At 66.6% G+C, this 112,152-nt stretch carries 114 protein-coding genes, 1 tRNA gene and 2 pseudogenes (1 of these 117 only partly in view); 74 read left to right on the top strand and 43 right to left on the bottom strand.

Annotated elements, in window-relative coordinates:
* The 3 genes from KYX69_RS05300 to KYX69_RS05290 form a co-directional block, all read right to left on the bottom strand.
* On the bottom strand, positions 1–551 hold the start of the coding sequence (locus KYX69_RS05300) for a toll/interleukin-1 receptor domain-containing protein (RefSeq protein WP_300494593.1). 1,150 nt of this gene lie to the left of the window's left edge; only the first 551 of its 1,701 coding nucleotides appear in the window; its start codon is at positions 549–551; its stop codon lies beyond the left edge, outside the window.
* 99 nt (positions 552–650) lie between these two features.
* Positions 651–3,014 (bottom strand): bifunctional diguanylate cyclase/phosphodiesterase, encoded by a 2,364-nt coding sequence (locus KYX69_RS05295; protein WP_300494592.1) that lies wholly within the window; start codon positions 3,012–3,014, stop codon positions 651–653.
* A gap of 110 nt (positions 3,015–3,124) precedes the next feature.
* Entirely contained in the window at positions 3,125–4,888 is a 1,764-nt protein-coding gene (locus tag KYX69_RS05290) for a fatty acyl-AMP ligase (protein ID WP_300494590.1), read from the bottom strand.
* 136 nt (positions 4,889–5,024) lie between these two features.
* Here KYX69_RS05290 and KYX69_RS05285 point away from each other — a divergent pair, with 136 nt between their 5' ends.
* From KYX69_RS05285 to KYX69_RS05265, 5 genes and pseudogenes are all read left to right on the top strand, one after another.
* On the top strand, positions 5,025–5,558 hold the full coding sequence (locus tag KYX69_RS05285; RefSeq protein ID WP_300494588.1) for a RecX family transcriptional regulator: 534 nt from the start codon (positions 5,025–5,027) through the stop codon (positions 5,556–5,558).
* A gap of 122 nt (positions 5,559–5,680) precedes the next feature.
* On the top strand, positions 5,681–6,214 hold the full coding sequence (locus KYX69_RS05280; RefSeq protein ID WP_300494725.1) for a cold-shock protein: 534 nt from the start codon (positions 5,681–5,683) through the stop codon (positions 6,212–6,214).
* 10 nt (positions 6,215–6,224) lie between these two features.
* Positions 6,225–6,680 carry a DUF192 domain-containing protein gene (locus KYX69_RS05275; protein WP_300494586.1) on the top strand — a complete coding sequence of 152 codons (456 nt, stop codon included), beginning with the start codon at positions 6,225–6,227 and terminating at the stop codon, positions 6,678–6,680.
* A 57-nt stretch (positions 6,681–6,737) separates the two neighbouring features.
* The gene (locus tag KYX69_RS05270) at positions 6,738–7,130 is read left to right on the top strand and encodes an NADH:ubiquinone oxidoreductase subunit NDUFA12 (protein ID WP_300494584.1); all 393 of its coding nucleotides are present in this window, start codon (positions 6,738–6,740) and stop codon (positions 7,128–7,130) included.
* A pseudogene (locus KYX69_RS05265) lies at positions 7,130–7,555 on the top strand (DUF2155 domain-containing protein); the annotation flags it as partial. The gene KYX69_RS05270 and the pseudogene KYX69_RS05265, both read left to right, overlap by 1 nt.
* Before the next feature lie 35 nt (positions 7,556–7,590).
* On the opposite strand, the gene aat reads toward KYX69_RS05265, so the two are convergent.
* The 4 genes from aat to KYX69_RS05245 form a co-directional block, all read right to left on the bottom strand.
* A complete protein-coding gene (aat, locus tag KYX69_RS05260) occupies positions 7,591–8,346 on the bottom strand; it encodes a leucyl/phenylalanyl-tRNA--protein transferase (RefSeq protein WP_300494582.1) in 756 nt (251 codons plus the stop codon).
* Positions 8,343–9,080 (bottom strand): ParA family protein, encoded by a 738-nt coding sequence (locus KYX69_RS05255; RefSeq protein ID WP_300494580.1) that lies wholly within the window; start codon positions 9,078–9,080, stop codon positions 8,343–8,345. Before KYX69_RS05255 ends, aat begins: the two co-directional genes overlap by 4 nt.
* A 133-nt stretch (positions 9,081–9,213) precedes the next feature.
* Positions 9,214–9,591 (bottom strand): hypothetical protein, encoded by a 378-nt coding sequence (locus tag KYX69_RS05250; protein WP_300494722.1) that lies wholly within the window; start codon positions 9,589–9,591, stop codon positions 9,214–9,216.
* Between the two features lie 104 nt (positions 9,592–9,695).
* Positions 9,696–11,000, bottom strand: coding sequence for a type VI secretion protein ImpB (locus tag KYX69_RS05245; RefSeq protein ID WP_300494577.1), 1,305 nt, complete (start codon positions 10,998–11,000; stop codon positions 9,696–9,698).
* Positions 11,001–11,455: 455 nt separating this feature from the next.
* Here KYX69_RS05245 and KYX69_RS05240 point away from each other — a divergent pair, with 455 nt between their 5' ends.
* The 4 genes from KYX69_RS05240 to KYX69_RS05225 are packed head-to-tail and all read left to right on the top strand — an operon-like array spanning position 11,456 to position 15,058.
* On the top strand, positions 11,456–12,379 hold the full coding sequence (locus KYX69_RS05240; protein ID WP_300494573.1) for a hypothetical protein: 924 nt from the start codon (positions 11,456–11,458) through the stop codon (positions 12,377–12,379).
* A gap of 5 nt (positions 12,380–12,384) precedes the next feature.
* The gene (locus KYX69_RS05235) at positions 12,385–12,654 is read left to right on the top strand and encodes a PqqD family protein (RefSeq protein WP_300494570.1); all 270 of its coding nucleotides are present in this window, start codon (positions 12,385–12,387) and stop codon (positions 12,652–12,654) included.
* 8 nt (positions 12,655–12,662) lie between these two features.
* Entirely contained in the window at positions 12,663–13,091 is a 429-nt protein-coding gene (locus KYX69_RS05230; protein WP_300494568.1) for a lasso peptide biosynthesis B2 protein, read from the top strand.
* Positions 13,088–15,058 carry an asparagine synthase-related protein gene (locus KYX69_RS05225; RefSeq protein WP_300494566.1) on the top strand — a complete coding sequence of 657 codons (1,971 nt, stop codon included), beginning with the start codon at positions 13,088–13,090 and terminating at the stop codon, positions 15,056–15,058. Before KYX69_RS05230 ends, KYX69_RS05225 begins: the two co-directional genes overlap by 4 nt.
* 30 nt (positions 15,059–15,088) lie before the next feature.
* Here KYX69_RS05225 and KYX69_RS05220 read toward each other — a convergent pair whose 3' ends face one another.
* The 4 genes from KYX69_RS05220 to KYX69_RS05205 form a co-directional block, all read right to left on the bottom strand.
* On the bottom strand, positions 15,089–15,298 hold the full coding sequence (locus tag KYX69_RS05220) for a hypothetical protein (RefSeq protein ID WP_300494564.1): 210 nt from the start codon (positions 15,296–15,298) through the stop codon (positions 15,089–15,091).
* 71 nt (positions 15,299–15,369) lie between these two features.
* On the bottom strand, positions 15,370–16,158 hold the full coding sequence (locus tag KYX69_RS05215) for a phytanoyl-CoA dioxygenase family protein (RefSeq protein WP_300494563.1): 789 nt from the start codon (positions 16,156–16,158) through the stop codon (positions 15,370–15,372).
* A 65-nt stretch (positions 16,159–16,223) separates the two neighbouring features.
* The gene (locus KYX69_RS05210) at positions 16,224–16,721 is read right to left on the bottom strand and encodes a DNA-deoxyinosine glycosylase (protein ID WP_300494561.1); all 498 of its coding nucleotides are present in this window, start codon (positions 16,719–16,721) and stop codon (positions 16,224–16,226) included.
* 34 nt (positions 16,722–16,755) lie between these two features.
* Complete coding sequence (locus KYX69_RS05205; RefSeq protein ID WP_300494559.1) at positions 16,756–16,929, bottom strand: type II toxin-antitoxin system VapB family antitoxin; 174 nt, start codon at positions 16,927–16,929, stop codon at positions 16,756–16,758.
* Between the two features lie 165 nt (positions 16,930–17,094).
* Here KYX69_RS05205 and KYX69_RS05200 point away from each other — a divergent pair, with 165 nt between their 5' ends.
* From KYX69_RS05200 to KYX69_RS05100, 21 genes are all read left to right on the top strand, one after another.
* On the top strand, positions 17,095–18,087 hold the full coding sequence (locus tag KYX69_RS05200) for a cysteine synthase A (RefSeq protein ID WP_300494558.1): 993 nt from the start codon (positions 17,095–17,097) through the stop codon (positions 18,085–18,087).
* A 50-nt stretch (positions 18,088–18,137) separates the two neighbouring features.
* Positions 18,138–18,455: a hypothetical protein gene (locus tag KYX69_RS05195; RefSeq protein ID WP_300494556.1), complete on the top strand. Its 318-nt coding sequence runs from the start codon at positions 18,138–18,140 to the stop codon at positions 18,453–18,455.
* Between the two features lie 384 nt (positions 18,456–18,839).
* A complete protein-coding gene (locus KYX69_RS05190) occupies positions 18,840–19,310 on the top strand; it encodes a division/cell wall cluster transcriptional repressor MraZ (RefSeq protein WP_300494554.1) in 471 nt (156 codons plus the stop codon).
* 53 nt (positions 19,311–19,363) lie between these two features.
* Positions 19,364–20,269 carry a 16S rRNA (cytosine(1402)-N(4))-methyltransferase RsmH gene (gene rsmH, locus KYX69_RS05185; RefSeq protein WP_300494720.1) on the top strand — a complete coding sequence of 302 codons (906 nt, stop codon included), beginning with the start codon at positions 19,364–19,366 and terminating at the stop codon, positions 20,267–20,269.
* Positions 20,232–20,879, top strand: coding sequence for a hypothetical protein (locus KYX69_RS05180; RefSeq protein ID WP_300494552.1), 648 nt, complete (start codon positions 20,232–20,234; stop codon positions 20,877–20,879). The genes rsmH and KYX69_RS05180 overlap by 38 nt, the downstream gene beginning before the upstream one ends.
* The gene (locus KYX69_RS05175; protein ID WP_300494544.1) at positions 20,876–22,618 is read left to right on the top strand and encodes a penicillin-binding protein 2; all 1,743 of its coding nucleotides are present in this window, start codon (positions 20,876–20,878) and stop codon (positions 22,616–22,618) included. The genes KYX69_RS05180 and KYX69_RS05175 overlap by 4 nt, the downstream gene beginning before the upstream one ends.
* Positions 22,615–24,030 carry a UDP-N-acetylmuramoyl-L-alanyl-D-glutamate--2,6-diaminopimelate ligase gene (locus KYX69_RS05170; RefSeq protein WP_300494541.1) on the top strand — a complete coding sequence of 472 codons (1,416 nt, stop codon included), beginning with the start codon at positions 22,615–22,617 and terminating at the stop codon, positions 24,028–24,030. Before KYX69_RS05175 ends, KYX69_RS05170 begins: the two co-directional genes overlap by 4 nt.
* Positions 24,027–25,403, top strand: a complete 1,377-nt coding sequence (gene murF / locus KYX69_RS05165; protein WP_300494538.1) for a UDP-N-acetylmuramoyl-tripeptide--D-alanyl-D-alanine ligase — start codon at positions 24,027–24,029, stop codon at positions 25,401–25,403. Before KYX69_RS05170 ends, murF begins: the two co-directional genes overlap by 4 nt.
* Positions 25,403–26,473 (top strand): phospho-N-acetylmuramoyl-pentapeptide-transferase, encoded by a 1,071-nt coding sequence (gene mraY, locus KYX69_RS05160; protein ID WP_300494537.1) that lies wholly within the window; start codon positions 25,403–25,405, stop codon positions 26,471–26,473. Before murF ends, mraY begins: the two co-directional genes overlap by 1 nt.
* Positions 26,470–27,867 carry a UDP-N-acetylmuramoyl-L-alanine--D-glutamate ligase gene (murD, locus tag KYX69_RS05155; protein WP_300494535.1) on the top strand — a complete coding sequence of 466 codons (1,398 nt, stop codon included), beginning with the start codon at positions 26,470–26,472 and terminating at the stop codon, positions 27,865–27,867. Before mraY ends, murD begins: the two co-directional genes overlap by 4 nt.
* Positions 27,864–29,093, top strand: a complete 1,230-nt coding sequence (locus tag KYX69_RS05150) for an FtsW/RodA/SpoVE family cell cycle protein (protein WP_300494534.1) — start codon at positions 27,864–27,866, stop codon at positions 29,091–29,093. Before murD ends, KYX69_RS05150 begins: the two co-directional genes overlap by 4 nt.
* Entirely contained in the window at positions 29,090–30,265 is a 1,176-nt protein-coding gene (gene murG / locus KYX69_RS05145; protein ID WP_300494531.1) for an undecaprenyldiphospho-muramoylpentapeptide beta-N-acetylglucosaminyltransferase, read from the top strand. Before KYX69_RS05150 ends, murG begins: the two co-directional genes overlap by 4 nt.
* Positions 30,266–30,317: 52 nt before the next feature.
* A complete protein-coding gene (murC, locus tag KYX69_RS05140; protein WP_300494529.1) occupies positions 30,318–31,748 on the top strand; it encodes a UDP-N-acetylmuramate--L-alanine ligase in 1,431 nt (476 codons plus the stop codon).
* Positions 31,745–31,939: a hypothetical protein gene (locus KYX69_RS05135; protein ID WP_300494527.1), complete on the top strand. Its 195-nt coding sequence runs from the start codon at positions 31,745–31,747 to the stop codon at positions 31,937–31,939. Before murC ends, KYX69_RS05135 begins: the two co-directional genes overlap by 4 nt.
* Entirely contained in the window at positions 31,912–32,832 is a 921-nt protein-coding gene (murB, locus tag KYX69_RS05130) for a UDP-N-acetylmuramate dehydrogenase (RefSeq protein ID WP_300494526.1), read from the top strand. Before KYX69_RS05135 ends, murB begins: the two co-directional genes overlap by 28 nt.
* Before the next feature lie 103 nt (positions 32,833–32,935).
* A complete protein-coding gene (locus tag KYX69_RS05125) occupies positions 32,936–33,874 on the top strand; it encodes a D-alanine--D-alanine ligase (protein WP_300494524.1) in 939 nt (312 codons plus the stop codon).
* Positions 33,871–34,782, top strand: coding sequence for a cell division protein FtsQ/DivIB (locus KYX69_RS05120; RefSeq protein ID WP_300494522.1), 912 nt, complete (start codon positions 33,871–33,873; stop codon positions 34,780–34,782). The genes KYX69_RS05125 and KYX69_RS05120 overlap by 4 nt, the downstream gene beginning before the upstream one ends.
* Before the next feature lie 3 nt (positions 34,783–34,785).
* Positions 34,786–36,048 carry a cell division protein FtsA gene (ftsA, locus tag KYX69_RS05115; protein ID WP_300494521.1) on the top strand — a complete coding sequence of 421 codons (1,263 nt, stop codon included), beginning with the start codon at positions 34,786–34,788 and terminating at the stop codon, positions 36,046–36,048.
* Positions 36,049–36,161: 113 nt separating this feature from the next.
* On the top strand, positions 36,162–37,646 hold the full coding sequence (ftsZ, locus tag KYX69_RS05110; RefSeq protein ID WP_300494518.1) for a cell division protein FtsZ: 1,485 nt from the start codon (positions 36,162–36,164) through the stop codon (positions 37,644–37,646).
* Positions 37,647–37,816: 170 nt separating this feature from the next.
* Positions 37,817–39,643, top strand: a complete 1,827-nt coding sequence (locus KYX69_RS05105; protein WP_300494517.1) for an SPOR domain-containing protein — start codon at positions 37,817–37,819, stop codon at positions 39,641–39,643.
* A 40-nt stretch (positions 39,644–39,683) separates the two neighbouring features.
* Positions 39,684–40,847, top strand: coding sequence for a deoxyguanosinetriphosphate triphosphohydrolase (locus tag KYX69_RS05100; RefSeq protein WP_300494514.1), 1,164 nt, complete (start codon positions 39,684–39,686; stop codon positions 40,845–40,847).
* Between the two features lie 185 nt (positions 40,848–41,032).
* Here the strand turns inward: KYX69_RS05100 and KYX69_RS05095 are convergent, their stop codons facing one another.
* Both KYX69_RS05095 and KYX69_RS05090 read right to left on the bottom strand, forming a co-directional pair.
* On the bottom strand, positions 41,033–41,308 hold the full coding sequence (locus tag KYX69_RS05095; protein WP_300494512.1) for a hypothetical protein: 276 nt from the start codon (positions 41,306–41,308) through the stop codon (positions 41,033–41,035).
* Positions 41,305–41,541, bottom strand: coding sequence for a hypothetical protein (locus KYX69_RS05090; protein ID WP_300494510.1), 237 nt, complete (start codon positions 41,539–41,541; stop codon positions 41,305–41,307). The genes KYX69_RS05095 and KYX69_RS05090 overlap by 4 nt, the downstream gene beginning before the upstream one ends.
* Between KYX69_RS05090 and KYX69_RS05085 the strand changes: the two genes are divergently transcribed.
* Both KYX69_RS05085 and KYX69_RS05080 read left to right on the top strand, forming a co-directional pair.
* Positions 41,540–42,985 carry a DUF1800 domain-containing protein gene (locus KYX69_RS05085; RefSeq protein ID WP_300494507.1) on the top strand — a complete coding sequence of 482 codons (1,446 nt, stop codon included), beginning with the start codon at positions 41,540–41,542 and terminating at the stop codon, positions 42,983–42,985. The two genes, KYX69_RS05090 and KYX69_RS05085, sit on opposite strands and share 2 nt — an antisense overlap.
* 4 nt (positions 42,986–42,989) lie before the next feature.
* Positions 42,990–44,144, top strand: coding sequence for a DUF1501 domain-containing protein (locus tag KYX69_RS05080; RefSeq protein ID WP_300494504.1), 1,155 nt, complete (start codon positions 42,990–42,992; stop codon positions 44,142–44,144).
* 143 nt (positions 44,145–44,287) lie between these two features.
* Here the strand turns inward: KYX69_RS05080 and KYX69_RS05075 are convergent, their stop codons facing one another.
* Complete coding sequence (locus KYX69_RS05075; RefSeq protein ID WP_300494501.1) at positions 44,288–45,097, bottom strand: class I SAM-dependent methyltransferase; 810 nt, start codon at positions 45,095–45,097, stop codon at positions 44,288–44,290.
* Positions 45,098–45,173: 76 nt separating this feature from the next.
* Between KYX69_RS05075 and KYX69_RS05070 the strand changes: the two genes are divergently transcribed.
* From KYX69_RS05070 to tatC, 10 genes are all read left to right on the top strand, one after another.
* Positions 45,174–45,755, top strand: coding sequence for a VTT domain-containing protein (locus tag KYX69_RS05070; protein WP_300494499.1), 582 nt, complete (start codon positions 45,174–45,176; stop codon positions 45,753–45,755).
* A 203-nt stretch (positions 45,756–45,958) separates the two neighbouring features.
* Entirely contained in the window at positions 45,959–46,876 is a 918-nt protein-coding gene (rarD, locus tag KYX69_RS05065) for an EamA family transporter RarD (RefSeq protein ID WP_300494496.1), read from the top strand.
* 56 nt (positions 46,877–46,932) lie between these two features.
* The gene (gene argS / locus KYX69_RS05060; RefSeq protein ID WP_300494494.1) at positions 46,933–48,660 is read left to right on the top strand and encodes an arginine--tRNA ligase; all 1,728 of its coding nucleotides are present in this window, start codon (positions 46,933–46,935) and stop codon (positions 48,658–48,660) included.
* Positions 48,661–49,371 (top strand): SPOR domain-containing protein, encoded by a 711-nt coding sequence (locus KYX69_RS05055; RefSeq protein WP_300494492.1) that lies wholly within the window; start codon positions 48,661–48,663, stop codon positions 49,369–49,371.
* Between the two features lie 194 nt (positions 49,372–49,565).
* Positions 49,566–50,567 (top strand): beta-N-acetylhexosaminidase, encoded by a 1,002-nt coding sequence (gene nagZ / locus KYX69_RS05050; protein WP_300494491.1) that lies wholly within the window; start codon positions 49,566–49,568, stop codon positions 50,565–50,567.
* Positions 50,564–51,295: a ScpA family protein gene (locus tag KYX69_RS05045; RefSeq protein WP_300494489.1), complete on the top strand. Its 732-nt coding sequence runs from the start codon at positions 50,564–50,566 to the stop codon at positions 51,293–51,295. The genes nagZ and KYX69_RS05045 overlap by 4 nt, the downstream gene beginning before the upstream one ends.
* Positions 51,292–51,909 (top strand): SMC-Scp complex subunit ScpB, encoded by a 618-nt coding sequence (gene scpB / locus KYX69_RS05040; RefSeq protein WP_300494488.1) that lies wholly within the window; start codon positions 51,292–51,294, stop codon positions 51,907–51,909. Before KYX69_RS05045 ends, scpB begins: the two co-directional genes overlap by 4 nt.
* 28 nt (positions 51,910–51,937) lie before the next feature.
* Positions 51,938–52,186, top strand: a complete 249-nt coding sequence (locus tag KYX69_RS05035) for a twin-arginine translocase TatA/TatE family subunit (protein WP_300494486.1) — start codon at positions 51,938–51,940, stop codon at positions 52,184–52,186.
* A gap of 47 nt (positions 52,187–52,233) precedes the next feature.
* A complete protein-coding gene (gene tatB, locus KYX69_RS05030; protein ID WP_300494484.1) occupies positions 52,234–52,674 on the top strand; it encodes a Sec-independent protein translocase protein TatB in 441 nt (146 codons plus the stop codon).
* Complete coding sequence (gene tatC, locus KYX69_RS05025; protein ID WP_300494482.1) at positions 52,671–53,456, top strand: twin-arginine translocase subunit TatC; 786 nt, start codon at positions 52,671–52,673, stop codon at positions 53,454–53,456. The genes tatB and tatC overlap by 4 nt, the downstream gene beginning before the upstream one ends.
* Positions 53,457–53,469: 13 nt before the next feature.
* Here tatC and KYX69_RS05020 read toward each other — a convergent pair whose 3' ends face one another.
* From KYX69_RS05020 to KYX69_RS05010, 3 genes are all read right to left on the bottom strand, one after another.
* The gene (locus KYX69_RS05020) at positions 53,470–53,604 is read right to left on the bottom strand and encodes an entericidin A/B family lipoprotein (protein WP_300494479.1); all 135 of its coding nucleotides are present in this window, start codon (positions 53,602–53,604) and stop codon (positions 53,470–53,472) included.
* A 302-nt stretch (positions 53,605–53,906) separates the two neighbouring features.
* Positions 53,907–55,478 carry a histidine kinase dimerization/phosphoacceptor domain -containing protein gene (locus tag KYX69_RS05015; protein ID WP_300494477.1) on the bottom strand — a complete coding sequence of 524 codons (1,572 nt, stop codon included), beginning with the start codon at positions 55,476–55,478 and terminating at the stop codon, positions 53,907–53,909.
* An 11-nt stretch (positions 55,479–55,489) separates the two neighbouring features.
* Positions 55,490–55,843 (bottom strand): NepR family anti-sigma factor, encoded by a 354-nt coding sequence (locus KYX69_RS05010; protein WP_300494474.1) that lies wholly within the window; start codon positions 55,841–55,843, stop codon positions 55,490–55,492.
* A gap of 64 nt (positions 55,844–55,907) precedes the next feature.
* On the opposite strand from KYX69_RS05010, the gene KYX69_RS05005 reads away from it, so the two are divergent.
* From KYX69_RS05005 to KYX69_RS04995, 3 genes are all read left to right on the top strand, one after another.
* Positions 55,908–56,714, top strand: coding sequence for a response regulator (locus KYX69_RS05005; protein ID WP_300494471.1), 807 nt, complete (start codon positions 55,908–55,910; stop codon positions 56,712–56,714).
* Positions 56,715–56,763: 49 nt separating this feature from the next.
* Positions 56,764–56,901, top strand: coding sequence for a hypothetical protein (locus tag KYX69_RS05000; protein WP_300494468.1), 138 nt, complete (start codon positions 56,764–56,766; stop codon positions 56,899–56,901).
* A 79-nt stretch (positions 56,902–56,980) separates the two neighbouring features.
* The gene (locus KYX69_RS04995) at positions 56,981–57,595 is read left to right on the top strand and encodes a sigma-70 family RNA polymerase sigma factor (RefSeq protein ID WP_300494467.1); all 615 of its coding nucleotides are present in this window, start codon (positions 56,981–56,983) and stop codon (positions 57,593–57,595) included.
* An 8-nt stretch (positions 57,596–57,603) separates the two neighbouring features.
* Here the strand turns inward: KYX69_RS04995 and KYX69_RS04990 are convergent, their stop codons facing one another.
* Positions 57,604–57,804 (bottom strand): hypothetical protein, encoded by a 201-nt coding sequence (locus tag KYX69_RS04990; RefSeq protein ID WP_300494464.1) that lies wholly within the window; start codon positions 57,802–57,804, stop codon positions 57,604–57,606.
* Between the two features lie 80 nt (positions 57,805–57,884).
* On the opposite strand from KYX69_RS04990, the gene glnE reads away from it, so the two are divergent.
* The 4 genes from glnE to KYX69_RS04970 all read left to right on the top strand — a co-directional run bounded on the left by glnE (position 57,885) and on the right by KYX69_RS04970 (position 63,125).
* Positions 57,885–60,569 (top strand): bifunctional [glutamate--ammonia ligase]-adenylyl-L-tyrosine phosphorylase/[glutamate--ammonia-ligase] adenylyltransferase, encoded by a 2,685-nt coding sequence (glnE, locus tag KYX69_RS04985; RefSeq protein WP_300494462.1) that lies wholly within the window; start codon positions 57,885–57,887, stop codon positions 60,567–60,569.
* Between the two features lie 2 nt (positions 60,570–60,571).
* Complete coding sequence (locus tag KYX69_RS04980) at positions 60,572–61,045, top strand: peroxiredoxin (RefSeq protein ID WP_300494460.1); 474 nt, start codon at positions 60,572–60,574, stop codon at positions 61,043–61,045.
* Entirely contained in the window at positions 61,042–61,851 is an 810-nt protein-coding gene (locus KYX69_RS04975; RefSeq protein WP_300494458.1) for a ferritin-like domain-containing protein, read from the top strand. Before KYX69_RS04980 ends, KYX69_RS04975 begins: the two co-directional genes overlap by 4 nt.
* A 98-nt stretch (positions 61,852–61,949) precedes the next feature.
* Entirely contained in the window at positions 61,950–63,125 is a 1,176-nt protein-coding gene (locus KYX69_RS04970) for a M23 family metallopeptidase (RefSeq protein WP_300494456.1), read from the top strand.
* A 69-nt stretch (positions 63,126–63,194) separates the two neighbouring features.
* On the opposite strand, the gene KYX69_RS04965 is transcribed toward KYX69_RS04970, so the two are convergent.
* Positions 63,195–63,986: a hypothetical protein gene (locus KYX69_RS04965; protein WP_300494453.1), complete on the bottom strand. Its 792-nt coding sequence runs from the start codon at positions 63,984–63,986 to the stop codon at positions 63,195–63,197.
* Between the two features lie 89 nt (positions 63,987–64,075).
* Here KYX69_RS04965 and erpA point away from each other — a divergent pair, with 89 nt between their 5' ends.
* The 3 genes from erpA to KYX69_RS04950 all read left to right on the top strand — a co-directional run bounded on the left by erpA (position 64,076) and on the right by KYX69_RS04950 (position 65,640).
* Entirely contained in the window at positions 64,076–64,417 is a 342-nt protein-coding gene (erpA, locus tag KYX69_RS04960) for an iron-sulfur cluster insertion protein ErpA (RefSeq protein WP_300494451.1), read from the top strand.
* 7 nt (positions 64,418–64,424) lie between these two features.
* Entirely contained in the window at positions 64,425–65,198 is a 774-nt protein-coding gene (gene xth / locus KYX69_RS04955; protein WP_300494448.1) for an exodeoxyribonuclease III, read from the top strand.
* A 196-nt stretch (positions 65,199–65,394) separates the two neighbouring features.
* Positions 65,395–65,640: a hypothetical protein gene (locus KYX69_RS04950; protein WP_300494446.1), complete on the top strand. Its 246-nt coding sequence runs from the start codon at positions 65,395–65,397 to the stop codon at positions 65,638–65,640.
* Between the two features lie 58 nt (positions 65,641–65,698).
* On the opposite strand, the gene KYX69_RS04945 is transcribed toward KYX69_RS04950, so the two are convergent.
* Positions 65,699–66,859: an N-acetyltransferase gene (locus KYX69_RS04945; protein WP_300494717.1), complete on the bottom strand. Its 1,161-nt coding sequence runs from the start codon at positions 66,857–66,859 to the stop codon at positions 65,699–65,701.
* Positions 66,860–67,040: 181 nt separating this feature from the next.
* On the opposite strand from KYX69_RS04945, the gene KYX69_RS04940 reads away from it, so the two are divergent.
* Positions 67,041–68,150 carry a fatty acid desaturase gene (locus KYX69_RS04940; protein WP_300494444.1) on the top strand — a complete coding sequence of 370 codons (1,110 nt, stop codon included), beginning with the start codon at positions 67,041–67,043 and terminating at the stop codon, positions 68,148–68,150.
* Between the two features lie 155 nt (positions 68,151–68,305).
* Here the strand turns inward: KYX69_RS04940 and lptG are convergent, their stop codons facing one another.
* The 7 genes from lptG to proB form a co-directional block, all read right to left on the bottom strand.
* On the bottom strand, positions 68,306–69,409 hold the full coding sequence (gene lptG / locus KYX69_RS04935) for an LPS export ABC transporter permease LptG (RefSeq protein WP_300494443.1): 1,104 nt from the start codon (positions 69,407–69,409) through the stop codon (positions 68,306–68,308).
* Positions 69,406–70,605: an LPS export ABC transporter permease LptF gene (gene lptF / locus KYX69_RS04930; RefSeq protein WP_300494441.1), complete on the bottom strand. Its 1,200-nt coding sequence runs from the start codon at positions 70,603–70,605 to the stop codon at positions 69,406–69,408. The genes lptG and lptF overlap by 4 nt, the downstream gene beginning before the upstream one ends.
* Positions 70,606–70,959: 354 nt before the next feature.
* Entirely contained in the window at positions 70,960–72,918 is a 1,959-nt protein-coding gene (locus KYX69_RS04925; protein ID WP_300494438.1) for an ATP-binding protein, read from the bottom strand.
* A 40-nt stretch (positions 72,919–72,958) separates the two neighbouring features.
* Complete coding sequence (locus KYX69_RS04920) at positions 72,959–74,212, bottom strand: aminotransferase class I/II-fold pyridoxal phosphate-dependent enzyme (protein WP_300494436.1); 1,254 nt, start codon at positions 74,210–74,212, stop codon at positions 72,959–72,961.
* Between the two features lie 116 nt (positions 74,213–74,328).
* Positions 74,329–74,571: an acyl carrier protein gene (locus tag KYX69_RS04915; RefSeq protein WP_300494433.1), complete on the bottom strand. Its 243-nt coding sequence runs from the start codon at positions 74,569–74,571 to the stop codon at positions 74,329–74,331.
* Between the two features lie 70 nt (positions 74,572–74,641).
* Positions 74,642–75,544: an NAD(P)-dependent oxidoreductase gene (locus tag KYX69_RS04910; RefSeq protein ID WP_300494714.1), complete on the bottom strand. Its 903-nt coding sequence runs from the start codon at positions 75,542–75,544 to the stop codon at positions 74,642–74,644.
* A gap of 2 nt (positions 75,545–75,546) precedes the next feature.
* On the bottom strand, positions 75,547–76,650 hold the full coding sequence (gene proB, locus KYX69_RS04905; protein ID WP_300494430.1) for a glutamate 5-kinase: 1,104 nt from the start codon (positions 76,648–76,650) through the stop codon (positions 75,547–75,549).
* A 130-nt stretch (positions 76,651–76,780) separates the two neighbouring features.
* Between proB and KYX69_RS04900 the strand changes: the two genes are divergently transcribed.
* The gene (locus KYX69_RS04900) at positions 76,781–77,443 is read left to right on the top strand and encodes an energy transducer TonB (RefSeq protein ID WP_300494428.1); all 663 of its coding nucleotides are present in this window, start codon (positions 76,781–76,783) and stop codon (positions 77,441–77,443) included.
* Between the two features lie 25 nt (positions 77,444–77,468).
* On the opposite strand, the gene KYX69_RS04895 is transcribed toward KYX69_RS04900, so the two are convergent.
* From KYX69_RS04895 to obgE, 4 genes are all read right to left on the bottom strand, one after another.
* A complete protein-coding gene (locus KYX69_RS04895; protein ID WP_300494712.1) occupies positions 77,469–78,290 on the bottom strand; it encodes an alpha/beta hydrolase in 822 nt (273 codons plus the stop codon).
* A 163-nt stretch (positions 78,291–78,453) separates the two neighbouring features.
* Complete coding sequence (locus tag KYX69_RS04890) at positions 78,454–79,242, bottom strand: MipA/OmpV family protein (protein WP_300494425.1); 789 nt, start codon at positions 79,240–79,242, stop codon at positions 78,454–78,456.
* A gap of 36 nt (positions 79,243–79,278) precedes the next feature.
* Positions 79,279–79,836, bottom strand: coding sequence for a Uma2 family endonuclease (locus KYX69_RS04885; RefSeq protein WP_300494423.1), 558 nt, complete (start codon positions 79,834–79,836; stop codon positions 79,279–79,281).
* A 43-nt stretch (positions 79,837–79,879) separates the two neighbouring features.
* Positions 79,880–80,929: a GTPase ObgE gene (obgE, locus tag KYX69_RS04880; RefSeq protein ID WP_300494420.1), complete on the bottom strand. Its 1,050-nt coding sequence runs from the start codon at positions 80,927–80,929 to the stop codon at positions 79,880–79,882.
* A gap of 78 nt (positions 80,930–81,007) precedes the next feature.
* Between obgE and KYX69_RS04875 the strand changes: the two genes are divergently transcribed.
* Positions 81,008–81,880 (top strand): hypothetical protein, encoded by an 873-nt coding sequence (locus tag KYX69_RS04875; protein ID WP_300494416.1) that lies wholly within the window; start codon positions 81,008–81,010, stop codon positions 81,878–81,880.
* A gap of 33 nt (positions 81,881–81,913) precedes the next feature.
* On the opposite strand, the gene KYX69_RS04870 is transcribed toward KYX69_RS04875, so the two are convergent.
* Entirely contained in the window at positions 81,914–82,537 is a 624-nt protein-coding gene (locus KYX69_RS04870) for a TetR/AcrR family transcriptional regulator (protein ID WP_300494414.1), read from the bottom strand.
* A 47-nt stretch (positions 82,538–82,584) separates the two neighbouring features.
* On the opposite strand from KYX69_RS04870, the gene KYX69_RS04865 reads away from it, so the two are divergent.
* From KYX69_RS04865 to KYX69_RS04845, 5 genes are all read left to right on the top strand, one after another.
* Positions 82,585–83,445, top strand: a complete 861-nt coding sequence (locus tag KYX69_RS04865; protein ID WP_300494411.1) for a metal-dependent hydrolase — start codon at positions 82,585–82,587, stop codon at positions 83,443–83,445.
* Positions 83,446–83,671: 226 nt separating this feature from the next.
* Positions 83,672–84,856 carry an efflux RND transporter periplasmic adaptor subunit gene (locus tag KYX69_RS04860; protein WP_300494409.1) on the top strand — a complete coding sequence of 395 codons (1,185 nt, stop codon included), beginning with the start codon at positions 83,672–83,674 and terminating at the stop codon, positions 84,854–84,856.
* A 12-nt stretch (positions 84,857–84,868) separates the two neighbouring features.
* Positions 84,869–88,054 (top strand): efflux RND transporter permease subunit, encoded by a 3,186-nt coding sequence (locus KYX69_RS04855; RefSeq protein WP_300494407.1) that lies wholly within the window; start codon positions 84,869–84,871, stop codon positions 88,052–88,054.
* Positions 88,051–89,505: an efflux transporter outer membrane subunit gene (locus tag KYX69_RS04850; RefSeq protein WP_300494406.1), complete on the top strand. Its 1,455-nt coding sequence runs from the start codon at positions 88,051–88,053 to the stop codon at positions 89,503–89,505. The genes KYX69_RS04855 and KYX69_RS04850 overlap by 4 nt, the downstream gene beginning before the upstream one ends.
* 251 nt (positions 89,506–89,756) lie before the next feature.
* Positions 89,757–90,107, top strand: a complete 351-nt coding sequence (locus KYX69_RS04845; RefSeq protein ID WP_300494403.1) for a DUF2750 domain-containing protein — start codon at positions 89,757–89,759, stop codon at positions 90,105–90,107.
* A 136-nt stretch (positions 90,108–90,243) separates the two neighbouring features.
* Here the strand turns inward: KYX69_RS04845 and KYX69_RS04840 are convergent, their stop codons facing one another.
* From KYX69_RS04840 to hspQ, 4 genes are all read right to left on the bottom strand, one after another.
* The gene (locus KYX69_RS04840) at positions 90,244–90,798 is read right to left on the bottom strand and encodes a GNAT family N-acetyltransferase (protein WP_300494401.1); all 555 of its coding nucleotides are present in this window, start codon (positions 90,796–90,798) and stop codon (positions 90,244–90,246) included.
* A gap of 171 nt (positions 90,799–90,969) precedes the next feature.
* Positions 90,970–91,239, bottom strand: coding sequence for a 50S ribosomal protein L27 (rpmA, locus tag KYX69_RS04835; protein WP_257845123.1), 270 nt, complete (start codon positions 91,237–91,239; stop codon positions 90,970–90,972).
* Positions 91,240–91,252: 13 nt separating this feature from the next.
* The gene (gene rplU, locus KYX69_RS04830) at positions 91,253–91,621 is read right to left on the bottom strand and encodes a 50S ribosomal protein L21 (protein ID WP_066656559.1); all 369 of its coding nucleotides are present in this window, start codon (positions 91,619–91,621) and stop codon (positions 91,253–91,255) included.
* A 325-nt stretch (positions 91,622–91,946) separates the two neighbouring features.
* The gene (gene hspQ, locus KYX69_RS04825; RefSeq protein WP_300494399.1) at positions 91,947–92,327 is read right to left on the bottom strand and encodes a heat shock protein HspQ; all 381 of its coding nucleotides are present in this window, start codon (positions 92,325–92,327) and stop codon (positions 91,947–91,949) included.
* A gap of 132 nt (positions 92,328–92,459) precedes the next feature.
* Here hspQ and KYX69_RS04820 point away from each other — a divergent pair.
* Positions 92,460–92,549 (top strand) — tRNA-Ser (locus tag KYX69_RS04820).
* A gap of 115 nt (positions 92,550–92,664) precedes the next feature.
* Here the strand turns inward: KYX69_RS04820 and ctrA are convergent.
* A complete protein-coding gene (ctrA, locus tag KYX69_RS04815) occupies positions 92,665–93,372 on the bottom strand; it encodes a response regulator transcription factor CtrA (protein WP_066656563.1) in 708 nt (235 codons plus the stop codon).
* A gap of 331 nt (positions 93,373–93,703) precedes the next feature.
* On the opposite strand from ctrA, the gene KYX69_RS04810 reads away from it, so the two are divergent.
* Entirely contained in the window at positions 93,704–96,682 is a 2,979-nt protein-coding gene (locus KYX69_RS04810; protein ID WP_300494395.1) for a TonB-dependent receptor, read from the top strand.
* A 62-nt stretch (positions 96,683–96,744) separates the two neighbouring features.
* On the opposite strand, the gene KYX69_RS04805 is transcribed toward KYX69_RS04810, so the two are convergent.
* Complete coding sequence (locus KYX69_RS04805; protein WP_300494392.1) at positions 96,745–97,647, bottom strand: LysR family transcriptional regulator; 903 nt, start codon at positions 97,645–97,647, stop codon at positions 96,745–96,747.
* A gap of 115 nt (positions 97,648–97,762) precedes the next feature.
* Between KYX69_RS04805 and KYX69_RS04800 the strand changes: the two genes are divergently transcribed.
* From KYX69_RS04800 to KYX69_RS04770, 7 genes are all read left to right on the top strand, one after another.
* Positions 97,763–98,461, top strand: coding sequence for a pirin family protein (locus tag KYX69_RS04800; RefSeq protein ID WP_300494390.1), 699 nt, complete (start codon positions 97,763–97,765; stop codon positions 98,459–98,461).
* 84 nt (positions 98,462–98,545) lie between these two features.
* A complete protein-coding gene (wrbA, locus tag KYX69_RS04795) occupies positions 98,546–99,148 on the top strand; it encodes an NAD(P)H:quinone oxidoreductase (RefSeq protein WP_300494387.1) in 603 nt (200 codons plus the stop codon).
* Between the two features lie 80 nt (positions 99,149–99,228).
* Complete coding sequence (locus KYX69_RS04790; RefSeq protein WP_300494384.1) at positions 99,229–99,915, top strand: RluA family pseudouridine synthase; 687 nt, start codon at positions 99,229–99,231, stop codon at positions 99,913–99,915.
* On the top strand, positions 99,905–100,309 hold the full coding sequence (gene arfB / locus KYX69_RS04785; RefSeq protein WP_300494383.1) for an alternative ribosome rescue aminoacyl-tRNA hydrolase ArfB: 405 nt from the start codon (positions 99,905–99,907) through the stop codon (positions 100,307–100,309). Before KYX69_RS04790 ends, arfB begins: the two co-directional genes overlap by 11 nt.
* A gap of 42 nt (positions 100,310–100,351) precedes the next feature.
* On the top strand, positions 100,352–100,777 hold the full coding sequence (locus KYX69_RS04780; protein ID WP_300494381.1) for a hypothetical protein: 426 nt from the start codon (positions 100,352–100,354) through the stop codon (positions 100,775–100,777).
* Positions 100,778–100,817: 40 nt separating this feature from the next.
* Entirely contained in the window at positions 100,818–101,303 is a 486-nt protein-coding gene (locus KYX69_RS04775; protein ID WP_300494379.1) for a GAF domain-containing protein, read from the top strand.
* Between the two features lie 140 nt (positions 101,304–101,443).
* A complete protein-coding gene (locus tag KYX69_RS04770) occupies positions 101,444–102,349 on the top strand; it encodes an RcnB family protein (protein WP_300494377.1) in 906 nt (301 codons plus the stop codon).
* 93 nt (positions 102,350–102,442) lie between these two features.
* Here KYX69_RS04770 and KYX69_RS04765 read toward each other — a convergent pair whose 3' ends face one another.
* The 3 genes from KYX69_RS04765 to KYX69_RS04755 are packed head-to-tail and all read right to left on the bottom strand — an operon-like array spanning position 102,443 to position 104,667.
* A complete protein-coding gene (locus KYX69_RS04765) occupies positions 102,443–103,759 on the bottom strand; it encodes a M28 family metallopeptidase (RefSeq protein ID WP_300494375.1) in 1,317 nt (438 codons plus the stop codon).
* Between the two features lie 31 nt (positions 103,760–103,790).
* Positions 103,791–104,207 carry a hypothetical protein gene (locus KYX69_RS04760; protein ID WP_300494373.1) on the bottom strand — a complete coding sequence of 139 codons (417 nt, stop codon included), beginning with the start codon at positions 104,205–104,207 and terminating at the stop codon, positions 103,791–103,793.
* Positions 104,208–104,211: 4 nt separating this feature from the next.
* Positions 104,212–104,667, bottom strand: coding sequence for a universal stress protein (locus KYX69_RS04755; RefSeq protein ID WP_300494371.1), 456 nt, complete (start codon positions 104,665–104,667; stop codon positions 104,212–104,214).
* Between the two features lie 137 nt (positions 104,668–104,804).
* On the opposite strand from KYX69_RS04755, the gene KYX69_RS04750 reads away from it, so the two are divergent.
* The 4 genes and pseudogenes from KYX69_RS04750 (at position 104,805) to lpdA (ending at position 108,163) form a co-directional block, all read left to right on the top strand.
* Positions 104,805–106,103 carry a pyruvate dehydrogenase complex dihydrolipoamide acetyltransferase gene (locus KYX69_RS04750; protein WP_300494369.1) on the top strand — a complete coding sequence of 433 codons (1,299 nt, stop codon included), beginning with the start codon at positions 104,805–104,807 and terminating at the stop codon, positions 106,101–106,103.
* A gap of 10 nt (positions 106,104–106,113) precedes the next feature.
* Positions 106,114–106,335, top strand: coding sequence for a hypothetical protein (locus tag KYX69_RS04745; RefSeq protein WP_300494366.1), 222 nt, complete (start codon positions 106,114–106,116; stop codon positions 106,333–106,335).
* Positions 106,328–106,654 (top strand): annotated as a pseudogene (locus KYX69_RS04740) (acyl-CoA thioesterase); the annotation flags it as partial. The gene KYX69_RS04745 and the pseudogene KYX69_RS04740, both read left to right, overlap by 8 nt.
* A 108-nt stretch (positions 106,655–106,762) precedes the next feature.
* Entirely contained in the window at positions 106,763–108,163 is a 1,401-nt protein-coding gene (gene lpdA, locus KYX69_RS04735) for a dihydrolipoyl dehydrogenase (protein ID WP_300494709.1), read from the top strand.
* Positions 108,164–108,169: 6 nt separating this feature from the next.
* On the opposite strand, the gene KYX69_RS04730 is transcribed toward lpdA, so the two are convergent.
* The gene (locus tag KYX69_RS04730) at positions 108,170–109,828 is read right to left on the bottom strand and encodes a tetratricopeptide repeat protein (RefSeq protein ID WP_300494363.1); all 1,659 of its coding nucleotides are present in this window, start codon (positions 109,826–109,828) and stop codon (positions 108,170–108,172) included.
* A 114-nt stretch (positions 109,829–109,942) separates the two neighbouring features.
* On the opposite strand from KYX69_RS04730, the gene KYX69_RS04725 reads away from it, so the two are divergent.
* Positions 109,943–111,220 (top strand): amidohydrolase family protein, encoded by a 1,278-nt coding sequence (locus KYX69_RS04725; protein WP_300494360.1) that lies wholly within the window; start codon positions 109,943–109,945, stop codon positions 111,218–111,220.
* Between the two features lie 58 nt (positions 111,221–111,278).
* Here KYX69_RS04725 and KYX69_RS04720 read toward each other — a convergent pair whose 3' ends face one another.
* Positions 111,279–112,100 carry a lectin ESA-2 gene (locus KYX69_RS04720; RefSeq protein ID WP_300494357.1) on the bottom strand — a complete coding sequence of 274 codons (822 nt, stop codon included), beginning with the start codon at positions 112,098–112,100 and terminating at the stop codon, positions 111,279–111,281.
* Positions 112,101–112,152: the final 52 nt, after the last annotated feature.

The following is a 112,152-nucleotide window of genomic DNA, read 5'->3' as shown; positions in this document are numbered from 1 at the left end:
CCGAGCGTGACCGCCGTCACGCGTCGCAACCGGCGCTGTGCATCGCGCTGAACCAGCGCGTCGAGGGGCAGACCGGCGAGCCCGGCGACGATCTTGAGAAAGGCGAGGCGCGGCCCGTCGCCTTCGCGCCGAAAATCGGCGGCCAATGGTTCTGTGGCACCGCGCAGGGGTTCGGGAAGCGCCTGATCCGGTTCGCCGCGGGCATGGGCGACCAGGATCGGCGCGGCGGGATTGAGCGTGCGGAACAGCGCGATCTCGCGCCCGACCCATTGCGATCGGACTGCATCGGGCGATGCGACGACCACCAGCGCGGACGACTGGGCGATCGCATCCTGCACCGCTTGCGACAGATCGGCGGCGGCGGACAAGTCGGCGCGGTCGCGGAAGATCGGGCCGATCCGTCCCGGCGCCTGCCCGGGCAGCGGCGTTACCCGATCGGCGAGCCGCCGGGGCAGGCGATAGGATTCGAGCCGGCGTTGCAGCCGTGCGGCAAAATCGCGATCGGCATGGCTATAGCTGACAAACGCCCGAAACGGCTTGTTTGGCTCCATCGCATTCCCCCCGCGCTGACCCAGAACGAGGATGCGTTGAAAATGCGAAAGTCCAAAATGGAAAATCGGCCGATTCGCGCTGGGTTATCGGCTGGCAGGTTAGGCTACGCGCACCTCTTGTTGCAGGCTGTCGCGGGTCGCCAGCGTGCGGGCCTCTGTGACGGGGAGGGGGCGGCCGAAATAATAGCCCTGGACCTTGGTGCAGCCGAGCGCCTGGATCAGGCGGTGTTCGTCCTCGGTCTCGACACCCTCGGCGGTGGTGGCCATGCCGAGGCTCTCCGCGAGGGCGACGACGGCGCGGATGATCGCGATTGCTTCCTTCTGCCCCTTGGACGCGCCCTGCACGAAGCTGCGGTCGATCTTGATCGAACTGAAACGGGTGCGGGACAGGTAGCCGAGCGAGGAATAGCCGGTACCGAAATCGTCGAGGCTGAGGCGCACGCCCATGTCGAGGATCGCCTCGAGCGTCTGAACCGCAGCGGTGCCTTCGCGCATGAACACGCTTTCGGTCACTTCGAGTTCGAGGCGGCTGGGGTGGAGGCCGCTGTCCTTGAGCGCGCGGCTGACGAACGACGCAAAACCGGCATTGTGCAGCTGCTCGGGGCTGACATTGACCGCGACGCGGATCGGGTCGTCCCACTTGGCCGCCTCGAGACAGGCGGCGCGCAGCACCCATTCGCCGATCGGGGCGATCAGGCGGGCGTCTTCGGCCAGCGGCACGAACTTGACGGGCGAAATCGGGCCAAGTTCCGGGTGGGTCCAGCGCAGCAGTGCCTCAAACCCCATCAGCGCGCCGGTACCGGCCTGGACCACCGGCTGATAGAGCAGATGGAATTGGTCGTTTTCCAGCGCGGCGCGCAAGGCGATTTCGAGGACGCGGCGTTCCTCTGCCTCGACATGGAGCTGCGGTTCATAGGCGTGGAAATTGCCGCCGCCGGCGTCCTTCGAGCGATAGAGCGCGAGGTCGGCGGAGCGGATCAGCATCTCCGCCGTGCGCCCGTCGCGCGGCCCGAAGGCGAGGCCGACGCTGGCGCCGATATAGAGGGTGTGGTTATCGACGTCATAGGGCGCGGAGAGGACGTCGATGATGGTCCGGGCCAGCTGTTCGACCGCGACGGTGTCATTGGCGTCGCGCACTACGACCGCGAACTCGTCGCCGCCCAGCCGCCCGATCATCTCGTTCGGGGTCATCAGCTGCTTGAGGCGTTCGGACACGCGCATCAGCAGCCGGTCGCCGACCGGGTGGCCGAGCGTATCGTTCACCGCCTTGAACCGGTCGAGGTCGATCATCATGAAGGCGCAGCGCGCGTTCCATTTCTCGGCTTCGGCCATGGCGGTGGCGAGCGCTTCATTGATGAACAGGCGATTGGGCAGACCGGTGAGCGTGTCGTAGCGCGCCATCTTGCTGATCTTGTTCGCGGATTCGCGCGCTTCGGTGACGTCGGAGCCGACGCCGCGAAAGCCGATGAACGCGCCCTGTTCGTTGACGCGGGGCGAGCCGGTGAGCTCCCACCAGCGTTCCTCGCCATCGACGATGACGGGGAGGAGGATGTCGCGGAACGGTTCGCGCTTTTTGAGCGAGTCGGCGAGGGTGCGGAGGCCCTGCGCGAAATTGCCGCTTTCCCAGGCCGAGCCGGCCAGCACCTGAAGAAGGGGCATGCCGTTGATCGTCTTGGGATCGACCCCGAGCGAAACGGCGAAGCGGGGATTGGCGCGGCACACGCGGCGCTGCGCATCGGTTTCCCATAGCCAGTCGGCGCTCTTGTCCTCAAACTCGCGTAGCAACAGGCTGACCGTTTCGTCGCGTTCGGCGAGCGCGATCTCGCCTGCGCGGATGACCACCAGCGCCTTGCCGCGCGCGAAGCAGGCGATGACGAGCAGCAAGGTGAAGAGCAATGCCGCTGCGCCGAGCGCGGGGGATTGGGTCAGGGCGAGCGCGGTTGCATTGGCGCTGCCGAGCACGACGAGGAAGCTGATCGTGGCGAGCGGGAGTGCCGCCATCGCGACCGAGGAGGCGACCATCAGGATCGACAGCACGATCCACATGCCGTTCAGCGCCTGAACGTCGGCGAAGGAGCCGAACAGCAGCGGCGCGATCGACCAGACCGCACCGAGTGCGATGCCGTCGAGCATCGTGTCGCGCACATCGCTCAGGCTGGCGGTGCGTTCGGTGCGGTGGCGCACGGCGAGGCGGCGGAAGGCGACAGCGACGCCGACGGCGGCGACGAGTGCACCCCAGCTGGCGAGTTTCCACAGCGGCACGAGGCTGGCGAAGTTCAGGACGATCAGCGTCGCGCCCAGCACATTGGCCGCGAGCATGAAGAGCGCGAGCTGGCTGCCTGCATTCATCTGGGCCGCACGGATCGGCCCCCAGTCGGTTGTATCCGCCGGGTCATAAAGGCCGAGCAGCGCGCGGATATCGATCCGCGGCCGCGCGAACTGGGAGGTGGTCTGGCTCGTCACCCGGGTAGATTACCGGGGGGTAGGTTAGCGATCGGTTAGAGATGGCGGGGGTGGGGAAAATATTTCCGGCGCCCCCGGTCCCCCTCCCTTTCAGGGAGAGGAGAGGAAGGTCAGGCCGCGATGCTGTAGGGCTTGATCTCGCCGTTGAGATATTGGTTGCGTGCCTTGGCGCGGCTGAGCTTGCCCGAGCTGGTGCGGGGCAGGGTGCGCGGCGGGATCAGTTCGATCACGCAGTTCATGCCGGTGACCGCGCGGACGCGCTCGCGGATTTCCTCGCGCAGCTTCTGGCGCTCGTCATCGTCGCTGGTGCGGCACTGGACGAGCACGGCGGGGGTTTCTTCACCGCCCGGGGTGGTGATCGCGAAGGCCGCGACGTCGCCCTGCTTGAAGGCGGGGAGCTGTTCGACCGCCCACTCGATGTCCTGCGGCCAGTGGTTGCGGCCGTTGACGATGATCATGTCCTTCGCCCGGCCGACGATGTAGATATAGCCTTCCGACATATAGCCCATGTCGCCGGTATCCAGCCAACCGTCCTTCATGCAGGCGTCGGTCGATTCGGGATCGCGGAAATAGCCGACCATGACGCTGGGGCCACGGCACCATACCTTGCCGATCGCGCGGTCGGGCAGCGGGGTGCCGTCCTCTTCGCGGATCTGGATTTCCATGTCCTTGACTGCCTTGCCGCAGTTGACGATCGCGCGGAAACGCTGGGGGCGATCCCCACCGTTCACGCCACCCGACAGCTGGGTTTCCTCGACCAGCTCGACCAGGATGCCCTCACCCGGGGGCATGATCGAGACGGCAAGCGTCGCTTCGGCAAGACCGTAGCTGGGCAGGAAGGCGCTGGCCTGGAAGCCGGCATCGGCAAAGGCGTCGACGAAGCTCTGCATGACGTCGGGACGGATCATGTCCGCGCCATTGCCCGCGACGCGCCAGCGGCTGAGATCGAAGCGCTCCGAAGCCTTGGTCTGGCTCGACATGCGGCGCGCGCAGATGTCGTAGCCGAAGGTCGGCGAATAGGAGAGCGTCGTGCCCCGATTGCGCGAAATGAGGTCGAGCCAGGCGAGCGGGCGGCGGGCGAAATCCTCGGTCTTCAGATAATCGGTCGAGACCTGATTGGCGACGACCGAGAGGAAGCAGCCGACCAGGCCCATGTCGTGATACCAAGGGAGCCACGAGACGCAGCGGTCGCTGTCCTGCAGCTTCATGCCGTGGCTGTGCGCCGACAGATTGTTGAGCAACGCATGGTGGGTGATCGCCACGCCATGCGGGAAGCGGGTCGAGCCGCTGCTGTACTGAAGATAGGCGATGTCGTTGGTGTCGGCCTTGGGCAGCTCGACTTCGGGGGCTTCGCGGGTGGCGAAGCTTTCCCAGTCGATCCCCTCGACGCCCTTGAGCCGCGCGGCTTCACCGGCCATCGCCGACAATTCTGCCGGGTAGAACAGCATCGAGGGATCGCAGCTTTCGAGCTGGACCGAGAGCTGGTCGATATAATGTTGGCTGCCACCAAAGCTGGTCGGCAGCGGGAGCGGCACCGGCCAGGCGCCGGCATAGATGACGCCGAAGAAGAGCGAGGCGAAATCGGTGCCGGTTTCGGCGATCAGCGCGATCCGGTCCTGCGGTTTGACGCCGGCGGCAATCAGGCGGCGGGCCTGCGCCAGCGCATCGTCACGCATCTCGCGGAACGGGTACGGGCGCGTCAGCGTGCCGCGCGCGTCGTGGAAATTCAGCCCGCGGCTGCCCTGCGCGGCATAGTCCAGCGCGTCGCCGAGCGTTTCAAACTCTGCCAACCGGCGGGGAAGCCCGCATTCGGTCGGGGTCGGCTGCAGCGCTGCGCCGTTCAACTCAACCTGATCCTTGACGTCCAAAGCCATATCCTAAAATCCGTGCCCCCTGATCGTGTCAGGCCACCCGCCCGTCATCGACGATAGGCCCCACATCAGAAATGCGGGCGGCTCTGCTACGCTCTGGCGTTCAAATTCGGTTGTCAGTGTGGCACAAACAAGGCGCATGCGCCCCACTCGCCGCCCTGTCCCGCCTTTGGACCGCCCTGCGCTGGATCGGCTGGCGCTGCGTTATGTCGAGCGGTTCGCGACGACGCGGGGGAAGCTGGCCGCCTATCTGACCCGCAAGATCCGCGAGCGCGGCTATGACGGAACGCCGCCCGACCCCACGGAAATCGCGGAACGCTTTGCCGAGCTGGGCTATGTCAACGACCGCCTCTATGCCGAGAGCAAGGCGGCGGCGATGGCGCGCCGGGGGCTGGGCGCGCGCCGGGTGGGCGAGGCGCTGCGCCATGCCGGGGTGCAGGCGGAGGATGCCGAGGCGATCGCGCCACAGGTCGATGCGCGGGTCGGACAGAGCGCGATCGACTTTGCCCGGCGCAAGCGAATCGGGCCGTTCGCCGCCGAACCGGCCGATCGCGCGGGGATCGCCAAGCAGGTGGCGGCGATGGTGCGCGCGGGGCATGCGCCGGGGCTGGCCTGGCAACTGGCGCGGATGAATCCGGGTGATGACCCGGATTTCCTGCTCGACGACCATTAACCACAAAGGATTCGCACCTTCGCGAAATGCTGTGTTAATATCGCCGGTCAGGGGGAAATAGTGTAATGCGAGCCGACCTGCAGCGCGTGCCGATTCTGGAGGGGGAACCGGATGAGCCGGCGATGTCCCCGATGCTCGTTCGCGACGCCGACGATGAGACCCATTGGGGCACGGTCAAATGGTTCGACGTGACGCGCGGCTTTGGCTTTATCGTCGCCGATGATGCCGACGCCGGCGATATCCTGATCCACTTTTCGGTGCTGCAGCCGCATGGCCGCCGCAGCCTGCCCGAAGGGGCGCGGGTCAAGTGTTCGGTGGTGCAGCGCGAACGCGGGCTGCAGGCGAAGGATATCCTGTCGATCGACCTGACCGACGCGGTCGAGCCGGTGCGGCTGCGCCCCGGCGCGGGCGACCGGATCGACCGGATCAAGCTGATCGAGGAAGCCGGGCCGTTCGAACCGGTGACCGTCAAATGGTTCAACCGGCTCAAGGGCTATGGCTTTCTGGTGCGCGACGGCGATAGCGCCGATATATTCGTGCATATGGAAACCCTGCGCCGAGCGGAGATTTATGACATCGAACCTGATCAGCCGCTGCGTGCCCGCATCGTCGAGGGCGAAAAAGGGCCGCTCGCGGTCGTGGTGGAGCCGGCCTGACCGCGCGGTGATGGTCGCGCTGAGCGCGGCGCTGCTGGTTCCCGGCTGTACCGCACAGGATGGCGATGCCGCGACGCAAGCAGAGGCCAAGACCGCGACGGTGACGATCGAGTCGGGCACGAATCGCCATGTGTTCAAGGTCGATGTCGCGCGCACGCCCGAGGAACAGAAGCGGGGGCTGATGTTCCGCACCGGCATCCCCGCCGATGGCGGCATGTTGTTCGCGCCCTATCCCCCCGAAGGCGGCGCCCCGCGCGCGGCGAGCTTCTGGATGAAGGACACGCCGACGTCGCTCGACATCATCTTCATCCGCGCCGACGGTACGATCGCGACCATCGCCGAGAACACGATACCCTTTTCGGAGGATCAGGTGCGGTCGGGCGAGCCGGTCGCCGCGGTGCTGGAAATCAATGGCGGCCGCGCGGCGGAGCTGGGGATTTCGCCGGGGGACAAGGTGCGGTGGTGACACTCCTGCGTGCATCCCCCGTTGCCCAGCCGCCCCGGGCCGCGTAAAGCGCGGGCCATGGGAATCTTCGCGAACATCTTCACCTGGTGGAATGGCTCCAACTTCGGCACCTGGGTCGGGCTGCGCGGCAAGGATCAGGTTGGCGAGGACGCGCTCGGCAACCTGTATTTTCAGGGCGGGGCCGACATGCACGGCCGTCCGCGCCGCTGGGTGATCTACAAGGGGTCGAATGATTCGAGCCGGGTGCCGCCGGAATGGTTCAGCTGGCTGCACCACCAGATCGACGATGTGCCCGATCGCGCGCTGCCGCCGGTTCGCAAATGGGAACAGCCTGCCGTGCCGAATCTGACCGGCAGCGCGCTCGCCTATCGTCCGCCGGGTGCGCTCGAAAAGGGCGGCCAGCGCGTGGGTGCGACGGGCGATTACGAAGCCTGGACGCCCGGCGCCTGATGCGCCCGGGCCGGATGGCTGCGCTGCTGCTGGCGCCGGTCGCGCTTGCGGCGTGCGGCGGCAAGCCGGCTGAGAACAAGGCCGATGCCGTGGATACGGTCGAGGTCCAGCCCAAGGCTGCGGGCGCGGCCGGGGCGGAGGTCGTCGCGGTCGATGCCGGGCCGACCGCGTCGGTGACGGGCGTGACCCCGATGGCCGAGCGGGTGGCGGTGCTGGGCCTGCTCAACAAGCGCAACGGCGTCGCGCGCGAGCTGACGCTGAAGCCGGGGCAGGCGGTGCGCGCGGGCGATGTCATCGTGCGGCTGCGCGCGTGCGAAAAGACTGCGCCGTGGGAGACCGATCAGCTGACCGGGGCGTTCGCGCAGGTCGATATTCGCGGCACCGATGGCAAGGTCGCGCGGGTCTTTTCCGGCTGGCTGTACAAGGAGCGCCCTGCGCTCAATGTCGTGCAGCACCCGATCTATGACGTGTGGGTCAAGAGCTGTGCGATGACCTTCCCCGATACCGGCGGCGAGGTGGTGGGCGGTAGCGCTCCGGACGCGCCCAAGCGATCGAGCGCACCGAAATCGGCCGAGACCGAGGCGACGCCGCCTGCGGCTGCTGCCAGACCGGCAGCACCTTCGCCGAGCGAGTCTGACAGCAACGAGAGATAATCGTCGCGCGGGATTTCCACCGCGCCCAATGAGGCGAGGTGGTCGGTCATGAACTGGCAGTCGAGCAAGGTGAAGCCGCCGAGGCGCAGCCGGGCGACCAGCGCCGCGATCGCGACCTTTGACGCATCGCGCGCGCGGCTGACCATGCTTTCGCCGAAAAAGGCGCGGCCGAGCGCGAGGCCGTAGAGGCCACCCACCAGCCGGTCGCCGTCCCAGCATTCGACCGAATGGGCAAAGCCGCGCCGGTGCAGCGCGGTGAAGACGCGCTCGATCGCGGGGTTGATCCAGGTGTCGGGCCGGTCTTCGGCGCTTTCGGCGCAGAGCGCGATCACCTGTTCGAACGCGGTGTCGGCGGTGATGCGGAAGCGATCGGCGACGAGCGTCTTGCGCAGCGAGCGCGAGAGGTGGAAGCCGTCGAGCGGGAGGATCGCACGCTGGCGCGGTTCGACCCAGAAGACGCTGGGGTCGTCGCGATGTTCGGACATCGGGAACACGCCCATCGCATAGGCGCGCAGCACCAGATCAGGGTCGAGATCGCTGGCGCGGGCGGTGTGCCGCGTCATTTGGTCCCTTTGCGCGGCGCGGCGAGGCGCCTTTCGATCGCCTGCCACAGCGCATCGACCGCCAGCGCGCCCGGGCTGCGCGGGGCGAAGGCACCGAGCGGGGCGCGGCGCACCGCCATCCCTTCGATCAGGCTGGCCATCGGGATGACGGGCCAGTCGGGATGACGCGCCAACGCTTCGGCATGAAGGCGGCGGCGGCGGTCGACCATCGAATGGACCGGCATCAGCGGCACCTTCGCCTTTCCGCCCAGATGCCGCTCGACCTCGTCCAGCGCGCGCTGCGAGAGCGGGGAGGGGATGACCGGCACCACGATCAGATCGGCGGCGCGCATCACCTGTTCGCTGGTTTCGGTGAGGCCCGGCGGGCAATCCAGGATCATCCGGTCATAGGCACCGTCGAGCTGGCCGAGCAATTTGGCGAGCCGCTTCTTCTTGTCGAGTTCGTGGAACAGCAGGTCGAGGCCGCGCAGCGACGCGTCGGCGCCGAGCAGGTCGAGCCGGTCGATGTCGGTCGACCGGATCAGCTTGGCCGGTTCGACATCCTTGCTGAACACCGATTGGGCGGTCGCCTTGCCCTGTCCGCCGCCCAGCAGGAAGGTCGAGGCGGCCTGGGGGTCGAGGTCCCAAAGCAGGGTGCGGCGCGCGGAACGGGTCGCGGCGGACCAGGCAAGGTTGACCGCCAGTGAGGTTTTGCCGACGCCGCCCTTGAGGCTGTAGACTGCGATCGTCGCCACCCGCTCCGCTCCCTGATCCAACTCGCTGGCAAGGTGGCGCAGCGGCGGGGGGAGCGCAACCGACAGGGCGGGACGCGCACAAAAAAAGGGCCGACAGATGCCGGCCCTTTTGTTGGATGGATTGGTGCGGCGCTTAGCCCTTGCAGGTCAGCGTGCCCTTGCCCGGGATTTCGACGGTGGCCGATTCCGGGGTGCCGGTCAGCTTCCAGCCGCCCTCGGCGGTGAAGGGCTGGCCTGCTTCCGGCGCGGTCAGGCGAGTCTTGGTGCCGCCCTTTTCGGTGGCGACGGTGACCAGCTTGTCCTGGTTGAAGAATTCGACGAACACGAGCGCATTGCCCGGCTGGCAGCGCATCGATACGGTCGCCTTGATCGACGGCGGCAGTTCGACCGGCGCGGCGTTCGCAAGCTGCGATTCCATCGGATCGGGTGCGCGTTCGCTGATCACTTCGGGTTCGGGGTTACAGGCGGACAGCGCGAGCAGCGCGACCGCGGCGGCGGGGAGGAGACGCATGTTCATAGCAGGACTTTCCTTTGCGCACGCAGCATCGGGGGTCAAGATATAACGGATAACAGACATCCAACGCATATTGCGTCGCATCGATACAATATCCCGTCTCATTCGTGGAATTCGTCCAGATCGGGGATGCGGCCAAAGGCGATCTTGGTACCGACGCGGTCGGTGCGGCTGCCGTCCATCGGCCCGACCGAGACGGCATGGCGGCCGAACTTCTCGTTGATCCGGTCCATCGCCTTGCTGAGCGAGAGGGTGCGGGTTTCGCGGGCGAGGGGGTCGTCGGGGTCGAGCGCGGCGAACAGTGAGTCCTGGGCCGCGCCGACGGGGGCGATTTCGGAGAGGGTGACGCCGATCATGCGGATCGCGAAGCCGCCGGGGCGGGTTCGACCGGCGGCGGCGAGGCGGGGGAAGATGGCGTCGAGCGCGGCGAGGATCGCGAAACTGTCCTGCGTCGCGGGGAGCTTCATCGAGGTGCGCCAGACCGATTTGTCATCCTCGAACTTCGCGTGGAGCACCAGCAGGCGGCTGACATAGTCCTTGCGCCGCAGCCGGGCGGCGCATTTGAGGGCGAGGCGGCGGGCGGTGAGGCGGACGGGCTCGAGGCCGCGCTTGCGCGGGCTGAGCACGTGGCTGTGACCGATGGTGCGGTTCTGCGTCGGCTTTTCGGGCAGGTCGAAGCCGTGGAGCAGATACCAGAGCCGGTCGCCATTGACCCCGCCCCAGGCAGAGCCAGCATCGCGCGGACGACGTTCGCACAGCTGGCCGATGTCCAGGATGCCCTGTTGCGCAAGGCGCTTTTCCATCTTGGCGCCGATGCCGGCGATGTCGCGCAGCTTCAACGTGAAGAGGCGGTCGGGCAGCTGCTCCTGCGTCAGCACGGTCAGGCCGTCGGGCTTTTCCATGTCGCTGGCGAGCTTGGCCAGCAGGCGGTTGGGGGCGATGCCGACCGAACTGGTGAGGCATTCGCCGACATTGGCGATGATCCCGGCCTTGATCCGCCGGGCGAGCGCCATCGCCTGTTCGGGGCTGTTTTCATTGTCGAGCAGGCGGCAGGCGACTTCGTCGATCGAGCAGACCGCGGTGACCGGGATGTGCCGCCAGATTTCGGCGACGATCGCCTCATGGAACTCGACATATTTCGCGTGCTGGCCGGGGGTGACGATCAGGTCGCGGCACAGGCGCTTTGCCTCCCACACCGGGGTGCCGGTGCGGATGCCGTATTGCTTGGCCTGGACCGAGGCAGCGATGGCGACGGTGGTGTCGCTGTCGACCGGGGCAACGATGATCGGACGGCCGCGCAGGTCGGGGTTCAACTGCTGCTCAACCGCCGCGAAATAGCTGTTGAGGTCGAGATACAGCCAGCGCAGCGGACGGGGCGGAAGATCGAGGAATGCCGGGTCGGCCATGGCGGAACAATAAAGGAACGCGCGGGCAGAGTCACGCGGCGGAAGTTTACACTGGCTTTACACTATCGCGATGGTCTTGCGGGGCCGAAAAGGCGTGTTCGTCCAGATCGTTGCGCACGTGGGCGGGGGGATTCGGGCGGTTCACAGAGCGGGCCGGGGCCGGGTGCGAGGATATGCCGGATCGGGGCGTGTAGGAAAGCATTTTGTGGGGCTGGTCAGCGGGGGCGGTGCTGAGTAGCGTTGGGGGATGACGACGGGGCATGTGAACACGGGGCCGCTGGAGGCGCTGGTCGCGACCGGCGCGGCGCGGCGCGACGAGGCGAGCCGGGGATATTATCTGCCGCGCTGACGCTGACGCTGACGCTGACGCTGTGGCGGGGGTGGCGTGGCGTGGTGTGGGCGTGGGCTCTTGTGCATCGCTGTGCGATCCGGCACGCGGGGCGGACGGGGGTATCGTGCACCATTATCGAATCGGCGAACTGCACGTGCGGTCTGACATCCCCCTTGTGGCGGCGGATGCGGTGCCGGTGGCGGCGAGGGATAGCGTGGACGTCGCGATCGTGGTGCGCGATGCGGCCGCGCCGGGCGCGGTGGTGCCGCGCGCGGGCGCCTGGCCCGACGCGACGGCGGACGATTTCGGGTTCAACGCGATGCCGGGCCTAACCTTTCGCATCACCGGCGGGCGGCGGATCGAGATTGCGCGGGCGGCGTCGGTCGACGATGCCGATGTGCTGCTGTACCTGACCGGATCGGCGTGGGGCGTGTTATGCTATCAGCGCGGATGGTTGCCGCTGCATTGTAGTGCGGTGGCGGTGGGGGCGCGCGCGGTGGCCTTTACCGGGGTGTCGGGCGCGGGCAAATCGACGCTGACCGCCGGGATGGCGCAGCGGGGCTGGCCGTTGCTGTGCGACGATACGTGCGTGGTCGATCCGGCCGACCCGCGGATGATCGTGCGCGGGGCACCGAAGGAAACGAAGCTGTGGCGCGACGCCATCGACGCGCTGGGGCTGACGCCCGGCGCGGCGGTGGGGAACCGGCTGCAGCGCGACAAATATTATGCGCCGCGCACCGCCGGGCCGGTACCGGACGCTGCCGGGCTGGCGGTGATCTATATCCTGGGCTGGTCGGAGGATGGCGACGCGGCGATTGCCCCGGTCACGGGGGCGGAGACGGTGGCGCAGCTGTATCAGGCGCTGTACCGGGCGGAATGGGCGCTGATGCTGCGCGATGCCCCGGCATTGTTTGCGCAGGTGGCGCAGATGGCGGGGCAGCTGCGCGTGTTCCGATTTGACCGGCCGCGCGATTTTGCACGGTTCGACGCGGGGCTGGCGCTGTTGCAGGCGCATATGGTGGAACAGGTCGGGGCAGGGACGGAATGACAGACATGGGCAATCGATCGCTCCGCCGTGGCACGGATTTCATCGAATCGAACGTGGATGGGGAAACCGTCCTGCTCCAGCTGTCGACCGGGCGGGTCTATGCGCTGGCGGGACCGGCGGCGGCATCCTGGGCTGCGTTTGCCGAGCCGGTGACCCTCGACGGTGCCGTGGCCCGGTTGCAGAAGCAGTTCGACGTCGATGCGGCGACGTGCGCGGCCGATCTGCGCGCGTTCGTGACCGAGATGTGCGATCTGGGCTTTCTTGTTGCCGAATGATGCGCCGTGTGGGCGATTTCATGTGCACGCTGGCGCTGGCCGGGGAAGCGGCGGTGCTGCTGACGGTGGCGCATGCGCTGACGCGCCGGGTGACCTATCGGCGCTGGAGCCGCCTGCTCGGCACGGCGGGCGGCGTTGGCGGCGCGATTGCGGCCGACGCAGACCGGGTGCGCGCGGCGCGGGTCGGGCGCATCATCGACCGGGTCGCCGATCGGCACCCGTGGCGTCCGGTGTGCCTGCCGCGCGCGATGTGCGGGCGGTGGATGCTCAACCGGCGCGGGGTGGCGAACACGATGTTCGTCGGGGTGGAGCCGGAGGCACGCGCGGGCGCAAAGCGGATGCTGCATGCCTGGCTGGTGGTCAGTGGTGTGACCGTGACGGGGCGGATCACTGACCGCGACATCCGACCGATCGCGCGGTTCGGCGACGCTGAATGAGCGGGATTGCGCTGCTGTTCCGGCGTGATGGCGGAGAGGCATTGCGTGCCGATGCCGAGCGGATCGCGCGCGGGCTGCACATGCATGGACGGCGCCGTGCGAGCGTGACGATGATGGGGCCGGTGGCGCTGGTCCATACGCTGTTCGCCCCGACGCCGCAGGATGCCGAGTTCGACCAGCCGGCGCGCGCGCCGGGCGGGCGCTTTGCGGTGCTGTTCGACGGGCGGATCGACAATCGCGCGGCGCTGGCGGCGGAGCTGGGGATTGCGTCCGGGCCGCTGGGGACGATGGCCGATGCCGAGCTGGCGCTGCGGAGCTGGCAGGCATGGGGCGAGGCGGCGCTCGACCGCTGGGTCGGCGAGTTTGCGGCGATCGTCTGGGATGCGGAGCGGCACACGGCGCTCGCCGCGCGTTCGCCGTTCGGGCATCGGCCGCTGAACTATCATCTTCGCCCCGACCGGCTGGTGATCGCGTCGATGCCGAAGGGGCTGCACGCACTGCCCGATATTCCGCGAGCGGTGGACCGGCAGAAGATCGCGGATGCGCTGTGCCAGCTGCACACCGACAGCGCGCGCAGCTATTTCGAGGGGATATGCCGCGTGCGACCGGGCGGCGTGATCGAGGTGGGCGCGGGGCGGGTCGAGACGCGGCGCTATTACGACTTGGCGGCGCGGGTGAAGCCGGTGCGCTATGCGCGCGACGCGGACTATGTCGAAGCGGGGCGCGCGCTGTTCGATCAGGCGGTGGCGGCGTGCCTGCGGTCGAGCGGGCCGGTCGGCGCGTTTCTGAGCGGTGGGCTGGATTCGGCGGCGGTGGCGGTGACCGCGGCGCGGCAGATGGGTCCCGGCGCGCGGCTCCCCACCTTTACCTGGGTTCCCGAAGCCGGGTGGGACGGTAAGGTCGGCAATGGCGGCTATGGCGATGAGCGCCCCTATGTCGAGGCGATCGCGGCGCAGCATCCGGCGTTGCAGCCGCACTTCGTGGATGTGGCCGGCTCCGGGTTTTTGACCGGACAGGATGCGTTGTTGCAGGCGGCGGAGCTGCCCGTGCGCAATGTCGCCAATTCCTACTGGTTCCAGGCGATCATGGCGCAGGCCAGGGATCAGGGCATTGCGGTGATGCTGGACGGTACGTTTGGCAATTTCACACTGAGCCGGGCGGGAGAAGATATCTTCCTGTACCTGTGGCAGCAGCGGGCGTGGCGCGCGCTGAACCGGGAGCTGGGTGCAGACGGGCGCTCGGCCACGGGACGGCTGCGGCGACTGGCGTCCGAGGTGATCGTGCCGCTGGGTCCACGCTGGCTGCGCGACCTGCGTGACCGGCGGCGCGGCGACGATGACGACACGCGCTGGCAGCATATCAACATGGCGCGCGCGTCGGTGGCCGAGGCGATGAATACGCGGCAGCGCGGGATCGATACCGGGACCCCCTTCTTCACCGCCGGGCCGCTGATGACGGTCGACCTGTTTCGCTGGATGATGATCGATCACGGTGCGTCGGACCTGGGCGAATCACTCGCGGGACTGACGGCGCTGCACGGCGTCGAGATGCGTGACCCGTTTGCTGACCGCCGGATCGTCGAATGGACGATGGGGCTGCCCGAGGATCAATTCTATCGCAACGGCGTGGATCGCTGGCTGATGCGGCGGATGGTCGACGGCATGCTGCCCGACAGCGTTCGGACCAACCGGCGGCGTGGCATCCAGAGCTGTGACTGGCATCTGCGCATGACGCGCGACCTGCCCCGCTATCGGGCGGAAGTCGAAGCAATGGGTGATGACGCGGATATGGCGGAAATGATCGATGTCGATCGGCTGCGCGATATGATCGATGCCTGGCCGGACCAGTCGATCACCGATTCACGCGATCCCCGGCGCTCGGCGTTGCCGGTTTTGTTGCCCCTGGCGCTCCAGGTCGGGCGCTTCGTTCTCCGGGTCAAGGGGAGCAACCGCCTTGACCCGGTGTAAACGGGCGTCGCGCTGACGCGACGCGGACGATCAGGAGGGCGGGCCGGTGTTGGGGCCGAAGCCGTCGTTAATCGGTGTGGAGGACGACGGCATCGTCGCCTCCTCAATCGCGCCGAGGTGCTGGACGACCGGTGCGGTCCAGATGCCCTTCGGCGCAGTCTGGTCCTGCGCGTCGCTGTCGATCATGTGATTCTCCCAGTTGAACGCACCTTGCTTGCCGCCAGAAATGCTGCGCAGCAACAATCATTTCGGATTTGTAATCAGTTTGGGTTGCAAAGGCTCACGCGCCGGGGCGGTCGACCGATTTGCACTTACATAACATCCGCCCGGCTAAAGCGCGCCTGCCACCGTGGCTTCCAACCCTCGAACACCGTGCGCGCGACGTTGAGCTTGCGATAATCTTTCGCCTCGGGCGGGTCGATTTCGACCCACCATTCGCGGCTCAGCGCGCTGAAGATCACCGGGCGCGGGGCGGTGCCGTGGTTGGCGAGGCCGGTATGGTAGATGCGATAATCCCACAGGATCGCGCTGCCAGGGTGAACGGTGGGGGCAAGGTCGTGCGGAGTGGTGGGCGGCTCGGTCGCGCCCGAGCGATGGCTGGCGCGCCAGAAGGCGGTGCGGCCGCTGGTTTCGTCCATGGTGACGAGCGGGACCGCGAAGGCGAGCGCGAAGGGGGGCAGGAGGCGGTCGAGCCCCTCGCGCGGGTAGAGCCAGGCGTCGCGATGCGCGGTCTGATCGGGCGCGCCGGGGACGGCGACGAGCAGGCCGACCGAGTCGACCTTGAACGCCTCGTCCAGCAACTCGGTGGCGATGTGCGCGACCGACTTGGGGAGGAGGATGGCGGGATCGGCGAGCGTGCCGTCGACCAGCAAGGGAATTGTGTGCCGGCCGACATAGGGACCGAAATATTTGCTGCGGTCGGGCTGTGCCATGTCGGGGTGGCGCGCGGCGATTTCGGCGCTGCACGCAGCCACCAGCGCGGGGTCGATCAGGTCGTCGAGCACCACCACGCCGTCGCGGCGCAGGATCGCGATCGCCTCGGCGACGGCTGTTGCTCGGTCGGTGCCGGGCGCGAAGGAGACCCGGTTATCGCTGCTCATCTGTTTCCCCTGCCCGAACTGCGCGCAGCTTTGCTGGCGTGGCGGCGCTTTTGCAAGCTGGGGTGTCAGGCGAGGAAGGGGCGCAGGGCGTGCCAGGCGGGGAGCTTGGCGGGCAGGCCGATGGTGTGGAGCGGGCTGGACGAGGGGAGGGCGAGAATGGTCCAGCGCGATGCATGCGCGCCGAGCTGGCGCAGGCCGAGGCGGTGGGCGGTGGCGCCGTTGAAGGCGATGGCGGCGAGATCGGGCAGGCTGGCGGCGAGGGTGGCGAGGTCGTTGGGCTCGGCGTTGGCGATGGCCGCGTCGCTGCTGCCCGTGCGCGTGGCGCTGGCGACGGCGTCCCACAGGCCGATCCGGGCTTCGAGGAGCGCGGCGAGGCGGGCTTCGTAGGGGAGGGCGGGGAGGTCGGCGCGGTCGATGACGGCGGCGATCAGGCGCCAGAACTGGTTCTGCGGGTGGGCGTAATATTGCCGTGCGGCGAGGCTGCGCTCACCGGGCAGGCTGCCGCAGATGAGGACGCGGGTGCGGGGGTCGGCGACGGGTGGGAAGCTGGCCTTGCGGATCATGCTGCGGGGGTGATGTCGGTGTGGATGAAGAGTGTCACCGCAATTGTGTAGCTGGATCGATTGAACGACCGGACTCGTGCATCATCCGTTCGCTCATGCTCTGAAGCGCTTCCTTGACCACCTGATTGACAGGCTTGGCATCGAGCCTGGCCAATTCTCGAGCCAGCGCGACAACTTCTGGATTTTTGATGTTTATCCGCTTTGTCACCGCATCCTCTGTGCGAGGGATATGCCGTCAGCGTGTATAGCCAATAGGCAGCATTCGCGCCACGCCCAACTTGGTTCGCACTGCAACGGGAGGTGAAGCCCGCAGCGATGGCGGCATAGTTTCGCTTGCTTGCGGCGCGGCGGGGGCAGTGCCTATGTTCCGGCCATGAAAGTTGCACAGGATACCATCGCGCTGATCGGCAACACCCCGCTCGTCCGGCTGAAAGGGCCGAGCGAAGCCGCCGGGTGCGACATTTTCGGCAAGTGCGAATTCGCCAATCCCGGGGCAAGCGTGAAGGATCGCGCGGCGCTGTTCATCGTCGAGGATGCCGAGGCGCGCGGGCTGATCCAGCCGGGCGGGACGATTGTCGAGGGGACGGCGGGCAATACCGGGATCGGCCTGGCGCTGGTCGCCAATGCCAAGGGCTACAAGACGATCATCGTCATGCCCGAGACGCAGAGCCGCGAGAAGATGGACACGCTGCGCGCGCTGGGCGCGGAGCTGGTGCTGGTGCCGGCGGCGCCTTACTCCAATCCTGGGCATTTCGTGCACACGTCGCGCCGCATCGCCGAGGAGACGCCCAACGCGATCTGGGCGAACCAGTTCGACAATATCGCCAACCGCCGCGCGCATATTGTCGGGACGGCGGAGGAGATCTGGACCCAGATGGAGGGGCGGATCGATGGGTTCACCTGCGCCGCTGGCACCGGGGGCACGATTGCGGGCGTGGGCCTGGGCCTCAAGGAAAAGGACGAGAAGGTCCGCATCGCACTGAGCGATCCGCATGGTGCGGCGCTGTATAACTATTACGCGCATGGCGAGTTGAAGGCCGAGGGGGCGTCGGTGGCCGAGGGGATCGGGCAGGGGCGGATCACCGCGAACCTGGAAGGCGCGCCGATCGATACGCAGTTCCGCATCGGTGACGATGAGGGAATGGAGTGGGTCCGCCGGTTGTTGGCCGAGGAAGGGCTGTGCCTGGGCCTGTCATCGGGGATCAATGTCGCAGGTGCGGTAGCGCTGGGGCGTGAATTGGGTCCAGGCGCCCGGGTTGCGACGATCCTGTGTGATACGGGATTTCGTTATCTTTCAACGCTTTACAACCCGGAATGGCTGCGACTCAAGGGGTTGCAGGTGCCTGAGCGGCTCGATCGCGGATAAAGCAACCGACAAAAGGGGGTTCGACAATCGGCTGTTAAGGCGTTACATTTATGCCACAGCTTATGAAATCGATGCCCAGCGATCCACACTCCAGTATGCAGCGGGTCCGCGTCGGACTGACCGGACTTGCCACCGTGATGCTGCTGATGGGTGTCGCCAGCGCGATCTTTACGTCGGCGCGCGACGAGGCGCCCGTGGTGGCCGAGGGCGCGCCCAAGCCGGAAGTGGTCGCCAACATGACCGAAGGCATGGTCACAAACAGCGCGGCCGAGCCCAAGGACGAACCGATCGCCGAACTCGGCATCGCGCCGCGCACCGCAGAATCCCCCGAACCCGAGCTCACGCCAGCCCCAGTCGACGGGGAATGAGCGCCGCCTGCCCGCGACTCCGCGCCGCATCGCGGGAATTTCCGGGAATTGCCGCCACTGTCCGCCTGTCCCGCCCCAACGGCGGCGGATCGACCCATTTTGCCCAGCCATCCGGATGGAACAGAAGGTGTTCACTTAACGAATGAAGTGAAAACAGCGGTAACCCGAGGCATTAATTGGGGCAAATTCCCGCGAAATCCCGAGTTCAGGCATTGAAAACCCGGACTGCTTGCGATAGGCCAGCGGTTAACAGGGTAACCTTTATCGTCGGCCATCATGGGTCCGGGGCGCGCGATGGCGCGCCGCGACAGGCGGAGAGGCGTGCCCGGGAGGCAAGGGGCAAGGGTGGCACGCAGCGGCTACAGAGGGGTTGGCTTACAGCTGGTGGACGACAAGGGTCGTGTCGCCATCCCCGCGGGCCTGCGCGCGACGCTGGAGAAGAACAGCGGTCACCCGACCGACAGCAAGGACGCCCGGGTCGCGATCCTGTCCACCCATGAGACCGACAAGTGCCTGGTCGCCTATGACGAGCCCTTCTTTGACGCCCTGATGGAGCGGCTCGACGCGCGCGCGACCGAGTTTGCCGGCGATCGCGGTCAGGCCGACGCTAATATCTGGCGCGACGGCGTTGGGACGAGCGAGAATATCGCGTTCGACCCGTCGGGCCGCTTCGTGCTGCCGGGGATGCTGGGGCACCTCGCGGGGATTCCCAAGGGCAGCTACGCCTTCTTCATGGGCGTCGGCGCGACGATCGAGTTGTGGAACCCGCGCACCTTGCTCGACCACCCGACCATCTCCGAACAGATCAAGGCGGCGTGCCGATACTGCCTGGACGAGAAGGGGGTGACGCTGTGACCGCGCCCCTGACCCACGACGCCGTTAACCAGGATCGTCCACATATTCCGGTGATGCTGGCCGAGGTGCTCGATGCCCTCGCCATCCAGCCCGGCGAGCGCCATGTCGATGGGACATTCGGTGCCGGCGGATACACGCGCGCGTTCCTCGAGCGGGGCGCCGAGGTGGCCGCCTTCGATCGCGATCCCGATGCGATCGAAGGCGGTCAAGCCCTTGTAGAAGCGAGCGAAAATCGCCTGATCCTGATCCAGTCGCCCTTCTCCGCGATGGACCGCGAGCTGGACGCGCGCGGCCTGTCGCCGGTCGATGGCGTGACGCTGGATATCGGCGTGTCGTCGATGCAGCTCGACCAGGCGGAGCGCGGTTTCAGCTTTCAGGCGGACGGGCCGCTGGACATGCGAATGGACCAGTCGGGCATGACTGCCGCCCAATTGGTTAACGAAATCAGTGAGTCTGATTTAACCACGATACTGAGGAATTACGGGGAAGAAAAACAGGCCCGACGTGTGGCACAAGCGATTGTGAAGGCACGGCCTCTCGCGCGCACGGGGGACCTGGCAAATGTGGTGCGGCGTGCCCTTGGGTATCGTCCGCATGAGAAGAAGGACCCGGCCACCCGGACCTTCCAGGCGATCCGGATTCACCTCAACCGCGAGCTCGACGAGCTTGAGGAAGGGCTGGTCGCGGCCGAGCGGGCGCTGAAGCCCGGCGGACGGCTGGCGGTGGTGACGTTCCACAGCCTGGAAGACCGGATGGTCAAGAAATTCCTGCGCGAACGCAGCGGGAGCGAGCCGACGGGATCGCGGCATCGCCCGATGGTCGCGGCGGAACAGGCGCCGAGTTTCGAACCGCCCGCAAAGGCGATCCGGGCCGGCGAGGATGAGATTGCGGTGAACCCGCGTGCCCGGTCGGCGACGTTGCGTGTCGCGCGGCGCACGGCGGCACCGGCGTGGCGTTGAGGAGGCGGTGATGGCGATCAAGGCGTTGAGCGGCTTTGGATGGTTTCTGACCGGCGTGGTCGTTGCGCCGGCCTGTTACCTCGTGTCGTCGCAGGTCGCGGCCGAGCGATCGAAGGTCGAGGCGGTCGAGCGCGCGATTGCGAAGGCGCACAAGGATATCCGCGGCCTGGAGACCGAGTTCGACACGCGCGCCAACCTTGCCCAGCTCGAGCGCTGGAATGGTGAGGTGATGCGCTACACCGCGCCGACGCCGCGCCAGTTCCTGGCGAGCGATACCGAGCTGGCGGCGCTGCGCCCGATGGAAGGCGACGGGACCGCCGAGCGTTATGCCGCGATGGTCGTGCCGCAGGGGTTGCCCGAGGTGGTGAGCGGTCCGGACGTGGCGAGCGATGCGGTCGCGGCGGTGAAGCCGGCGGTGGTCGAGAAGGCGGCGCCTGCACCGGTCGCGGTGACGGCTGCTGCCGTGGCCAAGCCCAAGCGCGCGGTGGCACCGGCCCCGGTGGTGGCGAAGGACAAGGCGGTGGCGGCGCTGGATCGCAGCCTGCTTAAGGATTCGAGCTTTGGCGACCTGATGCAGGGCGTCCGCGCGGAAGCGCGTAAATTGCGGTGACGGTGCTGGTCGCCCCTGCGCCGCGGATCCGCACACGCGACGGCAAGGGTGCGTCGCCGATTGCGGTCGCGCATATCCGGCTGATGATCCTGACGCTGCTGTTCGCGGCGGCGTTCGCGGTGATCGTCGGGCGGCTGGCGCTGCTGGCGATGTTTGCCGAGCCGCAGCAGACGCCGAGCGTCAACGCGATGCTGGTCCCGCTGCGCGGCGATCTGGTCGACCGCAACGGCGCGCCGCTGGCGCGCACGATCGACGCCTGGTCGATCGGCGTGCGGCCCGACCGGGTGATCGGCGACAAGACCGCGCTGGCGCAGATGCTGGCAGCGACGTTGCCGGGCAAGAGCGCTGGCGAATATGCCAAGCTGCTCAACAGCAAGGCGAGTTTCACCTATCTCAAGCGGCGCGCGGTGCCGGAATTGGTCGCGGCGGTGCATGCGCTGGGCGAGCCGGGGATCGAGTTCGCGCGCGAGCCGCAGCGGCTGTATCCGCAGGCGACGCTGGCGGCGCACGCGCTGGGCTTTGTCGATGTTGACGGCAAGGGCGTGAGCGGGATGGAGCATATCCTGGACCGCCAGCTGACCGATCCGGCGCAGCGCGGCAAGGCGGTGGCATTGTCGATCGACCTGCGCGCGCAGGCGGCGCTCGACAGCGAGCTCGGCGCGGCGATGGCAAGCTATCAGGCGCGCGGCGCGGCGGGGGTGATCCTGGACGTCGCGACGGGCGAGGTGGTGGCGATGACGTCGCTGCCGACGTTCAACCCCAATAATGTGAAGGGCGCGAATCCCGAGCATTTCCGCAACAATGTGACGCAGAGCGTCTATGAGCTGGGGTCGACCTTCAAGCCGCTGACCATGGCGTTCGCGATCGAGACCGGAATCGCGCCCTCAATGTCCAAGCGCTATGACGCGACCGAGCCATTGCAGGTCGGCGCGTTTCGCATTCGCGACGACCACGCGCAGAAGCGCTGGCTGAACATCCCCGAGACGCTGATCCATTCGTCGAACATTGCGACCGCGCGGATCGCCGACGAGCTGGGCAAGGAGCGGATGGAGGCGATGTTCCGCGGCCTGGGGTTCGACACCAAGGCGCCGATCGAGTTGGGCGGCGTGGCCGGGCCGCTGTGGCCGAAATACTGGGCGCGCACGACGGTGATGACCACCGCCTATGGCCATGGCATCGCGGTGACGCCGCTGCATCTGGCCAGCGCCTATGCCGCGATGGTCAATGGCGGGGTGTGGCGTCCGGCGACGCTGCGCAAGATCGAACCGGGCAAGGCTCCGGCTGGCCGCCGGGTGATTTCGGAAGCGACCAGCGCGCGCATGCGCCAGCTGATGCGCCTGATCGTGACGCATGGCACGGGCAGCAAGGCGGACGCTCCGGGCTATCGCGTCGGGGGCAAGACCGGCACCGCCGAGGTGCCCGGACGCGGCGGATATCAGCGCAACAAGAATGTTTCGACGTTCGCAGCGGCTTTCCCGATGGACGCACCGCGCTATGTGGTGCTCGTGATGCTCGATTCGCCGATCGGAAATGCGCAGTCCGCAGGCCAGTCCACCGCCGGGTGGACCGCGGCCCCCGTCGTCAACCGCGTCGTGATGCGCACCGGCGCGATGCTGGGCGTGGTTCCCGACGAGCGGCGGGATGTGGATGTTTCGGACCTCACCCCGCTGCTGTGGAAGGCGGAGGCGAAGGGCAAGCCCGCCGCCGTGGCTGCGCTCGGCGCGGGGGTGGACGAGTGAAGCTCGCTGACCTGACCGGCGGGGACGAGCAGGACATCGTTACCGGCTTTGCCATCGATCACCGCAAGGTCGCGCCGGGCACTGTGTTCGGCGCGTTCCGCGGCACCCGCTTCAATGGCGAGGACTATATTGCCGAGGCGGTGGCGCGTGGGGCAGTTGCGGTGGTCGCGCGGCCTGAAGTGACGGTGGAGGGCGCCGCGCATATCGCGAGCGACCATCCGCGCACCGAATTTGCCCGGATCGCGGCGCGCTTCTTTGCGCCGTTTCCGGAGACGTCGGTGGCGGTCACCGGAACCAACGGCAAGACATCGACGGTCGAGATGGTGCGGCAATTGTGGCGGATGGCGGGGCATCATGCCGCGTCGATCGGCACGCTGGGCGTCACCACGGCGGGCGAGATGGTGTCGACCGGGCTGACCACGCCGGACGTCGTGACGTTCCTGTCCAATGTCGCGGGACTGGCGCGTGAGGGCGTGACGCATCTGGCGTTCGAGGCATCGAGCCACGGGCTGTCGCAATACCGCACCGAGGGGCTGCCGGTGGCGGCGGCGGCGTTCACCAACCTGAGCCGCGATCACCTCGACTATCACAAGGACATGGCGGATTATCTGACCGCCAAGCTGCGGCTGTTCGCCGATGTGCTCGATCCCGATGGGACGGCGGTGGTGTGGGCGGACGATCCGCATAGCGAGCGGGTGATCGACATTGCCCGGATGCGCGGCAACCGGATCATCACCGTCGGCGAGCATGGCGACACGATCCGACTGGTATCGCGCGAACCGACCCTGCTCGACCAGAAGCTTGAGATTGCGTTTGGCGGTGAAACCTATCGCGTCGGGCTGCCGCTGATCGGGGGCTATCAGGCCGCGAATGCGCTGGTTGCGGCGGGGTTGGTGATCGCGACCGGGGGCGATCCGGCGCAGACCTTTGCCAATCTGGCGCAGCTGCAACCGGTGCGCGGGCGGCTGGAGCGCGCGGCGATCAGCAAGACCGGGGCCCCGGTCTATGTCGATTATGCGCATACGCCCGATGCGATCGAGGCGGCGATTGCGGCGCTGAAGCCGCATGCGGCGGGGCGGCTGATCCTGGTGTTCGGCGCGGGCGGCGACCGCGACCCGGGCAAGCGCGCGCCGATGGGACAGGCGGCGGTGGCGGGTGCGGATCTGGTGATCGTGACCGATGACAATCCGCGCGGCGAGGATGCGGCGTCGATCCGGCGCGACGTGATGAAGGGATCCCCGCAGGCGACCGAGATCGGTGACCGGCGTGCGGCGATCATGGCTGCGGTGGCGGCGGCGGGTCCGGAAGATATCGTGCTGATCGCTGGCAAGGGGCATGAGCAGGGCCAGATCGTGGGGGACATGGTGCTGCCGTTCGACGATGTGAGCGTCGCGCGCGAGGCGGCGGCGTGAGTTCGCTGTGGACCTCCGCTGAAATCGCGGCGGCGACGGGTGGGACGGCTTCGGCGGAGTTTGCGGTCGACGCGGTGGCGTTCGACAGTCGCGAGGTCGGGCCGGGGGCGCTATTTTTTGCGCTGACCGGTGAGACCACCGACGGGCACCGGTTTCTTGACCAGGCCTTTGCCAGCGGGGCGGCGGGGGCGGTGGTGTCGCAGGCGACGGCGCATCCGCATGTCCTGACCGACGATACGATGGCGGCGCTGGAGAATCTGGCGCGGGCCAGCCGTGCGCGGATGGCGGGCGTGGTGATCGGCGTGACCGGATCGGTCGGCAAGACCGGGACCAAGGAAGCGCTGTTCGAGTGCCTCGATCGACCCGAACCGGGGCAGGCACACCGATCGGTCAAGAGCTATAACAACCATACCGGCGTGCCGCTGAGCCTGGCGCGGATGCCGCGCGACACGCGGTTCGGCGTGTTCGAGATGGGGATGAACCATGCCGGCGAGCTGGCCGCGCTGACCCGGATCGTGCGGCCGCATATCGCGATCGTCACCACGATTGCCCCGGCGCACACTGAATTCTTTGACAGCGTCGAGGGGATTGCCGACGCCAAGGGCGAGATTTTCCAGGGGCTGGAGCCGGGCGGGACGGCAATCGTGCCGTTCGACAGCCCGTATCGCGACCGGCTGATCGCCGCCGCACAGCCCTATGCCGCGCGGATCGTGACGTTTGGCCTTGGCAAGGGCGCGGATGTCTGTGCGGTCGAAGTGCTGCACGGTCAGCCAGGCGGGACGTTCGTGACCGCGAAGATCGGGGCCGAAAAGACGCTGAGCTTCACCCTGTCGCAGCCGGGCGATCACTGGGTTGCCAATGCGATGGCGGTGCTGGCGGCAGTGGACGCGGCGGGCGGCGATCTGGAGCAGGCGGGGCTTGCGCTGGGGGAGATGGGCGGGATCGCAGGGCGTGGCGCGCGGTTCGCGGCGAAGGTCGCGGGCGGTGAAGCGCTGGTGATCGACGAAAGTTATAACGCCAACCCGGCATCGATGCGCGCGACGTTGGCGGTGCTGGCGGCAACCCCGGCGACGCGGCGGATCGCGGTGCTGGGCGAAATGCGCGAGCTGGGTGAGCAATCCGGGGACTTTCACGCGGAACTGGCGGAGCCGGTTTTGGGCGCGGGCGTCGAAGCGGTGCTTCTGGTCGGTGAGGGGATGAAGCCGCTCGCGGCAGCGCTTGAGGGGCGGGTCGAATTGGTCCATGTGCCCGACGCCGCTGCGGCGCGCGCGTCGCTGGAGGCGATGCTGCGCGCCGGGGACGCGGTGCTCATCAAGGGTTCGAACGGGGTCGGGCTGTCGCGGGTGGTCGCGGCGCTGGCGGGAAGGGGCTAATGCTGTACGAACTTGCCGAATGGCTGGGCTTTCCGGGCATATTGAACCTGTTCCGGTACCTGTCGTTCCGCACGGGCGCATCGGTCGCGACCGCGCTGTTCATCGGCCTGATCCTGGGGCCGCGCTTCATCGGCTGGCTGCGCGTCCGGCAGGGCAAGGGGCAGCCGATCCGCGCTGACGGACCGCAGAGCCACCTGGCCAAGCGCGGCACGCCGACGATGGGCGGCCTGATGATCCTGACCAGCCTGACGCTGGCGCTGCTGCTGTGGATGGATCTGGCCAACCCCTATATCTGGGCGTGCATCTTCGTGACGCTCGGCTTCGGGATGATCGGGTTCCTCGACGACTATGACAAGGTCCGCAAGGCGAGCACTGCGGGCGTTTCGGGCAAGGTCCGGCTGCTGGGCGAGTTCGCGATCGCGGGCGTCGCGGCGTGGGTGATCACGCTGCAGAACGGGACCATGCTGTATGTGCCGTTCTTCAGCCAGTTCAGCGTCGATCTGGGCTATTTCTACATCGTCTTTGCCGCGTTCACGATCGTGGCGTTCGGCAACGCGGTCAACCTGACCGACGGGCTGGACGGGCTGGCCACCATGCCGGTGATCATCGCGAGCATGGCATTCATGCTGATCGCCTATGTCGTGGGCAACAAGGTGTTCGCGACCTATCTTGGCATTCCGCATGTTGCGGGGGCGGGCGATCTGGCGATCTTCTGTGGCGCGATCGTTGGCGCAGGGTTGGCGTTCCTGTGGTTCAATGCGCCGCCGGCGGCGGTGTTCATGGGCGATACCGGGTCGCTGGCGCTCGGTGGCGCGCTGGGCGCGATTGCCGTCACCACGCATCATGAGCTGGTGCTGGGAATCATCGGCGGGCTGTTCGTGGTCGAGGCGCTGAGCGTCATCATCCAGGTGTTCTGGTACAAGCGCACCGGCAAGCGCGTGTTTCGCATGGCGCCGATCCACCATCATTTCGAGCAGCTGGGCTGGAGCGAGCCGACGGTCGTGATCCGCTTCTGGATCATCGCCTTCGTGCTGGCGCTGGCGGGGCTGGCGACGCTGAAACTGCGGTGATCGTTTCCGCCGCCTGGCGCGGGAAACGCTTTGCGGTACTCGGGCTGGCGCGGTCGGGGGCGGCGAGCGTGCGCGCGCTGCTGGCTGGCGGGGCGCAGGTTACGGCTTGGGATTCGAAGGTTGAGGCCCGGGATGCCTTCTCTCCCTCTCTCCGCTTGCGGGGAGAGGGTCGGGGAGAGGGGGACTCTGCCGCGGGCGATGCACTGGGTGGACAGGCCCCTCTCCCAACCCTCTCCCCTGAAGGGGAGAGGGCTATTGCGTTGGTCGACCCATTGGAGATCGACCTCAGCGGGTTTGCGGGGGTCGTGGTTTCGCCCGGCGTTCCGCTGAATACCCACCCGATCGCCGCCAAGGCACGCGATGCGGGGGTGCCCATCATCGGCGATATCGAACTGTTCGCGCAGGCGCGTTCCGAGCTTCCGGCGCACAAGGTGGTCGGGATTACCGGGACCAATGGCAAGTCAACGACGACGGCGCTGATCCACCATATTCTGGAGAGTGCGGGCATTCCGGCGCGCTTGGGCGGGAATATCGGGTTGCCGATTCTGGGGCAGGAGCCGTTGCCGGAGGGGGGCGTCTATGTGCTGGAGCTGTCGAGCTATCAGATCGACCTGACCCAGAGCCTCGATTGCGAGGTGGCGGTGCTGCTCAACATCACGCCGGATCATCTCGACCGCTATGACGGCTTCGAGGCCTATGCGGCGTCGAAGGCGCGGTTGTTTGCGATGCAGTCGGTCGGGCATGCCGCGATCATCGGGATCGGGGATGAAGCTTCGCAGGGCGTGGCGAAGCAGGTTGCGCGCTCCGGGCGGGCGGAAGACCTGACCAAGATCGCGCCGGGTTTCTGCATGGACCAGTCGCGCTGGCCGGCGCTGCAGGGGCCGCACAATGCGCAGAACGCGCTCGCCGCGATCGCCGCGTGCGAGGCGCTGGGCGTGGGTCAGGCGAGCATCGACCGGGGGCTGGAGAGCTTTCCCGGCCTGCCGCACCGGATGGAGCGGGTTGCGACGCGGAACGGCGTGCTGTTCGTCAATGACAGCAAGGCGACCAATGCTGAGTCCACGGCGCCTGCGCTAGCAGCCTATCCGCGTATTCACTGGATTTTGGGCGGCAAGGCCAAGACTGCGGACCTGGACGCCTGCCGTTCGGGTTTCCCCCATATTGTCCGCGCCTACACGATCGGCGACGCGACCGAGATGTTTGCGGAACTCCTGAAGGACGAGATGCCGGTCGAACGCTCGGGCACACTTTCCGAAGCGGTGCGCGCGGCGGCGGCGAATGCGGTGGCGGGGGAGACGGTGCTGCTGTCCCCGGCCTGCGCGTCATTCGACCAGTTCCGCGATTATGAGGATCGCGGCGAGCAGTTCCGAGCGGCGGTGGAGGCCCTGTCATGACCGACGTGATCCGCGCGACCACCAAGCGCAAACCGCTGCGCGAGCGGTTCGAGGACCAGCTGAGCCGGGGCAGCAAGACGCCGCTGGGCCTGTGGTTCTGGGAAATCGACCGCATCCTGTTGCTGCTCGCATTCCTGCTGATCGGCATCGGGCTGGTCGCGGTGGCGGCGGCGTCGCCGGCGTCGGCGGAGCGCTATTCGGATACGACCAAGCAGTTTGCGTCGATGCATTATTTCTGGCGGCAGGCGCTGTGGATCGGGCTGTCAATTCCGACGCTGCTGATCGTGTCGATGCTGCCGGTCGGGCTGGCGCGGCGTGGGGCGATCCTGGGCACCGCGATTTGCGTGGTGCTGGTCGGGCTTGCTGCGTTTTTCGGTTCGGAGATCAACGGCGCGCGGCGCTGGATCGGCTTTGGCATCGCGTCGTTCCAGCCGTCCGAGTTTCTCAAACCCCTCTATATCGTCACGACTGCCTGGCTGTTGTCGCTCCGCGCCAAGGATGCGAGCCTGCCGGTGATCCCGGTGACGGGCGTGCTGACCGCCGTGATCGCGGTGCTGCTGATGAAGCAGCCCGATTTCGGGCAGACGATGATCTTTGCCGCGGTGTGGGTCGTGCTGTTGATGCTGGCCGGCATTTCGACGCGCGCGATCGGATTTCTGGGCGGTGCGGGCGTGGCCGGGGTGGTCGCGGCCTATCTGTTCTACGACACCGCGCGGACGCGCATCGACAGCTTCCTGTTCCCCGATCCCGAAAAGGCGCAGGCGGAGCATTATCAGACCGACATGGCGCACGCCGTGCTGACCGGGGGCGGGGCGACCGGCACTGGCCCGGGCGGCGGGACGGTCAAGTTCAAGCTGCCCGAGGCGCATACCGACTACATCTTCTCGGTCGTGGGTGAGGAGTTCGGGTTGATCGCGTGCATCGTCATCGCGCTGATCTACCTGGCCATCGTGGTGCGCGTGCTGATCAAGCTGCTGGACGAGGAGGACTCGTTCCGGTTGCTCGCGGCGGCGGGGCTGGCGGCCCAATTCGGGATTCAGGCGGTGATCAACATGGCGGTCAACACCGGCCTTGCCCCCTCCAAGGGGATGACCTTGCCCTTCATTTCCTATGGCGGATCGTCGATGGTGGCATTGTCGATCGGGATGGGACTGCTGCTCGCTTTCACGCGGCGGAACCCGTATCTGAAGCGATCAAGCTATACGGTTCGAGGAAGCAATAAATGACATCGGGACGGCAATACGTCCTCGCCGCCGGGGGCACCGGCGGACATATGGTTCCAGCGGCAGCGCTCGCGGCGGAGCTGATGCGGCGCGGGCACAAGGTCGCGCTGATTTCGGACGAGCGCGGGGTGCGCTTCCCCGACCTGTTCGACGGGATCGAGACGCATGTCGTTCCGGCATCGCGCTTTGCCGGCGGGCCGATCGGGTGGCTGAAGGCGCTGAGTACCATGGCCAAGGGGCGGGCGCAGGCGCGCAAGCTGTATCGCCAGCTGCGCCCGGCGGCGGTGGTGGCGTTCGGCGGATATGCGTCGATGCCCGCGCTGTCGGCGGCATTCGCGGCGAAGGTGCCGACGGTGATCCATGAGCAGAATGCCGTGCTGGGCCGGGTCAACCGGCTGGTCGCGGGCAAGGTGGGGGCGATCGCCACCAGCTATGCCGAGGTGGCGCGGTTGAAGCCGGCTTATGCGGGCAAGACCCATCTGACCGGCAATCCGGTGCGCGAAGCGGTGCTGGAGCTGCGGCTGCGGCCCTATCCGCCGCTGGAGGAGGATGGGATTTTCCGGGTGCTGGTGACGGGCGGGAGCCAGGGCGCGTCGGTGCTGTCGCAGGTCGTGCCCGATGGCCTGGCGCTGCTGCCCGTGCATTTCCGGCGCCGGTTGCAGGTGACGCATCAGGCGCGGGTCGAGGATATCGACGAAGTGCGCCGCAAATATGCCGAGCATGGCATTCCGGCCGAGATCGCGACGTACCTGCCCGACCTGCCCGAGCGGCTGGCCTGGACGCATATCGTGATTGCGCGCGCTGGCGCCTCGACCATCGCCGAGCTGACTGCGGCGGGGCGTCCGGCGATCCTGGTGCCGCTGCCCAGCGCGACCGACGATCACCAGACGGCCAATGCGCGCGAGATCAGCGCGGCGGGCGGGGCGCGGACGATCCCGCAGCGGGCGTTCACGGCGCAGGAACTGGCGAAGCAGATCCAGAAGCTGGGGCTGGACCCCGAGGGGCTGGCGCATGCGGCGGCGTGTGCGCGCAGCGTCGGGCGGCCGGATGCGGTCCGCGACCTGGCCGATCTGGTGGAATCGATCGACGCCGACTGGGCGTCGGCAGGAATGGGGCGCGCCGAACCGGTCAAAACGGTGCGCACCGGTGAAGCGTTCGCGAAGGTGCAGGCATGAAGGGTCCTTCGACAAGCTCAGGACAGGCGACCCCTGTCATCGGAGCAATCCGATGAAAGGCGTCGCCAAGGATATCGGGACGATCCATTTCGTCGGCATCGGCGGGATCGGCATGTCGGGCATTGCCGAGGTCATGCATAACCTGGGCTACAAGGTGCAGGGCAGCGACAGTGCCGAGGGCTATGTCGTCGAGGGCCTGCGCAAGCGTGGGATCGCGATCACCATCGGGCAGAGCGCCGACAATCTGGGCGATGCGGCGGTGGTCGTCACTTCGACCGCGATCAAGCGCGACAACCCGGAAGTGCAGGCCGCCTATGCCGCGCGCATTCCGGTGGTGCGGCGCGCGGAGATGCTGGCCGAACTGATGCGGCTCAAGTCCACCGTTGCGGTGGCGGGGACGCATGGCAAGACCACGACGACGAGCATGATCGCGGCGCTGCTGGATGCGGGCGGGATCGACCCGACCGTGATCAATGGCGGCATCATCAACCAGTACGGCTCCAACGCGCGGCTGGGCGACAGCGAGTGGATGGTGGTCGAGGCCGATGAGAGCGACGGCAGCTTCCTGCGGCTCGATGGCACGATTGCTGTGGTGACCAATATCGATCCCGAGCATCTCGACCACTATGGCAGCTTCGAGCGCGCCAAGGACGCCTATGTCGAGTTTGTCGAGAATGTGCCTTTCTATGGCGCTGCACTGCTGTGCCTCGACCATCCCGAGGTGCAGGCGATCATCCCGCGCGTGCGCGACCGGCGGATCGTGACCTATGGCTTTGCGGCGTCGGCCGACGTGCGCGGGGTGAATGTTCAGCCCTATCCGGGTGGAAACAAGTTCGAGGCGATCATCCGCCATCGCGACGGGACCACGCGGTCGATCGAGGGGATCGACCTGCCGATGCCGGGGCGGCACAATGTCCAGAACGCGCTGGCGGCGATCGGCGTGGCGCTGGAAATGGGCATCGATGATGCGACGATCCAGAACGGCTTTGCCAAGTTTGGCGGGGTCAAGCGGCGCTTTACTAAGGTCGGCGAGATCGCGTTCGATGGGCAGCCGCCGGCGATCGTGATCGACGATTATGGCCATCATCCGGTGGAGATCCGCGCGGTGCTGTCGGCGGCGCGGGAGAGCGCGCAGGGGCGGGTGATCGCGGTGGTTCAGCCGCATCGCTACTCGCGGCTCGGCAATCTGATGGACGACTTTGCGCAGGCGTTCAACGACGCCGACATGGTGCTGGTGACGCCGGTCTATGCCGCGGGAGAAGCGCCGATCGAGGGCGTGAGCGGCGAGGCTTTGGTCGAGCGCACGCTGGCGCGCGGGCACCGGCTGGCGGAGAGCGTCGCCGATGCCGATGCGCTGGCGGCGCGGATCGCGGAAGTCGCGCTGCCGGGCGATCTGATCGTGTGCCTGGGCGCGGGGGACATCACGAAGTGGGCCGCGGGCCTCGCCGAAGCGGTCGACGCCAAGCGGAGCGTGGCGGCATGAGCGACTGGTTCACCCTTGCAACCGATATGCAGCGCGAGATCCTGCGCGCGCAACAGGCGCAGATGGACGCGGCGCAGACGATGCTCGACGCGGGCAAGGACGTCGCGAAGCTGCAGGAGGCGGGGGTGAAGGCCGCCGAGGCGAACCTGTCCTATTGGAAGCAATGGGCAAAGCTGTGGGGGGTGAAGTGAACGCAACGCTTCTCCCCAAGGTACGGGGGAAGCTGACCCCCGACGCGCCGCTGGCGCCGCTCGTCTGGTTCAAGAGCGGCGGGACGGCGGAATGGCTGTTCGAGCCTGCCGATGTCGATGATCTGTGCGATTTCCTGTCGCAGCTCGACCCGGCGGTGCCGGTGATGGCGCTGGGGCTGGGGTCCAACCTGATCGTGCGCGATGGCGGGGTGCCGGGCGTGGTGGTGCGGCTGGGCAAGGCGTTTGCGAAGGTCGAGCGGGTCGATGCAACGACGCTGAAGTGCGGCGGCGGGGCGAGTGGCATTTTGGTTTCATCGAGCGCGCGGGATGCGGGGATTGGTGGCGTCGAATTTCTGCGGTCGATCCCCGGTACCGTGGGCGGGTTCGTGCGGATGAATGGCGGCGCTTATGGGCGCGAGACCAAGGATATCCTCGTCGAATGCGAGGTCGTGCTGCGCTCGGGCGAGCAGGTCACGCTGCCGGTCGATGCGCTGGGTTACACCTATCGCCACTCCGAACTGCCGGAGGGGGCGATTGTGGTCAGCGCGACCTTTCGCGGTGAGCCGGGAGAACCCGCCGCGATCCAGGCGGAGATGGACCGCATCGCCGCTGCCCGCGAGGCGTCGCAGCCGTTGCGCAGCAAGACCGGCGGGTCGACCTTCAAAAATCCCGAGGGCGACAAGGCGTGGCGGCTGGTCGATGCGGCGGGCTGTCGCGGCCTCATGCGCGGCGGGGCGCAGGTGAGCGAGAAGCATACCAACTTCCTCATCAACACCGGGGACGCCACCAGCGCGGATATCGAGGGGCTGGGGGACGAGGTCCGCGCGCGGGTGAAGGCCGCGAGCGGGGTTGAGTTGGAATGGGAAATACAGCGTGTGGGGGTGGTGAAGTGACGAACATGTCGTCGCCCCGGCGCAGGCCGGGGCCGCCAAGTTTTGAAGTTCAAGCACCGCCACAGGGCGGCCCCGGCCTGCGCCGGGGCGACGGAGATTTTGCGTGAGCGTTACCCCCCTCCACGTCGCGGTCCTGATGGGTGGCTGGTCGGCCGAGCGGCCGGTGTCGCTGATGTCGGGTGCGGGAATATCCGAGGCGCTGGAGTCGCTCGGCCACACCGTCACGCGGATCGACATGGATCGCGATGTTGCGGCGAAGCTGGCGGCGGCGAAGCCCGATGTCGTGTTCAATGCGCTGCACGGGACCCCCGGCGAGGACGGGACAGTGCAGGGGATGCTCGACCTGATGGGGCTGCGTTATACCCATAGCGGCATGGTCACATCGGTGATCGCGATCGACAAGGTGCTGACCAAGCAGGCGCTGGTGCCGCATGGCATTCCGATGCCGGGTGGGGCGATCGTCTCGACCGCGTCGCTGTATGAAGCCGATCCGATGCCGCGGCCCTATGTGCTCAAGCCCGTCAATGAGGGGTCGTCGGTCGGCGTGGCGATCGTCACGACTGAGGGGAATTATGGCAACCCAATCTCCCCCGAGGCGAAGGGGCCGTGGCAGGAGTTCGACGACTTGCTCGCCGAGCCGTTCATTCGCGGGCGCGAGCTGACCACGGCGGTGCTGGGCGACACGGCGTTGCTGGTAACCGAGTTGCGGCCCAAGAGCGGGTTCTACGATTTCGACGCCAAATACACCGATGGCATGACCGACCATATCTGTCCGGCGGAGATTCCCGACGAGATTACGGAGGCGTGCAAGCGGCTGGCGCTCGAGGCGCATCGCCTGCTCGGGTGCAAGGGTGCGTCGCGGTCGGATTTCCGCTGGGATGACACCCAGGGGCTGGACGGGCTGTTCCTGCTCGAGGTCAACACCCAGCCGGGGATGACGCCGCTGAGCCTGGTGCCGGAACAGGCCAAGGCACTGGGGATGAGCTATCCTCAGCTGGTGCAGGCGATCGTGGACGAGGCAATGAAGGACGGGGCCGGATGAGCCGCAAGCCCGCCACCAAGCGCCCCACGGTCAAGCCCAAGCGCCGCGCGCAATCGAAGCGCAAGCAGCCGCATCTGCTCGACCGGATGGTCGCGGCGATGCCGGTGAGCGAGGCGACGCTGCACCGGATCATCGCGTGGAGCATCACCGGGATCGCGGTCGCGTCGCTGATCGGCGTGGCGACGCTGTTCGGTGTGCCGGGGGCGGTCGGGACGGCGCTGGCCGAAGGCGTGGGGCAGGCGGGCTTTCGCGTGCAGCAGGTCGAGGTGACCGGGATCAAGCGCGCCGACAAGATGACGGTGTATAACTACGCGCTGGACGAGAAGAGCCGCGCGATGCCGCTGGTCGATCTGGACGAGGTGCGCGGGCGGTTGATGACGATCGGCTGGGTCGCCGATGCGCGCGTGTCGCGTCGCCTGCCCGATACTTTGGTGGTCGATATCGTCGAGCGCAAGGCGGCGGCGGTGTGGCAGCATCAGGGGCAACTCATGCTGATCGATGCCGAGGGCGTGCTGCTGGAGCCGGTATCGGCGGACGCGATGCCCGACCTGCCGCTGGTGATCGGCGACGGCGCCTATGCGCAGCAGCCGGCGTACCAGCGGCTGCTGGCGGCGGCACCCGCGCTGCGCCCGCTGGTCAAGGCGGCGACGTGGATCGGCAATCGCCGCTGGGACTTGAGCTTCAACACCGGCGAACGACTGGCGCTGCCCGAGGGGGAAGAGGCGGCGGCCAAGGCTTTGGTCAAATTCGCCGAGCTGGATGGGGCGGACCGGTTGCTGGGGCGCGGCTATCTGCGCTTCGACCTGCGCGATCCGACGCGGCTGGTGGTGCGGATGCCGGGGCAGGTGGTCCGTAAAGAGATTGAATCGGCGGCAGAAACTGCCAGTGTGAATGTGCAGGGGGAATAAGACATGGCCAAGACCGCGCCCGAAGGACTGATTACCGCACTCGACATCGGATCGTCGAAGGTGTCGGCGCTGATCGCGCAGAAGGGCGATGGCGGCGAACTGGTCGTGCTCGGCACTGGCCAGCGCGAGAGCCGGGGCGTGCAGCGCGGCTATATCGCCGACATGGCCGCGACCGAAGTCGCGGTGCGCGAGGCGGTCGAGCTTGCCGAGCGGATCGCGGGCACGAACATCGAGGATGTCTGGGTCAGCTTCTCCGCCGGGGGGCTGGAGTCCAATATCCTGCGGCTCGAGGTCGATCTGGGCGGGCATCGCGTCGAACAGTCGGACATCGACGATCTGCTGCGCGCGGGGCGTGAGGCGATCAATCCGGGTGGGCGGATGGTTCTGCATGCCCAGCCGACGCGCTACACGCTCGATGGCCTCGCTGGCGTCAAGCAGCCGCGCGGGCTGCATGCCGAGCGGCTGGGTGTCGATATCCATGTCGTGTCGACCGAGGGTGCGCCGGTGCGCAACCTGGACCTGTGCGTCCGGTCGGCGCATCTGGAGGTGCGGTCGATCATCGCCGCCCCCGTCGCCACGGGGCTTGCCTGCCTGTCCGAGGAAGAGCGCGAGCTGGGCGTGGCTTTGGTCGAGATCGGCGCGGGCGTCACCAATGTCTCGGTCTACAAGGATGGCGTGCTCACCGGGCTGTCGTCGATCCAGCAAGGGTCGGCGGATATCACCGACGACATTGCCAGCGCGTTCGGGACGCGGCGCGGGCAGGCCGAGCGGATGAAGTGCTTTTATGGCAGCGCCAACATGACGCCGCGCGACAATCACGACATGATCGACATCGCGCCCGCGAGCCTGGAGGAAGAGGGCGAGGGCGCGCGGATCACGCGGGCACAGCTGATCGCGGTCATCCGCCTGCGGCTCGACCGGTTGATGGCGGAAATCGCCAAGGAGCTGACGCGCCTCAATTTCGAGGATCCGGTGGGGCGGCAGATCGTGCTGACGGGCGGCGGCGCCGAGCTGAAGGGCGTAGCGGATTATGCGCAGCAGGCGCTGGGCCGGTCGGTCCGCGTTGGGCGTCCGCGCGGCCTGAGCGCTCTGCCCGAGGCGCATGCGGGGCCGGCGTTCGCGACGCTGGCGGGGCTGGCGACATTCGCGGCAGCCGATCCCGTTGACCTGCGCACGCTGGAGCCGTCGCGCGGGCAATTGGTCGTGCGGAGCAATCCGAAAGCGATGATCCAGCGGATGATGGCGGCTTTTCGGGCCAATTATTGACATTTCCTGTGGGCGATCGGCGGATAACGCTGGAATGGCCCCCGGCGATGGTGCAGAAACAGCGTTACAAACAGGTGTTGCTTGGGGTGCGCGCCTGAGGAGATACACAGACGATGAGCATCGACTTCCTTCCGCCCGACCTGGATGAACTGACGCCGCGCATCACGGTGATCGGAGTCGGCGGCGCGGGCGGCAACGCGATCGCGAACATGATCCGCGCCGAAGTGCAGGGCGTCGAGTTCCTGGTCGCCAACACCGACGCGCAGGCGCTGAAGCAGTCGAGCGCTGGCCAGCGCATCCAGCTGGGTGCGAAGATCACGCAAGGTCTGGGCGCAGGCAGCCGGCCGGAGATCGGCCGCGCCGCCGCCGAAGAAACCATCGAAATGGTGCAGGAAGCGCTGAAGGGAGCGCATATGTGCTTCATCGCGGCCGGCATGGGCGGCGGCACCGGCACCGGTGCGGCTCCGGTGATCGCCAAGGCAGCGCGCGACATGGGCATCCTGACCGTCGGCGTCGTGACCAAGCCGTTCGCGTTCGAAGGCAAGAAGCGCGCAATGTCGGCGGAAGCGGGCATCGAGGAGCTGCAGAAGTTCGTCGATACGCTGATCGTCATCCCCAACCAGAACCTGTTCCTGGTCGCCAACGCCAACACGACGTTCAAGGAAGCGTTCGAGATGGCGGACGAGGTGCTGCAGCAGGGCGTGCGCGGCATCACCGACCTGATGGTCATGCCGGGCCTGATCAACCTCGACTTTGCCGACGTCCGCGCCGTGATGAGCGAGATGGGCAAGGCGATGATGGGCACCGGCGAGTCGAGCGGCGACAACCGCGCGATTGAGGCGGCGCAGCAGGCGATCGCCAACCCGCTGCTCGACGGCGTGTCGCTGGATGGTGCCAAGGGTGTCATCGTGTCGATCACCGGCGGCGAGGACATGCGCCTGCTCGAAGTCGACGAAGCCGCGAACCATATCCGCGAGCTGGTCGACGACAATGCCAACATCATCTGGGGTTCGGCGTTCAACCCCGACCTGGAAGGCAAGATCCGCGTGTCGGTCGTCGCCACCGGCATCGAGGCGGATGCGTCGGCCAAGCCGGCGGCCCCGGCTGCGCCCGAGGCGAGCCGCAGCTTCTCGTTCGGCACCGTGCGTCGCCCGCTGGGCGCTGCCGCCCCGGCTGCGGAAGCGCCCGTCGCAGCTGCACCCGAACCGCAGCCCGAGCCGGTCGCGCAGGTTGCGCCCGAGCCGGAAGCGCCCGCTCCGGCACCGGTCGCGGCGGATGAGGACGAATTCACGCTGGAAGCACCTGCTGCGCTGCCCGCCGACGATGCGGACGAGCTGGTGCTCGGCTCCGACGCAGTGGTGCCCGAAGCGCCTGCCGCGCAGGAACCGCCGCGCGAGCCGACGATCCGTCGCCGCTGGCTGACCGGCGGCGATGACGAGGAGGTTGTGGCTCCGGCCCCAGCCCCGGTCGAAGCGCCGAAGAAGACCGGCGGCACGCTGTTCGAGCGGATGGCGGCGGCGCGCAACGGGTCGAAGGATGACGACGACAAGGATCCGCTGGACATCCCGCGCTTCCTTAACCGCCAGAACAATCAGTAATCGGAAACGGGGCCCGGCGCGTCTGGCGTGCGGGCCCCGGCATCCTGTCGCGACCATGCCCCGGCCTGTCTCCGGCGCATCGCACCGACAGCTGATGTTCAGACCACGGATGGTGTAGCCTGCGGACTCCCATGACACGCGCAGCCCGATCCAGCCGCATTTCCTTGCTTTTGAGCGCCGCGCTGGTCGCTATCGCCCCGGGGGTTGCGCCGCGTGCTGCCGCGCAGGAAGTTGCGCCGCCGCCCACGCCCAATGCCGACCGGCTGGCGGAGCAGATGCGCATCCTCGCCACCGATCCGCGCAATGTGCCAGCGCTGCTCGCTGCGGGCGAGTTGAGCGCACGGCTCAACGATCCGGCGGCGGCGGCGGGCTTTTTCGCGCGGGCTCAGGCGCTGGCACCCGGCAATCCGCGCGTTGCCGCTGGGCAGGCGATGGTGATGGTGCGGTCCGAGCGGCCGGGCGAGGCGCTGCGGCTGTTCGCACTGGCCGAGCGTGGCGGCGTGGCGATGACACCTTATGCTTCCGACCGCGCGCTTGCCTATGATCTGATCGGCGCGCAGGCGCATGCCCAGCTTGAGCATCGCATCGCGATGGCGCAGGGCGGCGATGACGAGACCGCGCGCCGCTATGCCTATTCGCTGGGGATCAGCGGGCGCACCGATGAGGCGATGAAGATCCTCGATCCGCTGCTGCGCCGGAGCGACCGCGCGGCGTGGCGGGCCCGGGCGTTCATTCTGGCGATGAATGGCGATGCTGCCGGGGCTGACCGGATTGCAGCGAGCATGATGGGTGGCGTGGGCACCGCGCTGGCGCCGTTCTTTCGGCGTCTGCCGGCGCTCGCCCCCGCCGACAAGGCGTTTGCGGTCCATTTCGGCGAGCTGCGGCGGACTCCGTCGCGCATCGCCGATGCGCAGGTTGCGCCGCCTCTTCCCACGATTGCGCCGGTGCAGGTTGCGGCTGCGCCGCCACCGCCGCCGCCACCGCGCGCTGCGGGTTCGGAATTTGCGTCGATCAGTCCCGAACGGCGCATGAGCGCGCGCGAACGGCGGGCGCAGGAAGCGGCGGCTGCGCGCCAGGCTGCGGCGGATGCCGAGGCGAAGCGGATCGCCGATGCGCGCGCGGCGCAGGAGGCCGAGACCCGGCGACAGGCCGAGGCCGCGCGCCTCGCCGAACAGCAGCGGCTGGAGATGGAGCGCGTCGCCGCGGCGCAGCGTCAGGCCGAAGCGCAGCGGCTCGCTGACGCAGAGCGTGCGGCTCAGGCGCAGCGCGAGGCGGACGCCCGGGCTGCGCAGGAGCGCGCGACGCGTGAAGCCGAGGCGCGGCGTGCTGCCGAAGCTGCGACGGCGTCTGCGGCTGCTCCGCCGCCAGCGGCGACGCCGGTTGAAGTCGCGCGTTCGCCTGAACCTGCGCCCGAGGTTGCGCCTCAGCCCAAGCCCCGCGTCGGGGGCGAGGACAATGTCATCGCGCGGATCATGGCGGGGATCACGATTCCAGCGTCGGAGCTGGGCGTCGATCCGCTGCCCGGGCGTGAGGCCGAGCCGACACCCGCGCCGGAACCACAACCGGCAGCAGCCCCGGCCGTGGCAGCCAGCAAGCCCAAGCCTGAGACTGTGGCGAAGCCAGCGGCTGCGGCCAAGGTGGACCCCAAGGCAAAGGCGGATCCCAAGCCGAAGGCAAAGACCGACCCCAAGGCCAAGCCCAAGGTTGATCCCGCCAAGGCCGAGCCCGCGCGCCACTGGGTGCAGGTTGCTGGCGGCGCCGACGTGAAGGCGCTGCCCAAAGCGTGGAAGGCGGCGGTGGCCGAGGCGCCCGCAGAGTTCCGCGGCAAACAGGCATGGACGACGCCGCTGCGCTTCACCAACCGCTTGCTCGCCGGGCCGTTCAAGACGCCGGCGGCGGCGCAGGACTTCGTCAACGCGATCAAGAAAAAGGGCGTTTCGGCCTTTGCCTGGACCAGCGAGGCGGGACAGAAGATCGAGAAGCTCGACGTCAAATGATCTATGCGGCGGCGATGCCGATTCGTGTGACCAGCTTTCGATGACCCTTGCCCGCTATGCCAGCGATCCCGCGCGCAGCCGTGGGCGGTTCCACGACGAGGGGCAGGGGACCGCGCGCGGGCCGCGCGATGCGTTTCAGCGCGACCGCGACCGCATCGTGCATTCGATCAGCTTTCGCCGCCTGCGCCACAAGACGCAGGTGTTCATGGCACCCGATGGCGACCATTTCCGCGTCCGGCTGACCCACAGCCTGGAGGTGGCGCAGATCGGACGGACGGTGGCGCGGACGCTGGGGCTGAACGAGGATCTGACCGAGGCCCTGTGCCTGGCGCACGATATCGGCCACCCGCCGTTCGGCCATGCCGGTGAGCGCGCGCTGGAAGAGGCGCTGAGCGGGCAGGGCGGGTTCGACCATAATGGCAACACGCTGCGTGCGCTGATGGTGGTCGATTGCCCCTATCCCGGATGGGACGGGCTGAACCTGAGCTGGGAGACGCTGGAGGGGCTGGCCAAGCATAATGGGCCGGTGACCGCGCCGGGCTGGGCGTTGGCGGCGGCGGATGCGGCGTTTCCGCTGGAGCTGACGCAGCACAGCTCGCTGGAGGCGCAGGTCGCGGCGATTGCCGACGACATCGCCTATGACAATCACGATATCGACGATGGCTTGCGCGCTGGGCTGCTCACGCTCGATCAGCTGCTGGCAGTGCCGCTGGTCGCGCGCGGATGGGATGCGGTGCGCGCGCGGTTCCCCGATGCTTCCGAGAAGCGGCTGCTGCGCGAACTGGTGCGTGCGCAGATTGGGGTGATGGTCAACGACCTGCTGGACGAGACGCGGCGGCGGATTGCCGAGACGGGCATCGAGACGGCCGAGGATGTGCGCGCGGCGGGGCGGGCGCTGTGCGGCTTTTCCGACGCGATGCGCGAGGAGGAGCGGGCGCTCAAGCGCTTCATGTACGCCAATCTCTATCACCATCCGCACCAGCTGGCGGCGGCGGAGATGGCGCATGGCGTGATCGCGGGGCTGTATGCGGCCTATGCGGCGGACCCGGCGCTGATGCCGGAGGCATGGCATGAAACGCTGCCCGGTGAAGAGCCGTGGCGCAGTCGGCATATCGCGGACTTCATCGCGGGGATGACCGACCGCTACGCGATCTCGCGGTATCGCGAAGTGGTTGGGGCGATCGAATTGCCGGAGGGGTTTTGAGTTTTGCAATTCCTCCCCTGCCGCGCAGGGGAGGTGGCAGCACGCAGTGCTGACGGAGGGGTCGCCGTCGTCAGACGGCGGAATTTTGCCGAGATGTTTACGGCTGTCTGCGCAGCCGCCCCTCCACCACCGCCTTTGGCGGTGGTCCCCCTCCCCTGAGCAAGCTCAGGGGAGGAATTGGACGCTTAGCGCGCAGCCGTCTGGACGGCGGGTGCCAGCGGCTTGGCGATGCGGAACGACACCGGGGTGCCGCCGACGCGGCCGGTGACCTGCTTGCCGCGGACGACGAGCGTGTAGGCCGAGCCGCCGGGGAATGCCTTGCCTTCGAGCACGGTGGCGTCGCCATCCTGCTTGCTGGTGTAGACATAGGTGACGCCGTCACGCTTGAAGCTGCGCTCACCGGCATAGGCGGCGACGGGCAGGCTGAGGAGGACGGCGGCGCTGATGAAGGTCTTGATCACGATCTTTCTCCCTTGAAGATTTGAAGGGCCAGATCGGCATCCAATATTGTTCTGTTCTTGCGCCCATTGATATGCTGCGGCGCAGCAATGCCAAGCGCGAAGGGTGCAAGCGCGATTGCATGCCACGCATCGGGGACAAAGTGACGCGCGGATGCGACGAACCGCGCGGCTGGCACAGATTTGCGACAAAGCGGGCGTAGCGTTCGATGGTCACTCTTCGGGATATTGCCCATGTCGGACGCGAGCATTGCCCTTAACCGGTTCGGATTAGGCGGAAAGGCGGATGCGCCCGCACCCGCGGAGCCGCGCCGCGCGCTGATCGACCAGATGGCGCGGTTCGATGCGCGGCCCGGGGCGATTGCGGTGCTGCCCGCCACGCCGGTCATCGCCGCCGCAGTCGCGGATTATCTGGAAGAGCTGCGCATGGTGCAGCGTGAGTTGCGGCAGGAGCGCCGCGCGGGCGACGCGATGCCGGATGGTGATGCTGCCGATCCGGCGCGACAGGTGCGTCAGGCCAATCGGCAGCAGGGGCGCGACTTCTACATGACCGCCGCTGGCGCGCGTGCGCAGGCGGCGGTGGCGAGCGACACGCCGTTCGTCGAGCGGCTGGTGCATTTTTGGTCGAACCATTTTGCCGTGTCGGCGGACAAGCAGACCATGGTGGGACTGGCCGGGGCGTTCGAGTTCGACGCGATCCGGCCGCATGTGCTGGGCAAGTTTCGCGACATGCTCCACGCGGTCGAGCGGCATCCGGCGATGCTGCTCTATCTGGATCAGGCGCAGTCGGTCGGGCCGGGGAGCGTTGCGGGGCAGGCGGCCGCGCGGCGCGGCGGGCCGCAGCGGGTGGGCCTCAACGAGAATCTGGCGCGCGAGATATTGGAGCTGCACACGCTGGGCGTACGCACCGGCTATACGCAGGCGGACGTGACCGAATTTGCCCGCGCGATGACCGGTTGGAGCGTTGCGGGAATCACGCGCGGTCCGGCGGCGCGCTTTGCCGGGCTGGAGGGCAAGCCGGGCAGTTTTGTCTTTGCCGGGCGTATCCATGAGCCGGGGACGCGCACGATCCTCGGCAAAAGCTATACCCAGCAGGGTGAGCGGCAGGCGGCGGCGGTGCTCGACGACCTGGCCGTGCATCCGGCGACGGCGAAGCATATCGCGGTGAAGCTGGCGCGGCATTTTGCGGGGGACGAACCGCCCGCGTCGCTGGTTGGCAAGCTGGAGGCGGCGTTCCTGAAATCGGGCGGCGACCTGCCGACCGTCTATCGCGTGCTGATCGAGGCGCCTGAGACGTGGGTCGCGCAGCCGGTCAAGTTCCGCACGCCATGGGAATGGTCGATCGCGGCGATGCGCGCGCTCGGCACGCGCGAAATTCCGGGCGAGGCAGTGCTGGGGCTGATGAACCAGCTGGGTCAGCCGGTGTGGCGACCGGGCTCTCCGGCGGGCTTCGACGATATTGCGGCGAGCTGGGCCGGGCCGGATGCGGTGATGCGTCGGGTCGAGGCGGCGGAGCGGATGGCGGCGCGTACCCGCGACACGATCGATGCGCGCGCGCGGGCGGCTGTGCTGTTCCCCGGTGCGCTGAGTGCGACGACGCAGCAATCCATCGCGCGCGCCGAGAGCGCGTCCCAGGGCGTCGCGCTGATGCTCGTCGCCCCCGAATTCATGCGGAGATAATGTGATGATCAACCGCCGCAATCTTGTTCTGACCGGCGCTGCGGGTGCGCTGTCGCTGGGCTTTGCGCCCCGCCTTGCCTTTGCGCAGGCGGCGAGCGACCGCCGGTTCGTGTTCATTATTCAGCGCGGTGCCGCCGATGGGCTGGGTACGCTCGCGCCGGTCGGCGATCCGGCCTTTGCCGCGCAGCGCGGGGTGCTGGCGCAGGACTTCGCCGATGCGGCGAAGCTGGATGCGATGTTCGCGCTGCATCCCAATCTCAAGAACGTCGCGCAGATGGTTGCGGCGAAAGAGGCGCTGTTCGTTCACGCGGTTGCCTCGCCCTATCGCGACCGATCGCATTTCGATGCGCAGAATGTGCTCGAGACGGGCGGGAACGCGGCGTATCAGCTCAAGGACGGGTGGATGAACCGCCTGCTCGCCGTGCTGCCCGGTGACGAACGCAAGGGAATCGCGATCGCGGCGACGATCCCGATGGCGTTGCGCGGGCGGGTCGAGGTTGCGTCCTATGCGCCGTCGGTTCTGCCCGATGCGTCGGACGACCTGCTCGGGCGCGTCGCGACGCTCTATGCCGAAGACTCGCAGCTGCACGCGATCTGGCAACAGGCGACGGCGACGCGGACGCTGACCGGCGATCTGGCGGCGAATAACGGGCGCAATGCCGCCGCGACAGGTGCGCTGGCGGCGCGGCTGCTGGCGGCGGAGAATGGCGCGCGGATCGCGATGATCGAGACCGGCGGCTGGGACACCCATGCCGGGCAGCGCGGGCGACTGGGGGCGCAGTTGAATGGCCTCGACCAGATGATTGCGGCGCTGAAGACAGGCCTCGGGCCGCTGTGGGGCAAGACGATGGTGCTGGTCGCGACCGAGTTCGGGCGGACGGTAAAGGTCAATGGCACGCAGGGCACCGATCACGGCACCGGATCGGTCGCGTGGCTGCTGGGCGGCGCGGTGCAGGGCGGGCGCGTCGTCGCCGACTGGCCGGGGCTGAGCGATGCGGCGCTGTATGAAGGGCGCGATCTGCGTCCGACGGCGGGGCTGGATGCAGTGATCGGCAGCGCCGTGGCGACGCATTTCGGGGTCGATCCGGCGCGGGCGATGCCGGCGCTGTTTCCCGGGCAGAAGAGTGCGCGGATGCTGGACGGGCTGGTGCGGGTTTAACGCCGCTATCGTCACCCCCGCGAAAGCGGGGGGCCATCTCCCGGACTGTCCATTTGCCGCGCGGGTGCGGTGTGCCGATCCTGTCGGAGATGGGCCCCCGCTTTCGCGGGGGTGACGGACAGTAGGTCGTCGATGCCGACGTTCTACTTCGCCTTCCGCGCGATCCCCACCAACGCGGTCGAGCTGATCCCCTCAGGAGGCAGGTCGGCGGCGAGGGCGGCGGCTTCTTCGGCGAAGGCGGTGCGCTGGGCGTCGTCGAGCATTTTCCAGACCGGCGACCAGCCATAAGCGAGCTTGGCATGTTCCCGGAACCAGTCCGCCGGTGGTGCGGGCCAGGTGTAAGTGACGCGGTGCACCGCTTCGGGACGCAAGCAGGCTTCGACGAACGCTGCGTCGAGCAACTCGGGACTGTTGAACAGGCGCGCCATCGGGAGCGGCACGGGCTGGTCGGGGAAGAGGCGCTGGGCCGCCTGCGCGAAAAGCTGTGCCGGGCCGGCGCCGCCGGCATTCTCCCAGACTGCGACGACCGCAAGTCCGTCGGAGCGCAGCACGCGCGCCATTTCGGCGAACCCGGCTGCGGGGTCGGGGAACATGAACACGCCGAAGATCGAGAAGGCGGCGTCGAAGCTGTCGGGGGGGAAGTCGAGCTGCTGGCCATCCATGACCAGGGCGCGCTGGCCTGGTGTGATTTCGGCGGCGCGGGCCTGAGCGATCTCGATCATGCCCGGGGAGAAGTCGATGCCGATGGCGTCCGCACGGTCGCGCAGCGCCGAAACCAGCAATGCGCCCGCTCCGGTCGCGACGTCTAGCACGCGTGCGCCGGGGGGCAGTGCGGCCAGCTCCCACGCAGCTTGCGCATAGCGCCCGGTCATGCGGTCGGCTTCGGCGGCATAGTTGGTGGAGACCGAATCCCAATGGGCGGGATCGTGGATCGCGGGGGCTTTGGAGGGCATGACATTCCCATAATGATATAATGTTACATGCGTCAAGTGCTTGCGTGGTGTGCCATTTGATCGCACCGACCATGATATGGGTTATGTCACGCTGTTTCTGCTCGCCTTCGGAGTCAATCTGCTGCCCGCCTTCGGGCCGCCGACCTGGTCGATCATCGTGCTGTACGGAATCAACGGCGATCAGCCGCTCTGGGCGCTGGTGCTGATCGGCGCGCTGGGCGCAGCGCTGGGGCGGTTGCTGCTGGCGGTCGGGGCGCGGCATTTCGGGAAATGGCTACCGCAGCGGATGCAGAGCAACATCGCAGCGGCACGGGTTGCGGTGGAGCGGCGCAAGCATAATGTGCTGATCCTGCTGGCGCTGTTCGTCATCTCCCCACTGCCATCGGCACAGCTGTTCATGGCGGTGGGGCTGGCGCGGGTGCCGCTGCTGGGCTTTACCGCCGCCTTTTTCACCGGGCGGCTGTTTACCTACGCCTTTTACGGCTGGACCGCGCGCAAGGTGCGCGAGACCGATATCGGCGAAGTGATGTTCGCCAATCTGACGAGTCCGTGGGGGATCGCGTTGCAGGTGGTGATGCTGGGCGTGCTGGTGGCGCTGGTGAGCATCGATTGGGCGCGGTGGTTGAAGGTCGATCGCGAGGATGCGCCCAAGGACTGAAGCGCGGGCGTTCGAGTTTTTTCAGCAAAGCTGAACGGCACCGGCCCGCTCCCCCACCCGACCACCCATAGAATGCACTGTCGTTGGGTGGCCGGGTGGGGGAGCGGGCCGGTGCCGCCTGAATAAACCGGCTCTAGTCCCGAAACGAAAACTTTCAGATACTTGCCTTTCCGCAGCGCAGCACAGCGCCTATCTCGGCCCGCATGGCCCGGTCCGATCCGCCCCCAGCGCCCGAGCGCCTCGACCGCGCCGGGCTGGTGCAGGGCTTTGCCGCCTATGGCATCTGGGGCGTGCTGCCGCTGTTCTTTTTTGCGCTAAAAGGGGTCGGTGCGGGCGAAGTGGTCGCTGGGCGGGTGCTGTGGTCGCTCGGGCTGCTTGCCATCGTCATTCTGGCGCTCGGGCGGACCTCCGCGATCATGGCAGCGCTGCGCAGCCGGCGGGCGATGCTGTTGCTGAGCGCCAGCGCCGCGCTGATTTCGGCCAACTGGCTGGTCTATATCTGGGCGGTGCATCACGGGCATGTGCTGGAGGGGAGCCTTGGCTATTTCCTCAACCCGCTGGTCAATGTGCTTCTGGGCGTGGTGCTGCTGCGCGAGAAGCTTGGGCGGGCGCAGACCGTGGCAGTCGCACTGGCGGGACTTGGGGTTGCGGTGCTGGCCTTTGGTGCGGGGCAGGGGATCTGGATCAGCCTGACACTGGCGTTTTCGTTCGGTTTTTACGGGCTGGTGCGCAAGGTTGCCCCGGTCGGGGCGCTGGAGGGGCTGACGCTGGAGACCGCGATCCTCGCCCCGTTCGGGCTTGGCTATCTCTATTGGCTGTCGACCCATGGCGGGCTGGAGTTCGGCAATGAGACGCTGGCGACGACGTTGCTGGTGCTGTCGGGTGTGGTGACGGCGGTGCCGCTATTGCTGTTCGCCGGAGCGGCGCGGCGCTTGCCCTATTCGACGCTGGGGTTGTTGCAGTATCTCGCGCCGACGATGCAGTTCGTGCTGGCGATCACCTATTTCGGAGAGCGCGTGACGACCGCGCATCTGATCTGTTTCGCGCTGATCTGGACCGGCCTTGCGATCTACGCCGCCGACGGACTGCTGGCCGCGCGTCGGCGCCGCGTCACCGCGTGACGAACGCCCCCGGGTGCGCTAGAGCGCCTGGCTTCGGAAAACCATTGGACCCGCCCATGACGCTCTATACCCGTTTCGCTGCCCATCTCGACGCCGCGCTGGATGCCCTGGTCGCGTCCGGCGATCTGCCGGCGGGGCTGGAGCGACGCGCGGTGACGGTGGAGCCGCCGCGTGACGTGACGCATGGCGACCTCGCCACCAACGCCGCGATGGTGCTGGCCAAGCCCGCGGGCACCAATCCACGCGCGCTGGCCGAGAAGATCGCGGCGGAGCTGGAAAAGCTGGACGAGGTGTCCGGCGTGTCGGTCGCCGGGCCGGGCTTCATCAACATGAGCCTGACCGATGCGACCTGGCGCGGCGAGCTGGCCGCGATCACGGAGGCGGGCGACGCCTATGGCCGGTCGCAGGGCGGCGCGGGCGTGACGGTGAACATCGAATATGTCTCCGCCAACCCGACCGGGCCGATGCATATGGGCCATTGCCGCGGCGCGGTGGTGGGCGACGCGCTTGCCAGCCTGCTCGAAGCGGTCGGGCACAAGGTGATCCGCGAATATTATGTCAACGACGCGGGTGGGCAGGTCGATGTCCTCGCACGCTCGGCGCACCTGCGCTACCGCGAGGCGCTGGGCGAGACGATCGAGATCCCCGAGGGGCTGTATCCGGGTGACTATCTGAAGCCGGTCGGTGAGCGGCTGGCGGCCAAGCATGGCGATGCGTTTGTCGGCGCGGACGAGAGCGCATGGCTGGCGCTGTTCCGTAAGGAAGCGGTGGCCGACATGCTGGTGATGATCCGCAACGACCTGGCGCTGCTCGGCATCCATCACGACCTGTTCTCGTCCGAGGCGGAGTTGCAGGCGGCGGGCAAGCCCGAAGAGGCCGAGGCGTGGCTGCGCGCGCATGACCTGGTCTATGACGGCGTGCTCGAAGCGCCCAAGGGCGAGACGCCGGAAGATTGGGAACCGGTCGAGCTGCCGCTGTTCCGATCGACCAAGTTCGGCGACGATCAGGATCGCCCGATCAAGAAGTCGAACGGCGCCTGGACCTATTTCGGCGCGGACATGGCCTATCATTTCCAGAAGGCGCAGTCGGCGGATCAGCTGATCGACATCTGGGGCGCGGACCATGCCGGGACGGTCAAGCGGATCACCGCCGCCGTCGCCGCGCTGACCGGCGGCAAGACGCGGTTCGACGTCAAGCTGGTGCAGATGGTGCGCCTGCTGCGCGCGGGCGAGCCGGTGAAGATGTCCAAGCGTTCGGGCAATTTCGTCACGCTGGCGGATGTCGTGCAGGAAGTGGGCAAGGACGTGGTCCGCTTCACCATGCTGACCCGCAAGGCCGATGCGCAGATGGATTTCGACTTCGCCAAGGTGGTCGAGGCGTCGAAGGACAACCCGGTTTTCTATGTCCAATATGCCCATGCGCGGGTCAAATCGCTGCATCGGCGCGCGGCGGATGCCGGGCTGGACCTGTCGGGTGACGCTGACCTGTCCCTGCTTGATACACGCGAACTGGCGCTGGTGAAGCTCGCCGCACAGTATCCGCGCGTGGTCGAGGGGGCGGCGGCGGCGCGCGAGCCGCATCGGATTGCCTTTTATCTCTCTGACTTGGCCGCCGAATTCCATGCCTGGTGGAATATGGGCAATGACGATCCGTCGCGCCGCTTCATCCTGCCCGACAATGTGCCGCTGACCCGCGCGCGCCTTTCCCTTGCCGACGCAATCGGGCAGGTTATTCGTAACGGTCTCAACATCATGGGGGTCGAGGCGGTTCAGGAGCTGAGCTGAATGAACGCAGGCGAGGATTATAATGACGACCGGCTGCCGTGGCTGGAGACGGTCGAGGATGATTACCGCGAGGGGCCGTCGGTCCTGCGCATCATCCTGCTGGTGCTGGTCGGGCTGGCGATCATTGCTGCCGCCGCCTTTGGCTGGTGGTGGTATCAGCGCACGGTGACGGGGGAAGGCACCGGCGCGCTGATCAACGCGCAGGAAGGCGATTACAAGGTCAAGCCCGACGAACCGGGCGGGATGAAGGTCGAGGGCGAAGGCGATACCGTCTTTGCCGCGAGCGAGGGTGCGACCACCAACGGGTCGGTCGATGTCTCGGCGGTGCCCGAGACGCCAGTGGACGGCAAGGCTGCACCCAAGGCGAGCCCAACCCCGGTCAAGGGTGCGAGCCGCGTCGTTGCGCCGATCCCGACGGGTTCGGTGCCCAAGGCCGCCGCGCCGACCCAGGCCGCGCCGGGGCCGTCGGCGGGCAGCGCGACGATCCAGCTCGGCTCCTTCCCGACCGAAGCCGAGGCGAACGCCGCCTGGGCGCGGCTGTCGAAGCGCTTTTCCTACTTGGCCCCGCTGGGCAAGGGGATCGCCAAGGCGGATGTGAACGGCAAGACCTTCTACCGGCTGCGGGTCAATGCGGGCAGCAATGGGCAGGCGCGTGAGTTGTGCGGCAAGCTGAAGGCTGCTGGCGAGGCGTGTTTCCTGGCTGGGGGATGACCTAATTCCTCCCCAGAGCTTGCTCAGGGGAGGGGGACCGCCCGCGAAGCGGGTGGTGGAGGGAGCCCGAGGCAAAGGATTCCGGTGCCTCGGGCCCCCTCCGTCAGCGCTGCGCGCTGCCACCTCCCCGTTCCGGGGAGGATTTTTTGGGTTCGCCTCTGGAAACTTGGCTGCTCCCCTGTTCTAACCGCGCCATGAAGCCTGTCATTTTCGGCCTGTCCGGCCCTGTCCTTACCGCCGACGAAGCTGCGTTCTTCCGCGACGCGGACCCGCTTGGTTACATCCTGTTCGGGCGCAACTGCGTCGATCGGGCGCAGATGCGCGCGCTGACCGACAGTCTGCGCGACCTGTCGGGGCGCGACGATGTGCCGATTCTGATCGATCAGGAGGGCGGGCGCGTCGCGCGGATGCAGCCGCCCGAATGGCCGGCCTTTCCTGCCGGGCCTGCGTTCGATGCACTCTACGAGGTTGCGCCGTCTTCGGCGATCGAGGCGGCGCGGGCGAATGGGCAGGCGCTGGGCCTGATGCTGGCCGAGGTCGGGGTCAATGTGAACTGCGCGCCGCTGCTCGACGTGCGCATGCCGGAGACGACCCCGGCGGTAGGTGGGCGGACGTTTGGCAGCGAGCCGATGCGGGTGGCGGCGCTGGGTCGCGCGATGCTCGACGGGATGGCGAAGGGCGGTGTGGTTGGCGTGGTCAAGCATATGCCGGGGCACGGGCGCGGGGTGGTGGACAGCCATTACGAGCTGCCGGTGGTCGACGCGGATGACGCGGCGCTGGAGCGCGATATCGAACCGTTCCGGACGCTCAAGGACGCGCCGATGGCGATGACGTGCCATGTCGTGTTCAAGGCATGGGATGCGGACAATCCCGCGACACTCTCGCCGACCGTGATCCGCGACGTGATCCGGGGGCGGATTGGGTTCGACGGGCTGTTGATGACCGATGACATCGACATGAAGGCGTTGACCGGAACGGCGGGCGAGAAGGCGGCGCAGGCGATTGCGGCAGGGTGCGATGTCGCGCTCGATTGCTGGGCGCGGATGGGCGAGATGGAGGAGATTGTCGGGCGGCTCGGCGATGCGCCGCCGGTGACGCTGGCGCGGCTGCAGCGGGCGATGGCGAGCGTGCGGCCTGAGGCGGGGGAGATGGATGCGCTGATCGCCAAGCGCGAGGAGCTGCTCGCGCTGGCATGACCGACCCCGCGCCCCTCACCATTGACATCGACGGCTGGGAAGGGCCGCTCGACCTGTTGCTGGCGCTGGCGCGGAGCCAGAAGGTCGATCTGCGCCAGCTGTCTATTTTGCAGCTGGTCGATCAATATCTCACCTATGTGAACGAGGCGCGCGAGCTTAAGCTGGAGCTGGCCGCCGATTATCTCGTGATGGCGGCGTGGCTGGCTTATCTCAAATCGGCGCTGTTGCTGCCGCGCGACCCGGAGATCGAGCCGAGCCCGGAGGAGATGGCGCTGCGGCTGCAATTGCGGCTGGAGCGGCTGAGCGCGATGCGTGAGGCGGGGGCGCGGCTGGTGGCGCGCGACCGGCTGGGGCGTGACGTGTTCACGCGCGGCGCGCCGGAAGGGCTGAAGACCGTGCGCAAATCGCGCTGGCAGGCCGAAATCTATGACCTGATTGCCGCTTATGGCCAGATCAGCGCGCGCACGCGGCCGGTGATGCATATCGTCGCGGTGCGGCCGGTGATGACACTGGAGGATGCAATCCACCGCGTGTCCGAGCTGATCGGGCAGCGCATCGACTGGAGCACGATCGAGAGTTTCCTGCCCGAGGATGCCAGCGGGTCCTACCGCAAGTCGGCGCTGGCCAGCTCATTCGTCGCGGCGCTGGAGCTGGCCAAGCAGGGGCGGGTGGAGATCCGCCAGAAATCGCCATTCGCGCCGCTCTATCTGCGGGGGATCGAGGCATGACGCCGCCCGATGAAGCTTTGGTTGATGAAGTTGGGCGCGCGGTGGAGGCAGTGCTGTTCGCGGCGGAGCAGCCGCTGACGCTGGCGGACTTGCGCGCCTATGTCGGGGATGAGGCCGACATCGCGGCGGCGCTGGCCGCGCTGACCGACCATTATGCCGGGCGTGGGGTCGAACTGGTCGAGCGCGGCGGGCGCTGGCATTTCCAGACCGCGCCGGACCTCGCCAATTTCCTGCGCCGCGATCGCGAGGACAGTCGCAAGCTGAGCCGTGCCGGGATCGAGACGCTGGCGATCATCGCTTATCACGAGCCGGTAACGCGCGCGGAGATCGAGGCGATTCGGGGCGTCCAGATCAGCAAGGGCACGCTCGACGTGCTGATGGAGGCGGGGTGGATCCGCCCGGCGGGGCGGCGCGAGGTGCCAGGGCGGCCGCTGATGTACGCGACCACGCCCGAATTCCTCAGCCATTTCGGGCTGGCGAGCCGCCGTGACCTGCCCGGAATCGACGATCTGCGCGCCGCCGGGCTGCTCGATCCGGTCGATCTTGCCTTTGAGGCGGCACATTCGGAAGCCGGTGGCCCGGAAGCGGTGGAAACTGCCGACGAAGACGACTAGATAGCCGGGGAATCAACGGAGAGTTCCGATGGGTAGCATGAGTCTGATGCACTGGCTGATCGTCGGTGTTCTCGTAATCCTTCTGTTCGGCGGCAGCCGCTTCTCGAACATGATGGGCGACGTCGCCAAGGGCATCAAGCAGTTCAAAAAGGGCATGGCCGAGGACGATGAGGCCCCCGCCAAGCCGGCGGAGATCGAGGCGAAGCGGGTCGTCGATCCGCAGCCCCAGGCCCAGAACACTGCGGCTGAAGCGCGTCCGGCGCAGGACGAGCGCTGAGTTTTCCGCTGCGGCGCTGTGCCGCAGCCTTGCGGGTCGGCTGATCGATGCTCGATTTCAACGCACCCGAATTTCTGGTGGTGGGCATCGTCGCCCTGCTGGTGATCGGGCCGAAGGATTTGCCAAAGGCACTGCGCTTTGTCGGCCAATGGGTCGGCAAGGCGCGCCGCGTGGCGAACCAGTTCCGCAGCGGGCTCGACACGATGATCCGCGAGTCGGAACTCGCCGAGATGGAAAAGAAATGGGCCGAGGAAAATGCGCGGATCATGCGCGAACATCCGCCCGAAAAGATGCTGCCGGCCCCGGTCTATGACCCGAACCCACATGGCGCAGTGCCGGCGGACGTGTCGGACCCCGTCGAGAATGCGGCACCAGTGATGGTCGAGCCGCCCGCGCTGAAGCCCGACCCGGTCGAGGCGGTGGCTGAAAGTCCGGCCGCGCCCGCCCGCAAGCCGCGCGCGCCGCGCAAGAAGAAGGCGGAGTCGTGAGCGACACCGACGAACTCGCCAATACGGAAGCGCCGCTGCTCGACCATCTGATCGAGCTGCGGCGGCGGCTGATCTATTGCGTCCTGGCGCTGGTCGTGACCTTTGCGGGGTGTTTCTATTTCGCCAAGCCGATCTTCGGGTTTCTGGTGCATCCGCTGGCCGCAGCGGGGCAGGACCGGTTGATCTTCACGCAGATTTTCGAGGCGTTCCTGGTCCAGATCAAGGTCGGGTTCTTCGGCGCGCTGATGCTGTCCTTCCCGATCATCGCCAACCAGCTGTGGCAGTTTGTCGCGCCGGGGCTGTATCGCAAGGAGAAGCGCGCACTGCTGCCGTTCCTGCTGGCGACCCCGGTGCTGTTCTGCTCCGGCGCGGCGATGGCCTATTATTTTGCGATCCCCGTCGCGCTCAACTTCCTGCTCGGGCTGGAGGGCGATCTGGGCGGTGGGGTGAAGCAGGAGGCGTTGCCTGCGGTCGGCAATTATCTCGACTTCGTGATGCAATTCATCTTCGCGTTCGGCATCTCGTTCCTGTTGCCGGTGCTGCTGATGCTGCTCGAACGGGCGGGGATCGTGACGTATGAACAGCTGAAGGGCGCTTGGCGTTATGCGGTGGTCGCGGCGTTTGCGATCGCGGCGGTGCTGACCCCACCGGATATCGGGTCGCAGCTGCTGCTGGCCGGGCCGTTATGTGGGCTCTATTTCCTGTCACTGATCGCGATCAAGATCACGCACCGGAGCCGCGAAAAGGCAGCGGCGGCCGAAGCCGCCGCAGGTGAGGGATAAGGAAAGCTTCGGCTTACTTGGCGTCTTCGGCGGTCTTCGCGACGGTGTCGCCGGCCGACGATACGTCACGACCCAGACCTTCGACCGTGTTGCACGCCGACAGGGCAAGACCGCCCACCAGCATCGCCATCGTCAACATCTTACGCATTACGCTTCTCCGTTGCAGCATCTGTGCGGGGGAGAAATGCCCGGCGCGTGAGTTCGTTCCGCGAGGGATATCAATGCGCTGGGGATGTCGCTGAGACGAATAAGGCCCGGAAGCGTCACCGGGGGGGGAGGGGTTGACGCTTCCGGGCCTGTGTCGTGGATAGCGAGAGCGGGGGGGCAAAAGGTCACTATCCGAAGTAAAAAACACCCAACCCGATCCGGGGTTCCAGCAAAGATCATTTTTTTCGATTTTTTTTCGTAGGACCGCCGCGACCGAAACGGCGCAGGGATCAGGTGACGCGATCAGGTCCGGCCGGTGATCGCAATCACGAGTTCGAACGCGCCGATCAGCGGATCATGATGGAGTTGTGACCGCAGCTGGCGCACCAGCCCACCGATCACGCGGCCATAGCGATGCTGATACAGCGCCGTGAATTCCGGTGTTTCGGTCAGTGCCGGTGAGCTGATCCGCAGCGTCGTACTGTCGGGCTTTGCCGGGTCGGTCTGGGTCGAGATGTTGATCTGAGCTCCGGGTGACGCAAGCATCGCCAGCTCGACGATCTCGGTGATCAGAAACGAGACCGCGACTGCCGCGTCCTGCGACACCAGCAGCGGTTCGATATTCAACATGATGCCGACCGCGTTGCGCTCCGGCGCGGTCGCGCGGATGTTCGACGCGAGTTCGCCGATCACCGACCGGATCTCGATCCCGCGCGTATCCTCGAACCCGGCATAATGGTGACGGTGGACGACCGCGAGCGCATCGACGCGGCGCTGGATCGAGGCATAGGCTTCGAGCGCGCCCGGCTCGGCGGCGACGCGGGCGTGGAAGTTGATCAGGCTGGCGATGACTTGGAGGTTGTTCTTGACCCGGTGATGCACTTCGCGCGTCAGCTTGGTCTGGCGCGACAAGCCTTCCGCGAGATCGCGTTCGTGCAGCTGCACGGTCTGGCTCAGTTGCCGGAAGGTGTCGCCGAGCGCGCGGATTTCCTGCGCCGGAATGTCGCTGCCGGTGACGGGATCGATCACCTCGCCGGGCTGATAAGCGCCGACCGTGGTGCGCAGGCGACGCAATGGGCGGATCAGCAGGCGGTCGACCACGAACCAGGCAATTGCGGCGGCAAGGAACCACATCAGGAACGGCGACAGCGCCGCGACAATCGCCGAGGACGTGACCGGCGCGCTCGGCACCGTCATCTGCAGTTGCAGATCCTCGATATCCAGATCCACGGTCTGGCTTTCGGTGCGTGCCAGCAACGTCTGCGCCTTGAAGTCGCGGAGCACCAGCGCGCGGTCGGCGCTGATCAGCTCCATCCCGAAATCGTCCGCCATGCCGGTCGGCTCGGCGGACCGCGCAAGAAAGCTGGTCGGGAAAAACGCCCGCGCGATATGCCCGGCCGGCCCCTCGACCTCGATCTGCGCGCCGGTTCCCGGCAGCAGGCGGATCGGCGGGGTTGTATCGGAGGCGGCGGGCGAAACGACGGAGGGAATGGGTTGGCCGCAGATCAGGCGCTTTTGCGGGTCGAGCACGACGTAGCGGATGCCCTGGGCCGCCTGCGGCTCGAACAGCCCTGCCAGTCGGCCGCAATTGGGTGCCTGGTCCGGTCCGGTAGGCAGGGCGCCGCGGACCTCGCGCAGTTCCCAGGCCAGTTCGCCGCGGAGCGAGCGGGCAGCTTCGTTGATGGCGATGCGCAAGCGCGCGCGCACCTCCTGATCGGCAATCCGCGTCGATTGCAGCGAGGCAAGGAAGGCAATGAGCGCCAGCGGCAGCAATGCGGCGCTGAGAATCAAAAAGACCTTGGCGCCGGTCGGCATGCGGGCGAAGGCGACCATGGGGCCGGCGCCGTTCTGGCGCTTCAGCTCATCGACCGCCATGCGCGCGCAGTTCAGTCGAGCTTGCGGAGCAAGTCGAGCAGATCGTCGGGAATGTCTTCACCTGCCGCATCCTGATAGACGCGCCGCAGCGCATCGCCGATGTTGCGATCGGATTGCGGTGCCGCGCCGCGCTTTTGCGGCGGTTGGTCCGTGCCGTTTGGCGGCGTTACCTTGTTTTTGTCGTCGGCCGGAAACACCTCGTCCCCCTGATTGCCCGGGATACGGGCGGATGCACAAAATTTACGACGGCTGCAAGCCATCGGCCATACGATGCAGGATCGAACAGCGGGGATGAAACCAATCCGAAGCTCGTTTGTTCCACACGCGATGCGAAATCCGGGGAGGGGCTTCCTTTGGATCAGCATACGCCTTGAAATGCACTGATACCGTAGCCAAACAGCGGGTATCGCCGAAGGAGAATATGTTCCCATGTCGCTAGGACAGCAGCTCGCGCCTCATCTGCCTTTTCTGCGCCGCTATGGCCGCGCGCTTACCGGCAGTCAGACCGAGGGCGATCGTTATGTGCGCGCCACGCTTGAGGCGATCGTCGCCGCGCCGGAGGAATTTCCGCGCAGCGTCGATCCGCGGCTGGGGCTGTATCGCACCTTTCAGGCGATCTGGGGGTCGACCCATCTCGATGCCGACCGCGATCCGGGCGATGTCGGACTGTCCAGCGAGAATGAGGCGATCGCCCGGGCGCGGCTCGCGCGGCTTGCGCCGCGTTCGCGCCAGGCGCTGCTGCTGACGGCGATGGAGGGCTTTACCAGCGAAGATGCGGCCTATCTGCTCGACGAATCCGCCGATGCGGTCGAGGATCTGGTGTCGCATGCGCTGTCGGAGATCGAGCGCCAGACCCGCGCGCGCGTGCTGATCATCGAAGATGAGCCGCTGATCGCCATGGATCTGGAAACGATTGTCCGCGATCAGGGCCATGATGTGACCGGCGTTGCGGTTACCCGCGACGAGGCGGTGGCGCTGGCGATGGAGGACCGCCCAGGGCTGGTGCTCGCCGATATTCAGCTGGCGGACGACAGTTCGGGCATCGACGCGGTGAAGGACATCCTGGCGCAGTTCGATGTGCCGGTGATCTTCATCACGGCATTCCCGGAGCGGCTGCTGACCGGTGAGCGGCCCGAGCCGACGTTCCTGATCACCAAGCCGTTCCAGCGTTCGACGGTGAAGGCAGCGATCAGCCAGGCGCTGTTCTTCGATCAGGCGACCGTTCCGGCGACCTGAAAGTTCCATTTCTTACGGACCTAAAACGGTTCTGGGGGGTTGTTGGGTCATGGCTGACCAAAACGACCCCCTGCATATCGAGACGGATCGCGTGCGCGCCGGGGCAACCCCGCACATGACCCGTTACATCCTCGCCATCTCGCTGACACTGGTCATCGTGATCTTTGCGATCTACCTGCTGATCTGATGGATCGGCTTGGTGGACGTGCGCGGCAAGCCTATCTCCTGTGGTGCGGCAGAATGCTGCGCAAGACGAACGGACTTTAATGAGCGACACTGACGAATATACGCCCGTGGAGCATGTTGCGCTCTCTGATCCCGAGTTCAAGAAGCAGCTTGCGCTTGTGATTCCGCATCTGCGCGCGTTCGGACGGTCGCTGTCAGGTAGCCGCGATCTTGCCGACGATCTGGTGCAGGAGACGCTGATGAAGGCATGGGCCGCGCGTCAGCGGTTTCAGGCCGGGACCAATATGCGCGCCTGGACCTTCATCATTCTGCGCAACCTGTATCTCAGTCAGATGCGGCGCGCCCGGTTCAAGGGTGAGTGGGACGATCTGGTCGCCGACCGCATCCTCGCCGCGCCCGCCAGCCAGGATCGCCACGTCGAACTCGCAGACATGCAGCGCGCGCTGTTGCATTTGCCGCAGCCGCAGCGCGAGGCGCTGATCCTGGTCGGGGCAGGCGGCTTTGCCTATGAGGAAGCCGCCGAGATTTGTGGCGTGGCGGTCGGCACGATCAAGAGCCGCGTTGCGCGTGGTCGGGTGGCGCTCGAAGCGCTGATGAACGGCGGGGAGCTTCCGTCGCGTGCCGACAGCGTCAGCGACGGCCGCAGCGCGCTCGACACGATCATGGATGAGGTCGACGAACTCAGCCGCGAATAATCGCGCGGTCAGCCGTGGCTGTCGCGTCCGCCGGAGCGATCGACCATGCTGAGCTGGCTCAGCAGGTCGCGCATCTCATCGGGCAGGTCGCGGTCATCGGCATAGGTGTCGCGCAGCACGAAACCGATCGCATCGGTGACGCGTGGCGCTTCGACCCAATAGCCGCTATCGCGTTGCCCTGCGGGCGATCGAGGTGCGTTGGAACCCATGCGATACAGAACGTCTCTTTCTGCAATTTGTTGCTTGACAGATCAGAAACTGTCTGATCGCTGGCCGAAACGATAGTCGCATGGTCGGAGACCACACTGCGATTGGCGATGCACTCGCGCGCGCTGTCCAAAACGCGCCGTTCCTGGCCCATCTGGTCGAGCGCGAGCAAGCGCTGGTTTCGAATATGGCGAACGTGGTCCGTGATCCGCTCGGCGCAGCGCGGATCGACGATCCCGCCATGCCGCTGTCGCGCCGATTGCGGATCGAAAGGCGGCGGCTGGCGCTGGCGGCAGCGATCGGCGACCTGTCGGGGCAGCTCGATTTCGTCACGGTGACGCGCGCGCTGTCGGATTTCGCCGATTACGCGCTGGATGCTGCCATCGCGGGCGCGATCGTCGAGCGGGTACCGGGCGCGGAGCCGCGCGGACTGGCGGCCATCGCGCTGGGCAAGCAGGGCAGTCATGAACTCAACTACTCGTCCGACATCGACCCGATCCTGATCTTCGACCCCGCCACGCTGCCGCATCGCGAGCGCGACGCGGTGGAGGAGGCAGCGGTGCGCGTCGGGCGGCGCGTCGTGGAAATCCTGCAGGCGCGCGATGCCGATGGCTATGTGCTGCGCATCGACCTGCGGCTGCGCCCATCGCCCGAGGTGACGCCCATCGTGCTGCCAGCCGAGGCGGCGATCAGCTATTATGAATCGCAAGCGCTGCCGTGGGAGCGGGCGGCGTTCATTCGTGCGCGGGCCGCGGCCGGGGATTGCACGCTGGGGCAGGGGTTTCTCGACACGATCCGCCCGTTCGTGTGGCGGCGCGCGCTCGACTACGGCACGATCCGCGAGATCCGCGGGATTTCGCGCCGCATCCGCGATCATCATGCACAGGGCCAGGCATTCGGACCGGGGTTCGACCTCAAGCGCGGGCGCGGCGGCATCCGCGAAGTCGAGTTTTTTGCCCAGATCCACCAGTTGATCCATGGCGGGCGCGACCCGGCGCTGCGTGCGCCCGCGACGCTCGACGCGCTGGCGGCGCTGGCGGCGGCGGGGCGGGTTGATGCGGACGCAGCGGCGCAGCTGCGCGACGCCTATATCCTGTTTCGCACGATCGAGCATCGCGTGCAGATGATCGACGACCGCCAGACCCACGCTCTGCCGCATGGCGAGGCGCTCGACGCAGTGGCGCGTCTGCATGGGTTGGATTCAGGCGGAGACCTGCTCGATCTGCTCCGCCCGCATGTCGAGGCGGTCGGCGAAATCTATGATGCGCTCGATGGCGAGGAGGGGCGGCAGGGGCCGACCGGCGTGACGGTGGTCGAGTCGGGGCTGGCGGAGGCTGGCTTTGCCGATCCGGCCAGCGCGACGCGACTGATCGAGGGGTGGCGGAGCGGGCGCTATCCTGCGCTGCGCAGCCCTCCGGCGCAGGCGGCGATGGAGGCGGCCTTGCCCCCGTTGATCGCTGCCATCGGCCAGTCGCCCGATCCGGGTGCGGCGCTGGCGCGGCTCGACACGATCCTGTCGCGGCTGCCGACCGCGCTCAACCTGTTCCATTTGCTCGAAGCGCGACCGACGCTGGCACAGCTGCTCGCCACGATCCTCAGTCACGCGCCGACGCTGGCCGATGCGCTGGCGCGGCGGGTCGAGCTGCTCGACGGGCTGATCGATGCGACCGCGTTGGCGCCGGTCGGGTCGGTGGCGGAGCTGGCGCGCGACATGGCGCGGCGGGAGGCGGGGGACGATTATCAGCGGCTGCTGGATCGCGTGCGTCAGGTCGTGGGCGAGAAGCGCTTTGCCCTTGGTGCGCAGATCGTCGCGGGGGCGAGCGATCCGCTCGACGTATCGGCGGGCTATGCGCGGGTGGCGGAGGCGGCGCTGGCGGTGCTGGCCGAAGCGACGGTGGCGGAATTTGCGGTGCGGCATGGCCGGGTGCCGGACAGCGAGCTGGTCATCCTGGCGCTTGGGCGGTTCGGTGGCGGAGCGCTGACCCATGCCAGCGACCTCGACCTCATCTTCCTGTTCACCGGCGATCACCTCGCGGAGTCCGACGGCGAGAAGCCGTTGGGGGCGGTGACCTATTATAACCGCCTTGCCCAGCGGGTGATCGCGGCGCTGTCGGTCGCGACGGCGGCGGGCGCGCTGTACGAGGTGGATACGCGGCTGCGTCCGTCGGGGGCGCAGGGGCCGCTGGTGGTCTCGCTCGATGGCTTTGCCCGGTACCAGCGCGAGGAGGCGTGGACCTGGGAGCATATGGCGCTCACCCGCGCGCGGACGGTGTTCGGATCGGCTGCGGGGCGGGATGCGGTCGCGGCGGTGATCGACAAGGTGCTGGCGGGCGATCGACCGGAGCGGGACATCGCGGCGGAGGCGACGAAGATGCGCGCCGACATGGCCGCGCATAAGCCGCCACAGGGGCCGCTCGACGCCAAGCTGTTGCCGGGTGGCCTCGTCGATCTGGAGTTTGCGGTCCACACGCTGCAGCTGGTTCACCGCACCGGGTTCGCGCCGGGGCTGCGCGAGGCGATCGATGCGCTGACGGAACAGGCGCTGTTGCCGCCGACAATCGGCGCGGCGCATGATTTCCTCACGCGCCTGCTGGTGACGATGCGGCTGGTCGCACCGGATGCTCAGCCGCCGGGCGAAGCGACCCGGGCGATGGTGGCGCATGCGGTCGGCGCAACGGGATGGAATGAGGTGGTTGCGCTGCTCGATCAGCATCGGCAGGAGGTCGCCAAAGCCTGGGCCATGGCGGCGCGGGCACAGGGGAGCTGACAATGCGGATTGAGGAAGGCGACAAGATGCCGACGGTCGAGCTGATCGACCTCGACGGCAATGGGTTCCGGCTGGACGGGATGATCGGGGCGCCGCTCGTGCTTTATTTCTACCCCAAGGACGATACCGCCGGCTGCACCCGCGAGGCGCAGGATTTCAGCGCGTTCAAAAGCCAGTTCGATGCGTTGGGCGTGCGGTTGCTCGGCGTATCGCGCGACAACACGATCAAGCACCAGAAGTTCGTCACCAAATATGACCTGACCGTCCCGCTCGCGACGGATCCCGATGGCAAGGCGCTGGAGGCGTTCGGATCGTGGGTCGAGAAATCGATGTACGGAAAGAAATATATGGGGATCGACCGCTCGACATTCCTGTTTGACGCCGATGGCGCGCTGGTCCGCGCGTGGCGCAAGGTGCGCGTGCCGGGGCATGTGATCGAGGTGCTGGAGGCCGCGAAGGAGCTTCAGGCGGCGTGAGGGATACGGTTGCGCAGGCTGCGGCCACGGTTCTTCTGACCGCAGATCCGCTCGCGAAGGTTGCAGCCGCGCGCAAGGCCGCGCGCGACTGGCGGCTGGGGCGACTCGGCTTCAGCTTCGATGTGGCGATGCCGGACGAGCCTGCGCGTCCGGCAGCTCCCGAACTGTTGCCGCCGAATCGCATGCCCAGGCGCGGCAAGGGATCGGAGCATGGCCGGATCGCGCTGATCCATGCGCTCGCGCATATCGAGTTCGTTGCGATCGACCTCGCGTTCGATCTGGTCGGGCGGTTCGGTGGGCAGTTCCCGCGCGCCTTTACCGATGACTGGATGAAGGTCGGCGCGGACGAGGCGATGCACTTTGCTTTGCTGGACCGGCGGCTGAAACAGTTGGGCAGCCATTATGGCGCGATGCCGGCCCATGACGGTCTGTGGGAAGCGGCGCGCGCTACGGCGCACGATCCCGCCGCGCGGCTGGCGGTGGTGCCGATGGTGCTGGAGGCGCGCGGGCTGGACGTCACGCCGACCACGATCGAACGGTTCAAAGCGGTCGGTGATTATGCCACCGCCGCCATCCTTGGCCGGATTTTCCGCGACGAAATCGTGCATGTTGCCGCGGGCACGCGCTGGTTCGAATCGCTGTGTGCGGAGCGGCGAATCGATTCGCGGGCGGAGTGGCGCGCGCTGCTCGATCGTTATTTTCGCGGAACGGTTAAGCCTCCGTTCAACGACTCGGCGCGCGAGACAGCCGGTCTAACGCGCGACTATTACGAAAGCCTTGCCGTGTCCGGCCCGATCAGTCTCTAACCCAATGCGTCGGATGCGGAGGGGCTGCTTCCGGACGTGATTGCTTAACGAAGGCGTGTGCCACTGAATTGGCGCGTGTCTGTGGTTGCCGGGGACTCATGGTCAGCACTACACTCAACGCGAATTTGGTATCGCGGTTCCGCGATCTCTTCACGACCCGTGATTTCATCTTTCATGACGGGCGCGACCTCAAGCGCTTCAGCGTCGCAGGCCGGACCCAGGCGATCCTCGCCGGTGTCGCCGCGATCACCGTCACCTTCTCCGCTTATGGCGTGTCGCAGGCCGCATTCGGCGCGATCATGGCGACCGGCGTGGCCGGCACCGCCGCGACGCCCGAAGCGCGCATGGAAAAGATGCGCGCCGAAATGACCCGACTCGAAGCCGATGTCGCCGCGATCAAGGAAGCCGCCAAGGTTCAGGCCGCGCGTGTCGAGCAGCGCCAGAAGATCATCGCCGGGGTGCTGAGCGGCAAGGGTTCGCCCGCCGATGTCGGCATGCCGATCGAAAATGTCTCGGTCGACGCCAACAGCGCGATGGCCCGCGAAGTGCTTGCTCCGCTGCGTCAGGTCGAAGCGCGGCAGGCCCAGCTGGCCGCCAAGGCGCATCGCACCGCCCAGATCCGGCTCCATCTGACCCAGCAGCAGCTGCGCAAGATGGGCATCCAGCCCGAGCGCTTCGTCAGCGGCGGCATGGGTGGCCCGTATGAGGCAGCGCCTGAGGGCGCGGCGGCAGCCGGCGAAGCGAGCGCCGACGCGCAGTTCCGCTCGCTCTTCCAGACGTGGCAGAAGCTCGACGTGCTCGAACAGTCGGTGATCGCGATCCCGTCGCTCCAGCCGGTCGAAAATATGCGCCTGACCAGCAGCTTTGGCGTCCGCTCCGATCCGTTCCACGGCACTGCCGCGATGCACGCCGGCATCGACATCCCCGGCCCGATCGGCACCCCGATCTATGCGACCGCCGACGGTGTCACGGGTCGCACCGGTCGCTTTGGCGGCTATGGCAATCTGATCACCATCAACCATGGCAAGGGCATCGAGACCCGCTATGGCCATCTGTCCAAGATCCTGGTCGCCCCGAACACCCGCGTGCGTCGCGGTCAGCTGATCGGCCTGATGGGGTCGACCGGGCGTTCGACCGGCAGCCATCTTCACTATGAAGTACGCGTCGACGGTAAGGCGCTGAACCCGATGCCGTTCATGCAGAACACCAGCGTGATCGAGCAGGTTCAACAGAGCGCCGCGCGCCTGCAGCTGACCGCCGTCGGCGGCAATTAATTCAGACGAGATAACAGGAGAGGGACGGGGCCGCACCGGGACAACCGGGCGGCCCTTTTCCGTTTGCGCTCAGCTTTCGGTGTAGCGGATCAGCAGCGTGTCGTGCGCGCCCAGCCATGCAGCGAGGCGGTCGGCGGCGTCGGATGGTCCATCCGCATAGAGGCTGACGATGTCGGTGGCGGCTTGGGCCGCGGTCCTGGCATCAAGCGGCGTGTCGGACACAAAGGCAAGGCGACCCGCGCCGATCGCGCATAGCTTCAGACCAAATTCTGTGTCCAGATGTTGCGCCAGTGCCAGATTCTGCATCGGATTAAGGTCGCCCACGAAATAGCCATTGGGCCACGCCGCGACAGTTTCTGCCGCTGTGGCAACGGGGACGCGCTGCGCAAGGAACAGCTTTTCGTGCCGCCAGCCCAATGCTGCGTCGGGATCGGCGTTGATCGTGATCGGGTCGTTGGCGTCGCCGGGTGTGCTCCAGGGTAACAACCCTGCCAGGCTGGCGAAGGTTACACCACGCGCCCGCGCCAACAGATTGGCGAGACGGATCGGAAACTGGTCGCGGCGCAACAGATAGCCGCGATAGTCGTCCGGCTCGGCCAGCCCTTCGATCCGGTCGAGATCATGCGTTTCGATCGCGTGGCCCGACGTATAGGCGCTCTGGTGGACGTCATCGAGCGACCCGAGCACGCGGACGTCGGGATGGTCGCGCTGGAGGGTGCGCAGCAGCGCGATCCAGGCGGCAAAGTCCGGCACGTTGCGCACGACAAAGCCGTCGCACAACAGGGCGGTGAACAGCTGCGGTGGTTCGTCGTCGAACCCCGTGATTTCGATCGATTTGGGCCGTTTGCGAAAGCCGAACATGCGTGGAGGGTGCGCGCGCCGCCGCGCCGGGTCAAGCAGGCGCGCCAAGGGCGGTTGCGACCAGCGCCGCGCACGCCTATCTGCGCTGTATGGCAACTGCGCTTTCCGAAGAGATCAGCCTGACCCCGTCCGCCGCCGCGCGCGTTGCCGCGATTGCGGCGAAGCAGGGAAAGCCCGCCACGCTGCGCCTGTCGGTCGAGGGCGGGGGCTGTTCGGGCTTTCAGTATAAGTTCGAGCTGGCCGATGCGCCCGCCGAGGACGATGCGATCGCGCAGACCGATGGTGTCACGTTGCTGGTCGATTCGATCAGCCTCGACCTGGTGCGCGGCGCCAGCGTCGATTTCGTCGAATCGCTGGGCGGCGCGGCGTTTCGCGTGACCAATCCCAACGCTGCGTCCGGATGCGGCTGCGGCACCAGCTTCGCCGTCTGACCGCACCTTGAAGATCGTCAGCTACAATGTGAACGGGATCAAGGCGCGCCTGCCGCGCCTGATCGAATATCTGACCGAGCAGCAGCCCGATGTGGTGTGCCTGCAAGAGCTGAAGTCGGCGGACGAGGGCTTTCCCGAAGCCGATATCCGCGCCGCAGGTTATGGCGCGGTGTGGCATGGGCAAAAGGGCTTCAACGGCGTCGCCATCCTCGCCAAGGGCGCCGACCCGATCGAGCGCAAGCGCGGCCTGGCGGGCGAGCCCGAGGATGAGCATAGCCGCTATATCGAGGCGGAGGTGAACGGCGTGGTGATCGCGTCGATCTACCTCCCCAATGGCAACCCGGTGCCGGGGCCGAAATTCGATTACAAGCTGCGCTGGATCGAGCGCTTGTCCGCCCATGCCCGCGACCTGCTCGCCGAAGAGCGGCCAGTGGTGCTGGCGGGCGATTACAACGTCATTCCCAATGATGACGACGTTTATTCGGTCAAGGCGATGGCCGACGATGCGCTGATGCAGCCGGAATCGCGACAGGGGTATCGCGCGCTGCTGGCACAGGGCTGGACCGACGCACTGCGCACCCGCTTTCCGGCGGGGCGCGTATGGACCTTCTGGGACTATCAGGCGGGCGCATGGCAGCGCGATGCGGGGTTCCGCATCGATCATCTGCTGCTCAGCCCGATCGCCGCAGACCGCTTCGTCGATGCGGGCGTCGACAAGGACTATCGCGGTCGCGAAAAGGCGAGCGATCACGCGCCGACCTGGGCGAAACTGCGCAGCTAAGCGGCGCGCCGAAACTTGGCGCGTTTTCCCGACAATCAGTGAAATTTTTCCAGATCGTTGCTTTTGCGACGGGCTAAGTGATTGTTATTCCTAGGTTGCAGTGTTTGGCATGACTAATGCACTAACACAGCTGCGGGTAGAGCAGAGCAGCCAGCCGGCCCGCAAAGCCCCCAAGCTTTTCCCGAGGAGACCCATCATGCGCAAGTTCATCACCGTCGCCGCAGCCAGTCTGATCGTCGCCACCGCTGCTCCCGCCATGGCTCGCGACACCGCACCGTCCGCTCCGGCGCAATCGACCGAAGCAGCCTCCGTGAAGGCCGATACCAAGCGCTATTGCGTCGAGACGATGACCACCGGCTCGCGCCTGGCGAAGAAGATCTGCAAGACCCGCGCGGACTGGATTGCGGACGACAATTTCGATCCCCTCGCCCCGCAACGGTAACGAGGGCGCGGCCCGCGGCGTCCCCTATCGCCGCGGGCCGCATATTCTAACTGTCGGCCTATCCGAGGTCTTTCGCGTAAATCTGATAGACCCGGTTGACGCGGCTCTCGATCGTTTCGGCGATGGCGTTCATCCCCTGATTATCGTCGAGCACCCAGCCGATCTCGCCGCGGCTCGCCCCGAAATCGGCAATCGCGTCGCGGCGAATATATTCGATCATCATGAAGGCCAGTTGGCTCGCCATGCGCGATCCCTGCAGCTTCTTGAGCACGCCCATCAGCGGTACGCGCATCGTCCGCGCCTTGCCACGGTGCAACCACCACAACAGTTTGGCCCAGCCCAGCGGGAACAGATTGCCGTTGAGCGGCGCGATCGCTTCGTTGAGGTCCGGCAGGGTGATCATGAACGCGACCGGCTCACCATCCAGTTCGGCGATGCGGATCAGCTTTTCGAACACGATCGGCTTCAGCTTTTTGCCGACATCGTCGATTTCCGGCTGAGTCAGCGGCACGAACCCCCAATTGTCCGACCAGGCATCGTTGAGGATGCTGAGGATCAGCGCGGCCTCTTCGGCGAAGCGCGACTTGTCGACGGTGCGGATGCGGATGCGGTCGCTCTTCTCGCCCAGCGCGACGATGCGCTGCACCAGCGGGGGGAAGTCTTTCGTGATGTCGAGCTCATAGGTTTTGAGCTGCTTGACCGGCACGAAGCCCGCGTCCTCGATATAGTTGCGATAGGCCGGCTTGTGGTGGCCCATCATCACGGTCGGGGCATGGTCATGGCCCTGGATCAGCAGGCCGGGTTCTTCCCAGATCGACAGCGATACCGGGCCGATCACGCGGGTCATCCCCTTTTTGCGGAGCCAGTCCTGCGCCGTATTGATCAGCGCGCGGGCGACGGTAGCGTCTTCCGCCTCGAATAGCCCGAAAAAGCCGGTGCCGGGGCCGAAGCCCTGCTCGGCCGGCATTTCCAGTGCCAGCCGGTCGATATGCGCGGCGATACGCCCGACCGGGCGGCCGTCGCGTTCGGCGAGGAACAGCTGCGCTTCGGCATGGCTGAACCAGCCATTCTTCTTGGGATTGATCGCACCCGCGACCTCGCTGCGCAGCGGGGGCACCCAGTTCGGGTCGCCACGATTGAGGCGATAGGCAAGTTCGATGAAGTCGCGCGTGTCCGCCTTGCTGGTGACCGGACGGATGGCGAGGGGGGCATTGGCCACGAAATGGCACCTTTCGTTGATCTTGGTCAAAGCAGTCATGCCAAGCGCGCGACAAGTCAACTGCGAGCAATTGAGTTGGGGGAGCGGGCCGGTGCCAGAACCGATCCAGCCCGGCGCGATCGCGGATGGAGACGTTGAAATGCCACGCAATGGCCACGATCTGTTGGCAATGCCGAATGCTATGAACACCCTCGCCCTCGATGCGGCCGTGCAGGACCGCGTGGCTGACGCGCCCGCCGCGCCGGCGAAGATCCGCCTGTCGGGCATGGCCGATGACAAGGCGATGCTGCGCGCCGCGGCCGAACTGACGCGCGACCTGCAGACGCCGAACCCGCGTATCTACTGGACCGATTTCCTGGGATCGGCGGCGCTTGGCTATGCCGCGCTGGCGGGTGCGATCCTGGCGCCGTCGTTCGGCTGGGCCTTGGCGAGCGGGGTGGTGGCGGTGCTCGCGCTGTATCGCGCCAGCCTGTTCATCCATGAGATCACGCACCTCAAGCATTCGCTGCTGCCGGGCTTCCGTGTCGGCTGGAATGTGCTGCTCGGCATCCCGATGATGCTGCCGAGCTTCATGTATGAGGGCATTCACACCATCCACCACACGCGCACGCGCTATGGCACGGTGGAGGATCCCGAATATCTGCCGCTGGCGCTGATGAAGCCGTGGACGCTGCCGGTGTTCCTGCTGGTGTCGACGCTGATGCCGGTTGGCCTGTTGCTGCGGTTCGGCGTGCTGGGGCCGCTGTCGCTGCTTTCGAAGAAGCTGCGCCGTATCGTCGTCGGTCGCTATTCGGGGTTGCAGATCAACCCGAAGTTCGAGCGCAAGTCGCCCGAGGGCGAGTTTGCGAAACAATGGCGCTGGCAGGAGATTGGGGCGAGCATCGTTGCCGTTACGCTCATCGCCACGGTCGCGACCGGGGTGCTGCCGCTCAAGGCGTTCCTGACCTATATGGTCGTGATCTCTGGCGTCGCGGTGCTCAATCAGGTGCGCACGCTGGTGGCGCATCTGTGGGAGAATGAGGGCGAGCCGCTGACGGTGACCGCGCAGTATCTCGACAGCGTCAACGTGCCGGGCGGGTTCCTGCCGTATCTGTGGGCGCCGGTGGGGCTGCGCTTCCACGCGCTCCACCATCTGCTGCCGAGCCTGCCCTATCATTCGCTGACGGAAGCGCATCGGCGGCTGTCGGAAGCGCTTGGGACTGAGTCGACCTATCAGGGAGCCAATTACCCGACGCTGCGCGGCCTGATGGCGCGGCTGGCGGCGAGCACGATGAAGGTGCGGGCGGGCTGACCATTGCTTGCGGCGTAAGAAGAGATTGGGGCGGCGGGCGATGAAGACTTGCCGCCCTTTTTCGTCTGCCTGGGCTTGACCCGGCCCGGGGCCTCTTAGCGCCTTCGGCCAAGGCAGCCCAGCCCCGGGTCAAGCCCGGGGCGACGGTGGAAGGTCTATTCCTCGCTCTTGAGCAGCACCGCTTCGCCGATCATCGCGAACAGCAGGAACGGCGCCCAGGCAGCGAGGAAGGGTGGGTAGGCGCCGAGATTGCCCATCGCCAGCGCGAAATTGTCGGCGACGAAGTAGAGGAAGCCGAGGCCCATTCCCATCACCGCGCGGACGAACAGCTTGCCCGAGCGGGCGATGCCAAATGCCGCGACGGCGGCGAGCAGCGGCATCAGCACGGCCGAGAGCGGGCCGGACAGCTTGTGCCACAGCGCGCCTTCCAGCGCCTTGGTCGGGCGGCCGGCGGCGCGCAGATCGTCAATCGCTTCGGACAGCGCGCCGAATGACATGCTTTCTGCATCGACATTGGACAGGGTGAACTGGTCGGGGCGAACGCCCTGCGCCACCACAACGGTGCCCAGCGGGGTCAGCTTGCCGGTTGCGACATCGAACCGCTCTGCACCCTCGACGCGCCAGCCATCGCCCTCACGCCGCCCGATCTTGGCGCGGACCAGCGATTTCAGCGCTGCGCCATCGCGTTCATAAACGGTGATGCCGCCCAGGATCGCCGCGTCGCCGCGCCCCTTGATCTGCTGGGCATGGACCAGATGGCTGCCATCGCGGACCCATACGTTGGACCGGTCTCCGCGATCGATCGGCAGCGGCCCATATTCGACCTTCTTCCACGCCGCCAGCGTCGTACTGGCGCGCGAGACGATGCGGTCGTTGAAGGTGAACGAGATGATCGCCACGCCGAGCCCCGCGATCATCAACGGCGCGAGCACCTGATGCGCCGAGAGGCCCGATGCCTTGAGCGCGATGATCTCGCTATTCTGGTTCATCGTTGTGAAGGTGATGATCGTGCCCAGCAGCACCGAAAAGGGCAGGAAGGTCGCGATGATCTGTGGCACGCGCAGGCTGACATATTTCCACACCTGCGCATCGCCATTGCCGGGATAGGCGAGGATCCGCCCGGATTCGCTCAGCAGATCCAGCGTCTGCAGGATCAGCACCAGCCCGATCAGGAACGCGAACGTGTTGATCAGGAAAGAGCGCGCCATGTAGAGCGACACGGTCCGCGACGGGAAGAAATCGGTGAGCGCGTGGATCATGCCGCTGCCTTCCGCTTGCGCCGGCCGGGCAGATATTTCGCGACCGACTTCCACGCCTTGGCGAAAAATTTCTCAAGCGCGCCGATCGGCTGTCCCCCGGGGACGAACGCGAGGGTGTAATACATCCAGAACACCAAAGCGGCGAAGATCAGGAACGGTCCCCACAGCGCGATCAGCGGGTCGATCCGCCCCAGGCTGCCGATCGACTGGGCGTATTCGTTGATCTTGTGATAGGTGACGATCATCACGATCGACAGGAACACGCCGAGCGCGGACGTCGACCGTTTGGGCGGAACCCCCAGCGCGAGCGCGAGGAAGGGCAGCAGCAGCATCGTCGCCACCTCCACCACCCGGAAATGGAAGGTCGAGCGGCTGGAGTCGCGTTCCTGCTCGCTCACCTGTGGATCGCTGCCGATCTTGGCGAGCTGCGGCAGCGTGAGTTCAAGCTTGTTCTCGCCGCGCTGACGGAATTGTTCGAACTTGGGCAGGTCGATGGGCAGATCGTGCGCGTCGAAGGTCAGCACGCGCGGCACGTCAAACTTGGGCGACTGGTGGATCAGCGTGCCCTTGGTCAGGCGAAAAATGATGACGTCGGGGTCGTCGGTGCGCAGGAACTGACCCTTTTCGGCGGTCGCGGACACGATGTCGCCGCCCGGCGCACGCGCGCTGACGAAGATGCCCGACAGGTCGCGGCCCTCATTCTTGCTCTCCTCGATCCGCAGCGTCATGCGGTCGCCAACGTTGGTGAACTCGCCCACCTTGATTGATGCGCCGAGCGCGCCGGTGCGCAGCTCGAAGCGCAGCCCTTCGTAATTATAGCGGGCAAGTGGTTGGATATAGCCGACAATTGCGAGGTTCAGCGCAGCCAGGGCAATGGCGTACATGAACGGTACGCGCAGCATGCGCCCATAGCTCATCCCCACCGCGCGCAACACGTCGAGCTCCGACGTGGTGGCAAGACGGCGGAAGGCGAGCAGGATGCCGAGCATCAGCCCGATCGGGATGCCGAGACCCAGATACTCGGGCAGCAGATTGGCGAGCATCTGCCACACCACGCTGACCGGCCCGCCCTCGCTCGCGACGAAGTCGAACAGGCGCAGCATCCGGTCGAGCACCAGCAGCATTGCCGAGATCAGCAGCGTGGAGATCAGCGGGACCGCGATCAGGCGCGCCATGTACCGGTCGAGTGCGGTCATCGAATTGGGTTCGCGCCTTCAAACTGATCACATGCCGGCCAAGCCGACGGGAATATGTCCGCTATATCGAAGGTTGCCGGTAAATCTAGGGTCTGAACTCAATTAGAACGGGGTCGAGACGGAGCGGATTTTGGCGCAGGGCGAGGAGTGCGGAGGGAGCGATGCCGAAGCATCGTGACCGACAAGCGACGACGCCATGCGCCAAAAGGCGCCCGCCGCTACGCGGTTGCCCAGGCAAGATCGCCGGACGGCGTCACTTGCTTGCGCGTAGCTTCAGCTACGCGACTGCGCTGCGCTCCTTGCCGGCGACCTTGCCTGGGCAATCTCGATCCCCGTTCTAATTGAGTTCAGACCCTAGTCCGCCGCCGCGTCGGCAAGCGCCTGGAACGCGATCGCGTCCGCCAGTGCCTGTTCCAGGCCGGCAAGGGTAAAGGGCTTGCGCAGCACCGGGCGCCCCGCGAACCGGTCCTCATCGCCCTCGCCGGCATAGCCCGTGACGTAGAGAATGGCGACGGAGCGCAGCTGCGGTTCGAGCGCGGCGACCATCTCCGGCCCGGTCTGGCCCGGCATCAGTACGTCGGTCATCACCAGATCGAGCGTGCGCAGCCCCGCGACGATGCGCGGCGCGGTCAGCGGATCGCTGCATGCGACCGGGCGGTGGCCCAGTTCTTCGAGCGCGGCGAGCGTGGCGGTGAGGACGCGCGGATCGTCCTCGACCACCAGGATGTCGAGCGCGCGGTGCGGTCCTTCGCGCGGTCCGATCCGTTCGATCACGGGGGCAGTGCCCGCCGTAGCTGCATGGCAGGGAAGAAGCATGGTGACGGTCGTGCCCTCACCAACCGTCGATTCGATCTGCACCTCGCCGCCCGATTGGCGGACAAAGCCGAAAATCTGGCTGAGGCCGAGGCCGGTGCCCTTGCCGACCGGCTTGGTGGTGAAGAAGGGTTCGAACACGCGGTCCATCACTTCGCGCGTCATCCCGGTGCCGGTATCGCTGACCGCGATGCGGACATAGTCGCCCGGCGCGCAGTCTGCGGCATCGTCGCCATCCAGCGCGACATGGCCTGAGGAGATCACGATCGTGCCGCGCCCGTCCATCGCGTCGCGGGCGTTGACCGCGAGGTTGAGCAGCGCATTTTCGAGCTGCACCCGGTCGGCCCACACCTTCCATTGCGTGCCTTCGCTGCGCGTTTCGACGCGGATCCCGTCGCCGAGCGTCCGGTCGAGCAGCACTGACATGCCCTCGATCAACTCGGTCGGCTCGATCGCTTCGGGCGCCAGCGCCTCCGAGCGGGCGAAGCCGAGCAGCTGGCGGGTCAGCGCGGCGGCGCGGTTCGCGCCTTCCGCCGCATTGTCGATATGGCGCAGCGCGGCGTCCGCGCCGTCGGGCAGGTTGCGCTTGGCGAGTTCGATACCGCCCAGCACGACGGCGAGCATATTGTTGAAATCATGCGCGATCCCGCCGGTCAGCTGGCCCACCGCCTCCATCTTCTGGACCTGGCGCAGCTTCTCCTCCGCGGCGGCCCGTTCGCGCGCTTCGGCCTGCAGCCCGGCAGTAGCGGCGGCGACGGCGGCCTGAAGTTCTTCCGATCGGGCGCGCTGCGCCTCGGCCTCGGCGGCGGCAGCGGCGCGGTCGCGGATCGCGCGGACGTTGAGCCAGCCGAGCGCAATCGCGCCGGCCGCCAGCAAGGCGCCGAACAGGACGAGGTTGCGGGTCTCGTCCGCCGCCCCGGCCGCCGTCAGCCGCGCTTCTGCAGCGCGTTCGTTGAGCAACAGCCGCTCGGCATCGAAAATCGCGCCGGTCTCGCGCGACAGCGCGGCGAGATGCGGCGAGCGGCGCGCTTCGTTGTAAAAGGCGTACGCCGCCGCATTGCGACCGCGATCGGTATTCCGGGCGATTTCAGCGAGTTCGAGCCCACGTGCGTCATAGGCGCTCCGCAGGCGCGTGGCGCGCTCGGCCTGCGCCGAATTGTCGCGCACCCGTCGTTCCAGCAGGCTGAGCTGGCCGCCTGCGCGCTGCCATTCTGCGACGAAATCGCGGCCCACCGCGCGTTCACCGGCGACGACATAGCGGCCAAGCGTCGCCTCGGCGCGGGCCATGCTCGCCGCGAAGCTTTGCGACAGCACCATGACTTCGTAGCTTTGCGACTGCCGGGCCAGCGCGGCCTGATGCTGGGCGGCGGCATCGCGCTGGTTGACCACCAGCAGTGTGAGAACGCCGGTGCCGAGCAGGGCGACGACGATCATCAGCGCGACCCGCCAGTCCAGCGCGGACAGGCGGTGCTTCAGCGCGGTGATGCGGTGCTCGCTCATGGTCCGGACCCTAGGCCTGGGCGGCGACCGGCGCCAGCGGTCAGGCGATGACGCCGACAGCCTGACCCGCTGCCTTGAACATGCCCAGCACGCGCTGGATCTGCTCGGGCGTATGCTCCGCGCACAGCGAGCAGCGCAGCAGGAAGGTGCCGGCCGGGGTCGCGGGCGGGCGGGCGAGGTTCACGTACAGGCCGTTCTCCAGCAGCGTCTGCCACATCGCCGCACCCTGCACCTGGTCGGTCAGGATGATCGCGATGATCGCGCTGTCGGCCTGTTCGGTCCCGAGCTTGAAGCCCATTTCCTTGAGCCCCGCGTGCAGCGTGCGGGCATTGTTCCACAGCTGCTCACGCTTCTTGGTCGCGGTCATCAGCTTGCGGATCGAGGTCGCGGCGGTGGCGACGACGCTGGGCGGGAGCGACGCGGTGAAGATGTACGGGCGGCAGGCGAGGCGGATCGCCTCGAACTTCGGGTGGTTCGACACGCAAAAGCCGCCGACGGTGCCGACCGACTTGCTGAAGGTGCCGACGATGAAATCGACATCGTCCTCGCAGCCCAGCGCCTCATACACGCCGCGGCCATTGGGGCCGTAAAAGCCCATCGAATGCGCTTCGTCGGACAGGACCATCGCGCCATGCTTCTTGGCGACGGCGACCATTTCCTTGAGCGGAGCAATGTCGCCGAGCATCGAATAAACGCCCTCCAGCACCACCAGCTTGCCGGCGTCGGCGGGCAGGCGGCCGAGGCGCTTGTCGAGATCCTCGACGCTGTTGTGGCGGAAGCGGACGATTTCGGCGACGCCCTGCTTGCACCCGTCATAAATGCTGGCGTGGCTGTCGGCGTCGAGGATGATGTAATCCCCCTTGCCGGCGAGCGTCGAGATCATGCCGAGATTGGCCATGTAGCCGGTCGAGAAGACGATCGCGCCGGTCGTGCCGTAAAAGTCGCGCAGCGCCTGTTCGACCTCCATATGGTCGCGGAAGGTGCCGTTGAGCATCCGGCTGCCATTGGTGCCGCTGCCGAACTGGTCCAGCGCCGCCTTGCCCGCCGCGATCACGTCGGGGTCGAAGGTCATGCCCATGTAATTATAGGTTCCGAGCAGGATCGTGTCCTTGCCCTTGATCACCGCCTCGGTCGGCGATTTCACCTGCTCCATCACGACCGCATAAGGGTCGGTGAAGCCGGCATCGAGCAGCGCCTTGCGCTCCGCGATGATGGCGTCGAACTTGCTCATCAGATCGGGCTTGTCACCCGTCAGCGGAGCCGGAGCGTCGGAAGTGGCAATGGCTTCGGTCATCTCAATCGTTCCCAAACCCGTTCAGGCTGAGCTTGTCGAAGCCCTGTTCTTCCATCTTGGTTCGCGGAAGAGAAGGGCGGCCCTTCGACAAGCTCAGGGCGAGCGGTGTTTTCAGTTCAAGCCTTAAGCTTCTGGACCGCGTCGACCAGCTGGCCGACGGTTTCGATCTCCGCCTGCATGTTCATGGTGATGATGATGTCGAACTCGTCCTCGATCGCCGCGACGAAATTCATCACCGTCAGGCTGTCCCATTCGAGATCGCCGGCAAAGGTGGTGGAATCGGTCAGCGCGACGCCCTTTTTGTTGAAGGGTTCGATCTGGGCGGAGACGGTATCAAAGATGTCGTTACGGTCGCTCATGCGCGGTCCTTACTGGTGTGGGCTGGCACTGCCAAGCGATTGCGGCGGAATTGCGGGAAGAGCGGGGCGGTTACAGCAATCCCTGCGACCGATACCAGTCCGCCGTTTCGACCAGCCCGTCTAGCGTCGCGATTTGCGGTGCCCAAAGCTCACCCGGGGGGCGGTGGTGCGGGGTCGCGGTCCAGTCGGGGTGGCTCAGATAGGCGGCGCGGTCGGGCGTGAGCTTGGCGTTCGCTTCACGCAGGAAGCGGTCGGCATGGCCGACGAGGTGGAGCAGCGCGCGCGGGACGTGGAGCGGGATCGGCCGCTTGCCGACCGCGCCGCCGACCAGCCGGGCGAATTCGGCATGGCTGTAGCCGCCATCGACGCCATCGTCGCATTCATAGATGTGGCGGCCGGTATCGCTCTCCGCCATCGCGACCAGCAGCCGGGCGAGGTCGCGGACGTGGACCAGCGACACGCGGCCCGCGGGGGGCAGCACGACGAAACCCAGTTTCGCCATGCGGAAGACGTCGCGCATCTCCATGTCGCCGGGACCATAGACGCCGGGTGGGCGGACCATCGTCCAGTCGAGACTGGACTTGCACACTTCGTCCTCGGCCAGCGCCTTGGACTTGCCGTAGAGCGACAGCTCGGGTTCGCGTGCGGACAGCGACGAGACATGCACGAAGCGGCGGACGCCTCGACTTGTGGTAGCGTCGAGCATACGGCGGGTGCCGTCGACATTGCCGGTGACGAAGCCCTGCGGCGTGGGTGCGTTGACGACCCCGGCGATGTGGAGGACCGCGTCTGCTCCCTCGGCTAGGCGCGCGAGGGCGGGTTCATCGTCCAGGCTGCCGGCGATCCAGGAGACGCCGTCGCGCGGCGGCTGAGCACGCCGGGTGAGCGCACGAATTTTGTGGCCGCGGGCGAGGGCGTGGTCGACTGTGGCCTTGCCGACGAAGCCGGTCGCGCCGGTCAGGGCGAGGGTCAGCGTCACAGCAACACCATATGGTTGCGGTGGACCAAAGCCGCGCGGGGGGCGTAGCCGAGGATGTCGCCCTGGTCTTCGCTGCGGGTGCCGAGGATCGCCTGGGCTTCGCCCGCATCATATTCGGCAAGGCCGCGCGCGATCGGGCCGTTGGGGCCCTCGATCGTCACGAGGTCGCCGCGGAAGAACATGCCGCGCACGCCCGTGGCACCAATGGCGAGCAGGCTGCGCCCCTCGGCCAAGGCTGCGGCGGCGCCGGCGTCGATCGAGATGCTGCCCTTCGCGGTGAGGCGGCCCGCCAGCCAGGCTTTCCGGGCGCGGGTGCGTTTTTCGGGGAGGAAGATCGTGTGGCGCGCGTCGGCGGAGAGCGGGCGGTCGATCCGGCCGCTGGCGATGGCGAGGCTGACTCCGGCGCTGGCGGCGATCCGCGCCGCTTCGATCTTCGACACCATCCCGCCCGATCCCATGCCGGAGGCCGAGCCACGATCGGCCATCCCCTCGATCCGCGCGTCGATCTGCGCTACCTGTGCGATATGCTGCGCGCCGGGGAGGGCGGGGTTGCGGTCATACAGGCCGTCAATGTCGCTGAGCAGCACGACGCCGTTCGCGTCTGCGGCTTGCGCGACGCGCGCGGCGAGGCGGTCATTGTCGCCGAAGCGGATTTCGGCGGTGGCGACGCTGTCATTTTCGTTGATGATCGGCACGACGCCGAGGGTGAGCAGGCGGCCCAGCGTCGCGGCGGCGTTGAGGTAGCGGCGGCGATCCTCAAGATCGTCGAGCGTCACCAGCATCTGTGCAGCGGTAAGGCCGTTCGCCGCCAGCACCTCTGCCCAGACCTGGCTGAGCGCGATCTGGCCGGTGGCGGCGGCGGCCTGGGCATCCTCAAGGCTGGCACGACCGCCCTTGGGCAGGTTCAGGCGGCGCGCACCCAGCGCGATGGCGCCGGACGAGACGACCGCAACCTGCTGCCCCATCCGCACGCGTTCGGCGATGTCGGCGGCGATGCCCTCAAGCCAGCCGCGCCGCACGCCGCCGTCGGGGTCGACGAGCAACGCCGATCCGATCTTGACGACGAGGCGCGGGCAGGAGGCGGGCGGGAAGAGGTTCATCGACGGCCAGTTGTTCCGAATCACTGCGTCTGGCAAGCAAGAATGCGGTGGCAAACCGCGTCCGTTGCGCGGTTCGGGGAGGGTGATGATGACAATCGGTTGGCTGGCGATTGCTCCAGCGTTGGCTAGCGTGTCCGTGCAGGATGCGCCTGCGGCAGTAGCGGCCCCTGCAACCTCACCGGCCATGGCAGAGGCAATCGCCAATCAAGCGAAGGTGAAGACGAAACCGAGGTTCAAGAGCGGCCCGAGCGCCGAACTACCCGAATCTGCCAAGGCTGCGGGCGTGCATGGCAAGGTCGAAATCGCCTTCATCATCGATGCGCAAGGCAAGCCTGCCGAAATTTCCGTCTTGAAGAGCAGCCGGTCGCCCGAGCTGGACGGGATTGCGGTCGCGGCGGTGCAGGCCAGTCTGTACGAGCCGGCCAAGGACAAGGACGGAAATCCGATCGCGCTGCGCGTCGTTGCGCCGACAACGTTCAGCGCCGTCCATGTTCCCGGGAAGACCGGCGGCATCCTTCGATATGATTGCGCGCAGTTCCTGCGTGACGAGCAGTGGTGGGCGGCGAACTGGCCCGGTGAGAAAAGCTATGTCTACAACATGTCATTGGGCGCTGTGATGATCGGCACGCGTGGTTCCATGTCGGACGGCAAAACGCTCGTTACCACTGTGCGCGATTTCCGCGAGAGCTGGGACAAGGCAAACGATACGTGTGCGAAGGCACCCGAAACGATGTTTGTCGACGCGCTCAAGCCCGGTGGCGCCATCCTGCGCAGGCTTGCGAGCGCGCGGTAACGCCCGCAATCTGCGCCGCTCTGGCCTAAAACCGCGTCTTCAGCCACGCGTCGACGACGGGCGTCGCCGGATAGTCCGCCTGGCCCAGCTTTCGGTTGATCTCAGCATGGCCGACGAGGCCGCGCCCCTCGATCCGCGTGACCTGCGCCGGGGTGCCGGCCTTGCGCAGCGCGGCGCCGAGGGCTTCGGACTGGCGCTTGCCGTCCTCGCGGTCGACATGGAGGATCAGGAAGGCGGGGGCGTTGGGGCCGGCGGCGTGCAGGGTAGGGGATAGCGATTTTTGCCGTGCGGGATCGCTGCCGAACGCCTGAACATAGGTGTCGTGCATGAACTTCCCGCCGTCCGCGATCTGCGCTGCGACGTCATAGGCTGCGCCGTCGAGCGGGATCACGCCGCGAATGTCGCTCAGCGCAAAGCCGGCCGCGCGGGCGTAGCTGGGGTCGGTGCCGACCAGGGCGACGAGGTGTGCGCCGGCGCTGTGGCCCATCAGCACCATGCGCGCGGGATCGATGTTCAGCTTGGCCGCATTGCTGCGCAGCCAGGCAAAGGCGGCGGCGACGTCCGCAGCCTGATCCTCGACCTTTGCTGCGGGGACGAGGCGGTAGTTGACCGAGGCGACGGCATAGCCCTGGTCAAGGAAATGCGTCACCTTCGCCGCGCCGGTCGCGTTGCGCTTGTCGCCGCGCTTCCACCCGCCGCCATGGACGAAGATCACGATCGGTGCGGGCTTGGCCGTGTCCTTCGCCGCCCAGAAGTCGAGCTTTTGCAGTGGGTCGGTGCCGAAGCTGTGTTCGACCATGCCTTCTGCCGGAGCCTCGGCGCCACGCGCGGCGGCGCGTTCGGCCATTCGTTCCGCAATCCGTTCGCGAAAGCGCTGCGCTTCCGCCACCGGAACCGTGACCAACGCCAGCCCCGCCGCACCCAGAATCACTCGGATCATGTTCACCCTCCAGCCGATCTCCGCGCTAGGGGTGCCCGATCGTTGCTGAACCGCAACTGTCCGGGCGTGGTTACTTCCCGCCAAAGGTATAGCTGAGCGCAAGGCCGACCGAGGGCTGGCTGCGCGATCCGGCGCTGCGGACATAGGGCGAGCGCCCGGCGTCGCCGACGAGATGGTCATAACGGGCATAAGCGGCGATGCCGATGCGCTTGTTCAGCTGGCGCAGATAGCCGGCGGCGAGTCCGATCCCTTCGATCCCTGCGTCCGGGCGAAATTGGGCGAGGCCCGATGCCGCGCTGTCGGCAGCGGTGATGCCATACCAGGCGCGGTGGTATCTTCCGTCGGCCAGGGTCACGCGCGGGCCGAGCGAGAACAGCCATTTGTCGCCGTCGCGGACGATGTAGTCTGCACTGATTTCCCCGACTAGGCCGTCATGGCCGCTCACCGCCTGACGCGCCTCGGCGCGCACGCGGATGTTCTTCGCCAGATAGGTCTGGGCAAAGCCGCCGATTTCGAAGCTGAAGCCGACGTCGTGGAGCGGGACGCCGATATCGGCTGCCTTGCGCTTGCCCTTGAAGCCGAGCGCGGGGCCGAACTCGACGCCGCCCGCCTTTGCGACCGGAAAGCCGAAGCTTTCGTCGGGTGCTTCGAATTCAAACGGGGCGTCGCCGCGCGCGCGCGACACCTCGATAAACGGCCCGAAGGACAGATCTTTCGCACCTGGTGTCTTGGGCGAAAGTTGCGGCCCAAGATAGACGCGCGTGCGCAGCGGTTCGCGCGTCTGTTCTTGCTCCGCCTCCTGAGCGGTGGCGGGCAGGGCGATAGCGAGCAGGGCGAGCGGGGCGAAACGATACAGCATGGCGCACAATCTAGGCGATTGCGGCACGAGCGCCAGTCAGTCGCGTGCGAAAATCTCGTCGTGCGGGAGTGTGACATTGAGCGCAGGCAGCGGAAGATCTACCGGGTCGTCAAACTGCTGCTCGTTCCAGCCGTTGGTCGCGGTGCGCTGAAATACATGGAGGCGCTCGGTCGCGATATCGACAAACACGACTGTGTCGACACTGCGCAACGCCTTGTATTCGGGGAGTTTGACGCTGAGGTCGGTTCGGGCTGTTCCGGCGGACAGAACCTCGAAGATGACGCGCGGGTCGTCAAATGCCTTGGCTTCGTCATCTGTACTGCCGTCGCGCCCGCAGAACACGGTGACGTCCGGGTAGCGAACCGACGCATCTTTGGTGCGGGTCGCCATGTCAGAGCCATAGGGCCGGCAGCCGGTCCCACGAAGCCGTGTGCCCAAAGCAAGGATGAGGTTGGTCTGGACTGCGGCATGCCGGGCCGTGCCGCCCGCCATCATCCGGATGACGCCGTTGTCGAGCTCCGCCTTATGCGCCCCGAAATCGATTTCGAGGAATTCCTCAGCCGTCAGCAGCGGATAACGAACCTGCGTTGCCATGGCGCAGATATAACCCGCCAGCTGCCAATTTCCCATAGAGGAATCAGATCGGCGACCACTCCACCTCTTCCGCGCCCTCATCATCGTCGCTGACGCGGGCGTGGTCGGGGCCGATCGCTTCGAGCAATTTGTCGAGCGCCCAGTCTACACCGATCCCCGCCGCGCCGGAGATCGCGATCACCTCCGCGCCGCTGGCTTCTTCGAGCTCGGCGGAGAGGGCGGCGATCAGCTCGTCGTCGAGCGTGTCGATCTTGTTGAGCGCGATAATGATCTTCTTGTCGAGCAGCCCGGCGCCATAGGCGTCGAGCTCGTCGCGGACGATGCGGTAGCTGGTGGCGACGTCCTTGTCATTGGCGTCCACCAGATGCAGCAGCACCTTGCACCGCTCGATATGGCCCAGGAAGCGGTCGCCGATTCCGGCGCCTTCCGCTGCGCCCTCGATCAGGCCGGGGATGTCGGCGATGACGAACTCATTGCCCTTGTGCCGCACCACGCCGAGCTGGGGGCGGGTGGTGGTGAAGGCATAGGCGCCGACCTTGGCCTGGGCGTTGGTGACGGCGTTGATAAAGGTGGACTTGCCCGCATTGGGCAGGCCGACAAGGCCCGCATCGGCGAGCAGCTTCAGCCGCAGCCAGACGAACATTTCCTCACCCGGCCAGCCGGTGCCGTGCTGGCGCGGGGTGCGGTTGGTGCTGGTCTTGTAGCTGGCATTGCCGCGTCCGCCATCGCCGCCCTTCAGAAAGACGATGCGCTGGCCTTCCTCGGTCAGGTCGGCGAGCAGGGTGCGTTCTTCGTCATCGGCGAGGATTTGGGTGCCGATCGGCACCTTGATGACGAGATCCTCGCCACCCGCGCCGGTCTTGTTGCTGCCCGACCCGCCATGGCCGCGCTGGGCGCGGAAATGCTGGGTGTAGCGAAAGTCGATCAGCGTGTTGAGGCCGGGCACGGCCTCGAAAATGATGTCGCCGCCCTTGCCGCCATCGCCGCCGTCGGGGCCGCCATATTCGACATATTTCTCACGCCGAAAGCCAACGGCACCGCCGCCGCCCCAACCGGATTTGATGTAGATTTTTGCCTGGTCTAGAAAATGCATGGCAGCCCCATAGCGATATTGCAGAATTTTGCCACCGGGGCGATTTTGCACCAGCGCAAACCGGAGCTGGAGGAGAAGATGAAGCGCGTCTCGGCGGGACTGAGCATCTATGCGCTGATCGCTGTCGGCTCGATCATTGCGATCGCGCTGCTGGCGATCGCCGCGAACCGGCTGGGCTTTCCGCGCAGTCCGGACGGCGTCACGGATAGCATCATCATCGAACTGGGCAGCTTCATCGTCACGGTGGCGCTGATCGGATCACTTTCGGCATGGGTGCAAAACCGCATCGAGGAAAAGAAGCTGAGCGCGCTGCGTGTCTATGCGTCCTCGCGGCTCGGCCATGAACTTAGCGACGTGATTGAAGCGATGCAGGCGCTGAAGCAGCTGGCAGTGCCGGAGCCGGCGACCTTGCGGGGCGATTTCGTGAAGATTGACGGCGTGCGCCTGTTCTATCGCCCGCTGGCGATCTCGCGCTTCCGGCTGGCATTGCGCGAATTGGAGCAGCGGATCGTCGAGCTGCGGGCGCTGATCGCTGAAATCGGCTTCGTCGTTCCGGTCGAAAGCCGCGATCATCTGTTCGGGATCGGCAGGGCATTCGCGGCCTTGCCAAGGCACGCAAACTGGATCGCGGACAGCCATGCCGATCATTACCTCGAACATGGCGTGCTTCCCGAAGCGGCGCCGAAACTGCCGGACTGGACGATTTTGCAGGCGCATATCGAGGAGGCGTTGCGGGCGCTGGGCATGCCGTTGGTCGAGACGGTCGACGTGGCTAAACTCAAGCTGCTGATCGAGCGCTTTTCGACCGATGTCGCGCATGCCTATCTGCGGACCGACGAGTCCCTGATCGACGTGTCGGATCGGTATGAAGGCATTTTGCCGCGGTCGGAGCGCTATGAGCTTGCGATCCGCAACGGCTATCTGCCCGACATCCTGAAACGGGCGCCCTAGAAATCTGCCAAACTGTGCCGATGGGCGTGCGGATCAGCCCCACATCTTCTGAAACCGCGGCGATCCGGTGAGCTGGCGCAGGGCGATTTCGCGCGCCGCGCCGCGGGGGAGGTCGAGCGAGCGGGCGAGCTGTTCGCCGAGCAGCGCGTCGCCCATCGCCATGAGCACGAGCGCCAGCGTATCTTCGCGCAGTTCGGTGGCGGTGTCCTCACCCTCCGCTGCGGCGATCTGATCCACCAGGCCGTGGATGACTTCGAGGATCGGGTCGAGCGCGTCTTCGTTGCCCGACAGGATCATCCAGCTGGCGAGTGCACCCGCGCCCGATTTGTCGAACGCGTCGAAGGCGAGATCGACCACTTCGCGCGGTTTATCCTCGGTCGGCGCGGCCCCGTTGGCGCGGGCTTCCTGGATCAGGCCGACAATGCGGGTGCACACGGTTTCGGCAAGGCTGCGGGCGAGCGCGCGCTGCAACCCCGCGGCTGAACCGAAATGGTGGAGGAGATTGGCGTGCGTGCGCCCGATCCGCGCGGCGACGGCCTTGAGCGTGACGGCCTGTGGGCCGGCCTCGATCAGGATCGCGCGTGCAGCCTCAAGCGCGGCATCACGTGATTCTTCGGGGCTGAGCCGACGGCGTTCGGGGAGGGGTGTTATTGACATTTGTGTAAGTAAGCGCTAGTTCCTTGCCCAAGCCTTGGAGCAAAATCATGTCGAACGCAAAGACTCCCGCAGACCTTACCATCACCCCGCGCGATCGCCGGTTCGGGCGCGGCCAGCAGCAGGACCGGCTGTGGCTGGGCGGCGATGTGGCCGCGACCGCATTCTACAACGCGCTGTCGGTGACCTTTCCGAAGGGTGAGGCCTATTTCATCGAGAGCGTGAAGGCGTTCCGCGACGGCGTGGACGAAAAGCTGGCGCGCGAGATCAAGGCGTTCACCGTGCAGGAAGTGGTGCACAGCCGCGAGCATGTCGCGTTCAACAAGCGCGTGCTGGATCATGGCTATGACATCAGCCGCCTGGAATCGCGCGTCGATCAGGTGCTGGAGATCGCGCGGTCGCGGCCCAAGATCGTCCAGCTCGCCGCGACCATGGCGCTGGAACATTATACTGCGATCCTGGCGTCCGAGCTGATCCGCAACCCCAAGCATCTCGCCGGCGCGGACAAGGAGAATGCCGATCTGTGGCGCTGGCACGCGCTGGAGGAGATCGAGCATAAGGGCGTCGCCTATGACACCTATCTCCACGCGACGCGCGGCATGAGCCGGTGGAAGCGGTGGAAGATCAAGTCGCTGACAATGCTGATCATCACGGGCACCTTCTGGAAACACCGGATCGAAGGGACGCTGGACCTGATGGCGCAGGACGGCGTGACCGGATGGCGCGCCAAGGCGATGGTGGCCAAATATCTGCTGGTCTCGCCAGGCATTGTCACCCGCATGATTCCGGCGTGGCTGAGCTATTTCATGCCGGGCTTCCACCCGTGGAATCATGACGATCGTGCGCTGATCCAGAAGGTGGAAAGCGACTATGCGGCGGCCATCATGCCGCGCGGAACCGTCGCCGCCTGAAAATTCGGTTGCGGATTAAGCGCAAACGCTAGTCGCATGCGGCCCCGGCCTGCTCTCACTCGCCTTCAGTAGAGGCAGGGTTGGGGGCAGGCCGGGGCCGCATTTTTTTCAGTCCCAGACCCAATTTGAATTACTGAACGGAAAATATCAGAAATTATCCGTTCCGGGGTTGAAACCGCTTTTCCGCCTCTCCAATTGCTGCAACGCAATAAGGGGAAATACGATTATGCGTGTCCTGGCAGGCTTAGTGGCGCTGACGGCTTTGAGTGCATGTGGTGGCGGTCAGCCGCCGGCACCGCCGCCCGCACCCGAAGTCATGGTCGCAACGCCGCTTCAGCGCGAAGTGATGGATTGGGATGACTATACCGGTCGCTTCGTCGCACCGGAGGATGTTGAGCTGCGTGCACGCGTCAACGGTGTCATTACCGCCGTCCATTTCCGCGACGGCCAGGATGTCCGCAAGGGGCAGGCGCTCTTCACCATCGACCCGCGCCCCTATCGCGCGCAATTGATGCAGGCGCAGGCGCAGATTGCCCGCGCCCAGGCGGCGCTCAACAATGCCCGTCAGGTCACCGCACGCAGCCGTGCGCTGGCGAGCGCGCAGGCGGTCAGTGCCGAGGAGCTGGAAGCGAATGTCGCGGCCGAGCGTAGCGCCGCTGCCGACTTGGCCGCCGGTCGCGCCGCCGCGTCGCAGGCGATGCTCAACCTTGGCTTCACTACCGTCCGCGCGCCGTTCAGCGGGCGCGTGTCGGACCGCAAGGTCAGCATCGGCGATTTCGTGGCCGAGGGGCAGACGGTGCTGACCCGCGTCGTCTCGCTCAACCCGATCTGGTTCGAGTTCGAGGGGGCCGAAGCCTTTTACCTCAAGAATCTGCGTCAGGATCAGCGCGGTGAGCGCGGGTCGTCGCGTACCACCGCCAACCCGGTTCAGATCCAGCTCGCCGACGAGAATGAGTATCGCTGGAACGGCCAGATGGCGTTCCTCGATAATGCGGTGGACCCCAATTCGGGCACGATCCGCGCGCACGCCGTGGTACCCAACCCGACCGGTTTCCTGACGCCGGGGATGTTCGGACGCGCCCGCCTGCTCGGTTCGGGCAGCTATCGCGCGATGCTGATCCCCGATGAGGCGATCGTCACCGACCAGACCCGGCGCCTTGTCTATGTCGTGAGCAAGGACAACAAGGCGACGCCGCGGGTCGTGGAGGTGGGCGCGAAGGCTGAAGGGCTGCGCATCGTCCGCGATGGCCTTGCCCCGACCGATCGGGTGGTCCTGACCGGCGTCGGCCGGCTTCAGCCCGGCGCGACGGTCAAACCCAAGATGGGCAAGATCACCCCCGACGCGACCAAGCAGGCCGCACCTACGCGTCCCATCGATCCGCCGGCTTCGGGCCAGGCGACCGTCCAGTAAGGGGCGCAAGCCATGAAATTCCCGCATTTCTTCATCGACCGGCCGATCTTTGCGGCGGTGCTGTCGATCCTGATCGTGATCGTCGGGGCCATCGCCTATCCGTCGCTGCCGATCGCGCAATATCCCAACATCGCGCCGCCGACGGTGGTGGTGACCGCCGCCTATCCGGGAGCAAGCGCCGAAACCGTCGCCGAAACCGTCGCCGCGCCGATCGAACAGGCGATCAACGGCGTCGACAACATGCTCTACATGACGTCGTCGTCGACCGGGAACGGCCAGACGCAGATTACCATCGCGTTCAAGCAGGGCACCAATGTCGATCAGGCGCAGGTGCTGGTGCAGAACAAGGTCGCGACCGCCGAGCCGCGCCTGCCCGAGGATGTCCGCCGCATCGGCGTGACGGTGAACAAGAGCTCGCCCGACTTCCTGATGGTCGCGTTCTTCACCTCGCCCGACAAGAGCCTCGATATCCAGTATATCTCCAACTATGTGACGTTGCAGGTCCAGGACCGCATCGCGCGTATTCCGGGCGTGGGCCAGGCGCAGGCGTTTGGCGGGCGCGACTACAACATGCGCGTGTGGATCGACCCGGGCCTTGCCGCCGCGCGCGACATGACCGTGGACGAGGTGGTCAACGCGATCCGCGGGCAGAACGTTCAGGTTGCGGCCGGCACCGTCGGCGCGCCACCCTATGGCAATGCCAGCCCGGCATTTGAGCTGGGCGTGCAGACCAAGGGCCGCTTGAGCACGCCCGACGAGTTCGGCGCGATCGTGGTCAAGCGCGATACCACCGGTCGCCTGACCCATCTGCGCGATGTCGCGCGGGTTGAGCTGGGCGCGCAGGATTACAACTTCAACGGCTATCTCAACGACAAGCGCGCGGTCGGCATGGGCATTTTCCAGCTGCCCGGGTCGAACGCGCTGGCGACCGCTGACGCGGTGAAGGCCGAGCTGGCAACGCTGGCCAAGGACTTCCCCCCGGGGATGACCTATTCGATCGACTATAACCCGACCGAATATATCGCTGAGTCGATCACTGCGGTCGAGCACACGCTGATCGAGGCGCTGGTGCTGGTCGTCCTCGTCGTCCTGATCTTCCTGCAGAGCTGGCGCGCGGCGGTGGTGCCGATCGTGGCGATCCCGATCTCGCTGGTCGGTGCGTTCGCGGTGCTGCTGGCGTTCGGCTATTCGCTCAACACCCTGTCGCTGTTCGGACTGGTCCTCGCCATCGGCATCGTCGTCGATGACGCGATCGTCGTGGTCGAGAATGTCGAGCGCCTGATGGAAGAGGAGGGGCTGTCCCCCAAGGAAGCCGCGCACAAGACGATGGACGAAGTGTCGGGCGCGATCATTGCGATCAGTCTGGTGCTGGTCGGCGTGTTCGTGCCGACGATGTTCATCCCGGGCATTTCGGGCGCCTTCTACCAGCAGTTCGCGATCACCATCGCTTCGGCGACGCTGATCTCGGCCTTCGTGTCGCTGACGCTGTCGCCCGCGCTGTGCGCGCTGGTGTTGAAGCATAAGGGTCATCACAGCGAGATTGCGCCCGGCTGGCGCGGTCTGCCCGCACGGGCAGGGGCGTCGTTCAACCGCGGCTTTAACCGGCTGTCCGAGAATTACGGCAAGCTGACCGCGAAGCTGGTTCGCATGCTGATGGTTGTCGGCGTGGTCTATGTCGCGCTGATCCTCGTCGCTGGATGGCGCTTTACGTCGACTCCATCGGGCTTCATCCCGCCGCAGGATCAGGGCTATCTGATCGGCGCGGTGCAGCTGCCGCCGGGGTCTTCGCTGAACCGCACCGATGCGGTGGTGCAGCAGGCCATCACCGAGGCGCGCAAGCTGCCCGGCGTCAAATATGTCGTGGGCTTTGCCGGTCTCGATGGCGCGAGCTTCTCGACTGCCCCGAACACCGGTGTGCTGTTCTTCGGTCTCGCCCCGCATGCCGACCGAGACAAGAGCGCAGACGAGATCCAGCAGGCGCTCTATGGCGCGCTCGCTCCGATCAAGGGCGGCGACATCCTGGTCATCGCGCCGCCCCCGGTTCCGGGCATCGGCACCGGCGGTGGGTTCAAGATGATGATCCAGGACCGCGAAGGGCTGGGCTACAACGCGCTGGCGCAGTCCGCGTTCGGCATGATGATGGGCGCGAACCAGCAGGAAAGCGTCGCGGGTGCCTTCACCCTGTTCAACACCGGCACCCCGCGTCTGACCGCGGATGTCGATCGCGAACGGGCGGAGCGGATGGGCGTGCCGGTGTCCAACGTCTTCTCGACGCTGGGTGCCTATCTTGGCTCATCCTATGTCAACGACTTCAACTATCTGGGTCGCACCTTCCGCGTGACGGCACAGGCCGACGCGCCGTACCGCGACGACGCCACCGACATTCAGGGTCTCAAGACCCGCTCGGCGTCGGGCGAGATGGTGCCGATGAGTTCGGTGATGACGTTGAAGAACGACAGCGGGCCGTATCGCGTGGTGCGCCACAACCTGTACCCGGCGGCTGAATTGCAGGGCGATTCCAAGCCCGGTTATTCGACCGGCCAGACACTCGATTCGATGGAGGCACTCGCGGCACAGACGCTGCCGCAGGGCATGAGCTTTGAGTGGACCGAATTGGCCCTCGAACAAAAGTCTGCCGGCAACACCGGGACGATCGCCTTCATCCTGGCGGTGGTGTTCGTCTTCCTGCTGCTCGCCGCGCTCTATGAGAGCCTGGTGCTGCCACTGGCGGTGATCCTGATCGTGCCGATGTGTCTGCTTGCCGCGATTTTGGGCGTGAACGTGATGGGCATGGACAATAATATCCTCACGCAAATCGGTCTGGTGGTGCTGATCGGCCTGGCGGCGAAGAACGCGATCCTGATCGTCGAATTCGCCCGCCAGAACGAGGATCAGGGCATGGACATGTTCGAGGCGGCGAAGCACGCGGCGCATCAGCGCATGCGTCCGATCGTGATGACGTCGATCGCCTTCATCCTTGGCGTGCTGCCGCTGGTGATTGCGAGCGGGGCGGCAGCGGAGTTGCGCCAGGCGCTGGGCGTCGCGGTGTTCTTTGGCATGATCGGCGTGACGATCTTCGGCCTGATCTTCACCCCGGCCTTCTATGTCATCAGCCGCAAGTTCGGCATCTGGGCGAGCGCGCAGTCGGCACGCTTCCGCAGCAAACCCCATGACCCCGTGACGGAGCCCGCAGCATGAAGCGCCTATTCCTAGTAAGTGCGAGCGCGGCGCTGCTGGCGGGCTGCGCGGTCGGCCCGACCTATCAGCGGCCCGAAACCCCGCCGACCGCAGCTGCAGCGTTCGTCGATCCCGGTATGACCAAAGTGTCGCCGGGCGCGGTCGAGGGCGAATGGTGGCGGCTGTTCAAGGATCCCGTGCTCGACCGGCTGGTGGTCGAGGCGCTGACCTACAACACCGATATCCGTCAGGCCTCGGCCAACCTGAAGCGCGCGCGCGCGATCCTTTCGGAATCGCGTGGGGCGCGACTGCCTGGCACCAGCGTGAGCGCGGGCTATACCCGATCGCGCACCGGGGCCGAAAGTGCGCAGGGCGCGCTGCCCGCTGGCGTGGACGGGGTCGAGGGAGATTTCTTCCAGACCGGGCTGGACGTGTCCTATGAGGTCGATCTGTTCGGTCGGGTGAGCCGGTCGATCGAGGCGTCGCGGGCGGATGTCGATGCGGCGCAGGCGGCGCTCGATGGCGCGCGCGTGGCGATCGCGGCGGAGACGGCGCGGACCTATGCCGCGGCGTGCGGCTTTGCCGCGCAGGCAGCGGTGGCGCGTGAGACGGTGCAGCTCCAGACCCGCACGCTCGACCTGACCCAGCGGCTGTTCGATGCCGGGCGCGGCACGATCCGCGATGTCGATCAGGCGCGTGTGCTGGCCGAAAATGCCCGCGCGCAGGTGCCGGCGTTCGAAGCGGAGCGGCGCGCGGCGCTCTATGCGCTGGCAACGCTGACCGGCAAGCCGCCGGCCGAGCTGGACGCCCAGGCCGATGCTTGTGCGACCCCGCCGGGCGTGTCGGCGCTGATCCCGGTCGGCGATGGCCAGGCCCTGCTCGCCCGACGCCCCGATGTGCGTCAGGCCGAGCGCCAGCTGGCGGCGGATACCGCGCGAGTGGGCGTCGCGACCGCCGCGCTCTATCCGTCGATCACGCTGGGTGGATCGGTGTCGCTGGGCGCGCAGAATATCGAGGATCTCGGCAAGAGCTCGTCGTTCAACTTCTCGCTCGGGCCGCTGCTCAGCTGGAACTTCCCCAATCTGACGGCAGCGCGTGCGCGGATTCGCCAGGCCGAGGCCGGGGCGGAGGGTTCGCTCGCCGCGTTCGACGGCACGGTGCTGACCGCATTGCGTGAGGTCGAACAGGCGCTGGCACGCTATTCGGGCGAGATCGAGCGCAACGTCGCGCTGCGCCGCGCCGATGCATCGGCGACCAACGCAGCGCGCATCGCGATCCTGCGCTTCGAGGCAGGGCGCGACAGCCTGCTCCAGCGCATCGATGCCGAGCGTGAGCGGGCAGGGGCGCGGGCTGCGCTGGCCCAGTCCAATGCGGCGCTGGCGGAGGCGCAGGTCGCGCTCTTCAAGGCGCTGGGCGGCGGTTGGGAAACTGCGCCAGACGCGGTGCGGCGCGAGGCTGCTGCTGCCAACTGAGGTCGAGGGTTTCGGGCGGAGCCGTGTTGCGTAACTGGCTCCGTCCGATTGTCTGCGGTTCGTGTCGTTCTTAAGCCCCTCCCCTTCAGGGGAGGGGTTGGGGTGGGGCCTATCCTCTGGGCTAACGGGTTCGGTTTCACGAGCCGACGATCGGCCCCGACCTCTCAAACTGTTGGCGATGTCGGGTGCGTCGCGGATGAGCGCCTCACGACCTGGTTGCGGACTTTTGATTTTGGTGCTGTTCTCGCAAGATGAGCATCTCAGCAGCCCACGCAAATGCGTTTGTATCGGAAGTGCTGACCACCGACGCGGTCTGGGCGATCCGAGCCGCGAGCGGCTTTCCCACATCGACGAATGCGTCCGGCGAGACCGTAATGCCATTTTGGTCTGCTGAGAGCCGCGCTAGGCGCATTATCGACGGTGTGGAAGCCTACCGAGGGTTTCAGCCCGTGCGACTGCAACTGGGGGAATTCATCAGCCGCTGGCTCCCCGGGTTGGAGCGAGATAATCTGCTCGTCGGCTTAAACTGGTCGGGTGAGCGAGCGACTGGTTATGACTTGCAACCCAAGGCGGTAAAGGCGCGACTGGAGGCGGGATGCTGATGGGTGCCTCGCTCTAGATTTGAGACATTGGCCGACCCAGATGCTGGTTGGCGCGTAGACATTCTCGCACGCAGTCTCGGTGAGACGCCGAGGCCCCACCCCAACCCCTCCCCTGAAGGGGAGGGGCTGCAGAGCTTCACGCCGCCATTCGGTCGCACGGGTCGGTGCAGTCCGAGTCCGACAGGCGCTGTTCGAACTCGACCGTCATATCCTCGCGCCCGCGACCGAGCGAGTGGCGCTGGACGGTGCGCCCGGTCGGGCGGAAGCCGAGCTTGCGCAGGACACGGCCCGATGCCGGGTTGTCGGCGAAGTGGCTGGCGGTGAGGGTGGGGACGCGCAGCGTGCGGGCGATGTCGATCACCGCGCGGCCGGCCTCGGTCGCATAGCCGCGGCCCCAGGCTTCGGGTGCGATCCAGTAGCCGAGCTCGACCCCGCCGCGCTCCATCCGGTCCAGCCCGATGCAGCCGACAATGCGACTGGTGGCATCCTCCAGCGCGCAGATCAGGAAGACGGGCAGGTCGCTCGCCTTGCGCTCGATCAGCAGGAATTCTTCGGCATCGCTCACCGCATAGGGCCAGGGCGCGCGGCTGAGGTTGCGGACAACCTCATGATGGCCGATCGCGCGCGCCAGTTCGGGCGCATCCTCGATCCAGCCGGGCCGCAGCATCAACCGCTGTGTACGTGCGAACATCTTACTCTCCTCGCGGACCCGCCGATGCCCCGGGTTAATGACCGCAGCACGACAGTTGGGGTGGGGAGGGAGCAATAAAAAAGGGAGACCGGGGTGACCCGTCTCCCTTTTGCGGTCTCCAGATTTGGAGACCCGGGTCACCCTGGCGGGCAACCCGGATGGTCGCCCAGCTTATTCGGCCGCAGCCGCAATCATTTCTACCGAGCAGAATTTGCGACCGAGCTTGCCGTCGTGGAATCGCACGCGGCCGTCGGTAAGCGCAAACAGGGTGTGGTCCTTGCCGATGCCGACATTGACGCCCGGATAGTATTTCGTGCCGCGCTGACGCACGAGGATGTTGCCGGCAATGGCGACTTCGCCACCGAACTTCTTCACGCCGAGACGCTTGGACTGCGAGTCGCGACCGTTGCGCGAAGAGCCGCCTGCCTTCTTATGTGCCATTTCGGATTACTCCTTACGCTTCCGCGGCCGCCGGGGCATCGCCCTCGGTCGCCTTGGCCTTAGCGGCCTTCTTTTTGGTCTCCTGCGCACCGATCGCGGTGATCTTCAGGATGGTGTGGTTCTGGCGATGGCCGTTCTTGCGGCGATAATTGTGCCGACGGCGCTTCTTGAAGACGATGACCTTCTCGCCCTTTTGCTGGGCGACGATCTCGGCCGAAACGGTCAGGCCGTCGGTCGACTTCAGATCCGAACCTTCGCCAGCGAGCAGCACGTCACCCAGGGTGATCGTCGAACCGGCTTCACCGTCGAGCTTCTCGACGACGATCTTGTCTCCTGCGGCAACGCGATACTGCTTGCCGCCCGTGCGCACGATAGCGAACATGGGCCTCATCTCAATTTCAAAAGCATGTGCCCGCGCAGGACAAGCCCGGCGGGAGGAACGGCGCGGTTATGGGATTCGCCCGGGGAAGTCAACCATTATGCACCGTTGGTGGGCAGTGCGGTGCGGGTTCTTCGAGGATGGCCTTCAGGCGAGCGCGGGGCCTCCCCATTCTCGTCACCCCGGACTTGTTCCGGGGTCCACTCAGCCCCGCTGGCGACCCATGAGCCTGTCGTCCGGGATTTGCCTCCCGGTGGACCCCGGAACAAGTCCGGGCTGACGAAGACCCCATGGAAATCGAAAGGCGCCCCAATGGCGGGCGGCAACCCTAATGCCGATGCTCGCGCTTCAATTTGTACCGCCCGCCGCCCAGCTCCTCGAACAGCCCGCCGATGGCCGGATGGTCGACCGGCTCGTCGCTGTCGTCGGCGACCAGATTTTGCTGGCTGACATAGGCGACATAGCTCGACTCGGCATTTTCAGCGAGCAGATGGTAGAAGGGCTGGTCCTTGCGCGGGCGGACATCCTCGGGGATCGCCTCATACCATTCGTCGGTATTGGCGAAAACCGGGTCGATGTCGAAGATCACCCCGCGGAAGTCGAACACCCGGTGCCGCACCACATCGCCCAGGTTGAAGCGCGCATGCGCCACGGGAGGGAGGGGGACACCGGCAGTCGCCAGATCGAGCGGGTCGGAGGCGCGAGTCATCGCTTCAATCTAGTGCGCTTTCGCGTCCGCACAAGAAGCGTGCGCAAGGCGCTTGCAAGCCCGTGACGCTTGGTCTAGAGGCGCCCGCTCGACCGGACGGAGCGGCATGCAATTGCCCTGCGGACCCCTCGCGGAGAGGTGGCAGAGTGGTCGATCGCGCCGCACTCGAAATGCGGTTTACGGGGAACCGTAACGTGGGTTCGAATCCCACCCTCTCCGCCACTTATTTCTTTCAGATCAAGCGCTTCGTGGGGCGCACTTGTGCGCGCGAAGAAAGGGCCGCGTCATCCCCCCGGATGACACGGCCCCCTTTGCCCCACGCAACGAACGGTAAATGTCAGGCGACGGCGCTTACCGCGCCAGCCGCTTCCTCGGGCTCGCGCAGCACATAGCCGCGGCCCCAGACGGTCTCGATGTAATTCTCGCCCTCGCACGCCATGCTGAGCTTCTTGCGCAGCTTGCAGATGAAGACGTCGATGATCTTGAGCTCGGGCTCGTCCATCCCGCCATAAAGGTGGTTGAGGAACATTTCCTTGGTGAGCGTCGTGCCCTTGCGGAGCGAGAGCAGCTCCAGCATCGCATATTCCTTGCCGGTCAGGTGGACGCGGGCGCCATCGACCTCGACGGTCTTGGCGTCGAGGTTCACGGCGAGCTTGCCGGTCCGGATGACCGACTGGCTGTGGCCCTTGCTGCGGCGCACCACGGCATGGATGCGGGCGATCAGCTCTTCGCGGTGGAAGGGCTTGGTCACATAATCGTCGGCACCGAAGCCGAACGAGCGGACCTTGCTGTCCATTTCGTTGATGCCCGACAGGATCAGGACCGGGGTCTGGACCCGCGCGACGCGCAGCTTTTTCAGCACGTCATAGCCGTGCATGTCGGGCAGATTCAGGTCGAGCAGGATGATGTCGTAATCATACAACTTGCCCAGATCGAGGCCTTCCTCGCCCAGATCGGTTGTATAAACGTTGAACCCCTCGGTCGCGAGCATCAGCTCGATGGCCTTGGCGGTCGTCGGCTCGTCTTCGATCAGCAGCACGCGCATCGGCTGATTTCCCCTGTGCCGGTTGCAGGCCCCCTGTGGCGCACAACGCGACTGATTCATTAACCTAAGCTGGTATGAAGGCAAAAGGTTAATTTTGCCCTAACCGGCCTGACTCCACGAGTCGCGGGGGATTGGGCGTAAGCGCGGGGTGCGCCGCATTGGCGCGAAATCCGGCCAAAGCCTGTCAAGATCAACGTTGCGCGATATAGCCCTGGGCTATAGGCTTGGCTGATATTTTGCATTTGCTAACATCAAATATGCGTGATTAATTTCGCGGTTTCCGGCGAAGCCGACACAAAAGTGCGCGCTGGATCAAAAAGGGGGTTGGGGTATGAAGTTCAAGACCGCATTGTTCGTGACGGCGTGCTGCATCGCGGCTCCGGCATTCGCACAGGATGCGCCGGCATCATCTGAAGGCCAGCAGGAAAGCAGCGAGCGCGAGGTGCTGATTACCGGCTCGCGGATCAAGCAGGACCCGACCAAGAGCGCCCTCCCGCTGCAGATCGTGACGCAGGAAGAGATTGCGCGCAACGGCATCACCAGCCCCGAGCAGCTGATCGCCTTCCTTCCGACCAATGGCTCGGGCGCGGACAATCTGGCGTCCAACGCCGACGTGACGACGGGCGCGCAGCGCGGCACTAACGGTCTGTCGGCCGCGAACCTGCGCGGTCAGGGATCGGCGGCGACGCTGGTCCTGCTGAACGGCCGTCGCGTGGCGGCGCACGGCCTGTCGGGCTCGGCAGTCGACGTCAACCAGATCCCGTTCGCCGCGATCGAGCGCGTCGAAGTGCTCAAGGACGGCGCGTCGGCCATCTATGGCACCGACGCAGTCGGCGGCGTCATCAACTTCATCACCAAGAAGACGTTCGAGGGCGTGTCGGTCAGCGGCTATGTCGACGTGCCGGAAGCGGGCGGCGGTGAAATCTACCGTGTCGGCGGCGTGGCCGGTTATGGCAATCTGAACGAAGACGGCTTCAACATTATGGCGGCGGTGTCCTACCGCTGGAACAAGATTCTGCGCGGCGAGGATCGCGATTTCGTCAACGGGAACCAGCCCAACCGCGGCTTGTCGATCGACACGCGCGGCACGCCGATCGCGACCGTGTTCAATATCGGACCCAACGCAAATCAGAATCCGGGCGGGACGTTGCTCGGGACTGCGGCGGGCTTCCCGACGCTGGCAATTACCGGTCCGAATGGTGCCAACATCGTTGGCGGCGGCATCAACATCCTGGACCTGCCGGGTGGCGGCGGGTGTGACTCGTTCGACGGCGGGATGGCCTATGACGAGCAGCTTTGGAACAATCCCGCGGCGGTCTATGCCTGCGCCTGGGATACGGGGCGCGCGGCGGTAATCCAGCAGCCGATCGAAACGCTGACCTATTATGGGCGCGGTGTCGTCCGCATCGGTGGATCGCACGAGCTGTCGGTCGAGGTGACGGGGTCCGACGCCACGTCAGCGAAAAGCTTCAGCAACGCCCAGCTGTCGGCGAATACGACCAACCTCAACATCGCCTATCCGCGTAACCCCACGACGGCGGCGACCTATGACGCGGTGGTCAATGCGATCCGCGGGATCATCACCGATCCGACGCAGCTTGCCAATTTCAACGCCCGCGCAGCCGCGCAGCTGCCGATTTCGTATCGCTGGCGCTGTGCCGCGTGCGGGCCGCGCGAATATGTGACCGACACAAAGACGTTCCGCGCGGCGCTGGGCCTTGAAGGACCGCTGTTCGACGGGTGGGATTACCGCGCAGGTGCGAGCTATGCGAAGAGCGAAAGCTCCTCGGTGCTGGGTGGTGGCTATTATTATCGCGGCACGCTTGCCAATGGCGCCTATGACCCGCTCGCGCCGCAGGTCGCGGGCGCACCGGCTGGGTTCCGCGGCCTCGTCGGCGTGATGAACAGCGGCCTGATCAACCCGTTCAGCCTGACCCAGACGGCAGCCGGCCTCGCCGCGCTGGAATCGGTCTCGGCGCGCGGGGCGACGCTGTATGGCGGCCAGTATGAGGTGAAGCAGTTCGACGCGTCGGTGTCCGGCTCGCTCTTCCCGATCTGGGGCGGCGATGTGCGGATGGCGGCCGGTGTCGACTATCGCCGCGAAACCTATTCGTTCAACGGATCGGCCGCCGCCGCCGCGACCGCACCGGTCATTTTCCTGGCCGCGTTCGACAACGTCAACGCGCTGACGCCCAAGAGCCGCGACGTGAAGGCGGCCTATGCCGAAGTGCTGGTGCCGATCATCGAACAGCTCGAGGTTACCGGCGCGCTGCGTGTCGACGATTACACCGGCTTTGGCACCACGACCAACCCGAAGGTATCGGTCAAGTTCCAGCCGTTCGACCAGTTGATGTTCCGCGGATCGTACAACACCAGTTTCCGCGTTCCGACGTTCAACCAGATCTTCAATGGCGTGACCCTGTCGCCTTATTCGGGCAGCGATCTGGCCGATCCGGTGCGTTGCCCGGGCGGCGTTCCGACCAGCGCATTTGGCAGCGGCCTGCCCTGCGCGCAGATTCGACCGGAGATCGCGACTGGCGGTCTGCCCACGCTGCAGCCGGAGACGGCGAAGCAGTTCAGCGTCGGTGGCGTGCTGACCCCGTTCCGCGGGGTGAGCCTGTCGGTCGACTGGTGGTCGATCGCGGTCGACGACACGATCCAGTTGCTGACGCTGCGCCAGCTCATCGACAATGCCGCGCTGTTCCCCGATCGCTTCGTCCGCGATCCTGCGACCCAGGACGTGACCGTGATCGACCAGCGCTGGATCAACGCCGGTTCGCGCCGGACGCAGGGTCTTGAGTTCGCCGCGCGCGGCCAGTTCGATGCGATGGGCGGCACGTTCAGTGCGGGCCTCGATGGCACGCTGCTGCTGAAGAAGAAGGAGAAGCTGACGCCGACTTCGGCCTATGGCCCGAGCCTGATCGGGGTGTTCACCTATGCCGGCGATCTCGGCAATGAGTGGAAGCACAATGCCTATATCGGTTACCGCACCGATGATGTGAGCTTCACGCTGAGCCAGATCTTCCGCTCGGGCTACAAGAACCAGGCGCTGCCGGGCATCGCTGCGGGCACGGTGACGCGTCCTGACTATAATCCGTATGTCGACGATTATATCATCTACAACGCGTCGATCACCTTTACCGGGTTCAAGGGCTATACGTTCACCATGGGCGTCAAGAACCTGTTCGACACCGATCCGCCCTTCGCCATCACCTATGACGGCAACACCGGTGCGGGTAGCTCGTGGGAGCCGCGCGTGGCAGATCCGCGCGGGCGTTCGTTCACGATCTCGGCCGAGGCGAAGTTCTAAGCCGAAGTCTCATCGACCCAAGCAAGGGGCCGGTCCGCAGCGATGCGGGCCGGCCCTTTTGTTTACGCCCGTGTGCAGAGGTTGCGGAAGCGCTGCGACAGGAAGTCGATGACCAGTTCGACCCGCGCCGGGCGCAGCGTGCTGGGCGGGGTGAGCAGGTGCAGCGCGATGTTCCTCGGCGACCAGTCGGCGAGAATTTCGACCAGTCGACCGTCAGCGAGCTCGCGGTCGATGATGAAGTCGGGCAGGCGGGCGATGCCGAGCCCTGCGAGCAATGCCGGGATCATCGCATCGCCATTGTCGGCGATCAGCGGGCCGGCGGGGCGCACCGCCGCTTCCTCGCCATCGGCCTTGCGAAACTGCCAGGCGCCGATCGCATTGGCGTAGAGGAAGCAGGCATGATGGGCGAGGTCGGCGGGATGGCGCGGCGTGCCGTGTTGCTCCAGATAGGCTGGGGCAGCAACGACCCGCGCCTGAATCGGGGACAGCCGGCGCGCGCGCAGCGAAGAGTCGGGCAGGTCCGCGATGCGCAGCGCGATGTCGAACCCGTCCGCGACGATGTCGACGCGGGCATCAGACAGACGCAGGTCGATCTGGATCCCCGGATGTTCGGCGATCAGATCGGCAATCGCGTCGGCGACGAAGCGGATGCCAAAGGTAATCGGTGCGGCGATGCGGACCATGCCGGATGGCGCCTTGGCGGAATCGATCGCGGCCTCTTCCGCCGCCTGCGCCTCGGCGAGAATGCGCCCGGCGCGTTCGGCGAGCGCGGTGCCGCTGTCGGTCAGCGTCAGGCGGCGCGAAGTGCGGTGGAATAACGCCGTTCCGAGCTGCGCCTCAAGCCGGGCGATCGCTTTGGACACGGTGGCCTTGCTCACCCCGATCGCGGCGGCAGCGCCGCTGAACGAGCGATGCTCGACCACGCAAGCGAAGATCGCCCAGGCTTCAAAGTCCGGCAGACGCATTGGTCGGTCCCCTCAAACAGCTTGATCCGTATAAACCCGAAACGATCCGTTTCAAACGTTTCCATTTACGCGCGTCGCGGCGACCCTATTTTGGACCTCAAGCAAGGAGGTTCCGATGATCGAGAAACGCACGTTCGAAAGTCTGGGCCACGCCGATCACGGGTGGCTCAATGCCCGTCACCATTTCAGCTTCGCCAACTATTATGATCCCGAGCGCATGGGCTGGGGCGCGATCCGTGTATGGAACGACGACGAAATCGGCCCGAACAGCGGCTTTCCGCCGCACCCGCACAAGGACATGGAGATCATCACGTATGTCCGCAGCGGCGCGATCACGCATCAGGACTCGATGGGCAATACCGGCCGCACCGGTGCCGGCGATGTCCAGGTAATGAGCGCGGGCACCGGTGTGCGCCACGCCGAGTACAACCTTGAGTCCGAGACGACGACGCTGTTCCAGATCTGGATCATGCCCCGCGCCAGCGGCGGTGCGCCGAGCTGGGGCGCCAAGCCGTTCCCCAAGGGCGAGCGTTCGGGCAAGTTCGTGACGCTGGCGAGCGGCTTTGCCGAAGACAGCGACGCGCTGCCGATCCGCGCCGATGCCCGCGTGCTGGGTGCGACGATCAAGGCGGGTGAGAGCGTGACGCACAGCGTAGGCGAAGGGCGGCATGCCTATCTCGTCCCCGCAGTCGGCAAGATCACCATCGATGGCGAGCCCTTCAACGCCCGCGACGGCGCCGCACTGAGCGGTGGCCAGACCGTAACGATTACCGCGATCGAGGACGCCGAGATCGTCCTGGTCGACTCCGAATAGCCGACCCCCCGGAGCGGTCCGCAAGCCCCCCCTCCCAAGGCGGGCCGCTCCACCCCCATTCAGTTCCAATCAAGGAGACACGCCGTGACCAAGGTTCTGGTGCTTTATTACTCGTCCTACGGCCATATCGAAGCGATGGCCGAAGCGGTTGCCGAGGGCGCGCGCTCGGCCGGCGCGACCGTGGATATCCGCCGCGTGCCCGAAACCGCGCCCGAGGCGGTGGTCAAGGCTGCCGGCTTCAAGGCCGACAGCGCGCATCCGGTGATCGAGGGTCCCGACGCGCTCAAGGACTATGACGCGATCATCGTCGGTTCGCCGACCCGCTTCGGGCGCATGGCGAGCCAGATGGCGGCGTTCTGGGATACCGCCGGTGGCGTCTGGTATCAGGGCGCGCTGCACGGCAAGGTCGGCGGTGCGTTCACATCGAGCGCGACCCAGCATGGCGGCAATGAGACCACGCTGTTCAGCATCATCACCAATTTGCTGCACTTCGGCCTGACCATCGTTGGCCTCGATTATGGCCATGCCGACCAGATGAAGATCGACGAAGTGCTGGGCGGCGCACCCTATGGCGCGACCACCGTCGCCGGCGGCGATGGCAGCCGCATGCCGAGCGACATCGACCTCGCCGGTGCACGCTATCAGGGCAAGCGCATCGCCGAAGTCGCGACCAAGCTGATCGCGTAATGGCAGTCCGGGCGGGACAGATGGTCCCGCCCGGGCAACTCGATGATTGCAACTGCGCGCGCTCCCGCCCAAAGCGGGGCATGATCCAGGATCACGTTCTTTTCATCGACGGCGAGGCGATCGTTCTCGACAAGCCCGCCGGGCTTCCGGTCGATCCGCCGCGCGACGGATCGATCAGCCTTGAGAATCACCTCGGCAATCTGACCTTCGGATTCCAGCGCTGGCCGACCCCGGTCCACCGGCTCGACCGCGATACCAGCGGCTGCCTGCTCCTCGCGCGCAATCCCAAGGCGCATGCGCGATTTCAGCAGGCGTTCGAGGCGGGCGCGGTGACCAAACGCTACCTTGCGGTGATCGACGGGATTCCAGATGCGCCTTCGGGGATGATCGACCTGGCCCTGATCAAGATTTCCAGCGCCGAACGCGGCTGGCGCATGACCGGCAGCCCGATTGGCAAGTCGGCGCGGACGCGCTGGCGGATGCTGGCACAGAAGGACGGGCGGGCGTTCATCGCATTTTACCCCGAGACCGGGCGCACGCATCAGATTCGCGTCCATGCCGCAGAGGGGCTGGGCTTCCCGATTACCGGCGACCCGGTTTACGGCGTCGCGAATGGACGCAAGCTGATGCTTCATGCCGCGCAGCTGACCGTGCCGCGTCCTGGCAAGCCCGACATCCATGCGGAGGCACCGATCCCGGACGCGTTCCGGGCATTCGGCTTTGCGGGCGGGCAGCCGCAGGACGAGCTGGGCGAAGATGCCGGCTGACCTGCCCGAGGCGGCGATCGTCGAGGAAAAGTTCCTCGCCGCGTCGGGGCCGGGCGGGCAGAATGTCAACAAGGTCGCGACTGCGGTGCAGTTGCGCGTCAATGTGTTCGCGCTCGGCCTGCCACCCTATGCCTATGCAAAGTTCAAGGAGCTGGCGGGGAGCCGGATGACGGCGGGCGGCGAGCTGGTTGTCACGGCGCGCAAGTTCCGCACGCAGGACGCCAATCGCGAGGATGCGCGCGCGCGGGTGATCGAGCTGATCGACAAGGCGCTGGAGCGGCAGGCGCGGCGGATCAAGACCAAGCCGGGCAAGGCGGCGAAGGCGCGGCGCGTGGACGAGAAAAAGGGCCGTTCGGCGATCAAGGCGGGGCGGGGCCGGGTGCAGATCGATTGATGCCGCCGCGCAACGAATTTTCGTGCAATGCGTTGCGGCGCCATGATCCGACTGACCTTGATCCTGCCGCTCGCCCTTGTCGCTGCCTGCTCGCAGGAACCCGTGCGCGACAATGCCACTCAGAATATCACGCAGGAGGCCGAGCCGCCGCGCCAAACCAAGCCGGTCGCGCCGAGTCCGACCACCGCCGCTACTATTCCTGCGGCCTTTCAGGGCGCGTGGAGCGCAAATGCAGCGGATTGCGGCAAGGGCAGCGACGTGACGCGGCTGACAATCGCTCCGAACGAACTGCGCTTTTATGAGAGCAGCGCCGCCGTGACGTCGGTCAGCGGCACGGGGCCGCAGATCAAGGTCAGTGCACGCTATACCGGCGAGGGCGAGACGTGGGAGGCCACGCGCACCTTCGCCTTGTCCGAGGATGGCGACACGCTGACGCTGGACGGGATGCCACGGGTGCGCTGCCCTTAGGGTCTTGCATCGCGACGCCGCTCGCGCCACCTGCGCAGCCATGTACAGTTTCGACATCGCCGCCGGGTCCAAGGCCGAACTTTATCGCGATCTCCACGCCGCGCTCGATGCGCTGACGGCGGGAGAGCCGGATGCGATCGCCAATATGGCGAACGCCGCGTCGCTGATCGGCCAGTATCTGCCCGACCTCAACTGGGCGGGTTTCTATCGCAATGTCGGCGACGAGCTGGTGCTCGGTCCGTTTCAGGGCAAGGCGGCATGTATCCGCATCCCGTTCGGCCGGGGCGTGTGCGGCGCGGCGGCGGCGACTCGCGAGACGCAGCTGGTCGAGGACGTACATGCCTTTCCCGGCCACATTGCGTGCGACGCGGCGAGCAATGCCGAGCTGGTCGTTCCGATCGTGCATGACGGCGAATTGATCGGAGTGCTCGACCTCGACAGTCCGGTCACCGGCCGCTTCGATGCGGAGGATGCGGCGGGGTGCGAGGCGCTGATGGCGCTGCTGGCTCCGAGAGTTTCCGGCTGAACCCTGCCCCGCATTGGGACTTTCTTAACCACGCTGTCCGGTGGGAACGGCGCGGTGTCAGTGTTAAAACGCTGTAAAGAGGCGCGGTCCTTCTTCCCTGCTTGAATGGTCGCGCCTCACCAGAATAGTGAGTCCAGCCAATGCGTGCCCTGACCCTCGCCACCTTGTCGATTGCTGCGATTGCGGTTGCGACCCCCGCCCAGGCGCAGCGGGTGTGGCGCGATGGGCAGTGGGTGCAGCGCGAGCGTGAGCCGGTGCGCTATCCGGCGCGGTCGGTTCCCTCGACGCGGATCGATCCGCCGCGTACGACCCACAATGGTGGCCGCTGGGGCCCGATGGTCGGCGGACGCTGGCATGCAGGAACGCGCGCACCCGGCGGGTGGAGCGCCTATCGCCGCCCGGTGCGCGGCTGGACGCTGCCGAGCTATTGGGTCGGTGGTGGCTTCTGGATCAGCGACTGGTCGAACTGGGGGTTGAGCCGTCCGCCCTATGGCTATGGCTGGCTGCGTTACTATGACGATGCCGTGCTGGCCGACCGCGATGGGCGGGTGTGGGATTCGGTCAGCGGGATCGACTGGAATGGCGGCGGTGGTGGTGGCGCGGCGAGCGCCTATGCCGGTGGCGGCTACGCAGCGGCGGCGGCTGCCGGGGGCGGTGGTGGCGGCGGTGGCGGCTATGGCGCGCGCTACGAAGCACCCGATTACGACGATGACCATGATGATTACCCGGACGAGCGTCGCGAGCGGCGGCCGATCCCCGCACAGCCATACCCGGGGGGGTATGCCCCGCCGTCCTGCGCCAGCCCTTGCGGCGCGCAGGGCGGCGGCTACGCCCGCGGCTATCATGGCGGCAGCGGATATTACATGGCGGGGCCGACGGTGACGACGATCGTCATCCAGTCGGGCGCAACCACGACGACCACTGTCACCGAAGAGGTGATCGAGGAGGTCGAAGAGGTCCGCACCTACCGCGCGCCGGTGAAGACGGTGCGCCGCTATCCGAGCAAGACGGTCGTGCGGCGGTCGACGAAGGATTGCTGTCGGTAAATTCCGTCGCCCCGGCGCAGGCCGGGGCCGCCAAGCTTTGCGCGTATCGCTATCCCTCTGGCGGCCCCGGCCTGCGCCGGGGCGACGATCGCCTCAATTCCTTGGCGGTCGCGTCCCGAACGTGACGATGCTCTCGCTGCCATCCGCCGCGACCGCCGACACGCCGATAAAATGATCGTCGACCACCACGTCCTTCAGCACCGTCTCGGTGCGCCCGGCGACACCGCGCACCTCGGCCCAGTTCTGCGTGTCGTTGCGCCGCCAATAGACCTTGTAGCCGCGCGCGCCGGGGACGGCGTTCCACTTCACCTTGGTATCCGCGCTCACCGCGCCGTCGAGCACCACACCTGACGGGGCCGAGGGCGCGTTGGCGAGGCGGCGGATCGTCGCGATGTTGAGCGCGGTGACCTTCGCCAGATAGGGGAAGTCCATCTTGTCGACCGTGTCGCCATAGACTCGGCCATTTTCGGTGCGCAGCGTCTGGTGCTGCTGGTCGTAATTCTCCGCGGCGACCGAGAAGCGGACGGCGGGATAGCCGAGGCGCAGGAACGGCTCGTGATCGCCGCCGCGCCCGAAGCGGTCGGGGCGGCGGACGACGAACACGTCAAGCGCGTCCTTGTCCTTCTCCCGCATCCCGTCCGCGACCTTGTCGATTGCCTTGGCCAGCGCGCGGCTGGGGCCGTCATCCTCGCCGCCATCGCCGCGCCGGCCGATCTGGCCGGGCAGGTCCTCCGACGCGCGAATGCCTTCGGAAAAGACGCGGACGCGATCGGCGACGCGCACGCCGTTCTGGCCAACGGTGTTACCGACAATGTCGTTGTTGAGGACCGCGATGACCTCCCAGCCGCGCTCCTTGGCGGTTTCGGCGAGCAAGGTGCCGCCCCACAGCCCCTGTTCCTCGCCCGACAGCAAGGCATAGACGATCGTCGCCTTGAGCTTGTGCTTCGACAGGATGCGGGCCGCCTCGATCACCAAGGCGGTGCCGGAGGCGTCGTCATTCGCGCCGGGGGCGTCGCTGGTGAAGTCCATCACGTCGCTGACGCGCGAATCGATATGGCCTTGGACGATTACGACGCGCTTGGGGTCTGCACCTTCCTGAAAGCCGAGGACATTGACCACCTCGACCCCATTCGGCGCGCGGGGGCCGGTGAAGGTGCGGCCGATCCGCGCGACCTTGATGCAGTTGCCGCACGCTGCACCGATCCGGTCGAGCTCCTCCGCGCCCCACTTCCGCGCCGCGCCGATGCCGCGCACCGGATCGTCGGGGGAGGACAAAGTGTGGCGCGTGCCGAAGCTCACCAGCTTCTCGACATCGGCCTTGAGCCGCTCGGGGCTGGGGGCCTCGGCGGGTTTGGTCTGGGCGGCGGCGGGGGCTGCAATCAGCAGCGCGGGGAGGATGATGGTGCGCATGGCCGTAGCGTGGCGGCATCGCCCCGCGATCTCAAGCCCCAGTCTTATCCGCTGCCTTCGATTTGCGTTGTTCCTCCCGCCGCTGGCGACGGCGTTCGCGCTCGCGTGCACGGACCCGGTCCCAAAAGGCGCGGTGACGCCGCTGCCAGAGCAGGTTGAGGAGCGCAAAGGGTATTGGGAGCCAAAGACCCAGAAACAAGAGCCGCCCCCAAACCCCTTCATAAAGCAGATGGTGACTGCATGGATAGGTAAGGAGCATGCGGACTAACGCGCCGCCTTTGCCACCACCTTCGACCGGATTCCCCGTGCAGTTGAGGTAGAAATCGGGAACGCTCGATCCAGACAGAATCAACGCGATCGCAATAACCGGGACGTGCCAGAAGCGGCCGAACGGAATGCCTGCGCCGATCTTGCGGAAGCTGCGCTCCTCATCGGTCAGCCGTGCCATCGCACTAGCTCAACCGGTCGATCGCCTCGCGGTCGAGGCTTCCCGGGATGATCATCAGCGGGACGGGAAGAACCGCCATGTCGCCACTGGTGAAATGGGTGACGATCGGGCCGGGCTTGCCGCCGACTGCGGCACCAAGGACGAGCGCGGCGATGTCGGGATTGGCCTCGATCCGTTCGCGGATGACCTTCGGCCCGTCGCCCTCGACCACGGTGATGCTGGGCTTCAATCCCGATTCCTGGATCAGCGTACCTGCGGCGGCGGCGACCAGGGCTTCGGCACGCTGGCGCGCTTCCTCCTCGATCGTCGCCATCACGCCGCCCCATTGGACGAAATCGGGCTTGGGAATCAGCGCCAGGATCTCGACCCCGCCGCCGGTCTTCACCGCGCGACGCGCCGCAAACCGTAGCGCAATCTGTGCCTCGGGGCTCTCATCGACCACGACCAGATAGGTACGCATGAAACCAGTTCCCCCTCCGTTGGTGACAGGTGGTGACGCGTCGGGGCGTGAAGCGCAAGGGGCGGGGTTGACCCGCGCCGTTCATCGCGCAAGGAGGGCGCGACACCCACCACCCCACGACAGGATCCTCCCCACCCATGTCGATCGAAATCAAGATGCCCGCGCTGTCTCCGACGATGGAGGAGGGCACGCTCGCCAAATGGCTGGTCAAGGAAGGCGACACCGTCAAAGCCGGCGACCTGATGGCCGAGATCGAAACCGACAAGGCGACGATGGAGTTCGAGGCGGTCGATGAGGGCGTGATCGCGAAGATCGTCGTGGCCGAGGGCACCGATGGCGTGAAGGTCGGCACCGTGATCGCCGTCCTGGCGGGTGAGGGCGAGGATGCCGGGTCGGTGTCTGCGCCGAAGGCCGACGCGCCCAAGGCCGACGCGCCCAAGGCCGAAGCCCCCAAGGCCGAGGCGGCTCCGGCACCCGCCGCTGCTGCACCTGCCCCAGCGCCGGCTGCTGCCCCCAAGGCGGATGGCGACCGCGTCAAGGCGAGCCCGCTGGCGCGCCGCATCGCCGCCGAAAAGGGTGTTGACCTTTCGGGCGTGAGCGGCTCCGGCCCGAACGGCCGCATCGTCAAGGCGGACATCGAAGGGGCGAAGCCCGGCGCGGCTCCGGCTGCGGCTGCGCCCGCCGCTGCTCCGGCTGCTGCAGCAGCACCTGCCGCTGCCCCGGCATCGGTCTGGTATGACGAGAGCATCCCGCACGAGGTCGAGAAGCTCAGCAACATCCGCAAGACGATCGCGCGCCGCCTGACCGAGGCGAAGCAGACGATCCCGCACATCTATCTGACCGTCGATATCCAGCTCGACGCGCTGCTCAAGCTGCGCGGGCAGCTCAACAAGAGCCTGGAAGCGCGCGGCGTGAAGCTGTCGGTCAACGACATGCTGATCAAGGCGCTCGCGGTTGCGCTGGTTCAGGTGCCCAAGTGCAATGTGACCTATGCCGGCGACAAGCTGGTCAAATATAGCCGCGCCGACATTTCGGTCGCCGTTTCGACCCCGACCGGCCTGATCACCCCGATCATCCGCGACGCGGCAAATATCGGCCTCGCGTCGATCTCGACCCAGATGAAGGAGCTGGCCGACCGCGCGAAGGAGGGCAAGCTCCAGCCGCACGAATATCAGGGCGGCACCGCCAGCATTTCGAACATGGGCATGTTCGGGATCAAGCAGTTCGACGCGGTCATCAACCCGCCCCAGGCGATGATTCTGGCGGTCGGCGCGGGCGAGAAGCGTCCGTACATCGTCGACGATGCGCTCGGCGTTGCCACCGTCATGTCGGCGACCGGCAGCTTCGATCACCGCGCGGTGGACGGGGCCGATGGCGCCGAGCTGATGAAGGTGTTCAAGGCGCTGGTCGAATCGCCGATGGGCCTGCTGGCCTGAGTCCGCTGCCATGCGTGTCCTGATCGAAGCATTGCACATCGCCGCGGGAATCGCGGTCGCGCTGCTGATCGGGGCGCTGGCGAGCTGGGCCTATCCGCTCGCGCGGGGCGATGTGTGGCTGGTCACGGGCATCGCTATCCTGTGCATTATCGTGATGGGGATCGGGCCGATGCGCCGCGCAATGTGGCTGCAGCGCAACCCGCAGGGCGGGGAGGGCGGCGACGATGCCTGACCGCACGCCCCCCGCGATCGAACCGTCGATCCGCGTCAGCACCATGCCCGCCGATGCCAATGCCTATGGCGACATTTTCGGCGGTTGGCTGGTGGGACAGATGGACCTTGCCGCCGGCCTCGTCGCCGCGCGCCGCGCCAAGGGGCGTGCGGTCACGGTGGCGATGGACTCGATGCAGTTCCACGCGCCCGTTGCGGTCGGCGACGAAGTGTCGGTCTATGCCCAGATCGTGAAAATCGGGCGCAGCTCGATGCTGATCGAGGTCGAAGCCTGGCGCCGCTGTCGCCATGGCGAGGAGCGCGAACTGGTGACCCAGGCGAACTTCACCTTTGTCGCGGTCGGCGAAGACCGCAAACCACGGCCGGTGGAGGTTAGTCCGCGCGACCCCATCTCTCTTTTCAACCCTTCCTTCCCCAGGGGCAACAACATGGCTGAATCCTATGACGTGATCGTGCTCGGCTCCGGACCCGGCGGCTATGTCGCCGCGATCCGCGCGAGCCAGCTCGGTCTCAAGACCGCGATCGTCGAGCGCGAACTGCTCGGCGGCATCTGCCTCAACTGGGGGTGCATCCCGACCAAGGCGCTGCTGCGCTCGGCCGAGATCTTCCACTTCATGCAGCACGCGAAGGACTATGGTCTGGCCGCCGAGAAGATCAGCGCCGACCTCGACGCCGTCGTCAAGCGCTCGCGCGGGGTGGCCAAGCAGCTCAATCAGGGCGTCACGCACCTGATGAAGAAGAACAAGATCGCGGTGCACATGGGCACCGGCAAGCTGACCGGTAAGGGCAAACTCAGCGTTACCGCAGCGGACGGTAAGGTGACCGAGCTGGTCGCGAAGAACATCATTCTCGCCACTGGCGCACGCGCGCGTGACCTGCCCAACCTGCCCGCCGATGGCGAGCGCGTCTGGACCTATCGCCATGCGATGACGCCGAAGGAAATGCCGAAGAAGCTGCTGGTCATCGGATCGGGCGCGATCGGGATCGAATTCGCCAGCTTCTACAACGACATGGGCGCGGATGTGACCGTGGTCGAGATGCTCGACCGCATCGTGCCGGTCGAGGACAAGGACATCTCCGCGCATCTGGAGAAGGCGCTGAAGAAGCAGGGCATGACCATCATGACCAGCGCCAAGATCGACTCGATCAGCGCCGACAAGAACGGCGTGAAGGCGACGATCACCGGCAAGGACGGCAAGGCGGTCGCGGGCGAATTCAGCCATGTCATCGTCGCGATCGGCATCGTGCCGAACACGGCGGACATCGGCCTCAAGGAGCTGGGCGTCGAGGTGGACGATCGCGGCTTCCTGAAGACCGACGGCGCGTGCCGCACCAATGTCGAGGGGCTGTGGGCGATCGGCGACATCACCGCGCCGCCGTGGCTGGCGCACAAGGCGAGCCATGAGGGCGTGATCGCGGCCGAGGCGATTGCGGGCAAGCATCCGCACGCGATGGACCCGCGCAACATCCCGGGCTGCACCTATTGCCACCCGCAGATCGCCAGCGTCGGCCTGACCGAGGCGAAGGCGAAGGAAGCGGGTTATGAGGTGAAGGTCGGCACCTTCCCCTTCATCGGCAACGGCAAGGCGATCGCGCTGGGCGAGCCTGAGGGCTTCGTGAAAACGGTGTTCGACGCCAAGACCGGCGAGCTGCTCGGCGCGCACATGATCGGCGCGGAAGTGACCGAGATGATCCAGGGCTATACCATCGGCAAGACGCTGGAGACGACTGAGGCCGAGCTGATGGAAACGGTGTTCCCGCACCCGACGATCAGCGAGTCGATGCACGAAAGCGTGCTGGCGGCTTACGGGCGGGTGATCCACATCTGATTGACCCTAGCGGGTGCTGAGCGTCCAGGCGCTTTGCACCTGCGCGCGGAACACCGGGGCGTAGCGGCGCAGTTCGTCGGACGCCGCCGCGTCGAAGCCCGGATGCGCCGCAACCCGGTTGCGAATGCCGTCGCCTGCGGCGCGTAGCAGCGTCCGTGCCTCGGGCGAGGCAGGCTGATTGCGGACGAGGGCTTCGGCTAGGCTCCAATTCGCGAGGATGCGGTCGGGATGGGCGGCGTCCGGCCACACGCTGGAGAGGCGCCACGCGCGCCGGAATAGCGTAATCGCCTCCGCCCGCTTCCCCTGGCCCATCAGATTGCCGGCGAGGTTCGCGGCGCTCGTCGCAACGAGCGGGTGGCTCTCCCCCAACGCCGCCTCCCTCAGCGCCAGCGCGCGGCGGAAAAGCGCTTCGGCCTCGCCCGATTTGCCCTGACCGTGCAACACCACCGCGAGGTTGCCGATTGTGGCGGCGCGTGCGGGGTGGGTGGGGCGGAAGGTCTTTTCCTGGATCGCCAGCGCGGCGCGTAGCAGTGGCTCTGCGTCGGTAAGTCGGCCCTGCGCCTGAAGATTCGCCCCGAGATTGGCGAGCGCCAGCGCGCGGTCGGGATGGCCGGGCGGCAGGGCGGCTTCGCGTAGGGCAACTACGCGGCGATAAAATGGCTCTGCTTCGGCAATGCGGTGCTGGTCGCTCAACACGGCGGCCAATCCTTCATAGGCCGATGCGATATCGCGGTGCCCGGATGGAAGCGCGCGCTCGCGGATGTCGAGCGCCCGCCGGTACAGCGGCTCCGCTTCGGCAAAGCGTCCCAACGCCCGCAATGTAGCAGCGAGATTTGCCGCGCCGGTGGCGATGGCAGGATGGCCGGCGGGCAGGGCCGCCTCCTGCATCGCCAAGGCCTGACGATACAGCGTTGCCGCTTCCGCGTTGAGGCCGCGCGCCTGAAGATTGCCCGCCAGATTGGCGGTGGCGACCGCGATCTCGGGGTGCCCGGACGGCAGGGCGACAGTGCGAATCGTGAGCGAGCGGCGCAATAGCGGCTCCGCCTCGGCAGTGCGCCCCTGCGCTTCCAGGCTGGCGGCGAGGTTGTTGAGGATCACTGCAACGGTGGGATGGGTGGGGCCGGCCGCAGCCTCGGTCATGGCCAGCGCACGCCGGAACAGCGGCTCGGCTTCGGCATCGCGTCCGACGTCGAGTAACGCCCCGGCAAGGTTGCTCAGCGCTCCGGCGATAAGGGAATGTCCCGGTGGCAGAGCGGCTTCATAGAGCGCCAACGCCGCGCGGTAGAGCGGTTCGGCTTCGTCGGATCGACCCAGGTTGCTGAGGGCGAGCGCGAGATTGTTGCGGGCAGTTGCGCGATCGGGATGTCCGGCCGGGGTGGCGGCGTCCGCAACTGCGAGCGCGCGGCGGGCGTGCCGTTCGGATGCGGCGTTGTCGCCAGCCCGCCCTGCGAGGGTCGCCGCGGCGTTGAGCAGGTCGAGGCAATGGTCCGGGGCGGGAAGGGGGGCAGCGGTGCAGCGTTCGGCGGCAGCACTCGCTGCCTGGCTCGCTCCCGCATAGTCGCCACGCTCGAACGCCGCGACGATGTCAGCGGTGATCGGCGCACGCTGGGTAGTCGAAGCGAGGGCGGCCGTGGCGGCAAATGCCAGCGAAAGAAACATCGACATTGTGCGATGCTAACCCAAGACAGGGCGGCTTTCATCTGACAGCATCTGGCCAGGTTCGATCCTGCTTGATCTTTGCGCTGCGCGGGTCAAGCTGGCGGAAACCAAGGGGACTGTATGCACTATCGATTGTCCGCGCTCGCAGCGCTCATGCTCGCTGCCGCCACGCCCGCCGCCGCCGAAACGGTGGTCGTCACCGCCGACCGGATGATCGACGTGGTTAGCGGCAAGGTGATCGAGCACCCGGCGATCTTCATCACCGATGGCCGCATCACCAGCATCGCTGACGCGCGCACGGTGCGCTGGGGCAGCGATGTGCGGCACATCAACCTGAGCGGCAAGACGGTCCTGCCTGGGCTGATCGACATGCACGTCCATCTCGACAGCAATCCGCTCTATGGCGGCTATACCGGCCTTCAGTTCACCGACAGCTTCTGGGCGATCCAGGGGACGGCGAATGCGCGGGCGATGCTCAAGGCGGGCTTCACGACGATCCGCAATGTCGGGTCCGAGAATTACGCCGATGTCGGCTACAAGCAGGCGATCGAGGAAGGGCTGATCGCCGGGCCGCGGATCGTGCCGGCGGCGCATTCGCTCGGCGCGACCGGCGGGCATTGCGACAGCACCTATCTGCCGCCGTCGTTCAAGTCGAAGGGCGTCGCGGTCGGCGACGGCGCGCAGGAGCTGCGCCGGATCGTGCGCGAGCAGCGCAAATATGGCGCGGAGGTGATCAAGATCTGCGCCACCGGCGGCGTTTTCTCGCGCAACACCGAGCCGGGGCAGCAGCAGCTGTCGGAGGATGAGATGCGCGCCATTGCGGATGAGGCGCATCAATGGGGGCTGAAGGTCGCCGCACACGCGCATGGCGCGGCGGGGATCAAGGCAGCGATCCGCGCGGGGATCGACACGATCGAACATGCCAGCCTGGTCGATGATGAGGGGATCAAGCTGGCGGCCGCGCGCAAGCAGCCGGTGTGGTTTTCGATGGATATCTACAACACCGATTACACCCAGGCCGAAGGCAAGAAGAACGGCGTGCTGGAGGATAACCTCCGCAAGGACCGCGAGATCGCGCAGATCCAGCGCGACAATTTCCGCAAGGCGCATGCGGCAGGGGTGAAGATGGTGTTCGGCAGCGACGCCGGGGTGATGCCCCATGGCACGGCTGCGGGGCAGTTCCGCGTCATGGTCCAATATGGCATGACGCCGATCGAAGCGATCCGCGCCGCGACGCTCAACGCCGCCGAAGCGCTGGGGCGCACCAAGGATGTCGGCGCGATCGAGGTGGGGCGCTATGGCGACCTGATCGCGGTCGAGGGCGATCCGCTCAAGGACGTCAATGTGCTGACCAAGGTCACCGATGTGATCAAGGGCGGCGAACGCGTCGGCGACTGAGGCCGGAAAAAATGCCGGGTCCGCGGCGGGAGGAACCGCAGACCCGGCGATGTCGCGCTCAGGCGGGGGCGAGCGCGTCGGCGGTGGCGGGGACCAGGTCGAGGCCGATCGGACCTTCGCCGGCATAGGTCATGCTGCCCTCGAGCGCGGCGCCGGTGCCGGTGACGTTGACCGCCACGACGCCCTGCGTGCCGCGGCAGCCGATGACCCAGGTGCCGCCGGGATGCCAGGGCGCGTCATTCCCGCCCCATTGGTTGAGCACGCTGTAGGTGTTGGCCATGGTCTGGGTGCCGCGGAACCCGATCGGGCCTTCGCCAACATATGTCATCGATCCGACCAGCGTCTTGCCATTGTCGGGGCTGGTCACGTCGATCGCAGCCACCGGCTGGTCCGGGCGGCAGCCGAGAACCCACAGCCCGCCTTGATGCCATGGTGCGCTGTCGCCGCCCCATTGGTTGGTCGCGTTGAACCCGGTGCCGTCGGAGATCGCACCCTTGACCGCGATCGGGCCTTCGCCGGCATAGGTCATCGATCCGGTGAGGGTCTGGCCGCCGTCACTGGAGGTGAGGTCGAACGCGACGGCATTCTGGCCGTTGCGCGCGCCCAGCAGAAACAGCCCGGCGTCGTGCCACGGGGCGTCATTGCCGCCCCACTGGTTTTCGACCTGGTAGCAATTGGTGGTGACCAGCGTCGCGCGGACGCCGATCGGACCCTCGCCCTCATAGGTCATCGACCCGGTAAAGCTGCGTCCGCCATCGCCCGAACTGATCGCCAGGGCGACCGGATTCTGACCGGCGCGGTTGCCGATGCTGAACAGGCCGCCATCATGCCACGGCGCGCTGTCGCCGCCCCATTGGTTCTGAATCGTATAGATCGTCACGCTGTTCTCTCCTGAACGTCCCCCCTCGACAGGCGCGCGCGATGCGCGGGCC

This window comes from Sphingomonas sp. (assembly GCF_030145815.1).
Lineage (GTDB): Bacteria > Pseudomonadota > Alphaproteobacteria > Sphingomonadales > Sphingomonadaceae > Sphingomonas.
This window is presented reverse-complemented; position numbering and strand designations above follow the sequence as displayed.

Bases quoted from the DNA above. Each gene is read 5' to 3' on its own strand.
- KYX69_RS04950 (WP_300494446.1), top strand. From the start codon at position 65,395: ATGCGCAAGTTCATCACCGTCGCCGCAGCCAGTCTGATCGTCGCCACC.
- rplU (WP_066656559.1), bottom strand. From the start codon at position 91,621: ATGTTCGCTATCGTGCGCACGGGCGGCAAGCAGTATCGCGTTGCCGCA.
- KYX69_RS05000 (WP_300494468.1), top strand. From the start codon at position 56,764: ATGGCTGACCAAAACGACCCCCTGCATATCGAGACGGATCGCGTGCGC.
- KYX69_RS05005 (WP_300494471.1), top strand. From the start codon at position 55,908: ATGTCGCTAGGACAGCAGCTCGCGCCTCATCTGCCTTTTCTGCGCCGC.
- KYX69_RS05210 (WP_300494561.1), bottom strand. From the start codon at position 16,721: ATGATCCGCAAGGCCAGCTTCCCACCCGTCGCCGACCCCCGCACCCGC.
- KYX69_RS05085 (WP_300494507.1), top strand. From the start codon at position 41,540: ATGTCGGACGCGAGCATTGCCCTTAACCGGTTCGGATTAGGCGGAAAG.
- KYX69_RS05150 (WP_300494534.1), top strand. From the start codon at position 27,864: ATGACCGACGTGATCCGCGCGACCACCAAGCGCAAACCGCTGCGCGAG.
- KYX69_RS04885 (WP_300494423.1), bottom strand. From the start codon at position 79,836: ATGGCAACGCAGGTTCGTTATCCGCTGCTGACGGCTGAGGAATTCCTC.
- KYX69_RS04965 (WP_300494453.1), bottom strand. From the start codon at position 63,986: ATGTTCGGCTTTCGCAAACGGCCCAAATCGATCGAAATCACGGGGTTC.
- KYX69_RS05070 (WP_300494499.1), top strand. From the start codon at position 45,174: ATGGGTTATGTCACGCTGTTTCTGCTCGCCTTCGGAGTCAATCTGCTG.
- KYX69_RS04755 (WP_300494371.1), bottom strand. From the start codon at position 104,667: ATGCGTACCTATCTGGTCGTGGTCGATGAGAGCCCCGAGGCACAGATT.
- KYX69_RS05055 (WP_300494492.1), top strand. From the start codon at position 48,661: ATGAACGCAGGCGAGGATTATAATGACGACCGGCTGCCGTGGCTGGAG.
- KYX69_RS05215 (WP_300494563.1), bottom strand. From the start codon at position 16,158: ATGAGCAGCGATAACCGGGTCTCCTTCGCGCCCGGCACCGACCGAGCA.
- KYX69_RS05200 (WP_300494558.1), top strand. From the start codon at position 17,095: ATGAAAGTTGCACAGGATACCATCGCGCTGATCGGCAACACCCCGCTC.
- KYX69_RS05250 (WP_300494722.1), bottom strand. From the start codon at position 9,591: ATGCGTCTCCTCCCCGCCGCCGCGGTCGCGCTGCTCGCGCTGTCCGCC.
- KYX69_RS04940 (WP_300494444.1), top strand. From the start codon at position 67,041: ATGAACACCCTCGCCCTCGATGCGGCCGTGCAGGACCGCGTGGCTGAC.
- KYX69_RS04790 (WP_300494384.1), top strand. From the start codon at position 99,229: ATGATCCAGGATCACGTTCTTTTCATCGACGGCGAGGCGATCGTTCTC.
- scpB (WP_300494488.1), top strand. From the start codon at position 51,292: ATGACGCCGCCCGATGAAGCTTTGGTTGATGAAGTTGGGCGCGCGGTG.
- KYX69_RS04980 (WP_300494460.1), top strand. From the start codon at position 60,572: ATGCGGATTGAGGAAGGCGACAAGATGCCGACGGTCGAGCTGATCGAC.
- KYX69_RS05045 (WP_300494489.1), top strand. From the start codon at position 50,564: ATGACCGACCCCGCGCCCCTCACCATTGACATCGACGGCTGGGAAGGG.
- KYX69_RS05010 (WP_300494474.1), bottom strand. From the start codon at position 55,843: ATGCTGATCCAAAGGAAGCCCCTCCCCGGATTTCGCATCGCGTGTGGA.
- KYX69_RS05270 (WP_300494584.1), top strand. From the start codon at position 6,738: ATGGGAATCTTCGCGAACATCTTCACCTGGTGGAATGGCTCCAACTTC.
- KYX69_RS05245 (WP_300494577.1), bottom strand. From the start codon at position 11,000: ATGGCCGACCCGGCATTCCTCGATCTTCCGCCCCGTCCGCTGCGCTGG.
- KYX69_RS04860 (WP_300494409.1), top strand. From the start codon at position 83,672: ATGCGTGTCCTGGCAGGCTTAGTGGCGCTGACGGCTTTGAGTGCATGT.
- KYX69_RS04995 (WP_300494467.1), top strand. From the start codon at position 56,981: ATGAGCGACACTGACGAATATACGCCCGTGGAGCATGTTGCGCTCTCT.
- KYX69_RS04745 (WP_300494366.1), top strand. From the start codon at position 106,114: ATGCGTGTCCTGATCGAAGCATTGCACATCGCCGCGGGAATCGCGGTC.
- KYX69_RS04865 (WP_300494411.1), top strand. From the start codon at position 82,585: ATGTCGAACGCAAAGACTCCCGCAGACCTTACCATCACCCCGCGCGAT.
- KYX69_RS05035 (WP_300494486.1), top strand. From the start codon at position 51,938: ATGGGTAGCATGAGTCTGATGCACTGGCTGATCGTCGGTGTTCTCGTA.
- ftsA (WP_300494521.1), top strand. From the start codon at position 34,786: ATGGCCAAGACCGCGCCCGAAGGACTGATTACCGCACTCGACATCGGA.
- ftsZ (WP_300494518.1), top strand. From the start codon at position 36,162: ATGAGCATCGACTTCCTTCCGCCCGACCTGGATGAACTGACGCCGCGC.
- hspQ (WP_300494399.1), bottom strand. From the start codon at position 92,327: ATGACTCGCGCCTCCGACCCGCTCGATCTGGCGACTGCCGGTGTCCCC.
- rpmA (WP_257845123.1), bottom strand. From the start codon at position 91,239: ATGGCACATAAGAAGGCAGGCGGCTCTTCGCGCAACGGTCGCGACTCG.
- KYX69_RS05280 (WP_300494725.1), top strand. From the start codon at position 5,681: ATGTCCCCGATGCTCGTTCGCGACGCCGACGATGAGACCCATTGGGGC.
- lptF (WP_300494441.1), bottom strand. From the start codon at position 70,605: ATGACCGCACTCGACCGGTACATGGCGCGCCTGATCGCGGTCCCGCTG.
- murB (WP_300494526.1), top strand. From the start codon at position 31,912: ATGGGCAAAGCTGTGGGGGGTGAAGTGAACGCAACGCTTCTCCCCAAG.
- erpA (WP_300494451.1), top strand. From the start codon at position 64,076: ATGGCAACTGCGCTTTCCGAAGAGATCAGCCTGACCCCGTCCGCCGCC.
- KYX69_RS04850 (WP_300494406.1), top strand. From the start codon at position 88,051: ATGAAGCGCCTATTCCTAGTAAGTGCGAGCGCGGCGCTGCTGGCGGGC.
- KYX69_RS04895 (WP_300494712.1), bottom strand. From the start codon at position 78,290: ATGGCCGAACGCGCCGCCGCGCGTGGCGCCGAGGCTCCGGCAGAAGGC.
- KYX69_RS04920 (WP_300494436.1), bottom strand. From the start codon at position 74,212: ATGACCGAAGCCATTGCCACTTCCGACGCTCCGGCTCCGCTGACGGGT.
- tatB (WP_300494484.1), top strand. From the start codon at position 52,234: ATGCTCGATTTCAACGCACCCGAATTTCTGGTGGTGGGCATCGTCGCC.
- aat (WP_300494582.1), bottom strand. From the start codon at position 8,346: ATGACGCGGCACACCGCCCGCGCCAGCGATCTCGACCCTGATCTGGTG.
- KYX69_RS04925 (WP_300494438.1), bottom strand. From the start codon at position 72,918: ATGAGCGAGCACCGCATCACCGCGCTGAAGCACCGCCTGTCCGCGCTG.
- KYX69_RS04750 (WP_300494369.1), top strand. From the start codon at position 104,805: ATGTCGATCGAAATCAAGATGCCCGCGCTGTCTCCGACGATGGAGGAG.
- KYX69_RS04805 (WP_300494392.1), bottom strand. From the start codon at position 97,647: ATGCGTCTGCCGGACTTTGAAGCCTGGGCGATCTTCGCTTGCGTGGTC.
- glnE (WP_300494462.1), top strand. From the start codon at position 57,885: ATGGTCGGAGACCACACTGCGATTGGCGATGCACTCGCGCGCGCTGTC.
- KYX69_RS04890 (WP_300494425.1), bottom strand. From the start codon at position 79,242: ATGCTGTATCGTTTCGCCCCGCTCGCCCTGCTCGCTATCGCCCTGCCC.
- rsmH (WP_300494720.1), top strand. From the start codon at position 19,364: ATGCTGGCCGAGGTGCTCGATGCCCTCGCCATCCAGCCCGGCGAGCGC.
- KYX69_RS04780 (WP_300494381.1), top strand. From the start codon at position 100,352: ATGATCCGACTGACCTTGATCCTGCCGCTCGCCCTTGTCGCTGCCTGC.
- argS (WP_300494494.1), top strand. From the start codon at position 46,933: ATGACGCTCTATACCCGTTTCGCTGCCCATCTCGACGCCGCGCTGGAT.
- arfB (WP_300494383.1), top strand. From the start codon at position 99,905: ATGCCGGCTGACCTGCCCGAGGCGGCGATCGTCGAGGAAAAGTTCCTC.
- KYX69_RS05075 (WP_300494501.1), bottom strand. From the start codon at position 45,097: ATGCCCTCCAAAGCCCCCGCGATCCACGATCCCGCCCATTGGGATTCG.
- lptG (WP_300494443.1), bottom strand. From the start codon at position 69,409: ATGATCCACGCGCTCACCGATTTCTTCCCGTCGCGGACCGTGTCGCTC.
- rarD (WP_300494496.1), top strand. From the start codon at position 45,959: ATGGCCCGGTCCGATCCGCCCCCAGCGCCCGAGCGCCTCGACCGCGCC.
- KYX69_RS04760 (WP_300494373.1), bottom strand. From the start codon at position 104,207: ATGGCACGGCTGACCGATGAGGAGCGCAGCTTCCGCAAGATCGGCGCA.
- KYX69_RS04770 (WP_300494377.1), top strand. From the start codon at position 101,444: ATGCGTGCCCTGACCCTCGCCACCTTGTCGATTGCTGCGATTGCGGTT.
- KYX69_RS05090 (WP_300494510.1), bottom strand. From the start codon at position 41,541: ATGGGCAATATCCCGAAGAGTGACCATCGAACGCTACGCCCGCTTTGT.
- KYX69_RS04730 (WP_300494363.1), bottom strand. From the start codon at position 109,828: ATGTCGATGTTTCTTTCGCTGGCATTTGCCGCCACGGCCGCCCTCGCT.
- obgE (WP_300494420.1), bottom strand. From the start codon at position 80,929: ATGCATTTTCTAGACCAGGCAAAAATCTACATCAAATCCGGTTGGGGC.
- KYX69_RS05020 (WP_300494479.1), bottom strand. From the start codon at position 53,604: ATGCGTAAGATGTTGACGATGGCGATGCTGGTGGGCGGTCTTGCCCTG.
- KYX69_RS05235 (WP_300494570.1), top strand. From the start codon at position 12,385: ATGGGCAATCGATCGCTCCGCCGTGGCACGGATTTCATCGAATCGAAC.
- KYX69_RS04845 (WP_300494403.1), top strand. From the start codon at position 89,757: ATGAGCATCTCAGCAGCCCACGCAAATGCGTTTGTATCGGAAGTGCTG.
- KYX69_RS04875 (WP_300494416.1), top strand. From the start codon at position 81,008: ATGAAGCGCGTCTCGGCGGGACTGAGCATCTATGCGCTGATCGCTGTC.
- KYX69_RS04970 (WP_300494456.1), top strand. From the start codon at position 61,950: ATGGTCAGCACTACACTCAACGCGAATTTGGTATCGCGGTTCCGCGAT.
- KYX69_RS04725 (WP_300494360.1), top strand. From the start codon at position 109,943: ATGCACTATCGATTGTCCGCGCTCGCAGCGCTCATGCTCGCTGCCGCC.
- KYX69_RS04870 (WP_300494414.1), bottom strand. From the start codon at position 82,537: ATGTCAATAACACCCCTCCCCGAACGCCGTCGGCTCAGCCCCGAAGAA.
- ctrA (WP_066656563.1), bottom strand. From the start codon at position 93,372: ATGCGCGTGCTGCTGATCGAAGACGAGCCGACGACCGCCAAGGCCATC.
- KYX69_RS05195 (WP_300494556.1), top strand. From the start codon at position 18,138: ATGCCACAGCTTATGAAATCGATGCCCAGCGATCCACACTCCAGTATG.
- KYX69_RS04840 (WP_300494401.1), bottom strand. From the start codon at position 90,798: ATGTTCGCACGTACACAGCGGTTGATGCTGCGGCCCGGCTGGATCGAG.
- murC (WP_300494529.1), top strand. From the start codon at position 30,318: ATGAAAGGCGTCGCCAAGGATATCGGGACGATCCATTTCGTCGGCATC.
- lpdA (WP_300494709.1), top strand. From the start codon at position 106,763: ATGGCTGAATCCTATGACGTGATCGTGCTCGGCTCCGGACCCGGCGGC.
- KYX69_RS04915 (WP_300494433.1), bottom strand. From the start codon at position 74,571: ATGAGCGACCGTAACGACATCTTTGATACCGTCTCCGCCCAGATCGAA.
- KYX69_RS05080 (WP_300494504.1), top strand. From the start codon at position 42,990: ATGATCAACCGCCGCAATCTTGTTCTGACCGGCGCTGCGGGTGCGCTG.
- KYX69_RS04800 (WP_300494390.1), top strand. From the start codon at position 97,763: ATGATCGAGAAACGCACGTTCGAAAGTCTGGGCCACGCCGATCACGGG.
- KYX69_RS04775 (WP_300494379.1), top strand. From the start codon at position 100,818: ATGTACAGTTTCGACATCGCCGCCGGGTCCAAGGCCGAACTTTATCGC.
- KYX69_RS05135 (WP_300494527.1), top strand. From the start codon at position 31,745: ATGAGCGACTGGTTCACCCTTGCAACCGATATGCAGCGCGAGATCCTG.
- KYX69_RS05015 (WP_300494477.1), bottom strand. From the start codon at position 55,478: ATGGCGGTCGATGAGCTGAAGCGCCAGAACGGCGCCGGCCCCATGGTC.
- KYX69_RS05285 (WP_300494588.1), top strand. From the start codon at position 5,025: ATGCGCCCCACTCGCCGCCCTGTCCCGCCTTTGGACCGCCCTGCGCTG.
- KYX69_RS04810 (WP_300494395.1), top strand. From the start codon at position 93,704: ATGAAGTTCAAGACCGCATTGTTCGTGACGGCGTGCTGCATCGCGGCT.
- KYX69_RS04990 (WP_300494464.1), bottom strand. From the start codon at position 57,804: ATGGGTTCCAACGCACCTCGATCGCCCGCAGGGCAACGCGATAGCGGC.
- mraY (WP_300494537.1), top strand. From the start codon at position 25,403: ATGCTGTACGAACTTGCCGAATGGCTGGGCTTTCCGGGCATATTGAAC.
- KYX69_RS04765 (WP_300494375.1), bottom strand. From the start codon at position 103,759: ATGCGCACCATCATCCTCCCCGCGCTGCTGATTGCAGCCCCCGCCGCC.
- KYX69_RS05290 (WP_300494590.1), bottom strand. From the start codon at position 4,888: ATGGCTTTGGACGTCAAGGATCAGGTTGAGTTGAACGGCGCAGCGCTG.
- KYX69_RS05225 (WP_300494566.1), top strand. From the start codon at position 13,088: ATGAGCGGGATTGCGCTGCTGTTCCGGCGTGATGGCGGAGAGGCATTG.
- KYX69_RS05275 (WP_300494586.1), top strand. From the start codon at position 6,225: ATGGTCGCGCTGAGCGCGGCGCTGCTGGTTCCCGGCTGTACCGCACAG.
- murG (WP_300494531.1), top strand. From the start codon at position 29,090: ATGACATCGGGACGGCAATACGTCCTCGCCGCCGGGGGCACCGGCGGA.
- nagZ (WP_300494491.1), top strand. From the start codon at position 49,566: ATGAAGCCTGTCATTTTCGGCCTGTCCGGCCCTGTCCTTACCGCCGAC.
- KYX69_RS05100 (WP_300494514.1), top strand. From the start codon at position 39,684: ATGACCCTTGCCCGCTATGCCAGCGATCCCGCGCGCAGCCGTGGGCGG.
- proB (WP_300494430.1), bottom strand. From the start codon at position 76,650: ATGAACCTCTTCCCGCCCGCCTCCTGCCCGCGCCTCGTCGTCAAGATC.
- KYX69_RS04855 (WP_300494407.1), top strand. From the start codon at position 84,869: ATGAAATTCCCGCATTTCTTCATCGACCGGCCGATCTTTGCGGCGGTG.
- KYX69_RS05120 (WP_300494522.1), top strand. From the start codon at position 33,871: ATGAGCCGCAAGCCCGCCACCAAGCGCCCCACGGTCAAGCCCAAGCGC.